At 39.6% G+C, this 115,343-nt stretch carries 90 protein-coding genes, 8 tRNA genes and 1 other RNA gene (2 of these 99 cut by a window edge); 80 read left to right on the top strand and 19 right to left on the bottom strand.

All coding sequences use genetic code 11. The features are described from left to right. Both aspS and AC106S_RS18335 read right to left on the bottom strand, forming a co-directional pair. Positions 1–119, bottom strand: the start of a protein-coding gene (aspS, locus tag AC106S_RS18340; RefSeq protein ID WP_482441123.1) for an aspartate--tRNA ligase. It extends 1,636 nt beyond the left edge of the window; 119 of the gene's 1,755 nt are visible here — the first part of the coding sequence; it begins with the start codon at positions 117–119; its stop codon lies off the left edge, out of view. A gap of 200 nt (positions 120–319) precedes the next feature. After that, entirely contained in the window at positions 320–2,506 is a 2,187-nt protein-coding gene (locus AC106S_RS18335) for a S41 family peptidase (RefSeq protein ID WP_482441122.1), read from the bottom strand. A 185-nt stretch (positions 2,507–2,691) separates the two neighbouring features. On the opposite strand from AC106S_RS18335, the gene AC106S_RS18330 reads away from it, so the two are divergent. From AC106S_RS18330 to AC106S_RS18270, 13 genes are all read left to right on the top strand, one after another. Continuing rightward, positions 2,692–4,086, top strand: a complete 1,395-nt coding sequence (locus AC106S_RS18330; protein WP_482441121.1) for an MATE family efflux transporter — start codon at positions 2,692–2,694, stop codon at positions 4,084–4,086. A 222-nt stretch (positions 4,087–4,308) separates the two neighbouring features. Continuing rightward, positions 4,309–5,790, top strand: a complete 1,482-nt coding sequence (locus AC106S_RS18325) for a hypothetical protein (RefSeq protein ID WP_482441120.1) — start codon at positions 4,309–4,311, stop codon at positions 5,788–5,790. A 233-nt stretch (positions 5,791–6,023) separates the two neighbouring features. Further along, the gene (locus tag AC106S_RS18320) at positions 6,024–6,539 is read left to right on the top strand and encodes a hypothetical protein (RefSeq protein ID WP_482441252.1); all 516 of its coding nucleotides are present in this window, start codon (positions 6,024–6,026) and stop codon (positions 6,537–6,539) included. Positions 6,540–6,562: 23 nt separating this feature from the next. Then, on the top strand, positions 6,563–7,390 hold the full coding sequence (locus AC106S_RS18315) for a DKNYY domain-containing protein (protein ID WP_482441119.1): 828 nt from the start codon (positions 6,563–6,565) through the stop codon (positions 7,388–7,390). 257 nt (positions 7,391–7,647) lie between these two features. Next, positions 7,648–7,884: a hypothetical protein gene (locus tag AC106S_RS18310; protein WP_482441118.1), complete on the top strand. Its 237-nt coding sequence runs from the start codon at positions 7,648–7,650 to the stop codon at positions 7,882–7,884. A 364-nt stretch (positions 7,885–8,248) separates the two neighbouring features. Next, entirely contained in the window at positions 8,249–9,112 is an 864-nt protein-coding gene (locus tag AC106S_RS18305; protein WP_482441117.1) for a DUF4303 domain-containing protein, read from the top strand. A gap of 52 nt (positions 9,113–9,164) precedes the next feature. Continuing rightward, positions 9,165–9,722, top strand: coding sequence for a DUF4303 domain-containing protein (locus tag AC106S_RS18300; RefSeq protein WP_482441116.1), 558 nt, complete (start codon positions 9,165–9,167; stop codon positions 9,720–9,722). A gap of 62 nt (positions 9,723–9,784) precedes the next feature. Then, positions 9,785–10,525, top strand: coding sequence for a DUF4274 domain-containing protein (locus AC106S_RS18295; RefSeq protein ID WP_482441115.1), 741 nt, complete (start codon positions 9,785–9,787; stop codon positions 10,523–10,525). Between the two features lie 28 nt (positions 10,526–10,553). Continuing rightward, positions 10,554–11,021 (top strand): hypothetical protein, encoded by a 468-nt coding sequence (locus AC106S_RS18290; RefSeq protein ID WP_482441114.1) that lies wholly within the window; start codon positions 10,554–10,556, stop codon positions 11,019–11,021. Then, entirely contained in the window at positions 11,018–11,782 is a 765-nt protein-coding gene (locus AC106S_RS18285; protein ID WP_482441113.1) for a hypothetical protein, read from the top strand. Before AC106S_RS18290 ends, AC106S_RS18285 begins: the two co-directional genes overlap by 4 nt. Positions 11,783–11,825: 43 nt before the next feature. Further along, positions 11,826–12,674, top strand: a complete 849-nt coding sequence (locus tag AC106S_RS18280) for a hypothetical protein (RefSeq protein WP_482441112.1) — start codon at positions 11,826–11,828, stop codon at positions 12,672–12,674. Positions 12,675–12,767: 93 nt separating this feature from the next. Beyond that, a complete protein-coding gene (locus AC106S_RS18275; RefSeq protein ID WP_482441111.1) occupies positions 12,768–14,975 on the top strand; it encodes a tetratricopeptide repeat-containing sensor histidine kinase in 2,208 nt (735 codons plus the stop codon). 3 nt (positions 14,976–14,978) lie between these two features. Beyond that, positions 14,979–15,608 (top strand): response regulator, encoded by a 630-nt coding sequence (locus AC106S_RS18270; protein WP_482441110.1) that lies wholly within the window; start codon positions 14,979–14,981, stop codon positions 15,606–15,608. Positions 15,609–15,694: 86 nt separating this feature from the next. Here AC106S_RS18270 and AC106S_RS18265 read toward each other — a convergent pair whose 3' ends face one another. Both AC106S_RS18265 and AC106S_RS18260 read right to left on the bottom strand, forming a co-directional pair. After that, positions 15,695–16,261: a hypothetical protein gene (locus AC106S_RS18265; RefSeq protein WP_482441109.1), complete on the bottom strand. Its 567-nt coding sequence runs from the start codon at positions 16,259–16,261 to the stop codon at positions 15,695–15,697. 132 nt (positions 16,262–16,393) lie between these two features. Then, positions 16,394–17,476: a resolvase gene (locus AC106S_RS18260; protein ID WP_482441108.1), complete on the bottom strand. Its 1,083-nt coding sequence runs from the start codon at positions 17,474–17,476 to the stop codon at positions 16,394–16,396. A 156-nt stretch (positions 17,477–17,632) separates the two neighbouring features. On the opposite strand from AC106S_RS18260, the gene AC106S_RS18255 reads away from it, so the two are divergent. Together AC106S_RS18255 and AC106S_RS18250 are read left to right on the top strand one after the other, a co-directional pair. Next, positions 17,633–18,196, top strand: coding sequence for a hypothetical protein (locus AC106S_RS18255; protein ID WP_482441107.1), 564 nt, complete (start codon positions 17,633–17,635; stop codon positions 18,194–18,196). A gap of 98 nt (positions 18,197–18,294) precedes the next feature. Then, positions 18,295–18,408 carry a 30S ribosomal protein THX gene (locus tag AC106S_RS18250; RefSeq protein ID WP_082377253.1) on the top strand — a complete coding sequence of 38 codons (114 nt, stop codon included), beginning with the start codon at positions 18,295–18,297 and terminating at the stop codon, positions 18,406–18,408. A gap of 53 nt (positions 18,409–18,461) precedes the next feature. Here the strand turns inward: AC106S_RS18250 and AC106S_RS18245 are convergent, their stop codons facing one another. From AC106S_RS18245 to AC106S_RS18235, 3 genes are all read right to left on the bottom strand, one after another. After that, positions 18,462–19,115 (bottom strand): DUF937 domain-containing protein, encoded by a 654-nt coding sequence (locus AC106S_RS18245; RefSeq protein ID WP_482441106.1) that lies wholly within the window; start codon positions 19,113–19,115, stop codon positions 18,462–18,464. An 80-nt stretch (positions 19,116–19,195) separates the two neighbouring features. Continuing rightward, positions 19,196–20,455, bottom strand: coding sequence for a protein O-mannosyl-transferase family (locus AC106S_RS18240; protein WP_482441105.1), 1,260 nt, complete (start codon positions 20,453–20,455; stop codon positions 19,196–19,198). Positions 20,456–20,457: 2 nt separating this feature from the next. Beyond that, positions 20,458–20,967 (bottom strand): DUF2480 family protein, encoded by a 510-nt coding sequence (locus tag AC106S_RS18235; protein WP_482441104.1) that lies wholly within the window; start codon positions 20,965–20,967, stop codon positions 20,458–20,460. 131 nt (positions 20,968–21,098) lie between these two features. Here AC106S_RS18235 and lpxB point away from each other — a divergent pair, with 131 nt between their 5' ends. The 12 genes from lpxB to AC106S_RS18175 all read left to right on the top strand — a co-directional run bounded on the left by lpxB (position 21,099) and on the right by AC106S_RS18175 (position 45,411). Beyond that, entirely contained in the window at positions 21,099–22,205 is a 1,107-nt protein-coding gene (gene lpxB, locus AC106S_RS18230; RefSeq protein ID WP_482441103.1) for a lipid-A-disaccharide synthase, read from the top strand. Between the two features lie 259 nt (positions 22,206–22,464). Next, entirely contained in the window at positions 22,465–24,234 is a 1,770-nt protein-coding gene (locus tag AC106S_RS18225; RefSeq protein ID WP_482441102.1) for a ComEC/Rec2 family competence protein, read from the top strand. Between the two features lie 143 nt (positions 24,235–24,377). Further along, positions 24,378–25,040 carry a succinate dehydrogenase cytochrome b subunit gene (locus AC106S_RS18220; protein ID WP_482441101.1) on the top strand — a complete coding sequence of 221 codons (663 nt, stop codon included), beginning with the start codon at positions 24,378–24,380 and terminating at the stop codon, positions 25,038–25,040. Between the two features lie 15 nt (positions 25,041–25,055). Then, positions 25,056–27,068, top strand: coding sequence for a fumarate reductase/succinate dehydrogenase flavoprotein subunit (locus AC106S_RS18215; RefSeq protein WP_482441100.1), 2,013 nt, complete (start codon positions 25,056–25,058; stop codon positions 27,066–27,068). Positions 27,069–27,092: 24 nt separating this feature from the next. Continuing rightward, positions 27,093–27,860: a succinate dehydrogenase/fumarate reductase iron-sulfur subunit gene (locus tag AC106S_RS18210; RefSeq protein WP_047096265.1), complete on the top strand. Its 768-nt coding sequence runs from the start codon at positions 27,093–27,095 to the stop codon at positions 27,858–27,860. Between the two features lie 308 nt (positions 27,861–28,168). Beyond that, entirely contained in the window at positions 28,169–29,701 is a 1,533-nt protein-coding gene (locus tag AC106S_RS18205; RefSeq protein WP_482441099.1) for a TlpA family protein disulfide reductase, read from the top strand. 159 nt (positions 29,702–29,860) lie between these two features. After that, complete coding sequence (gene rlmD / locus AC106S_RS18200) at positions 29,861–31,267, top strand: 23S rRNA (uracil(1939)-C(5))-methyltransferase RlmD (RefSeq protein WP_482441098.1); 1,407 nt, start codon at positions 29,861–29,863, stop codon at positions 31,265–31,267. 36 nt (positions 31,268–31,303) lie between these two features. Further along, on the top strand, positions 31,304–33,781 hold the full coding sequence (locus tag AC106S_RS18195; RefSeq protein ID WP_482441097.1) for a zinc-dependent metalloprotease: 2,478 nt from the start codon (positions 31,304–31,306) through the stop codon (positions 33,779–33,781). Positions 33,782–33,785: 4 nt separating this feature from the next. Beyond that, a complete protein-coding gene (locus tag AC106S_RS18190) occupies positions 33,786–34,259 on the top strand; it encodes a DUF6452 family protein (RefSeq protein ID WP_482441096.1) in 474 nt (157 codons plus the stop codon). After that, positions 34,225–34,884, top strand: coding sequence for a DUF6048 family protein (locus AC106S_RS18185; RefSeq protein ID WP_482441095.1), 660 nt, complete (start codon positions 34,225–34,227; stop codon positions 34,882–34,884). Before AC106S_RS18190 ends, AC106S_RS18185 begins: the two co-directional genes overlap by 35 nt. A gap of 912 nt (positions 34,885–35,796) precedes the next feature. Further along, the gene (locus AC106S_RS18180; protein ID WP_482441094.1) at positions 35,797–40,182 is read left to right on the top strand and encodes a GEVED domain-containing protein; all 4,386 of its coding nucleotides are present in this window, start codon (positions 35,797–35,799) and stop codon (positions 40,180–40,182) included. Positions 40,183–40,431: 249 nt separating this feature from the next. Continuing rightward, positions 40,432–45,411, top strand: a complete 4,980-nt coding sequence (locus AC106S_RS18175; protein ID WP_482441093.1) for a GEVED domain-containing protein — start codon at positions 40,432–40,434, stop codon at positions 45,409–45,411. Between the two features lie 86 nt (positions 45,412–45,497). On the opposite strand, the gene coaE is transcribed toward AC106S_RS18175, so the two are convergent. From coaE to ruvB, 4 genes are read right to left on the bottom strand one after another with little or no spacing between them, the layout of a single operon-like run. Next, positions 45,498–46,127 (bottom strand): dephospho-CoA kinase, encoded by a 630-nt coding sequence (coaE, locus tag AC106S_RS18170; RefSeq protein ID WP_482441092.1) that lies wholly within the window; start codon positions 46,125–46,127, stop codon positions 45,498–45,500. 9 nt (positions 46,128–46,136) lie between these two features. Next, positions 46,137–47,003, bottom strand: a complete 867-nt coding sequence (locus tag AC106S_RS18165) for an MBL fold metallo-hydrolase (RefSeq protein WP_482441091.1) — start codon at positions 47,001–47,003, stop codon at positions 46,137–46,139. A 14-nt stretch (positions 47,004–47,017) separates the two neighbouring features. Continuing rightward, positions 47,018–47,632 carry an FMN-binding negative transcriptional regulator gene (locus tag AC106S_RS18160; RefSeq protein WP_482441090.1) on the bottom strand — a complete coding sequence of 205 codons (615 nt, stop codon included), beginning with the start codon at positions 47,630–47,632 and terminating at the stop codon, positions 47,018–47,020. 42 nt (positions 47,633–47,674) lie between these two features. Beyond that, the gene (ruvB, locus tag AC106S_RS18155) at positions 47,675–48,697 is read right to left on the bottom strand and encodes a Holliday junction branch migration DNA helicase RuvB (protein ID WP_482441089.1); all 1,023 of its coding nucleotides are present in this window, start codon (positions 48,695–48,697) and stop codon (positions 47,675–47,677) included. A 245-nt stretch (positions 48,698–48,942) separates the two neighbouring features. Between ruvB and hutI the strand changes: the two genes are divergently transcribed. From hutI to AC106S_RS18125, 6 genes are all read left to right on the top strand, one after another. Then, the gene (gene hutI, locus AC106S_RS18150; protein ID WP_482441088.1) at positions 48,943–50,169 is read left to right on the top strand and encodes an imidazolonepropionase; all 1,227 of its coding nucleotides are present in this window, start codon (positions 48,943–48,945) and stop codon (positions 50,167–50,169) included. 8 nt (positions 50,170–50,177) lie between these two features. Further along, positions 50,178–51,281, top strand: a complete 1,104-nt coding sequence (locus AC106S_RS18145) for a DUF695 domain-containing protein (protein WP_482441087.1) — start codon at positions 50,178–50,180, stop codon at positions 51,279–51,281. Positions 51,282–51,766: 485 nt separating this feature from the next. Then, positions 51,767–53,779: a BCCT family transporter gene (locus AC106S_RS18140; protein ID WP_482441086.1), complete on the top strand. Its 2,013-nt coding sequence runs from the start codon at positions 51,767–51,769 to the stop codon at positions 53,777–53,779. Positions 53,780–53,903: 124 nt separating this feature from the next. Continuing rightward, positions 53,904–54,827: a formimidoylglutamase gene (gene hutG / locus AC106S_RS18135; protein WP_482441085.1), complete on the top strand. Its 924-nt coding sequence runs from the start codon at positions 53,904–53,906 to the stop codon at positions 54,825–54,827. 134 nt (positions 54,828–54,961) lie between these two features. Further along, complete coding sequence (locus AC106S_RS18130) at positions 54,962–56,254, top strand: aldehyde dehydrogenase family protein (protein WP_482441084.1); 1,293 nt, start codon at positions 54,962–54,964, stop codon at positions 56,252–56,254. Position 56,255: 1 nt separating this feature from the next. Next, on the top strand, positions 56,256–58,157 hold the full coding sequence (locus AC106S_RS18125; protein WP_482441083.1) for a WG repeat-containing protein: 1,902 nt from the start codon (positions 56,256–56,258) through the stop codon (positions 58,155–58,157). A gap of 135 nt (positions 58,158–58,292) precedes the next feature. Here AC106S_RS18125 and pyk read toward each other — a convergent pair whose 3' ends face one another. Genes pyk through AC106S_RS18100 form a run of 5 tightly spaced genes read right to left on the bottom strand, consistent with a single transcriptional unit; the run spans position 58,293 to position 62,471 of the window. Continuing rightward, positions 58,293–59,738, bottom strand: a complete 1,446-nt coding sequence (gene pyk / locus AC106S_RS18120; RefSeq protein WP_482441082.1) for a pyruvate kinase — start codon at positions 59,736–59,738, stop codon at positions 58,293–58,295. Continuing rightward, positions 59,731–60,204 carry an IPExxxVDY family protein gene (locus AC106S_RS18115; protein ID WP_482441081.1) on the bottom strand — a complete coding sequence of 158 codons (474 nt, stop codon included), beginning with the start codon at positions 60,202–60,204 and terminating at the stop codon, positions 59,731–59,733. Before AC106S_RS18115 ends, pyk begins: the two co-directional genes overlap by 8 nt. After that, on the bottom strand, positions 60,182–60,943 hold the full coding sequence (gene rnc, locus AC106S_RS18110) for a ribonuclease III (RefSeq protein ID WP_482441080.1): 762 nt from the start codon (positions 60,941–60,943) through the stop codon (positions 60,182–60,184). Before rnc ends, AC106S_RS18115 begins: the two co-directional genes overlap by 23 nt. A gap of 9 nt (positions 60,944–60,952) precedes the next feature. After that, positions 60,953–62,197: a beta-ketoacyl-ACP synthase II gene (gene fabF / locus AC106S_RS18105; protein ID WP_482441079.1), complete on the bottom strand. Its 1,245-nt coding sequence runs from the start codon at positions 62,195–62,197 to the stop codon at positions 60,953–60,955. Positions 62,198–62,231: 34 nt separating this feature from the next. Further along, positions 62,232–62,471, bottom strand: coding sequence for an acyl carrier protein (locus AC106S_RS18100; protein ID WP_002976354.1), 240 nt, complete (start codon positions 62,469–62,471; stop codon positions 62,232–62,234). A gap of 369 nt (positions 62,472–62,840) precedes the next feature. Between AC106S_RS18100 and AC106S_RS18095 the strand changes: the two genes are divergently transcribed. Both AC106S_RS18095 and AC106S_RS18090 read left to right on the top strand, forming a co-directional pair. Beyond that, complete coding sequence (locus AC106S_RS18095; RefSeq protein ID WP_482441078.1) at positions 62,841–64,256, top strand: aldehyde dehydrogenase family protein; 1,416 nt, start codon at positions 62,841–62,843, stop codon at positions 64,254–64,256. An 83-nt stretch (positions 64,257–64,339) separates the two neighbouring features. After that, positions 64,340–65,134: a helix-turn-helix domain-containing protein gene (locus AC106S_RS18090; protein ID WP_482441077.1), complete on the top strand. Its 795-nt coding sequence runs from the start codon at positions 64,340–64,342 to the stop codon at positions 65,132–65,134. A gap of 517 nt (positions 65,135–65,651) precedes the next feature. Here AC106S_RS18090 and ssrA read toward each other — a convergent pair. Both ssrA and AC106S_RS18080 read right to left on the bottom strand, forming a co-directional pair. After that, positions 65,652–66,053: a transfer-messenger RNA gene (gene ssrA / locus AC106S_RS18085) on the bottom strand. 145 nt (positions 66,054–66,198) lie between these two features. Beyond that, positions 66,199–69,345, bottom strand: coding sequence for a T9SS type B sorting domain-containing protein (locus AC106S_RS18080; protein ID WP_482441076.1), 3,147 nt, complete (start codon positions 69,343–69,345; stop codon positions 66,199–66,201). A gap of 384 nt (positions 69,346–69,729) precedes the next feature. On the opposite strand from AC106S_RS18080, the gene rpsU reads away from it, so the two are divergent. From rpsU to AC106S_RS17855, 45 genes are all read left to right on the top strand, one after another. Then, a complete protein-coding gene (gene rpsU / locus AC106S_RS18075; RefSeq protein WP_062697349.1) occupies positions 69,730–69,927 on the top strand; it encodes a 30S ribosomal protein S21 in 198 nt (65 codons plus the stop codon). 83 nt (positions 69,928–70,010) lie between these two features. Beyond that, a complete protein-coding gene (locus AC106S_RS18070; RefSeq protein ID WP_482441075.1) occupies positions 70,011–70,898 on the top strand; it encodes a tyrosine-type recombinase/integrase in 888 nt (295 codons plus the stop codon). Next, positions 70,895–71,185: an HPF/RaiA family ribosome-associated protein gene (locus AC106S_RS18065; protein ID WP_062697352.1), complete on the top strand. Its 291-nt coding sequence runs from the start codon at positions 70,895–70,897 to the stop codon at positions 71,183–71,185. The genes AC106S_RS18070 and AC106S_RS18065 overlap by 4 nt, the downstream gene beginning before the upstream one ends. A 109-nt stretch (positions 71,186–71,294) precedes the next feature. Further along, positions 71,295–71,371, top strand: a tRNA-Thr gene (locus AC106S_RS18060). Between the two features lie 17 nt (positions 71,372–71,388). After that, positions 71,389–71,469: transfer RNA gene (locus tag AC106S_RS18055), tRNA-Tyr, on the top strand. Between the two features lie 87 nt (positions 71,470–71,556). Then, positions 71,557–71,629: transfer RNA gene (locus AC106S_RS18050), tRNA-Gly, on the top strand. Between the two features lie 94 nt (positions 71,630–71,723). After that, positions 71,724–71,800, top strand: a tRNA-Thr gene (locus AC106S_RS18045). A 17-nt stretch (positions 71,801–71,817) separates the two neighbouring features. Beyond that, positions 71,818–71,898, top strand: a tRNA-Tyr gene (locus AC106S_RS18040). 87 nt (positions 71,899–71,985) lie between these two features. Beyond that, positions 71,986–72,058, top strand: a tRNA-Gly gene (locus AC106S_RS18035). A 42-nt stretch (positions 72,059–72,100) separates the two neighbouring features. Then, positions 72,101–72,172, top strand: a tRNA-Thr gene (locus tag AC106S_RS18030). Between the two features lie 519 nt (positions 72,173–72,691). Continuing rightward, positions 72,692–73,372, top strand: a complete 681-nt coding sequence (locus AC106S_RS18025; protein WP_482441074.1) for a response regulator transcription factor — start codon at positions 72,692–72,694, stop codon at positions 73,370–73,372. A gap of 7 nt (positions 73,373–73,379) precedes the next feature. Continuing rightward, positions 73,380–74,744: an ATP-binding protein gene (locus AC106S_RS18020; RefSeq protein WP_482441073.1), complete on the top strand. Its 1,365-nt coding sequence runs from the start codon at positions 73,380–73,382 to the stop codon at positions 74,742–74,744. A 249-nt stretch (positions 74,745–74,993) separates the two neighbouring features. Then, complete coding sequence (locus AC106S_RS18015; protein WP_482441072.1) at positions 74,994–76,238, top strand: TolC family protein; 1,245 nt, start codon at positions 74,994–74,996, stop codon at positions 76,236–76,238. A 2-nt stretch (positions 76,239–76,240) separates the two neighbouring features. Further along, complete coding sequence (locus AC106S_RS18010; RefSeq protein ID WP_482441071.1) at positions 76,241–77,323, top strand: efflux RND transporter periplasmic adaptor subunit; 1,083 nt, start codon at positions 76,241–76,243, stop codon at positions 77,321–77,323. A 62-nt stretch (positions 77,324–77,385) separates the two neighbouring features. Then, complete coding sequence (locus tag AC106S_RS18005; protein ID WP_482441070.1) at positions 77,386–80,484, top strand: efflux RND transporter permease subunit; 3,099 nt, start codon at positions 77,386–77,388, stop codon at positions 80,482–80,484. A 257-nt stretch (positions 80,485–80,741) separates the two neighbouring features. Beyond that, entirely contained in the window at positions 80,742–81,929 is a 1,188-nt protein-coding gene (tuf, locus tag AC106S_RS18000) for an elongation factor Tu (RefSeq protein ID WP_309429637.1), read from the top strand. Between the two features lie 58 nt (positions 81,930–81,987). After that, a tRNA-Trp gene (locus AC106S_RS17995) sits at positions 81,988–82,058 on the top strand. A gap of 12 nt (positions 82,059–82,070) precedes the next feature. Next, a complete protein-coding gene (secE, locus tag AC106S_RS17990; RefSeq protein WP_034702507.1) occupies positions 82,071–82,277 on the top strand; it encodes a preprotein translocase subunit SecE in 207 nt (68 codons plus the stop codon). A 20-nt stretch (positions 82,278–82,297) separates the two neighbouring features. Further along, positions 82,298–82,840, top strand: a complete 543-nt coding sequence (gene nusG, locus AC106S_RS17985; protein ID WP_002976412.1) for a transcription termination/antitermination protein NusG — start codon at positions 82,298–82,300, stop codon at positions 82,838–82,840. A gap of 518 nt (positions 82,841–83,358) precedes the next feature. Next, entirely contained in the window at positions 83,359–83,973 is a 615-nt protein-coding gene (locus tag AC106S_RS17980) for a hypothetical protein (protein ID WP_482441069.1), read from the top strand. Positions 83,974–83,983: 10 nt separating this feature from the next. After that, on the top strand, positions 83,984–84,631 hold the full coding sequence (locus tag AC106S_RS17975) for a hypothetical protein (RefSeq protein ID WP_482441068.1): 648 nt from the start codon (positions 83,984–83,986) through the stop codon (positions 84,629–84,631). Positions 84,632–84,637: 6 nt separating this feature from the next. Then, a complete protein-coding gene (locus AC106S_RS17970; RefSeq protein ID WP_482441067.1) occupies positions 84,638–85,306 on the top strand; it encodes a hypothetical protein in 669 nt (222 codons plus the stop codon). A 269-nt stretch (positions 85,307–85,575) separates the two neighbouring features. Beyond that, positions 85,576–86,328: a hypothetical protein gene (locus tag AC106S_RS17965; RefSeq protein ID WP_482441066.1), complete on the top strand. Its 753-nt coding sequence runs from the start codon at positions 85,576–85,578 to the stop codon at positions 86,326–86,328. Further along, positions 86,325–87,932: a zinc-dependent metalloprotease gene (locus AC106S_RS17960; RefSeq protein WP_482441065.1), complete on the top strand. Its 1,608-nt coding sequence runs from the start codon at positions 86,325–86,327 to the stop codon at positions 87,930–87,932. The genes AC106S_RS17965 and AC106S_RS17960 overlap by 4 nt, the downstream gene beginning before the upstream one ends. A 232-nt stretch (positions 87,933–88,164) precedes the next feature. Beyond that, positions 88,165–88,608, top strand: coding sequence for a 50S ribosomal protein L11 (gene rplK / locus AC106S_RS17955; protein WP_048511988.1), 444 nt, complete (start codon positions 88,165–88,167; stop codon positions 88,606–88,608). Positions 88,609–88,619: 11 nt separating this feature from the next. Next, complete coding sequence (gene rplA / locus AC106S_RS17950) at positions 88,620–89,312, top strand: 50S ribosomal protein L1 (protein ID WP_062697382.1); 693 nt, start codon at positions 88,620–88,622, stop codon at positions 89,310–89,312. Positions 89,313–89,329: 17 nt separating this feature from the next. Then, the gene (gene rplJ, locus AC106S_RS17945) at positions 89,330–89,923 is read left to right on the top strand and encodes a 50S ribosomal protein L10 (RefSeq protein ID WP_062697384.1); all 594 of its coding nucleotides are present in this window, start codon (positions 89,330–89,332) and stop codon (positions 89,921–89,923) included. A gap of 46 nt (positions 89,924–89,969) precedes the next feature. Continuing rightward, positions 89,970–90,338 carry a 50S ribosomal protein L7/L12 gene (gene rplL / locus AC106S_RS17940; protein ID WP_062697387.1) on the top strand — a complete coding sequence of 123 codons (369 nt, stop codon included), beginning with the start codon at positions 89,970–89,972 and terminating at the stop codon, positions 90,336–90,338. Positions 90,339–91,217: 879 nt separating this feature from the next. Beyond that, positions 91,218–92,345, top strand: a complete 1,128-nt coding sequence (locus tag AC106S_RS17935; protein WP_482441064.1) for a hypothetical protein — start codon at positions 91,218–91,220, stop codon at positions 92,343–92,345. Between the two features lie 274 nt (positions 92,346–92,619). Then, positions 92,620–93,126, top strand: a complete 507-nt coding sequence (locus AC106S_RS17930; RefSeq protein WP_482441063.1) for a hypothetical protein — start codon at positions 92,620–92,622, stop codon at positions 93,124–93,126. Between the two features lie 140 nt (positions 93,127–93,266). Continuing rightward, the gene (locus tag AC106S_RS17925) at positions 93,267–94,433 is read left to right on the top strand and encodes a hypothetical protein (protein ID WP_482441062.1); all 1,167 of its coding nucleotides are present in this window, start codon (positions 93,267–93,269) and stop codon (positions 94,431–94,433) included. 38 nt (positions 94,434–94,471) lie between these two features. Next, positions 94,472–97,066, top strand: coding sequence for a T9SS type A sorting domain-containing protein (locus AC106S_RS17920; protein WP_482441061.1), 2,595 nt, complete (start codon positions 94,472–94,474; stop codon positions 97,064–97,066). A 239-nt stretch (positions 97,067–97,305) separates the two neighbouring features. Next, entirely contained in the window at positions 97,306–98,538 is a 1,233-nt protein-coding gene (locus AC106S_RS17915) for a hypothetical protein (RefSeq protein WP_482441060.1), read from the top strand. 16 nt (positions 98,539–98,554) lie between these two features. After that, positions 98,555–99,088, top strand: a complete 534-nt coding sequence (locus tag AC106S_RS17910) for a hypothetical protein (protein WP_482441059.1) — start codon at positions 98,555–98,557, stop codon at positions 99,086–99,088. A 396-nt stretch (positions 99,089–99,484) separates the two neighbouring features. Continuing rightward, a complete protein-coding gene (rpoB, locus tag AC106S_RS17905; RefSeq protein WP_482441058.1) occupies positions 99,485–103,306 on the top strand; it encodes a DNA-directed RNA polymerase subunit beta in 3,822 nt (1,273 codons plus the stop codon). Positions 103,307–103,435: 129 nt separating this feature from the next. Further along, positions 103,436–107,701, top strand: coding sequence for a DNA-directed RNA polymerase subunit beta' (gene rpoC, locus AC106S_RS17900; protein ID WP_482441057.1), 4,266 nt, complete (start codon positions 103,436–103,438; stop codon positions 107,699–107,701). Positions 107,702–107,788: 87 nt separating this feature from the next. After that, positions 107,789–108,094 carry a DUF3467 domain-containing protein gene (locus AC106S_RS17895; protein ID WP_002976436.1) on the top strand — a complete coding sequence of 102 codons (306 nt, stop codon included), beginning with the start codon at positions 107,789–107,791 and terminating at the stop codon, positions 108,092–108,094. A gap of 168 nt (positions 108,095–108,262) precedes the next feature. After that, complete coding sequence (locus tag AC106S_RS17890; RefSeq protein WP_482441056.1) at positions 108,263–108,913, top strand: Crp/Fnr family transcriptional regulator; 651 nt, start codon at positions 108,263–108,265, stop codon at positions 108,911–108,913. Between the two features lie 127 nt (positions 108,914–109,040). Further along, positions 109,041–109,883 carry a DUF5777 family beta-barrel protein gene (locus tag AC106S_RS17885; RefSeq protein ID WP_482441055.1) on the top strand — a complete coding sequence of 281 codons (843 nt, stop codon included), beginning with the start codon at positions 109,041–109,043 and terminating at the stop codon, positions 109,881–109,883. Position 109,884: 1 nt separating this feature from the next. Continuing rightward, entirely contained in the window at positions 109,885–110,226 is a 342-nt protein-coding gene (locus tag AC106S_RS17880) for a c-type cytochrome (protein ID WP_482441054.1), read from the top strand. A gap of 12 nt (positions 110,227–110,238) precedes the next feature. Then, the gene (locus tag AC106S_RS17875; protein WP_482441053.1) at positions 110,239–110,784 is read left to right on the top strand and encodes a YceI family protein; all 546 of its coding nucleotides are present in this window, start codon (positions 110,239–110,241) and stop codon (positions 110,782–110,784) included. Continuing rightward, the gene (locus AC106S_RS17870) at positions 110,781–111,305 is read left to right on the top strand and encodes an ankyrin repeat domain-containing protein (RefSeq protein ID WP_482441052.1); all 525 of its coding nucleotides are present in this window, start codon (positions 110,781–110,783) and stop codon (positions 111,303–111,305) included. The genes AC106S_RS17875 and AC106S_RS17870 overlap by 4 nt, the downstream gene beginning before the upstream one ends. 2 nt (positions 111,306–111,307) lie before the next feature. Further along, positions 111,308–112,084, top strand: coding sequence for a T9SS type A sorting domain-containing protein (locus AC106S_RS17865; RefSeq protein WP_482441051.1), 777 nt, complete (start codon positions 111,308–111,310; stop codon positions 112,082–112,084). A 262-nt stretch (positions 112,085–112,346) separates the two neighbouring features. After that, complete coding sequence (locus AC106S_RS17860) at positions 112,347–113,183, top strand: GNAT family N-acetyltransferase (protein WP_482441050.1); 837 nt, start codon at positions 112,347–112,349, stop codon at positions 113,181–113,183. A gap of 113 nt (positions 113,184–113,296) precedes the next feature. After that, positions 113,297–114,580, top strand: a complete 1,284-nt coding sequence (locus AC106S_RS17855; RefSeq protein ID WP_482441049.1) for an alkaline phosphatase family protein — start codon at positions 113,297–113,299, stop codon at positions 114,578–114,580. 89 nt (positions 114,581–114,669) lie between these two features. Here the strand turns inward: AC106S_RS17855 and AC106S_RS17850 are convergent, their stop codons facing one another. Then, a protein-coding gene (locus AC106S_RS17850; RefSeq protein ID WP_482441048.1) for an NAD(P)H-binding protein crosses the window boundary here: on the bottom strand, positions 114,670–115,343 show its 3' portion. 205 nt of this gene lie beyond the right edge of the window; 674 of the gene's 879 nt are visible here — the last part of the coding sequence; its start codon lies off the right edge, out of view; it ends in the stop codon at positions 114,670–114,672.

The following is a 115,343-nucleotide window of genomic DNA, read 5'->3' as shown; positions in this document are numbered from 1 at the left end:
CGGAGATCTATCCAAATCATAAATCCTTTATCACGGATAGTCTGTACCCATCCAGAAAGTGTAACTTCTTCATTTAGATTTTTCAGAGATAATTCTCCGTTGGTGTGTGATCGAAACATAATTATTTGTTTAAAGTTCAATGATTAAGATTCAAAGTCCGGTTTTTTTCAGAGTTCTGTAATCGGACTTGAATTCAGGGTGCAAAGATAGGATTTTTGAAAGTTTTATAAACAAAAAAACTCCCTTTCGGAAGTTTTTTGAATTTGTTTGTGGTAAAAGGATGCATGCCGCCTCAAAACCGGTCCCGGGAATTTCAAGATCAGCTTTTGATCCATTCAAGGGCTTTGTCCAGTACCTCATCTTTATTGTTTTTGATTCCTTCGACGGTGGGTTTTACTTCTACGTCAGGAACAATTCCTATTCTCTGGGTTTCTCTGCCGTCCGGATAATAGATTCCGATACCGCTGATCATGGTACTGATATTTCCCGGAAGGAGAATTCTAGACACATTTCCGTCTGCACCGGCAGTGGTAGATCCAAATACCTTAGCGGAAGGAGCCGTTCTGAAAGCCATCGTGTGATATTCGGCGCTGCTCTGGGTGGTTTCATTGATCAGAATGGCAATTTTCCCTTTATAATAGTCAGCTCCGTTCCCGTCCACTGCAAGATTGGGAGTAAAGGTGAAAAGGCCGGGCATCTGATTATCCGTTTGGGTGAACTTTACAAAATCCGTAGAATTCTGTTTAAGAAGTTTTCCCATAGAGAAGACAACGAAATCAGGCGGATAGCTTCTGAAATCAATGACAATCCCTTTCGTACCTTTCATCTGCTCATAAATTTCCGGAAGTTTCTTCCCATCTGAGCTTCCCATATAAAAATAACCGGTCTTGTCATCCAGCATTTTAAAGAATTCTCTTGTTTCTTTTTTAGGATTCAGATCCTTGAAGTCATATGTTTTTATTGTTTTGTTTTCTGTCTTTCCGTTTCTTGAGATTTTAACCGTAACTGTTTCCGCATTGCTTTTCAGAAGCTTTTTGGCAATATCCCTTAGCTGGGTAGGATAATTGGATGCCGGAGTAATTTTCAGCATTTCTTTTACGATTTGAGCAACAGGTTTTCCATTCACTTCGGTGATGATATCTCCAATCTGTAATCCTGATTCAGCTCCCAGCTGGTCATTATAATAACCGTTTACCACTGCTTTATTTTCAGCAAATACAAGTTTTACAGGAGAGTACCTTGCGCCAAAGTATTTTTCCAGGGCCTTGTTACTTCCCCATACATTGGCATGGGTATCATGAATTCGGGCAATGATTTCCAGAGCAGAAAGTGTATACTCTGTTTCATTTCTGGCCTCTGTGAATTTCGGGATAAATTCAGTCAGGACTCCTTTCCAGTCTTCCTGGATGAGGTTTTTATACGGGAAACAATACTGAATGATATTCCAGTATCTGTAAAGGGAAAGAAGGCGGAAACCGGCATCGGGATACGCATTATTCTCATAAGGTTTTTCACGCTCAAAATCAGGATTTCCTATTCCTTCATAGAATTCCAGATAATAATTGACTTCAGGTCTTTTAGCATCTTTTAGCTGAAGAAGGAGATCCGAAAGTTCTCCGGAGAATCCTGAGCCGGTAATCCAGTTCAGATCCGGGCTGATCTTTACGTTTTTAGAATCAACAGCTATTTTTTCAGTCTGAAAAGTTCCGAGACCTTTAATCCAGTCGGTAAGAACTTTATCTCTCTGCTGTGCTGAGGCTCCGTTGATTTTAGGCAGGATTCTGAAGAGTTCGTAATCCCAGTTATATTTTCCTTCGGCTACATTAGGGTGATAGTATTTTAAATAGCCCCAGATCAGTCCGAGATTCTTTAAATTGTCCAGGTTCTTTTTGCTTACATCAATGCTTGTGATTTTGGAGCCGTTGTCAAATTCCTTATCAAGATCAGCATTGAACTGCTTCTTCTGAAAAACGGCCGCTTCCTGGATATCTTTGCCATCTATGGTTATTTTAATATCATCAAACCATGCTTTTCCTTTCCCTGTTAAAAGGGTGCCGATGAAGATTTTCTTGGTATTTTCAGGAGACAGATCAAGGGTGGTTTCATATTTCGTCCAGGGTGTCGTGCCTTTGATGCCCTTATCCTGCATATTGTTGAATCCTATTTTCGGATCGATACGCATCCAGAATCCGGCAAAACCGTCGGTTACATTTTCTGTTTTGATATAACCGGAAATCGTAATTTTCTTTCCGGCATAATTTTCAGGAAGGATACGCATCATGCCTACCATCCCCGGTTTTTCTGAAGCCTGAGCTAAAACAGAGTATTTTCCTTCGTATTTTTCCTTGTCGTCTATGGAGACAGATGATTTGGGTGCATCAATAAGAGTCCATGATTTAGGAAGATTATTCTCATTATTTTCAAAATTCAGATTGTCAATTTTCGTTTGACCCTGATAGCTGGTGAAAAACAGAAGTGCCAGAAAAGCTGTAATGTTTTTTTTCATGGTTTTAATTTTTCCCAAATCTAGGGAGTTAAACACGTTATATGCCATATAAAACGCTCTTTTTATGGAAATATTATAAGTACGGGATTTTATTTTAAGAAAACTTTAACAAATGAAAAACTTTCCATATGCAAAGTACCATTCAGTTTTGAATCGATATTTTTGCTTAAAATAATTACGGAGGTATGTCGAAATATATCAGTTTTATAAAAAAAGCACTGAGCGGTGAGGAAGCAGATTACACGAAAGCGGATATAAGAAGTGCCGTACTTCTTTTAGCTATTCCGATGATGCTGGAAATGGCGATGGAGTCTGTTTTTGCACTGGTTGACCTGTATTTCGTAGGCCATTTAAAAGAAAGCGGTTATGCAATACAGACGGTCGGGCTTACCGAATCTGTTCTTTCTGTAATGTACTCCATTGCGATAGGGATGAGTATGGCGGCAACTGCTCTGGTAGCCAGGAGAATCGGTGAAAAAAATCAGGATCAGGCTTCCAGAAGTGCGGCACAGGTTCTGCTGGTGTCATTTGCTGTTACTTTGATTCTAAGTGTGCTGGGCGTGGTATTTGCTGAAGAAATTCTGGTGCTGATGGGTTCAAAACCGGAAGCCGCAGCCTATGGAAAGAACTTTACCCGGATCATGATGGGAAGCAGCGTGATTATTATGCTTCTGTTCCTGATCAACGGGATTTTCAGAGGAGCCGGAAATGCAGCCATTGCCATGAAATCGCTATGGATTGCCAATATTGCCAATATTATCCTGTGTCCTGTGCTGATCAAAGGTTTTGGGCCGATTCCTGCTATGGGACTTACGGGAGCTGCCCTGGCTACAAGTATCGGAAGAAGTATAGGGGTTATTTATCAGTTATATCATCTTTTAGTGGCAGATACCCAGATCAGGATCAGGCTGTCTTATTTTAAGCCTCAGTTTGAGCTGATAAAATCTATTGTGAAAATTGCCACTCCCGGGATTTTTCAGTTTGTGATTGCGTCATGCAGCTGGATTTTTCTTGCCCAGCTGGTGGCTACTACCGGCGGAGAAGATGCTTCGGCGGGTTATCAGACGGCTTTGAGGCTGATGATGTTCTTTATGCTTCCGGCCTGGGGACTGAGCAATGCTGCGTCTACACTGGTAGGTCAGAATATGGGAGCCGGAGAAATGCTGAGAGCAGAACAGTCTGTGATGAAAACCGTAAAGTACAACGTCATCTTTATGCTGGCCGTAAGTCTTATTTTTTTTCTGCTGGGAGATTTTCTGGTAGGATTTTTTACCCAGGAAACTGAAATCAAGGCTTTTGCCAAAAATGCACTGCACATTATGAGTACCGGTTTTATTTTCTATGGAATAGGAATGGTGATGATCAATGCATTTAACGGAGCCGGAGATACCTGGACACCAACCTGGGTAAATTTTTTCGGATTCTGGCTGTTTCAGATCCCATTGGCCTATTTTCTTTCAAAACATCTGGGAATGGGACCGAAAGGCGTCTTTATATCTATTCCGGCCGCCGAAACTTTAATTACGATTGTCGCTTTTATTCTGTTTAAAAAAGGAAAGTGGAAAACGGTGAAAGTCTGATAAGAAAGGGTTAAGGAAGCTGGAAGAAGGGAGTTTTTAAGATCAGGATGATAACATAAACTCAATATATTTTTTAAAATTAAAACAGGTAAAAACGGGTGTAAATAGTTTGCAGCCGTTTTTTTTGTTTCCGCATCATCTGAAATATGGCTGATAATCGGGATTGTTTTATGCTTCAATTCTTTCTAATATTGATTGCTGAGATGAACAGAATTTTGAAGTATGAAAATAATAGTATTGAGTATCCTTTTTATGCTGACTTCAGCCACAGCCTGCACACAGGAAAAGAAAGATAAGGCTGCTTTAATTCCTTCAAAAGCCAAGACTATAAACAGTGTTCCGTTTTTAACGAAACAGAATGATTTCATTTACGTAGATAAGAGAAGCCTTAAACTTGTTACCGGCCGGAAATTCCGGAGTGCATCCGTATTTACACCCACCGGTTTTGCCGTTGTTGAAAATGAAAAGAACGAATATGCTGTCATCGATGAAAACGGTAAAACAGTTCTGGATTTTTCAGCCAGCCCAATCGGTTTGAATGTAGTAAACGGATTTACACTGTACAAAAAAGATATTGAATACGAGAAGAAAATGCCTGTCTGGAAATGGGACTGGAATATCATGGGGAGCGGCATCAAAAAAGAACAGACGTATCATAAAATAGAGATCGGAGTTGTAGAAACCCGGCAGGTCTTACTCCAAAAAGACATTCCGTATCTGGAAGATAGCTATTACCTGAATTTCGTTTCCGTAGATGAAAACCATGTGTTCTGGAACGGAACCCTTTACGAAATCAGAAAAGGACACTTCAGTAAAACGGAAAAGGATATTGCTGTTCTACTGAAAAATAAACGGTTTATCAAATCTTCCGGTACCACTTTCTCAATGTACGGACCGGATCAGAAAAAAGCAATTCACAGCGGGCTGCAGGGAACTGAAACGCTTTCAATCCGGTTTGGAAAGGAAGTTATCCTCCTGAATGATGTGAATAAAGAACGGTATGATCCGGAAGTTCCCAAACTTTTAACAGATATTGGAAGCGGTGAGGTTTATCCTTTTCCACAGTATGAAAAAGCATTTCCGAAAGAAATTACAAAGGCCACAGCTTCACAGATCGATTTCATAAAGAAAACATCTTTAGTGTATTCTATAACCGATTCGCCTTATTTTTTGCTGGGTGTTTTTAATTACGACCATGAGATCTGGGCCTACGACTGGCTTTATATTGATACCAAAGGGAATGTCACAGATTCTATTGATACCTATGATTTTAAAGTCCTGGATCAGGTGGGATATCTGGTCTGGCCTGACAGAAAAATGATTTTACCTGACCCATACGTTGACAAAAACTGGAAATTCGGTAAAATAAACTCTTACACCGGGATGAATGATCAGTACCTTATCAGGATTGAAGACGGAAAACAGGTAAGAACGATGGGCCTGTGGAACAGTCGTGAAAAAATATGGGTGATAAAACCTGAATATTATACGATCTCCGTTTTGGATGCAGAAAAACAGATCTATGCACTGCAAAAAGAGCAAGACGGCCTGTATATACTCTATGATCATAAGAATAAGAAAAATCCAGGTTCAAAGGCATATCAGTCTATTAATTCAGATGGCCTGGTGAATGTGAAACTAAGTTCCGGACAAACAGGTTATTACTATATTGATCTTGATACCGGAAAAGAATATAAAGAATGAGGTAGTGTTTTGTTACCCTGAGTGTAAATGGCTGGAAGAAAAAGGCTGAGAGCTGCTTTTCCTGATTTCCGGAATCACTGTTCCGGGCCTTGCTGTATTTTATTTTTGTCCGTTACTTTAAATCCAAACAGGGCAGAGATTAAAAAACCACTATTATCAGGGATATTTTGAGCAAACCCCTTTGATTATCTTTAACTCAAAAATTGATTAAAGATAAGAGGGTGAAACATTTCGTGATTTTGACTTCACTTTTTGCAGTATTGGGCTGCAAAGGCAATGCCCGGAAATTACAGGTTACTGCTATTTATACCGAGCCTAAACGGGTTATCAAAGAGATTCCGGGGGCTGGGGTAGCGCATGCGTATACAACTCATAAAGAAGTTACCGAACGTCTTGATCCTAAGATTTTCATGCTTTCCAAAAATGCCGAAACACTAAAGTTTCGTATACAGGGAAACATCAGTTCCGTTGGGCATACCATTAATCAGGTGAGAAAAATCCGTTTTGAAAAAGGAGAACACAATGGGAATACCATTATCCTGAGATATTATAATGAGGTCAAAAGAATTCCCGGTAAAGAAAGTGCAAGCGTACGAGGGTATAATTATACAAAGGATGAAGTCTACACAATACCAGTGGATGTTAAAATCATAAAAATCGAATTGTACGAAGAGCATATTAATGGTTCACCAGATACAAAACCAAAGCTTATTGCTCAACATACCTTTAATTTCTTTGCCAAAATATAATCACCTGAAAATGAATTCTAGCAATGCATGCACCTAGATTAATAAATATAGACCGGAATACTATTGCTGATTTTGATAAGGAAGCGGTATTTTTTGATCCGGCCACAAAATCCAGAATTTCCTATTGGACAGACGGAACGGATGTATATTGGCGTACAACAAAATTAAAAGTTAATCCGGAATGTTTTGGTGTATTTAATAAACTCTTTGCTAAGGACAACAAGCATTGTTTTATGCAGGATAAAAGACTGAAAAATGCGGATGTAAACAGTTTTGATGCATTAAATTATTGCTTTGCAAAAGACCGTCATTTTGTATGGTGTCTGGGCGGAAAATTTGAACCTTATGATATTGAGACTTTTGAAGTTTGTGATGATGGTTTAAATAAAAACCTGATGCATCAGACCTTTTATTTTTCAGACGGAAATTCAATTGATGGTATACTACAAATTTCCTCAGGGTATGCGAAGGATAAACATCAGGTCTATTGTTATGACCATACAGGTAAAGTGAAAATACTGAAAGACGCTGACCCTGAAACCTTTGTTTCCTTTAATGATGGTAAGTTTGCCAAAGATAGCCTGCATGTTTACTATTATTTTAATCAGATTAAAAAAGCAGATCCTGAAACATGGAAATTACTGGATCTGAAAGAAGGCTATTCCTGCGATGCAAAGCATGCGTTCAGATTTAAAACCTGTTTTGAAAATACTGATATAGCGACATTATCTATTTATGAATTCATCGATAAAGAAGGTAATACAACAAAATTTTTAAAAGATAAAAACGGATTGTTTGATTTGGACGGAACAAGGATTACAGAAGACAAACTGAAAAAAGATTATTCCTGAACAATAAGGATTTAAATGCTTCAACAGACTCAGCATGACATTACTTTGTATGAAGCAAAATATTTAAGAAGAAAATTTTGAAATACCGGTCGCTGAAAACAACATTACCTTACATTAGAATGATATGAAAAAAGAACTTGCAAACCCACCATCAGATAAACGTGATCGGGAACTTTGAGCAAAATCCCCCCGAAAGCCCAAAGGATTTACACGCGGGCATTTTTCTGGATCCTGATCTTAATATAATATAATTTATCATGCTTTCATCTGTAGATTTAAACCTGGAAAGATTGTTGTTTCTTACTGCTTTGATGCTGTTTTTAGGAGCAGGATTTTCATGTACGCTTATTATTTTTATCATTAATTCCATACGGAAGAAACATAAAAATGGCTGGTATTATATCCTTTTATTTCTGGTTTCAGGAAGTATTGCGGTGGTTTTGGGCGCATTTTATTTTTATACTTTAATTGAACAGGCTGCATCAGGTGTATAAAAAACCACTATTATCAGGGATATTTTCATTCGCTCTCTTTTAATACCTTTAATTCAAATTTTTATTACAAAATAGAGCAGTAAAACTCCTCATGATTTATCGGAACAATGATGCCTGAATTCATTGAAAAAAATGATTAACAAAGCCGGAAATTCAACGGTTTTGAGTATTGTCTTCCGACAGGATGGAACGCTTTTATTGAATAATATTAAAAGGAAACCGGCTGGAAGGTGCTTTATTATAACTGCTGACAGCCATTCGCCTTAGATAAACATTAATTTTTATAACTTTTATAGCTTTCTTTTTCACCCCAGATTAAAAATGAAAAATTCTTATTTCGAAAAAACACACACAATAAAAAAGAATGGGTAAAAACAGTAACAAAATAAAGCTGAGTGAAGAAGAAGCTGTAAAAGTAATAGTTGATCTCGACCGTATTGTTGTTTCACTTGATAAAATAAAAAACCATTTTGCGGAAGAGTCTGATTTTCAGAAACATGACAAAATGCTTAGTGATTATATCATCAATGAACAGGTAAATCAGACACTGGCACAAATAAGAGGTCTGTTATCCTCTAAATTTTCACTGAGTGTTGGTAAGGATGACATGGATGATCTGGAAAGAGCTTGCAGCACTAATAGATATTGGTCTCCGGAAAGTAAAGAAACTGCTGTTTCCGCAAACCTTGAGAACTGGCATGAAAGAAATCTTCCGGTTTTATCCGGTTCACTTGTGAATGAATTTGATGTTTACCATAAACTTTTCACGAAGAAAGAACAAAGCATGTATGCTTTTGCCCTGATACTGGATGATGATTGCCTTACCGCTTATTCAGCCGTTTCTACAACCGAAAGCTTAAAGAAAATCCATAAAAATAAAGAATGGGATGCTCCTGAATGGTGTCTGTGCGTTAATCAGGGCTCTGTAAAAGAAGGGGTAGACACTTTTACCGGACAGCTTTTGGATCGATATAGAAAGGATATTGTTCCATTATTTCAGCAAGGCTTTGACTATGCACCCGAACGGCAGAAAAATATGCAGTTATTTACAGATGCTATGCGCATTGCCAAACAGGAACTGGTGAAAAAATATGGAAATGAAATAGAAGAAATGGCTTTTTACCTTAGCATACCGGGAGAGCCAATTGTAGAAAAGAACAGTGTATTAGCCATCAATAATGAAGACAACACGAAAGTAAAAGAACTATTGGATAGTTTATATATTTAGAACGGAGTAGGAGGCAATAATGTTAATGATAGCCTGTTAAACAGAGATTATAATGAATTTAGATTTTGAGAAATTAGCCATACAGATTGAGGCTGCAACCCGAAAAACATTTCAGGAAATGGTCGCTAGTCATGCCGGTGAGAATATTTATGCTTTTGCATTATACAGTGACGAGGGTGCTATGACAGTATGTCCGTCAATCAATACAATGGATTTTTTATCCACCAGACCTCAGGACGACTTGACCTATTATACATTTGAGCCAGCAGAATGGTGCTATGAAGGTAGCAGACCTGGCGATGGATTCTCTGCAATATCCCATCAACTGTATGAAGCAATTGAAGAGGATCAGGAAGAGGTAGATGATGACGATAATGACGAGGAATTCGAAGAGTTTCAGCAAACTTTGTATCAAACATGTTTTGACGTTTTATTCAAATTAAAACAGGAAAATTTCTTTAAAAACCTTGTGGGGAAAGACATTTTCTTAATGTTTTCCGTAACTGATTATGAGTTTGACCGTAATAAGCTGAAAGAGATGATTATTTTACTGAATGATAATCCGTACCAACAGGAATATCTGGACTGGATGAAGACATGGCGCAAATAAAAGAAAAAACGCTATATGAATATTGTACAAAATGGAAAACCTTCATATAGATAATACAATTTATGGATCAATTAGGAGAGTTGATTAATGATAAGACTTCGGAAGAATTACATTACCTCGCCACCCATCATAATTGGGACAATGGTGTGGAAGTTTTACAACGGATTACAGAAAGTTCTGCTTGCAGTGAAGCGACCGCTCTGGAGTTATTCTGGCTGGCACAGCCACAGGATTTTCAGCAATATAAATTGGATATAACGCTAAAGGACGAATACCAGAACGAGGTGTTTGTGTTGCTGAAAACAATTTTAAGGAACTATCCTGATAGCTTTTATCAAAAAACAGCTATTCAGTTTGATCCGGCACCATTTTATGAAAATGAACTCATTATTCCCGACTGGATTTATCAGAAAACCAATGGCGAAGACAGCTATGTATACTACGAAGAGGATGGCATAGAAGGCTGGTTTGGTGCGGATTGGAAAAATAATATCCATCGTGCAGCATCTGCGATTGAATTATTCAACATAGCTTATTTTATGGAGGAACCAGAACAGGCAGCGTTGATTTTAGAGCATCCGTTATGTGATAAAGGAATTGCAGTTCTGGTATTTTGGCGACTGTACAACGAATGTGCTGTATATACCGAAACAAACGGGAAGCTAAAAGAGATAATTCACGATATTCTGTACAATGTTTATCCTGAGGTGTTGAGCTATGATCCTAAAACAGATGAAAAAGTAGATTACAAGAAGAAAAAGATAGTCTGGGAAATACCGGAAATATTTAGGAAATCGGTTTGAAACATACATATAATGATAAAAAAACACCATGATAAAAAAGAATACTGCTTTCCCGTTTTTGATTGTCCTGTTGATTATAATCTTCAGTTGCAAAGAACCTGAAAAGAAAAGAGTTAACTTTCCGAATGAGCTGAAAAATACCCATTGGATTGTTAATTACGGAGGGCTTATCAGCCCGGAGGGAGGGAATACCTATGATCTGTCAAAGAGAATAGATACCGCATTCATTTTAAATTTCCATGCCATAGATTTCCTGGATGAAGAAAAGTTCAGCAGTTATGATAATTGGGAATGTGGAAATGATTGCTTCACGAAAGTATACGGGAAGTATTATTTTACGGAAGTTCGCCAAATAAAGATGGAAGTTGACAGTATCAGCAAGTCCGTATTCTGTGACGTTCCGACCCGGGTTTTCAAGCCGTCAAAAGAAATGGTTTTCGACCTTGTTAAAAAAGGAACTCAATTAACACTCATAAGAAATAAGAACGTAAAATGACCGATTTAATAAAAATTTTCCCGGAGTACGAAGACGTTTTTTATGATGATATTGAGAATCATAAGAAATATTTTCTTCCGATTTGCTCAGTTAATTTAAAGATCATTGATCCGGCAGAAGATCAATGGCTGCATATTGTTTCTGTAAAGGAAATTTATGATGGCTGTGTTGGAGAAGATACACCGGAATACCATACAGAATATACCAAAGCGGATATGTTTGGTTTTGATGTGATTGACGGCAAATACAAATTTGATGCAGACTGGAACTATTTTTCAGCACATACCGAAATCTCTCCGGAAGATTACGGAAACAGTTATTCAGATCTAGAGATTGAATACAATATGAACGGAGCAATGTATCAACTGAAAAAAGAATATTACCAAAAACACAATAAGCTTTATGATAAAGATTTCAATCGGCCGGGTTTGGAGGTTTACGACATTCGCCGCTTAGAACGTTTACGTAAGCTTACGGTTGAAGATCTGGAGAAAGATAATGAGTCAGAATATGCAGAGGAACGTTTACAAAATAAGATTTTCGGTATTTTTGAAGAACTTAATACCAATGCGCTCCCCTTGGAAGAATGCAATTTCGGAGGTGAAAACCTCATTGAAAAACCCTTTAAACCTGACGGAACCCTGATGGATTATATTGCATGTTTGGAAGGCTATGATTTTCAGCAAAATTCTGCAGACCAAGTATTTTTATTTTATGACAAAGGACTTAAAAAAGCAGTCATTTGTTTAGAATACACTTAATCTGAAACTTAAAATACACGATAAAAGAGAAAAAACATTGTAGATGTACATAGGAAGCACAGCGAAAGAAAGACCGGACCGTTTTGTGGTGATAGAAAATGAAGATTCTGCCACGGATATTTTGGAATTAATGCAGGAAAAAAAGATTTTCAATCTGATTCTGGATGGGAAAACCTGTGATAGAGCTATTTTTGAACTTCCCGAATTCAAAGAAATCTTCGGAAATATCAATATCATTTACCTTTCTAATTTTGATATTGATCAAAGCGAGATTTTGTATGCCCTGAAAAATGCCGTTCGTCTTGAAATCAGAAAATGTACCTACAAAGGCAAAGAACCGATTGACTGGACTGTTTTTACACGGTTGGAAGAAGTTTTTACTCCTTATTCAAAGCGGTTTGTCAATCTGTTTACACATCCGGCACTGAGAACTATTTTCATTGAAAAATTTACGGAAGAAAACTACCGGTTTCCCCAAAATGAAATCCTGGAAACCCTGTCCATTGAAGGCAGTATTTCCTGTGATTGGTCCACGCTTACTCATTTTAGTAAATTAAAAGCACTGTACCTGTCAGAGATTAAGTCTTTAACATCAATCTCGTGGCTTGCCAATTTGAAAACATTAAAAGAGCTGGATCTAAGCCTTTGCAAAAATGTTGAGGACATTATAGAATCCGTTTCAGAGGTTAAAACCCTTACATCCCTTCATCTTTTTCAGAGCGGAGTTATAGAATCTCTGCAAAGCTTAACCAGTCTTACGAACCTGGAAGAATTGATTATTGAAAATAAAGGAAAATTAACGGACAAAAACATTTCTTTTCTAGATAAAATCCCTAACCTGGAATACAGCATTGAGATTGGAAGTTTTGGTGCAGGAAAGTCCCGGCCTTAATCTTTAATAAGAATGCTTCCGGAATTCATCATAGGTATTTTGTCTATATTTACATGCTCTAAGATAATACAGTTTGAAAAATATAAGAGTTTGATGTACAGGTTATTATTGATATTCACTTTGCTTGTTTTTCCGTTTTTTGTTCACGCACAGGATGCTTTAAGCAAATTGGAGAAGGAATATAACAATACCTCAAACCAAACAGCAGAAAGGCTAAACCTGGCTCCCAAATATGCCAAAGCATTATTTCTGCATAATAACAAAGATCAGTCGTATCAGATTCTAAATGCCAATATTCCCATTGCCGTCAGACAGAAGGATGGAAAATATGCCACCATTTTATATGCAGTTCAGGCAATGAATTACCGGCTTGACAATAAAGAAAGCGAATCTTCAAAAAGTCTGGACCTGGCTAAAATATATAGCTTAAAAACAGATAATAACGAAGCGAAAGGGTATTTTGAATATGCAAAGGGATGGATTTTAATCCGTAACAATAGAACAACAGAGGCCGTTGCCGCATACCTGAAAGCGATTGACTATTACGAGAGCTCACCAACCACTTCTACCCTGTACGGAAGATTTGCTACGACAGTTAAAGAACTGTCCGCAATCTATTCTAACCTGAATGAATACCAGCTGGAAGAAAAATACAGCAAGCAGTTTCTGGTGCTGGCATCCAGGCAGAATGATCCCAACCTGATCTTTGATGCGTACATGCGAATGGGGTATGTATACGAACAGAAATACATTCAGAATCCGTCTGATGTGGATTCGAGAAATAAAGCAGAGCAGTATTATCTTCAGGCAATTACGACTTTCAACAAAAACAGGGATGCGATGCTCAACAAAAGTAATCTCTCCTATGCAGCTATCAATCTGGCCAACCTGTACACCGGTTTTGAAAGAGATAAAGCAATGAAATATGCCCGGCTGGCTAATCAGGTGAGCCTTGAAACCGGCGATGCCATTCATATCGCTTCTTCATTTGGAATTCTGGCAGAGCTGGCCATACAGGATAAAAACTATGATTTAGCCAAGTCTTATTTCCTGAAAGCTTCAATGGAAATCGGGAAAAGCCCGGTGAGAGATCACAACATAGAACTCTCGATTCTTGAATCTCTGTCCCGGATCAGCGAAGAGCAGGGCAATTACAAAGAAGCACTGGCTTATTATAAAAGTTATGTAGATAAGTATAAAAGCGTTTATGACCAGGAAAAACTGGATATTACAAAAAGACTGGAATCACAGTTTGAGAAAGAACGGCAGGAACAGAAATATATAAAACTACAACTGGAAAGCGATAAAAAAGCACAGCAGATTAAACTGATCAATATTCTTCGGGCACAGCGCGAACAGGTTTATAACAACTTAAAACTGGTGGAGGAAAATCAGCGGGAACGGCTGAAATTTTCAGAGCTTGAGTCCGAAAAAAGAGCACAGCAGCTTCGCCTGGCAAAATTAGAAACCAGGCAGAAGAACAATGATATCAACAACTACAAAAAACTGCTGGCCTTCAAAGAAAAGATCAGTACTTATTATATCATTTTTATTGTGATCTCCGTGGTGCTGATCATCCTGTTGCTCTATGCCTATAAACAGCGGGCCAATTCGATGAAGCAGAGAGACGAACTGTTTGCTCTGGCCCTGGAAAAAGAGAAACAGAATTCAAAAATATCCACGCTTACGGCATTGCTGGAAGGGCAGGAACAGGAGCGTGGCCGCCTGGCCCGTGATCTTCATGACGGATTGGGCGGCTTGCTTTCAGGAACCAAACTTCAGTTGTCTTCTTTAGATTCCCACCAGTCAGGAAACATAAAAGAAGGAATTTCAAAATCGATCATCCAGATCGATGGTGCTGTGGAAGAACTGAGACGTGTAGCACACAATTTAATGCCCGATTTACTTATAAAATACGGTTTGGAAGCAGCCATTAAGGAATTTGCCTCCCGGATGTCCAGTAATGCACTGGAGATTCATACCGAATTTATCGGTTACACAGATTCCCTGTCGGAAGAAAGACAGCTGATCATATACAGGATCATTCAGGAACTGGTAAACAACGCGATCAAACATGCCGATGCTTCCGAAATTATTATCCAGATCAGTGAAGAAGATGATGTTTTAAATCTTACGGTAGAGGATAATGGCAAAGGTTTCGACCCGACAGTTTCAGAAGTAAGAAAAACGGCAGGTTTCCATAATATAGAATCAAGAGTCCGGTTTTTAAAAGGAACGATGAATATCACCTCCGAACTGAATATCGGGACCAGTATAGAACTTCAAATTCCTATTCATTAAACCATGATAAAAGTAGCTATAACAGACGATCATCCGCTTCTATTGGAAGGGCTGAAGAATATTTTAGAAAACAGCGATACCATAGATGTGGTCAACTGTTTCAGAAACGTTTCCGAAATGAATGAGGGCCTGGCAAAGCAGTCCGTTGATATTTTGCTTTTGGACATTAATCTGGCAGATACCAACAGCATCGAACTCATCAGACCTCTGAAGAAAAAATATGTAAACCTTCAGATTATTATGCTTAGCGTTCACAATGAGCTGCCTGTGATCAACAGTACTCTGGCAGAAGGCGCTTTGGGATACATTCAGAAAAATGCTTCAGTTTCCGAAATCCTGGAAGGGATTGCTGACGTATATACCGGCCGGCGGTTTTTATGTTCACAGACCAGATCTGTTCTGGAGAAAAAATCATCCAGCGGATTAAATCAGGTTCCGAAACTTACCCGGAGAGAAAAAGAGATTTTAGGCGAAGCAGCAAAAGGTCTTACGACGAATCAAATGGCAGAAAAACTTTTTATCAGTCCGCATACCGTAGAAAGCCACCGGAAAAATCTTATTGAAAAATTTCAGACAGCCAATCTGAGTTCAGCCATTAAACTGGCCATAGAATACGGTTTGATTATTGAATAACCGGTTTCTCTATTCAACAAAAAGGTCCGCTTACATCGTAAAAGCAGACCTTTTTTATATAAAATCAAATAATTAGGTGTCTCTCATTAATCTTTGAACCTCAGCGCAGCCTGGAACAGATTTTTCTTTCCTGTTAAATCATATTCCTCGTTATATACAGGCTCGTACATCAGCAGGTAAACTCTCCCGTCAAAATCTTTCAGGCTGACAGGCTGATCCGTCATAATGTCATAAAATCTTGTAACCGTGCGGGTGCCCGTCCACTGTTTTAAATTACCCTTAGGATTTTTATCGAATCTGTGATCTTTAGCATCGGTATAATACCAGTACGACGGTGCCTGATCCATCAGGAACAGCTCCTGGTTCTTATTATAAAGTTCCTCTGCCATACCTGTATTCTGAAACCATGGAACCTCAGCACTGTAAACACCTAAAGCAGCCGCGTAAATATCCTTATCCGTGGTAGCTCCCACTAAAAAGCCCTCGAGATTTGTAGAGGTAATTTCGAACTGGAAAGGAGTTTTTTTCAGATCATAGACATCATTGACCGGCTTGATTACTTTTCCGTCCTGTTTGATAACTACTTTCAGCGACTGTGCAAAAGTCATTAAACTTAATAAAGAAAAAAGGAGGGTTAAACTTATTCTTTTCATTGGATATCTTTAAACTGCTGCAAAGATATCGGACTTTGGTTCTGTAAACACTGGCTGGTTTCAGGGGTTTTTCAGCTTAATTGGCATCTTCAGTACCTATATTCCGGTCTCCATTTCCCATTCTTCCATCAACTAAAACAGCCCGGCCTTCAGCTGAATTCTGATGAAAGCCGTTTTCTGCTTTTTCCCCTTTGATGAAGCTGAATTAGCAGGATAAACCTCGGCATAAAAGGTCCTGTCATCCAGCCAGAAAGCTTTTGTTTCGTCAGCTATTTTGAAGGTGGTAAAATTCACGTACAGAAGGGTTTCCTGAACATGACTTTCCCCCGGATATTCCCCGATTTCAAAATTACTTCCCGTATCATCATTGACAGAGACGGAAGAAACTCTGTTTTTACCTGGAAGAATCTGGGGATAACCTGCGGTAAACAGCCGGAATTTATCCATAGGATCCGTAGATGTTGCATCATAAAAAGAATAATAGGTACCAGGAACATCTATGGAATGTTCTCTGAAAACCTCTAACCCCAGATAAGGCGACCGCCCTATATATTCATTCAATAAAGGACCGTCTTCCGTAGAAACATTTTCATGCTGTATAATCACAGGTTCTTTAGCGTTTTCTGTGAATACCCAGTTGTCGCCTTTCAGCTTTATATAAGGGTTCTTTACCAAAACTTCATTGATACGCTTTTTATAAGCTGCATCAAATTCCTGCCCGGAAACTTCTGTTATCATACCGTATTTGCTGAACGATTTATTTTTTAGATCCTGGGTCCCTTTAAACATACTGCTTCTGATCTCATCAAGATTCACTCCCTGCAAAGTCAGTTCGGATGCTGCCGTAAATTCGGATTTCAGCACAAAAGCTTCAATGCTGTTTGAAATGTTATTGTTAATACTGTAATGAATGGAGTAGAAGTCATCAAATTCCTCAAATCCATAGTAATTATCCAGTTTATTGTAAGCAATCTTCAGATGGGCAGCATCTTTATTCGGGGCTGTGAAAAACTGTACGGAGTCCAGCCTGGTAAATAGCTGAAAAGGGACCTCCTGCACATTATCTACTCCTTTTATCTTTTTAAAATCGGCAAATGTAATCGCTTTCTGTGCCATTTCAGTCTTTAGCTGATTCGTCTCTGACGTTTTATTTTTTGGGTTGCATCCTGCCAAAACCGCCATAGAGAATATAAAGGATGGATATAAGATTTTCATTTATTTTTTTTAGCAAAAGTATCGGTAATGAGGGGATTTATCAACAAAACTGCTTAATATAGGGTATAAATAGCTGAAAACAGGGATATATTGAGCAATCTGATTTAGGCAATTTTACAAACGTTAAATTTAAATAGTGTAAATTATTTTATAGCAATGAAAAATATAATAACCAGCTTTTCAGTAGCGGTCATTTTCCTGACCTCCTGTTCACCTTCTGCCGAAAAAAAAGTACATAAGGACGATTCCGTGGGGATAAAAAAAGCAGATACGGCTGCTGTACTTCCTCCTGCAAAGAATGTAACATTAAAAGCAGAAATACCGGCTGACTTCTCAACATTAGTTCCTGTTGATGTGCTGAACGGTAAAAGCACCAGTGTATATGAAAAATATGGTATTGAGTTTTCCGGCAACTGCTATTCATGCGATTTGGCCAGGCTATCCGTTACAAATAACAAAATAGTATGGACCAACGTCTGTGATGAAAAAGATACTTTTGAAATCAACGGTTTTACATTCTCTGATGAAGGAAACAAAACGATTCTGAAAACACAGGAAAGGACTTATATTTTGACCAAAATAGATCAGGCACCGGTTTACGAACTGGTTATAGAAGGACAGAAGCTGGAATTGAATAACAAAAGAGTATCCCGCTATTTTACTACCCAAAAGGCCTTGTCTCTTTTCAAAGAGCATGACTGTGGCGACTTTGAAGGATAGCAGAATACTTAACTCTTTTATAAAAATTTTAACAGCTTTATTCCCTGGGTTTTAAGCGGTATTTTGTAAATTCGTTGTTATCAACAAAATACTTTACTATGGGAAAAGGAGACAAAAAATCGAGAAGAGGTAAGATCAATTCGGGAAGCTATGGAAAAAGAAGACCGAGGAAATCCTCAAAAAGAGCTGCCGAAAACAAAGCAAAGTCTTAAAAGTAAAAAGGCCGGAGAAATTTCTCCGGCCTTTTTCAGGTATACAAATTAAATTATTTTCCTCCTAAAATATTTCCCAGGATACTGCCTAAGCCGCCTCCCTGCTGCTGGCTGTTTCCTCCTCCAAGAACACTTCCAAGAATGTCATTCAGCGGGCTTCCTGAAGATTGGGACTGTCCGCCTCCTAAAACACTGCCCAGAATGTCATTCAGAGGATTAGACTGCTGAGCCTGTGCCTGGTTGGATGCATTTCCCAGGATTCCTCCCAAAAGATCTCCCAAACCTCCTGCACCTACATTGCTCTGCTGTTTTTCTTTTCCGATATATCCCATCACCACAGGAGCCAGCATCGCAAGGATAGGTCCTATTTTATCAATGGAGATCCCGGTATTCTGAGAAAGCTGGTTTTCTACGTTGCTTTTCTGTCCTCCGAAGATATGGTCAAGGATAGATCCGCCTTCAGCCTGTCTGGATTCGATCTGTGAAGCATCGTTAAGGATACTTCCGTCGTGGTCCTTGTCCAGGGCATTGTTCAGGGCTTCTGCTTCTTTGGAGTCCTGTGATTTATTTCTTAGGTAAGAAATAATCAGAGGGGCAGCGACAGCCAGTAAAGCGATAATCTGGTTTCTGCTGATTCCAAATTTGTTTTCAGCCTGTTCAGCAACCTGATTGCTGGTATTCCCTGTAAGTAGGTCAATTAAACTCATGTTTGTGTTTATTTAAAATTAAGTGAACCAAAGTTATCAAAAAATATGCCTCATAAAATTTCCGTGGTTCATAATTATTGTTAAAGTTTTCGGATTTCTTCTTCGGTATATCCTTTGCTTTTCAGGAGTTTGATGTATTCTTTGGCACTGGCAGTCATCCAGCCCATACGGTCCGGAGCCTTTTTTCCATCGATAATGAATGCCAGGATTCCTTCATTGTCATTCATCCAGGGAACCAGATAATAATTGAGTCCTCCTTTGTATTTTTTATATTCATGAAAACTTCGCCCCTTTTCAGTTAAAAAGGCAGCGTGGTATGTTGCATAATATCCTAACGGAATAAAAAGACATACCCATGAGAATTTCTTTAACGGGGCATATTGTGCCGAAGCAAGACCGTATCCGATAGACAGGGCAAAAATAATATTAAAAGGAAGGAAGAAGACATAATTATCGGAAACTGCATAAAAAGTAGAAAATCCGTATACACATACCGCCGCGGTAAAAAACACAAAAAACATTTTTTTATCGTTTTTGTATAAGCGGATCATTCCCATAATGCCGAAAAAGACAAAAATGTTGAAATTATAGATCAGATAGCCCACAGACTGCAGGAAATCCATAATATACTGTACAAAGCTTTTTTTGAATGTATTCTGTATCCACACCGATCCTTCAGCAGTGTAAGGAGAATTCAGAGGAAGCCCCTGAGAAAGATTCATTACGGAAAGCAAACAGAAAAACAGAAGGAACAGCAGGAAAGAAGAAATCACATACCTCTTTTCAGCCCTGAAATAAAACAAAAAGACAAGAAGGGCAGGAATGAGCAGGATATTCTGGATATGCAGCCAAAGACTTATTCCCAGAAACAAACCGCTCAGGACGATATAATTTTTTTTGTTTTCTGTAATAGCCTTGATCATAGAGAAAAAGAAAAGGCTTATCCAGAGACAGTTATAAGTATATACTTCCACGATTTCCGCATTTCTCCAGAAGGAAAAACTGAAGCCGAAAACAAAAGCTGCGGTAATGGAAACCCACTGTATTTTTGTGATATTGTTTACCATCAGGTAAATAAGGGACACGGTTGCAGCCCCGGAAGTAATGACCAGCAGCCTGCTTGTCGCAATGGCATCCAGTCCGGTAATATCTTTAAGCAGAATTGCCGTATTTACATACAGAAAATGGGTAATGGCCGTTGCAATAGTGGCGTATTGGCCTATTTCCACGGTATGAACAAAACCTACACAGTCTGCGAAAGGGATTCTGCTGAAACTGCCTGCATAATAAATTACTGAAAAAATAAAAAATAAAAGCAGGGCCGGTAAATATTTAGACATAATTAATTCTTTACAATCGGCACATTGGAGCATGCCTCACCAAACATTAGAGATTTTACAATCGGTTTCAACTGTTCAACCAGTTCAATATAGGCATTTTCCGGAATTTCTTTATCCGAGCATCCTTTTACCAGTACTCTTTTTCCCCTCATTTCATCAAAATCATGGCGCTGGATGGCGTTATGCATTAAAATTACTTCAAGATCTTCGCGGTTGCCGAACACAATTTTTCGGGTAACATCTGTCAGTTTGGCTGTCAGTAAAAAATAGGCCCAAAGCGGAACAATGGCTTCTGCCGAATTATAGATATACACATAAGTATCACGATATTCTTCAATATCTATGGCAGCTACTTTTTCACGGAAATCCTTTTCTTTAAGGATCATTTCCATGAACAGGAAATCTTTAAGGTCGATTCCCTTCCTTACCCCTTTCGGAACGAGGTCTGTAAGATCAAAATTGATCAGTCCGCTTTCCGCAACTTTATTCCGGATTTCAAATTCTTCTGACATTTTTATCATTATCTTTGAGCAAATTTACAAATTAGATCGATACCAGACTTAATTTGTTCTCTATCCTTATCATAGAAGCCTCCCATGATGAAAACCAGGTGAGGCAATAAAATAAAAAGATTTCGAAAGAAATGAAATATTACATTATTGCAGGTGAAGCTTCCGGAGATCTGCACGGAAGCAATTTAATGAAAGCCCTTAAACAGAAGGATGCCCATGCCGAATTCAGGTTCTGGGGCGGGGATCTTATGCAGAAGCAGGGCGGAACAATCGTAAAACATTACCGCGATCTGGCATTTATGGGATTTCTGGAAGTTGCCATGAACCTGAGAACGATTCTGAACAACATCAAATTCTGCAAGGAAGATATAAAAAACAATAAACCTGACGTACTGATCCTGATCGATTATCCGGGCTTCAATTTAAGAATTGCCAAATTTGCGAAAGAGCTCGGGATCAAAGTCGTGTACTATATCTCTCCGCAGCTTTGGGCCTGGAAAGAAGGAAGGGTAGAGATCATCAGAAAATATGTGGATGAAATGATGGTGATTCTTCCTTTTGAAGAGGATTTTTATAAAAAACACGGCGTGCATTCCCATTTTGTAGGACATCCGCTGCTCGATGCAATTTCTACACTCCGGGAGATCCGTACTGAAGACTTTAAGAAAGAAAACGGACTGAATGAAAAAGAGATCATCGCACTGCTTCCCGGCTCCAGAAAACAGGAGGTGGAAAAGATGCTTGAAATTATGCTTTCCGTAAGACCGCATTTTAAAGATTACCAGTTTGTAATAGCAGGTGCCCCAAGCCTGCCGAAGGAATTTTACCAGAAATATGTAGATGATAATGTACATTTCGTTTCCAACAGAACCTATGACCTGCTGAGATGCTCCAAAGCCGCGTTGGTTACTTCAGGAACCGCTACTCTGGAAACCGCACTGCTGAATATTCCCGAAGTGGTATGCTACCGGGGAAGCCGGATCTCTTATGCCATCGCCAAAAGACTGGTAAAGAATATCAGTTATATTTCCCTGGTCAACCTGATTATGGACAGGGAAGTCGTAAAGGAGCTTATCCAGAATGATCTTACGACCCCCAACCTGGTGAATGAACTGAATAAAATGCTGAATGGGGAAACAAGAAACAAAGTGTTGAAAGAATACAGCCTTTTAAGAGAAAAACTGGGCGGAAAAGGAGCCAGCGATAATGCTGCCGATGTTATTTTAAAGATGATTTAAATTTTCTTACTTTTAAAAAAAAGGACTGAAAAAATCAGAACGGATCTCCATGTATTGATGATTTTATCAGATATCCGGGCAGGCGGACATTCTGTTTCCGGAGAATAAACATGAATTTCTTTCTTATTTTATTGATTTCTATAATAAAAATTCAGGCGCTATGTTGTTTTCTTCACTGATGTTTACCCGAAGTATTCAGTAATTACAGAGCTTATAACGGATTGGTTAATTTCCTATATTGGTGAGATAATTAATTCAGTTGAACAGGCAGCCTCATTTTATTTTAGCTTTATGTTTCATTCTGGGAATTTTCTTTCAGGATCGTTTTTTGTTGGATAAAGAATCTGTTTATCTTGTTATAGCAGGCTGTATTCTGATTTTCATTCTGACTTTTTTTCATTCCTACCGGCTGTGTAAATCAAAAGGAATACTCCTAATGCTGATGTTTTTCGGAACGGCTGTTACGCTTCATTCCTTTAATACTTTTCAGCCTCGGAACCTATCCGTTCCTTCCGGCGGAGCGATTGTTTTTAAGATTTCAAAGAAGCTGAACTCAACAGATAAGAATAAGAAATATGAAGCTGATGTTCAGTCGGGGAAAGAAAGATTTGCTGCCGTAGTCTATATCCCTTCAAAAAATAAGGAACTGGATTTTAAACACTATTACCGGTCGGAAGCTTACATTTCAAAACCTGAACCTCCACGGTATGATTTTCAGTTTAATTATTCCGGCTACCTGAACAGGAACGGCATTGAATACCAGTGTTATATTCAGAAAGATATCAGTTCTGTCGTAAGAAATGACTTAACGCTTATTGAAAAAGTCAGGCAGCAGCGGCTTGAAATACTGCAGAAGATCGATCGGTCGGCAATGTCCGGTAAAACAAGGGAGTTTTTAAAAGGAATGATTCTGGCTGACAGAACAGAGATTGGTTCTGAGACCGTACAGGATTTCAGCAGGTCCGGCCTGGTTCATTTCCTTGCCATATCCGGAACCCACATTGTTATTATTTTCGGGATTTTTTACTTCCTGCTTACCCGTTTCAGCCCACTGCGATTCAGGAAATATGCAGTAGTAATGAGTCTTGTTTTTATCTGGCTGTTTGCAGGATTTATAGGATTCGGAAACTCGGTGGTGCGTTCCTGTATCATGCTGAGCGTGTATTTTGTATATGTGCTGCTTCAGCGAAAACCGGATCTGCTTCATTCCCTTTCCTTATCAGCACTGATCATCCTGTGTCTGGATACCCGCCAGATTTTTGATGTGGGATTTCAGCTCAGTTTTCTTGCTGTTCTGGGAATCTTTTGGCTGAATCAGCCTTTGCTGAGATATTTCCCCAGACAGGACCATTATCTGAAAAAACTGCTGTTTAGTACAGTTTCCATATCGCTGTCTGCCCAATTGGGCACACTTCCTCTGGTTTTATATTATTTTCATCAGTTTTCACTGATCTCTTTTCCTGCCAATATTCTGATTGTTCCCTTTTCTGAACTCGTTATCGTATTTTCATTCCTGATGACCTTTCTTATTGCGTTTCAGCTTGATTTTATGCTGATAAACATGGTTTATGATTTCTCTGTTCATATTCTGCTGAAAATAATTCACTGGCTGGCAAAAGCTGATGCAGTCTACTATTCAGATATTCCGATGAATGCTGCAGAAGTATTCCTTTTATCCGGAATAGTATACATGCTGGGTGTGATGCTCAGGAAGTATAGCCTTAGAAACGGAGTCCGGCTGATGGTTGTCGTGGTTCTGTTTTTTGTTTTCCGTACAGGATTTAATGTTTATGAAGGCCGGAAGAATGAAATTCTATTTCATGAAATGAATAAAAGTAAATTTTTTTCAATAAAAAAAGGAAATAAAGTAGGCTTTTGGGTGCCTGAAAATTCAGATGAGAAGAAAATCCGGAAATTTATTATCAGCCCTTACTGCTCTTCCAGAAGGGTTCACTACTTTTACTTAAAGACATTCCCATCAACAGTACAGCGCGTGGAATATCAAGGCGAAATTTATGATTTAAAATAGACTTTGCGAAATTCATTTTTCCTGTATTTACAACGTATTAAGCTCTTATTTAGAAAGATTACAAACTGGCTAATTGTGAGATTTCTCACTTTTCGATATTGTTAACATTTCTTAATTTTGTGGAAATTCAAATTTAAACTTATATGGCAGGTTTAACGAGTTCTACGATAGGTAGAAAATATGCTATGGCATTATCAGCTATGTTTTTGCTGATTTTTCTTATACTGCATTTGACAACCAACTTATTATCAGTTCTTAACCGTGATGCTTTCAATACCGCATCTGACTTTATGGGCTATAATCCGTTTGTGCAGTTCTTAATGCAGCCTATTCTTGGTTTTGCAGTTATTTTCCATTTTGTAATGGGGTTTGTTCTGGAAATCAAGAATAATAAAGCACGTCCGGTAAAGTACGAATCAAACAACCCTTCTGTGAACTCTTCATGGATGTCCAGAAATATGATTATTTCCGGTGCTGTTGTTCTGGCTTTCCTTGCGCTTCACTTATATGATTTCTGGTTTCATGAAATTACCTACAAATATGTAGACGGAACAGCTCCTGATGCTGAGCGTTTCTGGCCGGAACTTCACGCGAAATTTGCAGACCTCTGGAGAGTTGCTTTATATGTGATCTCTTTTGTTCTGTTGGGATTACACTTAGCTCACGGATTTCAGTCTTCGTTCCAGTCTGTCGGGGCAAGACACCCAAAATATACTCCGGTAATCAAAGCCTTCGGAAAATGGTATTCTATCCTTATTCCAGCAGGTTTTATTTTTATCGCAATTTATCACTTTGTAACTCAATAATATCAATATACTAATATGAGTAAATTAGATTCAAAAATTCCGGCAGGTCCTTTAAAGGATAAGTGGAAAAATCATAAAGACCATATGAACCTTGTTGCCCCAAACAACAGAGATAAGATTGATATTATTGTTGTAGGAACAGGTTTGGCAGGTGGTTCTGCGGCAGCTACTCTGGCGGAGCAGGGATATAACGTAAAAGCATTCTGCTACCAGGATTCACCGAGAAGAGCACACTCTATTGCTGCTCAGGGGGGAATCAATGCTGCTAAAAACTACCAGGGTGACGGTGATTCAACCTACCGGTTATTCTACGATACCATCAAAGGTGGTGATTATAGGGCTAGAGAAGCTAACGTATACAGACTGGCGGAAGTTTCTGCCAATATTATTGACCAGTGCGTTTCCCAGGGGGTTCCTTTCGGTAGAGATTACGGAGGCCAGCTGGATAACCGTTCATTTGGTGGGGTTCAGGTAAAAAGAACCTTCTATGCCAAAGGACAGACCGGACAACAGTTATTGTTAGGTGCCTATTCTGCAATGAGCCGCCAGATCGGTAAAGGAAGAATCAAAATGTACAACCGTCACGAAATGTTAGACCTTGTTATTGTTGACGGAAAGGCAAGAGGAATTATCGCAAGAAACCTGGTAACAGGTGAAATCGAAAGACATTCTGCTCACGCAGTTGTTATCGCTTCGGGAGGATACGGAAACGTATATTTCCTTTCTACCAACGCAATGGGATCAAACGTTTCTGCAGCATGGAAAATCCACAAAAAGGGAGCTTACTTTGCAAACCCTTGCTACGTGCAGATTCACCCTACATGTATTCCGGTTCACGGAACTCAGCAGTCCAAACTGACTCTGATGTCTGAATCACTAAGAAACTCCGGAAGAATCTGGGTTCCTAAAAAAATTGAAGATTCAGTAGCCATCAGAGAAGGTAAATTGAGGCCTGAAAATATCAAAGAAGAAGACAGAGACTACTACCTGGAGAGAAGATATCCTGCATTCGGTAACCTTGTACCGAGAGACGTTGCTTCAAGAGCAGCTAAAGAAAGATGTGATGCCGGATACGGAATCGAAAATAATGATACTCAGGAAGGAGTTTACCTTGATTTCTCCACAGAGATCATGAAAAAAGGTAAAGAAGCCGCTATCGAAAAACATATCCATAATCCTACCGATCAGCAGATCTATGATCTTGGTAAGAAGTGGGTTGAGGAGAAATACGGTAACCTTTTCGTTATGTACGAAAAAATTACAGCCGATGATCCATACAAAACCCCAATGAAGATCTATCCTGCGGTTCACTACACCATGGGTGGTGTATGGGTGGATTATAACCTTCAGTCTACCATTCCGGGATGTTTCGTAATTGGTGAAGCCAACTTCTCCGATCACGGGGCGAACAGACTGGGAGCATCTGCACTGATGCAGGGGCTTGCAGACGGATACTTCGTACTTCCTTACACCATTGCAGATTACCTTTCTGCAGATATCAGAACCGGAACGATTCCTGTTGATTCAGATGCGTTTAACGAAGCTGAAAAAGGAATTAAAGATAAAATAGATTTCTTCCTGAACAACAAAGGAACCCATTCAGTAGACTACTTCCACAAGAAACTGGGACACATTATGTGGAACAAAGTGGGAATGGGAAGAACTCCTGAAGGATTGAAAGAAGCAATCAAAGAAATTGAAGAAGTAAGAAACGACTTCTGGAAAAATGTAAAAGTTCCTGGTGAAGCAGATGGTATGAACACTGAGCTTGAAAAAGCATTCAGAGTAGCAGACTTCCTGGAACTAGGACAACTAATGGCTATCGATGCTCTAAACAGAGAAGAATCTTGTGGCGGTCACTTCCGTTGGGATCACGCAACTCCTGATGGAGAAGCGGAAAGAGACGACGTCAACTTCAAATACGTTGGAGCCTGGGAATATCAGGGGAATGATATCAACGCGGAAGTGTTGCATAAAGAAGAACTGATCTACGACAACATCGAGGTTAAAACTAGAAGTTACAAATAATCTCCAACCTATAAATATAACATTATGAGTGCAAAAAAAGGCCTACATCTTACGCTGAAAATTTGGAGACAGAAAAATAATAAATCTAAAGGTCAGTTTGAGACCTACAAAATATCAGATGTATCTACGGATTCTTCATTTTTGGAGATGCTGGATATCCTGAACGAAAACTTAATTAACGAAGGAAAAGAACCTATCGCTTTTGATCACGACTGTCGTGAAGGGATCTGCGGTATGTGTTCGCTTTACATCAATGGTAGAGCTCACGGTCCTGATACAGGTATTACAACCTGTCAGCTTCACATGAGAATGTTCAAAGATGGAGAAACTATCGTTATTGAACCATGGAGAAGTGCTGCTTTCCCTGTTATTAAAGACTTAATGGTAGACAGAAGCGCATTCGACAGAGTAATGGCTGCAGGTGGTTTCATCTCTGTAAATACCTCCGGTAATACATTGGATGCCAATGCAATTCCGGTTCCTAAAGAAGACGCGGACAGAGCGATGGATGCTGCTGCCTGTATCGGATGTGGAGCCTGTGTGGCAACCTGTAAAAACGGATCAGCAATGCTGTTTGTGGGAGCCAAAGTTTCCCAGTATGCATTACTTCCACAAGGTAGAGTAGAAGCTAAGAGAAGAGTCCTGAATATGGTGAAAGCTATGGATGAAGAAGGATTCGGAAACTGTTCAAATACAGGAGCATGTGAAGTAGAATGCCCTAAAGGTATTTCTCTTGAGAATATCGCAAGAATGAACAGAGAATATATGGCAGCTCTTGTAGATCAGGGATAGAACCGGTTCAGATAGAATAAAAAAAATCGTCTCTGCTAAAGAGACGATTTTTTTATGCTGTTAAAGTTTGTTAAGTTCCTTAAAGTGCTTGGTGCTCTTTATATAATAAGTCTATATTTGGTGACCGTATAATATTGTACAGCTAAAGATTGTCTTTTATGGGATTCCGACAGAAAAGGGAAAATCAATAAAGATTAATTACTGTATAATACCTTATAGCAGGGTTGTTATAAAATTTTCAAAAAAAATAATCGGGGTGAATTAGCAAACCCTAAAAAACGTATTTTTGTGTAATATTAAAAATTGAAATGAAAAAATATCTTTTATTGTTTATCATCGCGGTCTTTGCGGTGTCTTGTTCAAAAAAAGTTGAAGTAAAAGGAAAGATTACAGGAGGCTCACCATTGGAAAGAATTGAGCTTATTGAGGCTTCCGGTGTGGCTACACTGCCGCTGGTAAATCTGGGATTAGATAAAAACGGTAATTTCTCCGGTTCCTTCGACGCTCCGAAAGACGGGATGTATGAGATATCTTACGGAGAAAAAAGAAATCTTATCTATCTAAAAGCGGGACAGACTTTAAATATTTCCGGTAATGGAGCAACTTTCCCTATGGAATATGTAATTACCGGTGATGCTAAAAAGAATAACGATTTCTTTATAGCTACCCAAAAATATCTGGGAACGTATGCACAGAAGGCAAATGTTCTTGAACTGGTGGAAAAAGATGAAAAGACATTTCTTCAGGGAGTTCAGAAAATAGATAGCGATATCACAAAAAATATGGATGAGAACGTTAAAAAGTTCAATCCGGACAATGATGTTGTAGAATGGAAGAAAATGGATGTTGCCAGTACTATTCTTACCATTATGTCACAATATGAAATGAGGAAGAAAATATCAGAAGGCCCGGCTTTCAAATTCTCTAAAGCTTATACAGATTATGAAGAAAAGTTACAGGAGAATAAAGATAAAATGCTGAAGACAAGTCCTGTTTACAGAAGCTATTTGCTGAACAAATATAATATTGATTTCCAGAAGTTTGCTGAACCTAAAGTAGCTAAGAATCCTACCGTTACCCTTTCTGAACTGTTTGCAGAGTTCCTGAAAAATCAGAAAGATACTCCGCAGCTGAAAAAAGATTATCTGCTTTCATTTATTCTTGCTCAGGATATCCGTCCGGGAGCAGATCCTAAAGCACTGGACAGAATTTCTAAGATTGTAGACGAAGATATCAAAGATACAGATGTAAAGAAGAGCCTGAAAGAGCTTCACCTGGCAGTAACCGGAGTGAAAGTTGGAGAAGTTGCTCCTGAAGCTTCCCTGATCAAACAGGATGGGAAATCATATAAAATTTCAGAAGGAAAAGGAAAACCGAATATGCTTGTATTCTATACATCATGGAATCCTTACATCGCAGAAGCTACCGTTCCGATCCTTAAAGAAGTGGTGAACTTCTATAAATCTAAAATGAACTTCACATTTATCAACCTTGATGATACAAAAGATCAGTTTATCAAAACCAGCAATGCTCTTCTGAAAGGTATTCCGGGAGTAAGTGTATACGGAGAAGGAGGCCTGAATTCAGACGTTGCCAAAAAATACGGAGTTTATGGATTTAAACTGCCATGTTTCGTAGTGGTGGATAAAGACGGTAAAATTGCCAGCAGATCTTTTGTGAATATCGGAGAACAGGATCTGGTAAATATCCTCGATAAGCAGACCGGTCTTACAGCACCTAAAGTAAATCCTAATATCCAGCTTCAGCCTGGAGGAGAAATGATGGTGGACCCTTCACAGCCTGCACAACCTGCAAATCCACAGCCTGCACCTGTAAAATAGTAAACTTTAACATACATGAAAACCTTATCCTCGGATAAGGTTTTTTTTTATTGTATTTTTGCCGGATAAAGCCGGAAGGTTTTATGGTTTAGAAAAATAGAAATTGAGGGATGAGAAGTAAGATTCCCGTCCGGACTTAGAAAAAATTGAATTTTACGGATGAAAAAGAAAAAGAATATAATTCTTGAAAATATCAGGCTTCTGGCTGCAGGAGCTAAAGGGGTAGCCATAGGAAAAACAGAGGATGGGAAAACGGTATTGGTTTCAGGAGCAGTACCGGGAGACCTCGTCAATGCCAGGGTAAAGAAAGCCAAATCCAAATATTTTGAAGCCGAGGCAATAGAAATCGTGGAGAAATCTCCTTTCAGAACAGAACCTAAATGTATTCATTTCGGAGCCTGCGGAGGTTGCAAATGGCAGAATATGGCTTACGAAAAACAGCTCGATTTTAAACAGGAAGAAGTCTATAACAATATCAAAAGAATTGGCGGAATTGATGATTTTGTAACCGTTCCGATTCTGGGTTCCGAAGAACAGTATTTTTACAGAAACAAAATGGAATTCTCTTTTTCCAATGCACGCTGGTTAACGTTGGATGAAGTCAGTTCGCAGGAAGATATCAATGATAAAAATGCCCTCGGGTTCCATATTCCGGGAATGTGGAGCAAAATTCTCGACCTTAAAGAATGTTTTCTTCAGGAAGATCCCTCCAACGCAATCAGACTGGCCGTAAAAGAATACAGCGACAAAAACGGACTTGAGTTTTTCGATGTAAGAAACCATGCCGGATTCCTGAGAACACTGATGATGAGACAGAACTCAAAAGGAGAATGGATGGTGCTGTTCCAGCTTTATCAGGAAGAAAAAGAAAACAGAGAAAAACTTTTTGAGTTTTTACTGGAAAAATTTCCTCAGATCAAAACACTGGTTTACGCCATCAATCCGAAACCGAACGATTCTATCTATGATCTGGATATCAACGTTTACTTCGGTGAAGGCTATCTGATGGAAGAAATGGATGGGCTTCAGTTTAAAATAGGTCCCAAATCCTTTTTTCAGACCAATTATAAACAGGCTCTTGAATTATACAGAAAAACCCTGGAATTTGCAGACCTGAAGGGGACTGAAGTCGTTTATGACCTGTACACAGGAACAGGAACTATTGCCCAGTACGTCGCAAGAAATGCAAAACAGGTAATCGGAATAGAATCTGTGCAGGAAGCCATTGATGCAGCCAGAGAACATGCCGAATTGAACGGCCTTGATAACTGTACTTTCTACTGCGGGGATATGAAAGACATCTTCAATGATGAGTTTCTTGAAAATCACCCTAAAGCAGACGTACTGATCACTGATCCGCCAAGAGACGGAATGCACCAGAAAGTAGTGGAGCAGATCCTGAAACTTTCACCGGAAAAAGTAGTTTACGTAAGTTGTAACTCTGCAACACAGGCCAGGGATCTTGCCCTGATGAAAGACCACTATACCTTAGTGAAAATATTGCCTGTGGATATGTTCCCACAAACACACCATGTTGAAAATATTGCCCTGCTGATCAAAAAATAAATATTTAAATTTGAAAATATAACCTGAAAATTTTAAATGAAAGAAGTGAAAAACCTTAGGAATACAGCATTAGTCTTATTGGCACTGTCACTGGGACAGAATGAACTGAAAGCACAGGAAAAAGACTCTGCGGCAGTAAAAACAGATACCGCAAAAGTAAAAAAAGATGATCTGAAGAAGAAACCCGCTATGAAATCCTATAAGGAAATCATTACCGATAAGGCTGTTTCAGACCAGGGTGTTTTCACCGTTCACAAAATTGAAGATAAATATTATTTTGAAATTCCCGATAAAATGCTGAAAAAGGAATTTCTTTTGGTAACGAGACTTACAAAAGCGGCAGCGGGAATGCGTTCGGGAACTACCGGTTATGCCGGAGATCAGATAGGCCAGCAGGTCGTTGCTTTTGAAAAAGGCCCGAAAGATAAAATCCTTCTGAGATCTATTTCATATGTAGACTATGCAAAAGATTCCACATCAGATATGTATAACTCCGTAATCCGGAATAACGTACAGTCTATCATCAAATCTTTTGACGTAAAAACATATGGAAATGATAAAAAATCTTCAGTAATTGAGGTCACAGATCTTCTGAATTCTGATAATGAAATGGTGTCTTTCTCGGTAAGAAACAAAGATGCCTTCAAGGTAGGGGCTTTTCAGAAAGATATGTCATTCGTGAACTTTGTAAAGTCTTTCCCGGGGAACATAGAAATCAATACCACCAAAACCTTTGCACGCACCTTAGGGAAACCCGCACCGGGAACTCCTCCTGCTGATCTTCCGAAGGTAAGCGGAAACTATACGGTAGAGATCAACTCATCCTTCGTTCTCCTTCCGGAAAACAAGATGCAGGCCCGTTATTTTGACCCTAGAGTAGGCTATTTTGCCGTAGGATATACCGATTTTGACCTGGATCCTCAGGGTGTAAAAAGAATTTCACTGGTAAAAAGATGGAGACTGGAGCCCAAGCCTCAGGATCTTGAAAAATATAAAAGAGGAGAACTGGTAGAACCTGCCAAACCCATCGTATTCTATATCGATCCCGCAACTCCCAAGAAATGGGTTCCTTACCTGATCCAGGGAGTGAACGACTGGCAGAAAGCTTTTGAAAAAGCAGGATTCAAAAATGCAGTTTATGCAAAAGTTCCTGATCCTAAAACAGATTCGGAATGGAGCCTTGAAGATGCAAGATATTCTGCTATTGTTTACAAACCTTCAGACGTTCCCAACGCTTCCGGACCCTCTATTTCAGATCCGAGAACAGGGGAAATTCTGGAAAGCCATATCAACTGGTATCATAATGTAATGCTGCTGTTAAGAAACTGGTATTTTGTACAGGCAGCACCCAATGATGAAAGAGCCAGAAAAGTAAAATTCGATGATAAGCTGATGGGAGAACTCATCCGTTTTGTTTCTTCCCATGAAGTAGGACATACCTTAGGACTAAGGCATAATTTTGGCTCAAGTTCTACGGTGCCCGTTGAAAAGCTGAGAGATAAAAAATGGCTTGAAAAGAATGGCCATACTCCTTCCATTATGGATTATGCAAGATTTAATTATGTTGCACAGCCGGAAGATAAAATCGGGGATTCCGGAATTATGCCGAGAATCGGAGATTATGACGATTGGGCTATTGAATGGGGATACAGAAGATTCTATCAGTACAGTACACCGGATGCAGAAAAAGAACATCTGAATAAATGGATCATCAGGAATCTTAAAAATGAAAGACTTTGGTTTGGTACAGAATCCAACCCTCTGGATCCGAGGTCACAGAGTGAGCAGGTAGGAGACAATGCCATGATAGCAAGTACATACGGAATCAAAAATCTTAAAAGAATTATAGATAACCTGGACCAGTGGACGGCAACCCCGAATGAAGATTACGAAAATCTCGGAATGATGTATGATCAGGTAGTATCACAATTCAGAAGATATACAGGACATGTTTCAAAATATATTGGCGGGCAGATGGAAACGCCCAAAACGGCGGAACAGTCAGGAGTAGTATATGAAGCCGTAGCCAAAAAAGATCAGGAGGAAGCCATGAGATTTTTAGAAGAGAATGTGTTTACCACACCACAATGGCTGCTTAAAAAAGATATTTTTGAGAAAACGGGTAAAACCCCTGTAAATACTGTTGAAGAGATCCAGAACGGTGTTCTTTCAAGAATTTTAAGTTCTTTTGTATTACAGAATATGTATCAGATGGAAGCAATAGATCCGAATACCTATACCGTGATGAATTTATTGTCAGACCTTAATCATTCGGTTATTAAAAAACAGAACCCGGATGTATACGGAAGAAATCTTCAGAGAAACTATGTGAGCAGTCTCATTAAGCTTGTGGATACCAAAGTTTCGGACAAATCCGATGTTGCTGCCATTGTCAGAGGAAATTTAAATACAATAAAGAAAGAGCTTGCAGTAAAGGCAGATTCAAATACAGTGAATAAATACCATTACGAAGACCTTGTTTTCAGAATTGAAAAAGCTTTAGACCCAAAATAGAAATATGAAATACCTTAGATACCTTATAGTATTATGCGGCCTTTGTATGATCTGGTCATGCGGAGGGGATGATGATATCTGTGAAAGCGGAGAAGGAACTCCACGGATGAGAATAGGCTTCAAGTCCCAGGACGGTAAAATTACGATGCTGGAAAACGTGTATGTTGCCGTAAATTACGGTTCCGGAAAAGTGGAACTGGGGAGACAGCAGAAAGTGGAATCAATACTTGTTCCTCTAAGAGTGGATGATAATGCCTATACGGATATTTATGTGAGGGAAGAAGAAAAAGGGAAAGAATCTCAGGTAAGAATAAGCTATACTACCAAAGCAACGTATGTATCTCCGGGATGCGGCGTTAAAAAATCCTATGAAAATCTGAATGCAGAATTAGTAACAACTGATCCTGTAAAAGGAACGGAAGTAGCACAAAATCAAATAGAGAATGAAGACAAGACAAGTATTTATCTTATTTTTTAGCCTGATCGGAATACTGACGCTGGCTCAGGAACAAAAAGAAGCAAAGAAATCCGGCTGGAAATACGAACCCAATTTCATGGTAGGGCTTGATGCCCTTAATACAGGAGTTTCTTTTTTCTCAGATCGTATGCTGTATCAGGGGTTTATCTCTTCCAGAATAAAAGAAAACGTTCATGCCATTGCAGAAGCGGGATTTGAAAAAAACGTATATCAGAAAAACGGCTACGATGCAAAGGCCAGCGGACCTTTTGTGAAACTGGGGGCTTTTTATATGCTGGCAAAAGATGTTGAAAATCCGTTCAACGGATTTTATGCCGGGGGAAAAGTGGGGGGAGCCTTTTATAACCAGGAATATATGGCCATCCCTGTCCGGGGGTTTGGTGGAAGCGCTTCCTCGGTGGCATTTCCGTCTTCTTCACAGTCTTCTTTCTGGCTGGAAGGAACAGTTGGAGGACGGGTTCAGCTGTTTGATTCTAACTTTTATATAGACGTTAATCTTCAGCCAAGATACCTTGTATATACTTCCAAGCAGGATAATATATCACCAATGATTGTTCCGGGATTCGGAAGAAGTTCTTCCAAATTCAATATGGGTTTTGCATGGAATATAGCCTATAAATTTTAAATATAAAAACTAAAAAAAACAAGGCTTCGGTATTTCCGGAGCCTTGCTTTTTTATACACTGGGATGAAAAATATATGTGGCGGGATTCCCGAACCCCTTTAGTTAAACTTTATCCTATTTAATATCAGTTCGGATAAGAAAATCAGACTTATTTTACATGCTATACTTATAAATTTTCCGCAAAAAAATATGATGTTATTTGAGCTTTTTAAGTGTTCCGTAGGAGTACTCTGTTCATAGAATTGATATAGATGATCTGAGGAGAGCTCCGTAGGAGCGACCTGATAATGATATTCATTAATATGTTGGTCTCGCAGAGCTTTAATACAGGCAAAATTTGAGAACAATTTTAGAGAACCTTAAATAAGCTCAGTTCGGGACAAAAATATCTGATTCAGACTGGTTGGAAGCTGGGAGAAGAAAACTATGAAGGTCACTGGAAATAAGTGTTGATTTCCATCTCACTTCCCTCCTTTAATACCTAAAACCTTTACCCCGAACTCTCACGGTATTTAAGGTGATAAAAATTTCTATGGTTACAACACTGTGGCCGGTTGCCGGAAGCCGGAAATACCAGCCATGAAAATATGCGTGTTGGAGACGGATCATATGAAAAACAAAAGACCGGCTCATATCCCGGATTCATAAGGAAATGGCTCAGCATATTAAAATAGTACTGATCCCGGGGGGAATCCCGGTATTTTTTATTTCATGGAGTAAAAACAGATATTATGAAAATTTTACAAAAAAAATGCGATTTATTATAAAATTAGTAATGAAAAATGATTAGATTTGTATGATTAATATAATAATGAGAACATTATGAAGAAACTCTTTACTTCTTTAATACTTCTTCTGTGTTTGATAAACATCGGCTTTGTATCAGAGCTCTATGGTCAAACACCTGCGACATTGCCCTACAGCCAAGACTTTACGGCGGGTAATGATTTCACATTTTTGAACGGTAGTCAGCCCAATAAATGGGTGCATGGCAACGTGGTCGGAAATCCCGGAAATTCCCTTTTCATTTCAAATGATAGTGGAGCGTCCAATACTTACGACAATGGTAATACAAGTGTTACCTTTGCTTACAGGGATATTACGATTCCGGCAGGATCCGTTATTGCCAACTTCTCGTTCGACTGGAAGGCCAACGGTGAATCTACCTATGATTTTTTAAGGGTATGGCTGGTTCCTACCACCTATACACTTAACCCGGGAACGAGAATCACTACGGGAACAGGAAGAACCCTGGTAAGCGGTAATCCGTTTAACTTACAGACTACCTGGCAGACGTACTCTACCAGCAATTTAAGTATCAATACTTTTGCCGGAGGTACCATGCGTCTTGTATTCGAATGGGTTAATGACGGTTCGCAGGGATCAAACCCTCCTGCATCTGTTGATAACATCTCATTCTCTGTGCCTTCATGTCTTTTCCCTATATCATTGGCAGTTCCTACTGTAGGAGCCAATTCTGCAGGACTTTCATGGGCACCTCAGGGAACAGCTCCGGCTAATGGCTATGAATATTATTATTCTACTACCAATACACCTCCGGGAACAGGTACACCTGGTACTCCGGTTCCAGGGACTACGGCCAACCTTCCGGGACTGGCTAACGGTACCACCTATTACTGGTGGGTAAGAGCTGTTTGTTCCGGTACAGATAAAAGTGCCTGGGCAGCAGGTCCTTCATTCATGACCGGACAGATCGGACAGGGAAATCTTACAGGGGTATTGCCGGACTATTCATATTACGGATATAACTACTCCCAGCAGATTTACACCGCAGCGGAAGTAACTGCAGCGGGTACAAACAGCTATATTACAGCAATTAAATTCTATGTAGCTACAACTTCATCTCCTCAGACCAACTACAACAACTGGGTAGTTTATATGGGGAATACTACACAAAATAACTTTGCAACTACCACAAGCTGGGTCCCTTTGGCAAACCTTAAACAGGTTTATACAGGAACTTTACCTACCATGACGGATGGAACCTGGGTTACCATACCTCTTACCAGCCCGTTTATTTGGGACGGAACCAGTAATATTGTAATTGCAGTGGATGAAAACTCTCCAGGCTATACCGGATCTCCGGGAGCTACATGGGGAAATTATAATGCCGGAACCAACAGAGGTATTCTCTTCTATGAAGACGATACCAACCCGGATCCAGCTTCTCCGCCAACGGCAACCAGCAGATATTCCAATATCCCGAAACTGGTATTGGTAAGTGAGGCCCTTCAGACCTGTTCTGCTGCGCCACCTGCAAATATCGCCGTTACGGGTATTACACCTACTTCAGCTAACGTATCCTGGACACCTACGCTCGGAGCAACATACGTTTTACAATACAGAGTGGCACCTAGCGGCGCATGGAATACAGTTCAGATCACTACACCTCTTACATCGAGCTGGCCTCTTACCGGACTGAACGAACAGACCCAGTACGAAGTGCAGATCGCTACAAAATGTAACGGAAACCAGGGAGCATTCTCAGCAGGAGTATTCTTCACAACACCTCCTATTACCTATTGTAGTGCAGCCTCTACAAGTAGTACCATTGATGGCTATATCAGTAAGGTTGTGGTAACTCCAACAGGAGGTATACCGGTAACAAGTAATTCAGAGTTCAGTAACTATACAGATTATACTACTGATCCTACAAGATTGATTACCTTATCAAGAGGATTGAACAATAATACTATTTCCATTACCAAAACATGGCCGGGTACCCAATATTCTTTTGGAACCGGAGTATGGATTGACTTTAACAGAAATGGTATATTTGAGCCTTCAGAAAAGATTCTGACTTCCGGAAGTAATACTACATCTCCGGTTACAGCTACCTTCTACGTGCCTACCGTAGCTCAGGGTGCTTACGGAGGTGCGCTTACTACCCGTATGCGTGTAGCATTAAGAGAAAGTGGTGCACCTGATGCGTGCGGTACATTCACATGGGGAGAAGTTGAAGATTATGCTGTAAAACTTGTTGATCAGCCGGCGTGTACCAATACACCGCCTAACGATATTACAATAATGAATATTACGGCAAATACTGCTACCGTATATTGGACTGCCGCAGCTAATGCCACTTATTCGCTTAGATACAGATTAGCAGGAACAACAGCATGGATTACGACGGTAAACCCTGTACCTGCTCCGGGAAATACGTATACAATTACCGGTTTATTGGAACAGACCAAATATGAAGTTCAGGTAGCTACAAAATGTGGTACTGCAGCTCTTGGAGCATATTCTGCTTCAGTACAGTTTACAACAACACCGCTATCATACTGTGAAATGACAGGTACAGGAACTAACGACCACATTTCTAATGTAACCGTTACCCCTGCTAACCCAGGTGCCCCGGTAATGAGTAATACATCGGTACAGACCAATTATATCAGCTATACAACACCGGAAACTCTCATCACTCTTGATGCAGGTTCCATTGGTAATAAAATTTCTGTAGCTAAAGGATGGACGGCTGCAACCAACAGTGATGCGGTGACAGCCTGGATCGACTTCAACAGAAACGGACAGTTTGAAACCGGAGAACGTATCCTTATTTCACCGTCCAATACCAATACGCCTGTTACAGCAAACTTTGATGTTCCGGCTACTGCCTATACAGGACAGTACACTACAACAATGAGAGTAGTATTGAAGCGTGGAAGTGCACCTACTATCTGCCAGAATGCAGCTAACGGTGAAGTGGAAGATTATGCGGTACGAATCAGATCGTGTACAACGACCACTCCAAGCCAGCCTAATATTACCCCTACACACAACTCTGCAACAGTTAACTTTACAGGAGGGACAGTTACCTATCTTGTAAGATACAGAACTCAGGGACCACCTCCGGGACTGTGGACAGAAGTATATGCTTCAGCAGTTCTGAATAACATACCTCTTGTAATTACAGGATTGGCAAACGCTACAACTTATGAAATTCAGGTTGCTGCAGTTTGTGGTGGTGTTACCGGAAGCTTTACACCAATCAAGACATTTACCACAAGATGTGATCCTACTCCTCCGAATGTTATTGTAAGTAGTATTACCACTAATTCTGCACTTATTACATGGGCACCGGTAGTGGCAAGTTCAACTTACGTTTTCGAATGGAGAAAAGTTGGAGATCCAACATGGAACCAGATTACAGGTATTGTACCTCCTACCAATACTTACCAGTTGAATGGTCTGGATCCTTATACTACTTATGAAGTAAGAGTGGCCAACAAATGTAACGGAGAAACAGGAATCAATCCATACTCTAATCCGAAAGTATTTACAACGGAAAGAATCTGTGAACTGCCTCCTCCGGGCTTAACGATCACGCAGCTTACGCCTACAACTGCTGAAGTAGTATGGGAAGGATTCCCTGGAGCAACCTATATGCTGAGATACAGAAAAGTGGGAATTCCGAGCTGGACAACAGTTTCTACAATAGATCCTACTTATACCATTACAGGATTAACTGAACTTACAAGATATGAAATGCAGGTAGTGAATATTTGCAGCGGTACCCCTGGAACCTATACCCCTCCATATTATTTCACAACACCAACAGTGATCTACTGCCAGATGGGAGCAGAAAACTTCGGAGGAGAGCATATTTCTAAAGTGACGGTAAAACCTAACGGAAGACCTGAAATGAAAAACGAATCCGGAGCGTCAAGCTACACAGACTATACCGGAGTTCCGGGAGCATTCATTGAACTTGTTCAGGGATCCACAGGAAATGAGATCAGCATCGAGAAAAAATGGACAGGTACCAACCATGATGAAGGAATCGCCGTATGGATCGATTTCAACAGAAACGGATACTTTGATATCAATGAAAGAGTATTTACTTCACCACCGAATACAGACAGCCCTGTATCAGGAACATTCAGTGTTCCTGCCGATGCATTCGTAAGTACATCTGCTCATAAATACGTAGTGATGAGAGTGGCCATGTCGAGAGACGGTATTCCTGTAAACTGCGTGAACATGAAGAACGGGGAAGTGGAAGATTATTCGGTAAGAATTGCCAAGCAGGGTGTTCCGAATTCACTGAACCAGGATGATATCATGATCTATCCGAACCCTGTAAGCTCAGTATTGTATGTGAAAAATATCAGCAAAAAAGCAAAATATAAGATCTACAATGCAGCAGGTCAGGTGATCGTTGAAGGTATTCTGCTGAACAACCAGATCAATGTAAGCAGACTGATCAACGGAGTGTATGTAATAGATATCGATGATAACGGTAAAACCGTACAAAAGAAATTTATCAAAGAATAATCAATGAATTTCAAATAAAATGAGCCCTCAGCAATGAGGGCTTTTTTTATTGTTCTGAGGGGAGCTGAATGCTTTTATCTTATGTCTTTTTTATGTTTAAAATATTTATGAAAAACAGATGTGTAAGTTTATTTTATTAATGAATAGTCATTTTTATTATGATTTTATCATTAATTTGATTGTTTTGTTGATTTTGTGTAAAAAAAATAATTAGATTTGTGTGATTAATACAAAATAATTAGAAAAATTATGAAGAAAATTTTTATTTCTTTCTTTTTTCTTTGTTTGTTTGCAGTAATCAAGGCACAATGGAGCCCTGCATCATCCAGTGGAGAAAGAGTTAAAGACGGTTCTGGTCTCCGGGACTATTATTCTTTGGATATTTCATTGCTGAAATCACAGCTTTCAAAAGCTCAGGAGACTGGGAAAAATGCGAAACCTGTTGAAGTTTCTCTGCCGGTCCTCGGAGGGAAAATTGAAAAATTTGCGGTTTACAGTTTTCCGGTCGTGGTGAAAGAGCTTGCCGACCAGTATCAGCTGGGCTCATATGTCGGAATAGGAATAGATGACCCTTCAAAGCATCTGAGATTCAGTTTGTCTCCCAATGATTTTCAGGCAATGATCATCAAAAACGGAGACTATCAGTTTATAGATCCGGCCAATCCGGCAAAAACACTGTATAGTGTTCATTCCAAAACGAATAAAAGTAAAGACGGATTTCTATGTTCGGCAGAAGAAAGCGAAAGTGCCAGACAGGACATGCAGAAACTTTATCAGCTGGGTAAATCTTTTACCAACCAGTCTGGGGATTTTTCGAAAAATTCTGATAAAAAGTACAGAACTTTGAGAATTGTGGTTTCCACATGCGGAGAATATACTCAATATCATGGTGGTACTGTTGCAGGAGCTTTATCAGCAATTAATGCTACACTGACAAGGATTAACGGAGTGTACGAAAAAGATTTTGCGCTTCATTTAAATCTTCAGAACTATCCTTCTATTATTTATACCAATGCGGCTTCAGATCCTTACTCTCCTTTAACGGCTCCGGGAAACACCAATGGAGATTTGTGGAATAATGAGGTTCAGAATGTATTAACAGCCAATGTGGGCAACAGCAATTATGATATAGGACATCTTTTTGCTCCGCCGGGAGCCGGAGGTAATGCCGGATGTCTCGGATGTATCTGCCGGGATAATGTTCAGCCGGCTGCCAATGATAAAGGTTCGGGCTGGACCTCACCGGGAAGCGGTAATCCGGTTGGAGATAATTTTGATATCGATTATGTGGCTCACGAAATTGGACACCAGTTAGGGGGAGTTCACAGTTTCTCTTATAGTGCGCCCCAGCTTGGTTCCTCAACAAGTGTTGAACCCGGATCTGGTTCGAGTATCATGGGATATGCAGGTATTACAGGGCCTACAACAGATGTGCAGGCTCACTCGGATCCCTATTTTAATGTGACCAATATTACCCAGATTCAGGCCAACCTGATCAGTAAAACATGTGATGTGGAAACACCAATTACCAATAATCCACCTGTAATAGCGGCACTCCCTACATACAATATCCCTAAAGGAACAGCATTTGTTCTTACAGCTTCAGCAACAGACGCTGAAAATGATCCCATGACTTTTAATTGGGAAGAAGTTGATATTGCCACTGAAGTCATTAATAATGCAAATTTAGGAAACACAGCATCAGGTCCGTCTTTCAGATCTGTTGCTCCGTCTGCAAGTCCGGTCCGGTATTTTCCAAGACTCTCTTCGGTACTGAGCGGTGTTCTGAATAACTCCAATAATCTTTGGGAAGCTGTATCCACAGTAGCCAGAACCACTAAATTTACTGTTACAGCAAGGGATAACCACCCGAATCCACAGCAACAGCAGACCCAATCGGCTACCCAGACCATTATTGTAGGAAATAACGGGCCATTCAAAGTAAATCCTGCAACAATTTACAACAACGGTCCCACAAATGTTAGCTGGGATGTTGTGGGAACCAATGCTGCACCTTATAATGCTCCGAATGTAAAAATTGACTTTACAACAGATAATGGAACGACCTGGCATTTAGTAACAGCCTCAACTCCTAATGACGGAACTGAAGCGCTCGATTTTACTCCATTTCCGCTCACGATAGGTGGTACAGCAAAAATAAGGGTAAGTGCAGTGAATAATGTATTCTACGCCATCGGTAATGCTCCCATAAGTACCCTGCCGATATGTACGCCAACTGCTCCGGGAGGAATTCAGGTAACCGCCGTTACCCAGGCACAGGCTACCATTACGTGGAACGCATCATTCGGGGCTACTTATATTTTTCAGTACCGCGTTGCAGGAACCACAGCATGGACCAATGCCAATCCTCAGCCTACCACCAATACCATTATTCTGAACGGTCTCACCGCCGGAACACACTATGAGTTCCAGATTGCCAATGTCTGCTCAGGAGTAACAGGAAACTTTTCACCGGTCAATGTCTTTATGACCCCGTATTGTGCCGGAACATCAACCAATACAGATAACGGATATATTTCAAACGTTACAGTTGAGGCTGCCAGTTCTTATACGATGAGTAATAACTCAGGAGCAGCCAATTATACCGATTATTCATCTGATGCCACAAAACTTATTACATTGGTACGGGGATCGGCCAATAACACTGTTTCAATCTCTAAATTCTGGACAGGTGCCACATCAAGCAAAGCTGTAAGTGTGTGGATTGATTTTAATAAAAACGGAATTTTTGATACCACCGAAAGAATCCTGAACGGAGCTAATAACACCACTACCCCGGTTACGGCAACATTCCCTGTACCGGCAACGGCTTATAACGGCCCTTATCCTACACGTATGCGTGTTGTACTGAGAAACACGGCAAATCCGGCAGCATGTGCCAGCTTCAGTGACGGAGAAGTAGAGGACTATGCGGTGAAATTAATTGATCAGCCGGCATGTACGAATGCTCCGCCGGCCAATATAACGGTAACCAACATGACGCCTACTACTGCCAATGTTTCCTGGACAGCAGCAGTGGGTGCCAACTATGTATTGAGATACAGAAAAACAGGACCCACAGCCTGGATTACAATAGATCCTGTTCCTGCGCCGGTAAATAACTATACAATCACCGGTTTAACCGAACAAACCCAATATGAAGTACAGGTAGCTACCAAATGTGGAACCACTCAAAGCGGATTCTCTCCATCTACCCAGTTTACAACACCTGCATTGACGTACTGCCCGATGACTGGCACCGGAACAAATGATCATATCTCCAATGTGACCGTTACCTCCATAAATCCGGCTATCCCGGTAATGAATAATACCTCAGTGCAGACCAATTATATCAGCTATACATCACCTGCTACTCTTATTACCCTGGAAATAGGTTCCGTAGGTAATAGAATCTCTGTGGCGAAAGGGTGGACAGGAGCCACCAATAGCGATGCAGTATCTGCATGGATAGACTTTAACAGAAACGGAATATTTGAAACATCAGAGCAGATTCTGAACTCTGCTTCAAGTACTACTACTCCTGTAAACGCCACTTTTAATGTTCCGGCAGGAGCGTATTCAGGAACACTGAATACCACCATGAGGGTTGTTTTACAACGCTCATCTGCCCCAACACTCTGCCAGAATGCAATAAACGGAGAAGTGGAAGACTATGTCGTAAAACTAAAGCCTTGCAGTACAGCGGTACCGGGAAATCCTGCCTTTACCACTGTCACTCATAATTCAGTGGAGATTAACTGGACAGCAGCGACCAATAATTTTACTTATGTACTGCAATACAGGGTACAGGGTACCACTGCTTGGACGAGTGTATATGTTACCGCATTACCTTATACCTTAAACGGTCTGATTCCTTTCACCACTTATGAAGTACAGGTTGCGGCCAATTGTGGAACATCTACGGGAACGTTTACTCCAATAGCTACTTTTACCACAACATGTGATCCCACTCCTCCTACTGTGACTGTTACCAATATTACTTCCAGCTCCGCACTGATTACCTGGGCACCCCTTGCAATAGGATCTACCTATACTTTGGAATGGAGAAAAGTAGGTACGGCAACATGGACACCAGTCGCCAATATTGCACCTCCTGTGAATTCTTATGCATTAAATGGTCTGGATCCTTACACCAGGTATGAAGTAAGAGTCGCCAATAAATGCAGTGGATCAACTACTCTTAACCCTTACTCTAATCCAGCTGTATTTATAACAGAAAGAATCTGTGAACTACCTCCTCCGGGCCTGACGATCACGCAGCTTACGCCTACAACTGCTGAAGTAGTATGGGAAGGTTTCCCTGGGGCAACCTATATGCTGAGATACAGAAAAGTGGGAATTCCGAGCTGGACAACAGTTTCTACGGTAAATCCTACTTACACAATTACAGGATTAACTGAACTTACAAGATATGAAATGCAGGTAGTGAATATATGCAGCGGTACCCCTGGAACCTATACCCCTCCATATTATTTCACAACACCAACAGTGATCTACTGCCAGATGGGAGCCGAAAACTTCTCAGGAGAACATATTTCTAAAGTGACGGTAAAGCCTAACGGAAGACCTGAAATGAAAAACGAATCCGGAGCGTCAAGCTACACAGACTATACCGGAGTTCCGGGAGCATTTATTGAACTTGTTCAGGGATCCACAGGAAATGAGATCAGCATCGAGAAAAAATGGACAGGTACCAATCACGATGAAGGGATCGCCGTATGGATCGATTTCAACAGAAACGGATACTTCGATCCGAATGAAAGAGTGTTCACTTCACCACCGAATACAGACAGTCCTGTATCAGGAACATTCAGTGTTCCGGCCGATGCATTCGTAAGTACATCTGTTCATAAATACGTAGTGATGAGAGTGGCCATGTCAAGAGACGGAATTCCTGTGAACTGCTTGAACATGAAGAACGGGGAAGTGGAAGATTATTCGGTAAGAATTGCCAAGCAGGGTGTTCCGAATTCACTGAACCAGGATGATATCATGATCTATCCGAACCCTGTAAGCTCGGTATTGTATGTGAAAAATATCAGCAAAAAAGCAAAATATAAGATCTACAATGCTGCCGGGCAGCTTATCGTTGAAGGTATTCTGCTGAACAACCAGGTCAATGTAAGCAGGTTGATCAGCGGGGCTTATGTAATCGCTATTGAGGACGGAGATAAATCTGTTCAGAAGAAATTTATTAAAGAACAATAACAGAATGTTTAAATAAAATAAGCTCTCAGAAATGAGAGCTTATTTTTTTATATTCCAGTCCTGTGAAAAAATTAACAGGATCTTGTTTATTCAATCGTAAAAATGATCCGTTCGGTCTGTTCTCTTAAATCTTCCAGGTTGGTATTGTTGTAAATAATACAGTCTGCAAGCCTTATTTTATCTTTTTCGGGCATCTGTTTCTCCATAACAGTCTCTACTTCACGGTAGGTTTTGCCATCACGGTCCATCACTCTTTTGATTCTGATGTTATCTTCCGCGGTTACCAGAAGAGATTTATAGCACTGTCTGTTGAGTTTTAATTCAAACAATAAAGCAGTTTCCTTAAAAACCAGATATTTCGTCTGCTTTTTTACCCAGTCTTCAAAATCAATCCTTACAGCAGGATGAATAATCTCATTCAGCTGGTGGAGGAGATCTTTATTATTAAAAACCTTTCCGGCTACAAATTTCCTGTCATAAAGACCATCCTCATCATAAGCATCTGTTCCCAGCAGTTCTTTGATCTTTACTTTTAAGTTTTCATCATCATTGACGATGCTTTTGGCTCTGTCATCTGAATAATAGACGGGAAATCCCAACTCTTCGATAAAACGGGCAACCGTCGTTTTTCCCGATCCTATTCCTCCGGTCAGCCCGATGATCTTGGGTGATGGTTCCGGTTCCGTTTTCTGCGTTTCTGAACGTAATTCTTCCATGATTAAAAATTAATATCCAAAAACATCATTAAAAGTATAGGTTTCATCAAGTCTTACTCCTTTTTCTGTCATTTTAAGACTGGCCAGTTCATGATGAGCATCGTGTTCAAAGAACAGCAGGTATTCATTATCAATACACTGCTTCAGAAATTTGCCTTTTTCTTCCAGGGTCAGAAGAGGTCTGGTATCATAGCCCATTACATACACCTGATTGATGTGTCCTGCGGTAGGAATAAGATCAGCTGCAAAAACTACGGTCTTTTCCTGATACTGAATCACCGGAAGCATCTGTTTCTCCGTATGTCCGTCTACAAAAATCACATCCATTTTCAGGTCCGGAGCAAACCCGTAATTTCCTGTTGTAGGGAGGGGTAAAAAGTTCAGCTGCCCGCTTTCCTGCATCGGAAGAATATTTTCTTTCAGAAAGCTGGCCTTTTCTCGTGCATTAGGTTCGGTAGCCCATTTCCAGTGATTTTCATTGGTCCAGAACTGAGCGTTTTTAAATGCGGGTCTGTATCCTGTTCTGTCGTCGTTCCATTCAATAGCCCCACCGCAGTGGTCAAAATGAAGATGAGTAAGGAAAACATCCGTAATGTCTTCTTTTACAAAACCGAATTTTTTTAGATTCTTATCAAGGTTATCATCACCCCAAAGCGAGTAGTGCCCAAAGAATTTATCATCCTGTTTATTGCCCAGACCGCAGTCTACAAGGATCAGTTTCTTTCCGTCTTCAATAAGCAGTGAGCGGGTTCCCAGCTCAATCAGGTTTCTTTCGTCTGCAGGATTGGTTTTTTCCCACAGACTCTTTGGGACGACGCCGAACATGGCACCGCCATCCAGTTTAAATTTTCCACATTGTATCGGATATAGCTTCATATATATTTTGATTATTATTTCTTTATTAATTTCATTTTTTCAGCAATCTTGGCTGCATAAATATCAGAAGAATTTTCAAGATGTGAAATGATACTTTGAAAATCATCTTCTTTTCTGTTCTGAGAAAGCTTTTGTTTAATAAATATTTCCGTTGGAATGATCTTGAGGCCAAAAGCACCCTTCATTTCTTTTTCCACAAACGCTTGATCCATATCTTTAACCATCACAGGACACTTTTGCAACGTTTCATATTGGGAAGTCAGCTTTTCAAGATGCAGATAAAGTTCTTCAGGATCCATTAATTTCACCTTTCCGTAAACCTGTACTGCCTCATAATTCCATGTTGAAACATTGATATGATCATACCAGCTGCTTGAAATATAGGTATGGGCTCCCAGGAAATCACACAGCACCTCATCACCATCCTTTAATATTTTCGCCTGTGGATTGGCTCTGGAAATATGGGTTTCAATATAAACATTTTCCGGATCATTTTCATTAAGCATCATCATAGAATGGGTGGCCCTGATTTTATCCACAGAAGAAATCAATAAGGCAAAAGCATTTTCCCGGATAATTTCCCTCATCAGATCAGAGTCCTCACTTCTGTATAATTTAGGTATAAACATAAACTAATAAACTCTTATTAATCTTAAACCTTAAACCCTTGATCAGAAAAGCTCTCCGGGATTCTTCGGTCTTGTAATATTTAAATGCCGGTAAGCTTTTTCGGTAACTTCTCTTCCTCTCGGTGTCCGGATAATAAAGCCCTCCTGGATCAGGAACGGTTCATACACTTCTTCCACCGTTTCCGGATTTTCACCGATTGAAGTTGCCAGAGCAGAAATTCCCACGGGTTTTCCTTTGAAATTTTCAATCATCACACGCATGATCTTATTATCCATTTCATCCAGGCCGAATTCATCCACATTCAGGGAATCCAGGGCATATTTTGTAATTTTGATCTCTATTTCTCCGTTTCCTTTTATTTCTGCAAAATCACGAACCCTTCTCAGCAGGGCATTGGCTATTCTGGGGGTTCCACGGCTTCTTCTGGCAATTTCTATCGCAGCATCTTCATAAATGGTACTGCCTAAAACCCCCGCACTTCTCTGAATAATCATCGATAAAAGCTCTACGGAATAATATTCCAGCCTGCTTTGAATTCCGAATCTTGCCAGCATTGGCTTAGTAAGCATTCCGCTTCGGGTGGTTGCGCCCACCAGGGTGAAAGGATTAAGGCCGATCTGTACGCTGCGTGCGTTAGGACCGGTTTCCAGCATAATATCTATTTTGTAGTCCTCCATGGCAGAATAAAGGTATTCTTCCACAACCGGAGAAAGACGGTGAATCTCATCAATAAAAAGGACATCATTTTCCTCCAGATTGGTCAGCAGTCCGGCCAGGCTTCCCGGTTTATCCAATACAGGACCAGAAGTAATCTTGCAGTTTACTCCAAGTTCATTCGCAATAATATTGGCTAAAGTGGTTTTACCCAAACCCGGAGGACCGTGAAGAAGAACATGGTCAAGAGCACCCCCGCGTCTTTTCGCCGCAGATACAAAAACCTCAAGATTTTCCAATGTTTTTCTCTGCCCGGCAAAGTCTTTAAAACTCTGGGGGCGGATCTGCTGCTCCTGCATAAGCTCTTCATGCGAGTAGTTTTCCTTATCTGGATGTAAAAAATCTGGCATTAATTCATTTCATTTACCTCAAAGATAGGAAATTTAGATAAAGGTTGAAAGACAGATCCGGAAAAGGGCAGGAACTAAAGCCGGGGTAAAACCGGATAAAGCAATGAAGCCCTGAAGATTTAATCAATTGAGATATTTTAAGTATTTTTGAGAGGAAATATTAAAGCTGAATTGTGAGATTAAAATTCCGGTGGAGTTGAAATCCTTAAACAAACAATTCATCTTCTAACCCATAGTCTAAATAAATGAAATTAATAGGACCATTCAGGCAGGTTGTAACACTTGCCGGGCTACCGTTAAGAGGTAAACTTTCCGATGAACAGCTGGAAATTACTGTTGATGGAGGAATTGTAATCAATAACGGGATCATTCATAAAACCGGAAATTTTGATGTATTAAAATCAGAATTTCCGGATATAGAAACTGAACAGATTGAAGGAGAGCAGATTGTTCTTCCCGCTTTCACAGACTCACATACCCACATCTGTTTCGGAGGAAACCGGGCCAATGATTTTGCTATGCGTAATGCCGGCAAAACTTATCTGGAAATAGCCGAAAGCGGAGGAGGGATCTGGAGTTCCGTACAGCATACAAGAAATGCTTCAGAAGAAGAATTACTGAAAACACTATTGGAAAGGATCAGTTTCCTGGTTGATCTTGGTATCACAACCATTGAAGTAAAAAGCGGTTATGGCCTGGACGTGGAGAACGAGCTTAAAATGCTCCGGATGATCAGAAAAGCTCAGGAATTTACTGAAGCAACTTTGGTTCCTACCTGTCTTTCCGCCCATTTAAAACCAAGAGATTTTGAAGGAAGCAACCCTGAATATCTGAAATATATCCTTACCGAAATTTTACCGAAAGTAAAAGAAGAGAATCTGGCGCAGCGTGTTGATATATTTATTGAAAAATCAGCGTTTCAGCCTGAAGAAAGTAAAGATTTCCTACTTAAAACTAAAGATTTAGGTTTTGAAATCACCGTTCATGCCGACCAGTTTACCCCGGGAAGTTCTCGAATAGCTGTGGAGGTAGGAGCAAAGTCCGCAGATCACCTGGAAGCAACGGTTGATGAAGATATTCAGTTTTTAGCAGAATCAGATACAGTGGCAACAGCACTTCCGGGAGCAAGCTTAGGATTGGGGGAAAAATTTACGCCGGCAAGAAAATTACTGGATGCAGGAGCTATCGTAGCGATTGCCAGTGACTGGAACCCGGGATCGGCCCCTATGGGAAATTTAATTACCCAGGCTTCTATTCTGGCTGCTTTCCAGAAACTGACGACAGCCGAGGTATTGGCAGGAATGACCTACCGTGCTGCCTATGCCCTTAATCTGGAAGACAGAGGAAAGCTGGAACCTGGTAAAAAAGCAGATTTTGTGACTTTTAAAACCGATAATTTTCAGAATGTTCTTTACAATCAGGGAAGTCTTGGGGCAGAACATGTTTATATTGACGGAAACCTTATAAAATAAACGCACTTATGGGTATCTTTGATAAAATCTTCAGTAAAAAAGATCCGGAACAGGAAATCCGTACCTATAAAGATTTCTGGAACTGGTTTCATACCAGGGAAAAAGACTTTTACGAAATTGTAAAAAACAGGGAAACGGCATCCATTGAAAAGGATTTTTTTGATGTACTTTCTCCCAAGCTCCGCCAGATCAATGAACATTTTTATTTTCTTACCGGAATGTTTGATGATACTACCGCAGAGCTCATCATTACCGTAGACGGAGAAATAAAAAATATGGTTTTTGCTGAAGAACTTATCAGCGCGGCCCCTGAGTCGGAATACTGGCTGTTTACCGCATTAAAGCCTGCTAAAAATATAGATCACGTAGCTCTTCAGATGAACGGCTATGAATTTACAAAAGATAATGTATTCTTTTATTCCAACGAATCGGAGGAGTATCCTGACGAAATCGATCTTGCTTTTGTTTATGAAGGGCTAAATGAAGAAAACAAAGGACAGATTACCACCGGGATATGTGTGTTTTTAGACCATTTTTTAGGCGAGCTGAATTTTGCGACGCAGATTGACGTATTCAGTATCATTGGAAAAGATCAGGCAGAAAAAGAGCTGGTTCCGATAGGAAAACTCAAAGATTTTCTGGAATGGAGAGAAAGGGAATTCACCGAAAAGTATGAAAAGGTAAAAAGAACTGATACAGAAGATGAGTTTTCTGTTATCAGAGCTGCTTTAGGTAATGAAAGACCGCTTATTGCCTGCATGAATCTGCCCTTATTACAATATGATGCAAAAGCTTCCTATCCGTGGATTTCTGTTCTTAAATTTCACTATAACGGAGATAACAATGACGGCCTTCCCGAAAAAGAAGATTTTGAAAAATTAAGCGATATTGAAGATAAAGCCATTGAAGATCTGCAAGAGAAGGGATACCTGTACATAGGCAGGGAAACTGCGGATAACGTTAAAGAATGTTATTTTGCAGGAAAAGATTTCAGGGAAATTTCTAAAGTTTTTAAGACAATAGAGGATAACAACCCGGAATATAAAATCTCATTCAGAATCTTTAAAGATAAATACTGGCAGTATTTTAAATATTACAATAATGCTGTTTAACAAAAATGCGGAAGAAAAATTCTTCTGCATTTTTTTATTTCCGGTGTACAGATAACCAAAGTAATTAATTTCATCCTTACTTTTTAATTGTAAAATCATACTAAAAAATCTGCGTCATCTGCTTAATCAGCGAGAGAAAAAAAACATAAAAATCAGGCAATATGAAGGAAGCTTTACAACTTTTGATATACTATACAGCTCTTACAAATCTTTTATTTACAGGTTAAAATTTACTAGATAAATGACCTTAAAAGTCAGCATCAAGAAATCATAAAGTCCTCCATATTTTTCATATTTCCTATAAGTTTTCTTATCTTGCGCCGCGATTAACGTTGATTTTTAGATAAATAACGTATTTTTCAATAGTTCTTAAGTGCGCCGGAGATCCCGGAAAACCTGGATATTTTCTTATTTCTCAGTACTTTTTTACAGCTATATTCCATACCAGGAAGACTTGTCGATACGATAAAACGAAAATAAAAAAAATGAATTTTCAAAATGTTAGATCTACTTTTAACAAAGGGGTCACTATTCCGAGTTTAATATTTATCATAGGTACCTGTTTTCTGTCCGCAGTTTATCCCAAACCAACAGAAAACATACTGAATGAGATTAAGCAGTTCATATTTGTCAATTTAAATTGGGTATATGTATGGTCTGTGACGCTTTTTGTAATTTTCCTGGTGTATCTGCTGTTCAGCAAATATGCCGACATTAAGCTGGGAGCGAATGACAGTAAGCCGGAATATTCCTTCTTTTCCTGGATTTCCATGCTTTTCGCAGCAGGAATGGGAATCGGACTGATTTATTTCAGTGTAGCTGAACCTATGCAGCATTATTCTTCAGATGTTTTTGCCGATAATCATTATGTAAGCCGGGCCAAGCAGGCACAGCTCTATACTTTTTTCCATTGGGGAATCCATGCATGGGCTATTTACGGAGTGGTGGGGCTCTCTTTATCTTATTTTGCCTACCGTTACAGACTTCCGCTTTCATTACGGAGCTGCTTTTATCCCTTGCTAAAAAATAAGATCAATGGAAAATGGGGTAATGCCATTGACGTTTTTGCACTATGCTGTACCTTCTTTGGAATTACTACCACACTTGGATTTGGAGTGGTGCAGATCAGTTCCGGACTGAATATCCTTCATATTACACCAGAGAACAGTTTTATGTATCAGATCATCATTGTGGTTACCCTTGTTGCCCTTTCTGTGATGTCTGCCATCTCAGGAGTGGGAAAAGGAGTAAAAATTTTAAGTAATATCAATGTTATCAGTGTAATCGGGCTTCTGCTTTTTGTATTGATACTGGGACCCACGGTATACCTCATCGGAAGCTTTACAGATGGTCTGGGAAATTATATCAATAACTTTTTCAATCTTACCTTCAATACCCATGTTTATGAGAAAAATGCCCTGCCGTGGTTTTATGACTGGACCATTCTTTACTGGGCATGGTGGATTTCCTGGTCGCCATATGTAGGTTTGTTTATTGCAAGGATCTCCAAAGGAAGAACGATCAGGGAGTTTATCCTGGCGGTTTTAATCCTTCCTACACTGTTCAATTTTATCTGGATGTCCGTATTTGGAAACAGTGCTATTTGGTTTGATTTAAATATGGCCAACGGACAACTAAGTCAGTTTGCCACAGATCCGGACGCGTTAATGTTCAGGTTCTTAGAATATCTGCCTTTATCGGAGTTTACAGGGTTATTTGTGATTCTTATCATCCTTATCTTTTTTGTGACATCGGCCGATTCAGGTATATTTGTAATGAACAGTATTGCAACTAAAAATGCCGGTAAATCTCCAAAATGGCAGATTGTATTCTGGGGTGTGCTATTGGCTGTGCTTTCTCTTTTACTGCTGAATGTAGGAGGTCTTAAAGCATTACAGAGTATGACCTTAATTACTGCATTACCGTTTTCCATTGTAGTTATTCTATTCATTGTAAGTCTGATGAAAGGACTGTCGATTGACCGGAAATACTATGAAAGAAACTTTTCAGCGTCTACTGTTCCGTGGTCCGGCGAATTCTGGAAAGAACGTTTAAAGAATATTGTTTCCTTTAAAGATAAGGCTTCCGTAGATCATTTCATACAGGTAAAAGCCCGGGAAGCCTTTACGGATCTCCGGCAGGAATTTGCTGCCAACGGAATTACAGCACAGATAAATCAGGGTGAAAATCCTGTCAGAATAGAAATAGAAATCCATCAGGGGGTAGTAAACAACTTTGTTTATGGTATCGAAAATCAGATAAAAACAGTGTCTGAACATATCATGAATGAAGAAAACCTGCCGGAGCTGGATGATAATAAAACCCATTATCCACGATCCTATTTTGGAGACAGACGGGAAGGGTATGACGTGCAGTATTTCACCAAAAATGAGCTGATTTCCGATGTACTGAAACATTATGAACGGTTTTTGGAAATTATTTCAGAAGAGCGGAATGAAATGTTTATCAGCAGCAATGCCAATGAGAATAAACATTGAAATACAGACTATTTGTCTCACAATGAATACTTTGTTTAATGTACGAAAGAAGTTTTTTATTTAAACAATATTAATTAGCTTTACTGAATAGAATGATGCGACTTAAATTGAATTTTAAATAATTATGTTTCAGAATATTTGGCAGGGTAGGCTGGATGGAGAAGAGCTCCTTTTCCACAGGCTGTTTCAGAGAGTAAAAGAAGAACAGAATTACGATACTATCTCAACGAATGATTTCGTTATACACGGTTTTGCCGTGGATGAAGGAGTACGAAGGAATAAAGGACGTCTCGGAGCAAAAGATGCACCTGATGTGATCCGGAAGAATATGTCTAATTTCCCGGTTATTTTCCCTGATTTTTCTCTGCTTGACTTCGGAAACATTACCTGCGAAAACGGAGATCTGGAAACAGCCCAGAACAGCCTTGCCAAAAATGTATCAAAAGTACTTTTAAAAGGAGGAAAGTCATTGGTGCTGGGTGGAGGTCATGAAGTAACCTATGCCCATTATTTAGGCGTAAAAACAGCCTTTCCGGAACAGAAAATAGGGATCATTAATATTGATGCCCATTTTGATAACAGGCAGCCGGAAAAAGGTGCAGGTCCAAGCTCGGGAACAGGATTCTGGCAGATTGCACAGGAAGGACCGATCAATTCCCTGCACATCGGGATTCAGAGAAATTCAAATACTTTAAAACTCTTTGATACGGCTCATCAGTATGGAATGAAATATATTCTTGCAGACGAAATCTTTTTTGAAAATCTTCCGTCCATTTATCAGAGAATCAATGATTTGCTGGACAGTGTAGATTATGCATACCTCACCATTTGCATGGATGTATTCAATGCCTCCATTGCGCCGGGGGTTTCCGCTTCAGCATACAACGGGATTTTTGCAGATACAGCTTTTATGCATTTTTACAGGCATATTTTAAAAAATAAAAAAATAGTGGCTCTGGATGCAGCAGAAGTAAATCCTTCCTTTGACATTCAGGACAGAACGGCAAGGCTGGCAGCATGCCTTTTGAATGAATGGTTTATGGTATAAAACAGTATATCATCAATAGAGAAAATCATTATTTTATATAACTTTAAGGAACAAAATTTGTTGCTTTCATGATGCTTTTAAAGAAGAAGCATTAAATAAATTCATTGATTTGAATTTAAAACAGAAATTAAATTATGGAACAGTTAATTGAAAATAAACTTATTAAAGCAGATAAGACATTTTCATCATGGAGAAAAGTGCCGTTTGAAGAAAGACAGAAGCTGATTGCAACAGCGGCGGAAATTTTAAAAAACAATTCGGAGAAGTTTGGAAGGATCATCACGACAGAAATGAATAAACCCATTTCCGAGTCGGTTGCTGAGGTAGAAAAATGTGCTTTAATGATGAATTATTATGCAGAGGCCGAAAATATTTTAAAACCTGAAAAAGTGGAGTCTGAGTTTGCTTATTCTGAAGTTCATTACGCTCCGAAAGGGGTGATTTTAGGTGTAATGCCCTGGAATTTTCCTTTCTGGCAGGTGCTGAGGTTTGCTGTTCCCGCTATTTTAGCCGGAAATACAGTCGTTCTGAAGCATGCTTCCATTTGTTTCGGAAGCGGAAATGCAATCGAAGAAGTTCTTCTGGAAGCAGGTTTCCCGGAAGGTGTCTTCCAGAATCTTGAAGTAGGACATAAAATGGTAAAAGAAATCCTGGAACATGATACTGTAAAAGGAGTGAGCTTAACAGGCAGCGGAAAGGCCGGGGGAGAAGTGGCTTCTATCGCGGGTCTAAATATCAAAAAATCTTTACTTGAACTGGGCGGAAGTGATGCCTTCATTATTTTTGAAGATGCTGATCTGGATGAAGCGGCAAAATCCGGAGTGAAATCCAGACTTCAGAACTGCGGGCAGACCTGCACAGCGGCAAAAAGATTTATCATCGATGAGAAAATAGAAGATGAGTTTTTACCGAAATTCATTGAAGAATATAAAAAATATGAAATTGGAGATCCCCTAAATAAGGAAACCAAATTAGCCGGAATGGCAAGACCTGATCTTGCTGATGAATTGGAAGCCCAGTTCAACAGGGCATTGGAAAGTGGAGCGGAAATCATCATTCCTCTGGAAAGAGTCTCAGAGAACGAGTTTAAACCCGGTTTAATCAGAGTTAAGGAAGGAAATCCAATTTTAAAAGAAGAACTTTTCGGCCCTCTTGGAATGATTATGACGGCTAAAAATGATGATGAAGCCTTACAGATGGCCAATGATATTCCTTTTGGTCTTTCCAACTCGGTATGGACGAAGAATAAAGAACGTCAGTTATATTTTATTGAAAATCTTGAATCCGGAACCGTAAATATCAACAGAATGACCAGCTCTGATCCGCGTTTCCCGTTCGGTGGGAGCAAGGCTTCAGGATATGGGACAGAACTTTCTTTACTGGCTTTAAAAGAATTTGTGACCGCGAAAACCATCGTGGGAAACTAGAATGAGAAAGGCACTTTATCCTTTTTTTCTCTGCTTTGGCTTTGGGCTGCTTTCATCACAAAAACTCATTCCAATAGACCGTTATGGGGTGATGACAGATTCTGCGGATATTAAAAATCTTCAGGAAAAATATAAGCTTATAGGTCTATTTCAGGAGGTTTCGGGAAAATCTGATGAACGGAGAGCAAGAGTTTTAAAGGAGGGAGATTACAGCTGGAAATGGGGGTTTATAGATCAAAGCGGGAAAGAAATCATTCCGGCGGAATATACTTCTGCTTCTGTTTTTGATCAGTACGGTTATGCGAAAGTAAAAGTAAATGTTGCCATAGACCGTAATTGCAGTGCGGACCATCTATGTACAGAAGAAGATACCACACCTGTGTATTATTTTATTGATAAAGAAGGAATACGGGTGAGTGACTATTTCAGAGACGTAGAAAGCATTTCTGATGAGTACTGGATTGGTAAAGATTATAAAGCTGATCAGCTGATCCGGAAAAAGGATATGAAAGTTTTATACGAATCGGGAACTGATTCTTATCTTTCCATAGATTCCGATACCTATAAATTATCTGAATACTTCATAAAAGAAAGAAGAAAAGACGGGAAAAGCGACCTGGTGAATCTGAAGGGAGAACATCTCACAAATTTCAGGTATCAGGATATAATTGCATTTAACAGATTTTATTTCGGACTGGTACAGAAAGACAAAAAATATACATGGTATCTGTTAAACAAAGATTTCCAGCCTTACGGACAAGATTTTTACACGGAAACAAGTTTGTTAAGCTATGGTTTTAATGGAAATACAATTGCTTTAGAACAAAAGAACGGTTCTTTTCTGGTCAATGAAAAAGGAAAAATTATCTCTGAAAAATACAAAAGAATTTTGAAAGCAGGTAATTTCTACGAAGCATTAAAAGCAGATTCTATTGGTTTAATCAATACAAAAGGTCAGGCCGTAACTCCTTTTAAATACCATCGGGCAGATCTGTATCAAAACCGGTTTATTCTTTTATCCACTTATAAAGATAATAAAACCATTGTGAATATTTATGATCCGGAGACCAATAAGGTATATGATGAGTCATTCTGGATGCCCGGTAAGAAATACATAGTTGCCGGACAAAATGAAAATTATGGCATAAGAAACTCCAATCTGAAACTTATCATCCCCCAGGTATACAAAAGACTTTCTCCGTTGGGAGATACAGGATATTTCCTGGCTATTGATAAAAGGGATAAAAAAGGACTGATCAATCATAAAAATAAGGTGATTATCCCTTTTATATATGATAAAGGTTTTTTCGATATTGCTTTTGACTTCCTCATCCCAGAGAAGGAAAAAGATAAAAAAGATATTGGGAAATATGGGATTCTTTTTGAGAAAAACGGACATTTTGGAATCCTTAATTATAAGGGTGAAGTCATAATACCATTTGGAAACCATAATATCAGTTTTTTTTCTAATCCATCTTTAGCCATGATCTGGAAAGATAAAAAAGTGGGTGTTATGACAAGAAATAAAAAAGTGATCCCTTCGGAATATGACTTCTATAAAAGGGGGAATAATGACAGCGGATATTACTTTTTTATTAAAGATGAAAAATTAGGGGCAGTAGATGAAAATAATAATGTGCTTATCCCCTTTGAAACAAAAGATGTTCAGGAGGTAGAAGAAGGTTTTTATGCGGAAAGATATTTTGTCCTCAGGAAAAGATACGGTTATTCCCTGATAGATAAAGAAGGTAAAGAGTTTTATCCAGGCGGTTTTGATTATGCTCCCCCTATAATGAAAGAAGGTATTGGTCTTTTTGACAGAAGAATTCTACTGGATATCTATAAGAATTCAATAAAAGAATCCGAGTTGAATTATAATATTGATGAGGATGATTTTAAATAAAAAACTCCCGGCAGAATAGAAAATATCCCGGGAGTTTTTTGTATGCTTTGACAAAAGTAACTTTGCTTATTGCTTATTGCTTATTGCTTATTGCTTATTGCTTATTGCTTATTGCTTATTGCTTATTGCTTATTGCTAGACAGTCGTCAATCGTAGTGTATTGGTTTTACCGCCTTCGTAAGATGGAGTAGCGTTGATGTTGATGACAAAATCTCCGCTTTCAATATACCCGTAATTGTGTGTTAGCATATTCACCTGGATAATGGTTTCATCCGTAGATTTTTTCATGTCGTAATAATAGGCATGAACTCCCCAGAGAAGGTTCAGCATCGTGATGACCCTTTTATTCCCGCTGTAAACAATGATATGGGAATTCGGTCTGTGAGCGGCAAGCTGGAATGCTGTATATCCTGAATGCGTAAGCGTAACGATTGCAGAAACGTTGGTTGTTTTGGCAATTCTTACCGCGGCAAGACATACCCTGTTGGTGATGAATCTCTCATCGATGCAGTTGTAATCTTTTTCGATCGGCTCATTTTTATGCTGGTAAAAATGGGTCATTTCGATGTTTTTTACAATTTTTGCCATGTTTTCCACTACCTGTACCGGGTATCTTCCCACAGAAGTTTCTCCGGAAAGCATTACCGCATCAGCACCATCCAGTACGGAGTTGGCTACGTCGTTTACTTCCGCTCTTGTCGGGGTAAGGCTGTTGATCATGGTTTCCATCATCTGGGTAGCGATAATTACCGGCTTTGAATAGAATCTTGCCTTTTCTACCAGGTTTTTCTGGATAGCAGGAACTTCTTCCATCGGGACTTCCACACCCAGGTCACCACGGGCAACCATCAGTCCGTCACATTCCAATAAGATTTCATCGATATTTTTAACCCCTTCAGGCTTTTCAATTTTCGCGATGATCGGTGTTTTGAATTTACCGTTCGGGTGAGCATCAATCAGTTTTTTCAGGTCAATGATGTCCTGTGCATGGCGTACAAATGAAAGCGCGATCCAGTCAACCTCCATATCAAGCATGAAATTGGCATCCTGGATGTCCTTTTCCGTAAGCGCAGGAAGCGATACATTGGTATTAGGAAGGTTTACTCCTTTTTTAGAGCTCAGAGGTCCCCCCTGGATTGTTTTGGCCTTTACAGTATCCTTTTCATTGGTTTCTGTTACTTCCAGTACCAGTTTACCATCATCAATAAGGATTCTTTCTCCCACTTTTACGTCCTGAGGAAACTGCTGGTAGGTCATATACACTTTGGTAGAATCTCCTTCCATCTTTTCATTGGTGAAAGTAAGAATATCTCCCGGGTTAAGGTAAGAGCCTTCCTTTACTACACCCACTCTCAGTTTAGGTCCCTGAAGATCTCCCAGGATTCCTACGGAGTAGCCGTATTCCTTATTTAGCTCTCTGATGATTTCAATATTGTTTCGAACCAGGTCGTAATCTGCATGTGAGAAATTTATTCTGAAAATATCAACACCTGCTTTCATGAGTCCTAACATCACCTCCTTCGAAGACGAAGCCGGTCCTAGTGTTGCGATAATTTTTGTCTTCTTTAAATACTTATTCATAATACTGGATAATTTGATAAAGTTCCTCATCAGAACTTAGTGTATAATCTTGTATCGGAAACACAAGATTTTCAGGGAGCAAAATTACGGAAAAATCAGGGAATTGTTCCGAACTATGCAGAATATATTCTACATCTGCCTGATTATTTAATAAAAATTTAATGTTTTCTTCTCCTGAGAAGAGTTCGGTCTGTAGTTTTTTTTGCTTACTTTCCGAACACCGGTTGGAAATAAAGGTAAAACAGGTTCTGGTAGACTTGTGGTAGGCTTCGAATCTCGGAAAAAAATAATCGTAATAATCCCCGTGAAAGACAAGGTCCTTCTTTCTGGAAAAATTGAGGCCGTTATTCTGATTTATTTTGTAGAAAAACTCATGAGCGGGTATATCTTTTGCTAATCTTACCAATCCTATGGCAATATCTTCAAATTCTATATCATCCAGATCATAAAGTTTTTGAATTTCCAAGTATGTTTTCTTTTTTGTTTAAAATATAAAATGCCCTCTGTGCTGCCTTTTCCTCTGCCTTTTTCTTGGAAGTTTCCGCTGCGTTAGCTATTTTTTCGTTTCCCAGCCATACATGGCACCTGAAGACGACCGCTTTATTGGCCTGGATTTCTTCGCAGGTTTCATACTTTATATTTACTTTTTTCTTCTGGCTCCATTCAAGCAGAAGACCTTTGTAGCTTACAATTTTATTTTCAAGCTTGTTGATTTCGGTAGGCGTCAGAAGTTTTTCAAGAATGATCCTTTTGCAGGTATCATACTGAAAATCCAGATAAACGGCACCGATAAGCGCCTCAAATAAATTTCCGGAAATATTTTCACCCAAAGCCGCGGAACCCTGCTTCTGCAGAAGGTCGGTAAGCTTCAGATCTTCTCCCAGTTTATTAAGGTTTTTCCTGTTCACAATTTTAGATTTCATCTGCGTCAGATATCCCTCATTGGCCTGAGGATAGGTCTGGAACAGATGGCAGGAAATAATGGTACCCAAAACAGAATCTCCCAAAAATTCAAGCCTTTCGTAATTGCTGTCTTGATTTTTAGAAGAACTTTTCAAAGAAAAAGCTTCACGGTAGAGGGCGACATTCTGAACCTCGGTACCCAACATTCTGTTCAGTTCGGTGCTGAGGAAATAATCTCTCTCCGTTAATTTTCTTTTTCTTTTTTTGAGAAGGAATTTAGAAAAGTATTTCTGTAACTCCATTCAGTAAATTTAGATTTTCTTAAATAGAACGCAAGCGTTATGCCCGCCAAATCCAAAAGTATTGCTCATGGCTACTTTTACATCTTTTTTCACAGCTTCGTTGAACGTAAAGTTTAGTCTGCTGTCAATATTTTCATCATCAGTAAAATGGTTGATGGTAGGGGGAACAATACCATGAATAATAGTTCCCAGTGCAGCGATAGCTTCAATTACTCCGGCGGCACCCAGAAGGTGACCGGTCATTGATTTTGTAGAATTGATCTGAATGTCGTAAGCGTGTTCACCCAATAGTCTTGAAATCGCGTTGGATTCTGCAATATCTCCTAATGGAGTAGAGGTACCATGCATATTGATATGGTCTACTTCATCAGCAGTTAAGCCTGCATCTTCCAGACAGTTTTTCATAACCAGGTAAGCACCCAGACCTTCAGGATGCGGAGCCGTCATGTGATGTGCATCTGCACTCATACCGCCTCCCTGTAATTCTGCATAAATTGTGGCACCACGTTTTACCGCGTGCTCATATTCTTCAAGGATGATACATCCCGCACCTTCACCCAGTACAAATCCGTCTCTGTCTTTGTCAAAAGGTCTTGAAGCTGTTTTAGGATCATCATTTCTTGTAGAAAGTGCCATCATTGCATTGAATCCACCGACACCACTTGCTGTAACGGCTGCTTCAGAGCCTCCGCACACAATTACATCTGCTTTTCCAAGCTGGATAAGCATTTTGGAATCAATTAAAGCGTTTGCTGAAGAGGCACATGCAGATACCGTTGTATAATTCGGCCCGTGAAATCCGTATTCAATAGAGATATGACCCGGCGTAATATCCGCGATCATCTTAGGAATAAAGAACGGGTTGAATCTCGGAATTTCAGTGTTGGCCCAACCTAAAACTTCAGTCTCAAAGGTTTCTAAACCTCCGATTCCTGAACCCCAGATTACACCGACTCTGTTTTTATCCACATTGTCTTCAATAATTCGGGAATGTGCCACTGCTTCTTTGGCAGCTACCATACCCAGTTGGGTATTACGGTCCATTTTTTTAGCTTCTTTCTTATCGAAATGCTGTAACGGATCGAACCCTTTTACTTCGCAGGCGAATTTGGTCTTAAAGTTTGTGGCATCAAAAAGAGTAATCGGAGCGGCACCGCTCTCACCTTTCACAAGATTTTCCCAGTATTCTTTTGCATTATTTCCAATCGGTGTTATTGCGCCAAAACCGGTTACAACTACTCTTTTTAATTCCATAAACTTTTTAAATTTTCTTTTTTGTTGAAGAATATTATTTATTTACTACTTCCTCGATATAAGCGATAGCGTGTCCTACAGTAGTAATTTTTTCAGCCTGATCATCAGGGATTTGAATGTTGAATTCTTTTTCAAACTCCATGATAAGTTCAACTGTATCTAATGAATCAGCCCCTAAATCGTTAGTGAAGCTAGCTTCAGGAGTTACTTCTGTTTCTTCAACGTCAAGCTTATCAGCGATGATAGCTTTTACTCTTGATGCAATGTCTGACATAGTAAATTATTTTTTTAATTGTTAGATGGTGCAAATATATAAAATTCTTTACGATAAAACATTTTTTTAGTCTTTTTTGTGGACAACGATTCCTGATTTTGGATAATAAAAGTTTAGTCTTTTCGTTTTCAGGAGTTTATATTTTATATATAGTATATGGTATGTGAATTTGATTTTTTCTGAATCTGATCTGTTTTTCCTGATCAGTATCTGCTGAAAATAACCGTTTTTTCTTCTTACTTCACTGTTCCGAAACAGACATGAATGATAAAACTGAGCTTTTTAACAAAGCTGAATTGAGCTGTGGAACAAAATGACAGCCTCATAATTATCAGAACTTTGTCCTGTACAATGAAAATAAATAAAAATATGAAACGTATAGACAAAGCCTACATTAACGGCGAATTTACCGGACTGAACGGTACGGAAATCTTTGATCTTGTGAATCCTTCAGATCATCAGAAAATTGGAGAAGTGGTACTGGGAGATGAAAAGGATACTCAAAAAGCGATCGCCGCTGCAAAAGAAGCTTTTAAAACATTTTCAGGCACAACTGTGCAAGAACGTGTTCTTATTCTGGAAAGTTTAAAGAAATCTGTGGAAAGCCGGGAAGAAGATCTTATTGAAACCATGATCCTGGAATATGGAGGAACAAGACAGTTCTGCACCATGAGTTTTCAGAATATGGCGGGGTCCTTCGATCACATGATAGAGACATTGCGTCATTTTGAATTTACCAGAAAAGCAGGGAATACGCAGGTACTGATGACTCCGGTTGGAGTTGTCGGGATCATTACTCCCTGGAACTCAAGCAACAGCTTTATCTGTAATAAGTTTGCGACTGCCGTTGCAGCAGGCTGTACAGTTGTGGTCAAGCCCAGTGAGATGAGTGCATTGCAGACGCAGATTATTATGGAATGTTTTCACAGTGCAGGCCTGCCAAAAGGGATTTTCAATGTGGTGAACGGATTGGGCAGCGTGGTAGGGAGTGAGATCGTTAACAGTCATGATGTGGCAAAAATATCCTTTACAGGCTCTACCCGGACAGGAAAGATGATTGTAAAAGGAGCGGCAGACACGATGAAGAGAGTTACCCTTGAGCTTGGAGGAAAGTCACCCAATATTATTCTGGATGATTCGGATCTGGAGAAGGTTATTCCCGAGGCTGTTTTTGGAGCTTATATGAACAGTGGTCAGGCCTGTATTGCCCCTACCCGTTTACTCGTTCCCCGTTCAAAAATTGAACAGGTAAATACAATTGCAAAACAAGCCGCGATGCAGGTTGTTGTAGGAGATCCTGCCAATGAGAATACCAATGTAGGACCTATGGTTTCTGAAAAGCAATACGAACGGGTACAGTCTTATATTAAACTTGGAATAGAAGAAGGGGCAGAGATATTAGCGGGAGGAATGGGAAAACCTGACGGTCTTGAAAACGGAAATTTTGTAAAGGCAACCATTTTCACGAATGTCCGTAATGATATGAGCATTGCCAGGGAGGAGATCTTTGGTCCTGTACTGTCGATTATTCCGTATGAGAATGAAGCGGAAGCTATTAGTATTGCCAATGATACAGCTTACGGACTGGCTGCTTATATTTCTTCCGCAGATGAAGGGCGCGCATTGAATATCGCGTCACAAATTGAAGCCGGAAGGGTTTGTATCAATGGTTTTAAACATGATCCTCTGGCTCCTTTCGGCGGATTTAAACAGTCGGGAATCGGAAGAGAATTCGGAGCTTACGGTTTGGAAGAATATCTGGAGCCGAAATCAATTCTAGTATAAAAAAAATAATTAAAAGCACTATATTTAACAGTTCAGGTCTGGAAGCTTTTGGGCTTGATTATTAAATATGAACAGTATAAAAAATGTCTGAAGATTTAAATTACATTAATTATTCCTGTTATTTTACCGTTTTCCGCGAAGGAGAGCAGTTTGTTTCCTACAATGCTTTATCTATGGTGATTTCAGGAGAGATGGAGCTTAATGACGGAGAGCAGAGGAGAATATTCAGGAGCGGAGATGTGTATCTTGTCAGGAAAAATCAGCTGTTAAAGTTTTTAAAAAAACCGGGTGAGGTAGCAGAATTTAAATCCCTGTCCATCAGGTTTGATGACGGAATGCTGAAGCAGATGAGCGCAGAGGAACGTTTTGTGGTTCCTGAAAAAGTTAAAACTCCGGTTTTTATGGATCTGTCACAGGTTACACACCTGAAATATTTTATGGAATCCCTGTTGAAGTATCAGGATCTTTTGGAAAATAAATCTCCGGAACTGGCTTTGTTAAAACAGAAAGAAGCTTTGCTGCTGTTATTTGGATATGATCAGTCATTAAAGAATATTCTCTATGATATTTCGGAACCCTATAAAATCAATCTTGAAGAGTTTATGCTGAAGAATTACCATTTTAATGTAAAACTCGACCGTTTTGCCTATCTTACGGGAAGAAGCCTGGCGGCCTTTAAAAGGGATTTTGAAAAGATTTTCGGAACGGCCCCTGGAAAATGGCTTCTTCAGAGAAGGCTTCAGGAGGCACATTACCTTCTGGAGAAAGGGAAAAAGGTTTCAGATATTTACCTTGATCTCGGATTTGAAGACCTCTCTCACTTTTCATTTGCATTTAAAAAGCAGTTTGGGTTGCCACCAAGCAAATTGTTGTTGTGATATCCATTCCAATCTTATGAAATAATGAACAGGGGCGGTTCATTATTTGAGCCGACCCCGTTTTATTGCGCCGGTCTTTTATTACTGCCTGGTGCAGCCTCTTTCATATACAGAGATATTTTTCCTGTAATTTCCGGTTAGTATTAGTAAGCACCTTATTTCTTTCCGTATTTGTTCAGGAGAATGGCTGCTGATGATCCTGTATTCCGTGGTTTATAGTTTTTAGTAAGGACCGGATATGTAAATTAAAACCCATCGGAATTTTGAAAATCTGCAATTTACAGACTCATTATTCGTTGTTATTCATTATTTATGAGTACCTTTGCAGTGATTCTCATTTATTTGAGTTTTCATGGTTATTAGTTTTTATCCTCGAAGCAATTCGGGGATTTTTTTGTATAGCCTATGTATATTGACTTTTCTGTGAGGAAGAATGGGAGAATTGTTATGGAAATGGTTTATATGAAAAACAAAAAAAGAGAAAATGTAGTTTTTACAAATTCTCTTTTAGTTTAAAAAGTGGAGTTGGAGGGATTCGAACCCTCGTCCAAACAAGCAATACATAAGCTTTCTACATGCTTATTCTACTATTGGTTTTCGACTGAATGCAGAGAGCAGACACCCAACATTCAGCTTATCTTCTGAGATTTTCGAGCTTTAGCCAAAGCATCTAAAGCCTTATTTCCGCATTCCTATATCCCAGGATCAAACGCCGCAGAACAGAGCATTTGTGGAATATCTTGCTTCCCTACTGAAATCTTCGGGAAAACGCCTGATCTACTATACTTCGATATTAAGCTGCAAGAGCGAACTCTTCGTTGCCAGTTAAAATTTTGTAGCAAGGGATTATAGAGATCGCGCTACGGTTCTCTGCATGCTTACTTACCCATTGGTCTTGCTGTCGAAACCAGTCAACCCCATGAATAAAGTGAATGCAAATATAGAATATTTTGTTCAAATACCGTTAATATCAGCCATTGCTTTTTTTTATAAGTGTAATCTGTTGAGCAGGCTTCAGAATAAAACTGCCGGCAAAAATGGGTTGCCGGAGGTTTTTATAAATGTTAATCTCTGTTTTTTAATAATATCCATCCTGACGTTTCGACAGGCTTTTTATTGATTTTGTCTTCCCAGAACAGCCGGTACCAGTAACTTCCCGTAGGAAGTGGAGCATTAAGGTATTTAGCGTCCCATATCGGATTTTTAGGCGTGATCTTGAAGATGGTCTTTCCGTATCGGTCAAATATACCTCCCTCAAAATTTCCAAACCTGCTGATAATGCTGAAATCAATAACATCATTGATCCCGTCATAATTGGGAGTGATAACATTAGACATGAAAAACGTATAATAGGTGGTATTCGTCTCACATAGAGCCCCTCTGTTTCTTACTTTAATAGGATATTGGGTGTTTTTGAGTACGTTGGTAAATATATTGGACGACTGCCATGCTACTCCGCCGTCTATGGAGTATTCTGCCGGAAGATTTCCGCTGTTTTTTATATTGATTGTTAATGTGTTGTCCTTATAGATGATCTCAAGGATTTCAGGGGTGACAATGTATTTTACTGTGGCGGTAAACACTTTTGAGCAGGCTCCGTTGCTTATGGTAACCGAATAAGTTCCTTCAAGTTCAGCGTTAACCGTCTGAGTCGTTGCTCCCGTATTCCATAAATAAGTGTAGTTAGGCCCTGCCCCGGCATCCAGAATAGCTTTGTCTCCTTTGCATATTTCAATATCCCGTAAGGCAGAAACAATTTCAGGAACCACTTTAATGGTTATAGTAGCCGGTGTCTGGGCAGCGCATCCGTTAGCTCCGGTTCCGGTTACAGTATAAGTTGTCGTTGTGGTGGGGGCAACTACCTGAGTGTTTCCATTACCTGTAAGGCTGGTCCATGAATAGGTGGTGGCTCCTGTTGCAGTAAGAGTTACAGATTCTCCGATGCAGATGCTAAGTTTAGGTGCTGAAACAGCTACTGTTGGAGGAGTGGTGTTTTTGATGACGGTTACCGAGGCCTGGCCGGTGCATCCGGAAGGGGTTGCGCTGGTAATGGTAAGAGTGTAAGTTCCTCCGTTATTAACGGTTGGTGTTAAAGTATTCGCTCCTGAAACAATAGACCCTCCATTGGTTGCTGTCCAGAGGAAAGTTGCTCCGGGCTGATACACGGAAGCTGTTGCGTTAAGGGTAATCTGTGAAGTAATACAGGTGATCTGTGCGGGAGGAGTAATATTTACAGTGATGGCATTATCCATTGTGACAGACACCGATTTTTGATATTGGCAACCGGAAGGTGTTGTGACTGTAACAGTGTAAGTTCCGGGAGTGGTGATCGTATTGGTAGCCCCGCTTACACCATTTGACCATGCATAAGTATTTCCTGTCCCCTGAGAAGAGGCAGTCAGTATAGTTGATGATCCCTGGCAGAAAGTAAGATTTCCTGCAACCTGTACATTGGGATTGTTGTCTGCTGAAATGGTAACAGAGGCCGGTGTACTTGAGCATAGTCCGTTTGAACCTGTTAAAGTATAGGTTCCGGGAGTGGTAATGGTGATGGATTGGCTGGTCTCTCCTGTGGACCACATGTTTCCTGTTGCATTGCTTGACGTTAAAATAACACTTCCTCCATAACAGATTGCGGTGGAAGATGCGCTGATCGTTGGTGAAGGAAACTGTGTAACGGAAAGCTGAAGTTCAGCTATTTTAAAACAGCTTGATGACTTTACACGGATATAAATCGTAGCATTTCCCGAATTATAAGCTGTGGGATCCGCGATCGTATTTGCGTTTCCTGCAATGGCATCTGCCTGGCTGATATAATAATCATAGCTTACATTGGCAGTCGGGCTGATGTTAGGTTGTGATGAGGTAAGATTAAAAACAGCCGTCGCCGTATTTGAACACGCACTTAAACTTGAATTCTGAACAACAGGAACAACACCCTGGGTTACCGTTACAGATTTTGTATACTGGCAGTTGGCGGGAGTCTTCACTGTAACGGTATAAGTTCCCGGTGCCGAAACCGAAATCGTATTTCCCGTTGCTCCCGTAGACCATGTATAAGTGTTTCCTGTTCCCGTGGAAGAAGCTGTAAGCTGGGTACTGGTTGATTCGCAGAGGACAGTATTTCCTGTGATATTTACCGCAGGATCGGTATCCTGAGTAATGGTGGCAGACACCGGAGCACTTGTGCAGCTTCCGTTCGTGGTTGTTAAAGTATAAGTTCCCGGAGTGGTTACAGTAATAGATGGAGTAGTGGCTCCTGTGGACCATGTATTTCCCGTAGGGTAGTTTGACGTTAAAGTGATGTTTCCTCCCGGACATAAAATAGAGGCAGAAGACGTTATTGCAGCAGTAATACTCCTGTTTTTAAAAACAATGGCATTGGTTTGCTTACACGCGTTGATTGTTCCGCCCGTACTGTTCGGGTCCTGATAATTAATATTATAATAATAAGTATTTGTAGTATTTACGGTAACTGGAGCCGTAATAGGATTTGTTCCGGTTGCGGCGTTATTGGCATTGTTAAAATAGGTAACGGTGAAATTGGGATTTCCGTTCAGTATTCCAGGGGATAAAGAATTGAAATTAAAGAGAGCCGTAGCACTGCAGATGGGGATTTCCCGTGGAGAATTGGCGTTTGGACCCGGTGTTCCCGGTGGTATAAACGGATTGGGAGCTAAGGAAGAATTATTAAAAGGTGAAACAAATGTAGCTGTTCCTCCCCAGGTTAAATTAAATGTATAAACAGTGGTCGACCAATTATCTATATATAAATAATAGGTCTGCCCGGCGAGTACATCCATATATTTGCAATACCTTGGCTGGCCGAAGCCTCCGGGTACGGAAGTCTGTGTGCTGCTCATATTCAGTCCTGTGGCTCCGTTTTCCCCGGAGGCATTACAGCGGATAGGGGTTCCTCTGTTGGAGCAGGTTACATTCGGACCATAAACTGCCCAGTCGTAATCGACAGGTCCTGTTGGCGTAATGTCAAAGGTAAGGGTGCCGCTGGTTGCAATGGTAAATTTATACCAGACTGAATGATTTTCATATGAAAGACATCCTCCTAAATTTTCATTAATGTTTCCTATTCCTGAAGGGGTATAGTTGATATTTGAATTTCCACATACTGTAACAGCAGAAATGCAGTCTTCCTGTGCAGTAAGAGACAGGTAAAAGAATGCTGACAGAATAAAAAGTAATTTTTTTAACATATCTGGAAATGTTTTTATTTAAATGTTTTTACTGATACGGAATTACTGCTGGTTATAAATTAACAGGAGATTTTAAACTGGAGGAGCGAAAACAGCACGGGCTTTGAACAGGTGTAATTATTTTTCATGGCGTATTTGTTTTTAAAATTTTAATGGTTTCAAATTTAGTTAAAATATGATTATCTTAACATTTTGTTGATTTGTTTTAATTAATTTTTTTTATTTCGCATAAATATTGATTGTTTTTCATTTATTTTTATTTTAGGTTATTATTTTTATAATGTCTTTTATTGAGATTAAAAAGGCATGCCTTTTTTTAATGAATATAATTTTGTTATTAAATGAAAATGTGTTACTTTTGCAATCCAAAATGAGATGTAAAATATGTTAATAATTCCAGTAAAAGATGGTGAATCCATCGACAGAGCTTTAAAAAAATATAAAAGAAAATTTGATAAAACAGGTACAGTTCGTCAATTAAGAGCTAGACAACAGTTTATTAAGCCTTCTGTAACTTTAAGACAAGCTAGACTTAAAGCTGCTCACAAGCAGAGAAATCTTAGCAAAGAAGAGCAGGCTTAAGAATTTTCTTAACTCGCATACAGAATTCACTTCTTAAATACGTATATTTGAGAGGTGAATTTTTGTTTTTATACCCACAGTAAATGTTAAATAAATTTTTAGAATATTTACAGTTCGAAAAGAGGTACTCTCCTCATACCATTACAAGCTACCGGAAAGACCTTGAAGATTTTTCCCGTTTCTTTCTCAGAACAGAATCTTCCGAAGATATTTGCCGGGCAGATAAAAAAGTGATCCGGAATTTTATTGTAGAACTGAGCGAAAATAATATTTCAAAAAGAAGTATCAACAGGAAATTATCCTCTCTGAGAAGTTTTTATCTTTTTCTTTTAAAAATAGGAGAGATTAAAATTTCTCCCGTTGAAGGCATCTCTTCCCTGAAGTTTTATGCTGAAAAACAGATCCCTGTGTCGCAGGACGAAATGAAGGATCTCAAAGAACGGGTGTTTACAGAAGTGCACGATATTCTCGAAAGATGTATTATGGAAGTATTATATCAGACCGGAATCAGAAAAGCAGAACTTTGTGGCCTGATGTTTGAGGATGTTAATATAAGCGGAAACGAACTGAAGGTAATAGGAAAAGGAAATAAAGAAAGATTTATCCCTGTTTCTGAAGACCTTTCGGATCTGCTTAAAAGTTATCTGGAAATAAGGAAACCTGCGGACGAACATCAATCCTGTTTTTTTGTCAACAAAAAGGGCAAAAAACTCAATGAAAAATTTGTTTATGTGGTAGTTAATAAGTACCTTAGTCTTGTAACAACAAAAGAAAAAAGAAGTCCTCATATCCTTCGTCACAGCTTTGCTACACACGTTCTGGATAATGGGGCGGAGATCTCCAAAGTAAAAAAGATATTAGGGCATTCAAGTCTTGCCAGTACTCAAGTCTATACGAATGCTAATATTGAACAATTGAAAAAAGTGTTTAATCAGGCTCATCCTCGAGCGTCTAAAAAAGAAGAATTATGAAGATCACAGTACAATCAATTGGTTTAACTCCACACGAACCACTGGAATCACACATTGACAAAAAAGTAAGTAAATTAGATACCTTCTATGATAAAATTCATGAGTGTAAGGTTTTTTTGAAAGTCGAAAATAACTCAGATAAAGCCAATAAAACAGCAGAGATTATTTTGGCGGTTCCCGGAGACGATATTGTAGTAAAAAAGACATCTGCCAGTTTTGAAGAAAGTCTGGACCTTTGCGTTGATACTGCTAAAAAGCTACTAATCAAGAAAAAAGAAATGGCGTAGTAAAAAAGTTTAAAAAAAGTTATAGAAAAATTTGAGAATTCAAAAAATCCGTTCTATATTTGCACTCGCAAAAAGGGAACAGCGATCTTTTGAATTCTTTTTTATATTTGCCTCCATAGCTCAGTTGGCCAGAGCACGTGATTTGTAATCTCGGGGTCGTGGGTTCGAATCCCTCTGGAGGCTCCATTTTAATATAAACATGAGGGGAGATTCCAGAGTGGCTAAATGGGACTGACTGTAACTCAGTTGCTTCGGCTTCGTAGGTTCGAATCCTGCTCTCCCCACATTTTATATTAGAAAAAAAACTTGCAGAATTAAATAAAATTACTTAGTTTTGCACAGCGTTTACCAATAATTTTGGAAACAAAATTGCGGAAGTAGCTCAGTTGGTAGAGCGTCAGCCTTCCAAGCTGAATGTCGCGGGTTCGACCCCCGTCTTCCGCTCAGAAAATATCACTCAAAAAGGGTGATTTTTTTTTCACTACTGAAATGCGTAGAGTAGAGTTTCTCCACAGCGTTCAGACCTGAATATTAAAATGCCTCCATAGCTCAGTTGGCCAGAGCACGTGATTTGTAATCTCGGGGTCGTGGGTTCGAATCCCTCTGGAGGCTCCATTTTAATATAAACATGAGGGGAGATTCCAGAGTGGCTAAATGGGACTGACTGTAACTCAGTTGCTTCGGCTTCGTAGGTTCGAATCCTGCTCTCCCCACATTTTATATTAGAAAAAAAACTTGCAGAATTAATTAAAATTACTTAGTTTTGCACAGCGTTTACCAATAATTTTGGAAACAAAATTGCGGAAGTAGCTCAGTTGGTAGAGCGTCAGCCTTCCAAGCTGAATGTCGCGGGTTCGACCCCCGTCTTCCGCTCAAAGAAAATCATGCTGCTCAGTATGATTTTTTTAGTTCAGTGCCGACTTAGCTCAGCGGTAGAGTGCTTCCTTGGTAAGGAAGAGGTCACGGGTTCAAGTCCCGTAGTTGGCTCACCATCATCCCGGATACTTCCGGGATTTTTTTTGCCCAAAAACCAGATATGAAGTATCAGGGATCAGGCGCAAAAGTTGTGGGATTAGTCTCAAAAGTTGTGGACTAAGCAAAAAGTTTGGTTAATCTGAAGAGGAAAACTGTGGACCAGATTCAAAAGTTTTATACTTTTCCCGGATATTGTAAAAACCTTATAGGTTTAATAATGCGAATGTTGATAAACCTATAAGGTTTAGGGGCAAAGGATAGAATCAGCTTCGCGTTTATCTTTTTAATTACAAAATAATTTCAAACATGATTCATTGAGTTTTATCAACAGAAAATATAATAATCAAGCATATAAGAAATTCCTGAATAAAATTTAAACAGACTCTAAACTTGGCAAAGTAATACAATAGACCTTTGTATTTCAAAAATAAGCGAAGCTGCTTTGTTGAACTTAAAAACGGTTTACTTTTCATCTTTGTTTAGCTTAACGGTTAATAAAAAAATAGTTAAATTCGTGTAAAATAAATATTGATGAATATCCTTTTACTGGAAGACGATCTTATCCTTTCCGCAGAGCTCTGCAGATTTTTGGAATCCAATCATTTTACCTGTGATAAAATATACGACGGTGAAACTTTTCTCCGCCAGATCAAGAACAATACCTACGATCTGTATCTGCTCGATATCAATGTCCCTAAAATAAACGGACTTGATGTCTGTCAGACAATCCGTTCCTTTGATAAGAATACCCCCATCATCATTATTTCGGCTTACGGAGATATTTCCGATAAAAAAGACGCCTTTACCCGTCTGGCGGATGATTATCTCGTAAAGCCCTTCCAGTTTGAAGAACTTTTGCTGAGAATGAACTCGTTATTGAGAAGAAAAGCACCGTCAGACAGCACGGATCAGGATATTATCAGGGTGGACGATCTGATCATTAATAAAACCGAACAGAAGGTCTACCGTGCAGGAAACGAGATTGCCCTTACCCTGAAAGAATTTCAGCTGCTCGTTTATCTGGCCGAAGCACAGGGAAGAACCGTTTCCAAACAGCAGATCACGGAACACGTATGGGAGCATAACTTCAATACCAATACCAATACCGTGGAAGTGTATATCAATTTTTTAAGAAAAAAGATAGATAAGGATTTTAAAATTAAACTTATTCATACCCGGTCAGGATTCGGATATTATTTAAGCCCGTTATAATAAGGAAATGTCTTTAAAAAGAAGGATAGCATTAACACTCAGCATCGCTTTTTCCCTGCTTTTTGCAATGGTAATGGCGGTAATTTACCTGTCCTTTAATGATTTCAGAAGAGACGAATTCAAAGAAAGATTCCGGCAGCGTCTGGAATTTACCACGCATTTTATTTCAAAGTCTAAAGATTTTGAAGAAGAAGCACCCGTTTTTTTTAACGAAAATTCAGATAATATTCTTCTGAACGAAACCATTTTAATTTTCAACAGCCAGAAAGAACTTATTTACAGTACCATCAAAGACAGGAATGTCACCTGGGACAATGCCCTGCTTAAAGAACTGGATGAAAAGAAAATCATCTATACCGAGAAAACAGTTCCCGAAGTGTATGCAGCCCTGAGAAATATCAATGGTGAAAATTATTATATACTTACCAGTGCCTTTGATACCAACGGAAAATCGAAGCTCGCATTCCTGAAATATCTTTTGATTGCAGCTTATGTCATGAGCACGCTTCTGATCGGTTTTCTGAGTTATTACTTTATGGGGAAATTTTTGAGGCCTCTGGAGGATCTCAACCAGGAAATATCGGAAGTAACGGCCCATAAGCTGACTACGAAGATCCCTGTTAGGCAGTCTGATGATGAGATCAACGTACTGGCAAAATCATTCAATACCATGATCGGAAGACTGGACGATGTATTTCAGTCCCAGAAAGACTTTACAGCCAGTGCATCACACGAGATCCGTACTCCCATCACAAGAATGGCTTTCCAGCTGGAAAATCTGATCAAGTTTGAAGAGCATTCCCCGGAGACTTTATCCGCACTGAAACAGATCCAACGCGATATTTATCAGCTGTCCGACCTCACCAACTCTTTACTGCTGCTGACTAAATTTGATAAAGAGAATATCCAGAGCATCTATGAAGAGGTAAGAATCGATGAAGTCATCTTTGAAGCCTTTGAGGCCGTGGAGAAAAGCTATCCAACTCTGAAAATGGACTTTCTGATCTCTGAAGATACTTCGGAAAACGGCCTTCTTACCATCAATGGAATCCAGTCATTACTCGTTATTGTCTTTATCAATCTGTTTAAAAATGCCGCGGTATATTCCGATGATGCAGAAATGGATGTCCTGATCACAGAAACCAATGAACAGCTTGCAGTAGATGTTATTTCTCACGGAAATACCATTCCGGAAGAGGAGCAGTTCAGACTTTTCGAAGCCTTTATGAGAGGGAACAATTCACAGAATATTTCAGGCTCAGGCCTGGGACTCCGTATTGTTAAAAGAATTCTCGAATACCACGGAGCACAAATCCTATACTCTTCTCCTGCCCAAAACCTCAATAAGTTCAGTGTGATTTTCAGGAAATAAGCCGAACCTGAATGATATACCTTTATTTTATCCGTTTTCCTGTCTGATATATGCCGCAAAAATCATATGGACAAAGATTTTTGTTAAACCGGCGATTGATTTTATACAAATTCAATGACCCGGGATAAAAAATAATACGATGTGACGGGCTGAAACAGCAGTATTCAACGGAAATTTAATTTTTTTTTAAGGCATCTTTAAGTTCGTTTTAATCGTATAGAAGCAATTTTGTTACCTAAAAGAAAAAGAATGAACAAGATTGCCGGACTGCTCATTGCCATTTCCTCATTCATGGCAGGGCAGCAACGGGAGCTGTCACTTCTGGAATGTGAAGAGGCATTTCAGAAGAACAACCTTCAGCTTCTCGCAGAACAGTACAACATCAACATGGCTGATGCAGATATTCTGCAGGCAAAGATCTGGGAACTTCCCCAGCTCAGCGGCCAGATCAACGCATATAATCCTGAAGGGAAAAAGGCATTCGACTTAGGTCATGCAAAAGGAGCCCAGGTTACCCAGCTCATCTATATGGGTGGGAAAAAGAAAAATGAAATAGCTTTTGCAAAATCAAATAAAGAACTGGCCCGGCTCCAGTTTTCCCAATTGCTTGTAGATTTAAGGGCTCAGTTGCGTACCGCTTATTTCAATCTCTACTACGAAAAACTTAAACTGGACAATACCAATAAGCAATTAGGATATATGAATGACCTTTTGAGCGCCTACCGCGTACAGTCTGCAAAAGGTAATGTTTCCCTTAAAGACGAAGTAAGATTACAGAGCCTTGTGATTCAGCTGAACAACGATAAGCTGGGAATCAATAAAAACATCCTTGAATTTGAACAGAATCTGAAAGTACTGACAGGTATTACCGACGATATTGAACCTCAGATTTCCGATGCGGAAGCAAAAGATATTCTGGCCGCCCAGCCTTTTGGAGATGATGAAGAACTTAAAAAAAAGGCCCTGGAGAATAATGCAGACTATCAGTATTATTTAAAATTAATAGAAAACAGTAAACTGTACGCCCAATGGCAGAAATCGATGAATGTTCCGGATCTGAATGTGGGAGCCGGATGGGATCAGAATGGAGGAACATTTAAAAATGAAGTGAATCTGATGGTGGCTATTCCGCTGCCTTTATGGAAATCCAATCAGGGAAATGTTGAAAAAGCGAATTATGCTATTCAGCAGAATCAGAAAAATGCAGATTATCAGAAACTGAACCTCGAAACAAAAGTCCGGGCAGCCTATAAAACCTGGAAAACCCAATACGATCAGCTGGCAGAGATCAAAACAACGGATCTTAATAATATGGACCTGGTGTATGACGGGATGATGAAAAATTTCAGAAAAGGAAATGTGAACCTTATTGAATTTACAGATTTTATGGACAGCTACCGGGAGGCGGCACTTCAGATCTACGATATGAAAAATGAGATCATCCAGTCGGCGGAGCAGCTCAATCAATTAATACAAACGAAAATCTTCTATTAATCATGAAAAAATATATTATCCCTGTACTGATCACTTCAGCCTTATTATCCTGCGGGAAAAAAGAAGAAGCGAAGCCACAGGCCAAAAAAGGTTTTGAACTGAGCAATACCATGCTGAGTTCCATCTCTCTCGCAAAAGTGGAAAAGAGAAATATAGAAGATCAGTATAATTTCTATGGAAAGATCTCTGCTGACAAAAACAGTTATATTGATGTTTATCCCCTGGTAGGAGGAAATGTCTTAAGTGTGAATGCGGAATTGGGCGATTACGTAAAAAAAGGACAGGTCCTGGCTACGATCAGAAGTACGGAACTGGCAGAAGTACAGAAAGATGTAAGCGATGCAAAGACAGACCTGGTCGTTGCACAGAATAATCTCCGGGTGGCTAAGGAAATGTTTGAAGGAAAACTCACCACAGAAAGAGAGGTGCTCGAAGCCAGAAGTGTTCTGCAGAAAGCACAGGATCAACTGCAGAGAGCTACTGCGGTAAGTACGGTATACAACGTGAAAAAAGGAAATATTTACAGTGTAGTAGCCCCGATCAGCGGATATATTGTACAGAAAAATATCAATAAAGATATGCAGCTGAGAAGCGACAGGAGTGAGAATATCTTTGACGTTGCCAATACCACTAATGTATGGGCCATCATGAATGTAAATGAATCCGATATAGACAAGATCAGTCTCGGAATGAAGGCCCAGGTGTCCACCCTGTCTTACCCGGATAAAGTTTTTGACGGAAAAATTGATAAAATATTTAAGATCATTGATCCCGAAACCAATGCCATGCAGGCAAGAGTGGTTCTGGATAACGCCGGCGGATTACTGATCCCGGAAAGCAAGGCAACCATAAAAGTTTCGAGTTCTGAAGACGTTACAGCACTCACCGTTCCTTCAAAAGCCGTGATCTTTGATGACAACAGAAGCTTTGTAGTAGTTTTTAAATCCAGAACGGATATTAAGGTGAAGGAAATAAAAATACTGAAGCAGGTAGGGGAGGTTACCTACGTGGGAGGAGGGCTTTCCGAAGGAGAAGAAGTGATCACCAATAACCAGCTGCTGATTTACCGTTCCCTGAACAGCTGATTTTTTAAACACTGTTTTAAAATTCTTTCAACGGCTTTTTTAGGTCATCAATGTAATCCATCATGAATAAATTTATTAAAAATATAATTGCTTTCTCCTTAAAGAACAAAGCATTTACCTTTATCTGGGTGGCTATTTTGGCTATATCAGGATTTATCAGTTTCAAAAATATGCCCATTGAAGCTTTTCCTGATGTTACCAATACCCAGATTGTCATCATAACCCAATGGAATGGGCGGAGTGCCGAAGAAGTCGAACGTTTCGTCACCACTCCCATCGAATTGGCCATGAGCCCGGTTCAGAAGAAAACAAGCGTAAGAAGTACCACCATGTTTGGGCTTTCCATCGTTAAAATTCTGTTTGACGACGGGGTGGATGATACTTTTGCCAGAAATCAGGTCAACAACCAGTTAAGAACCATTAGCCTTCCTGATGAGGTAGATCCTGAAGTTCAGCCACCCTACGGGCCAACCGGTGAAATTTTCAGATATACCCTGGAAAGTAAAACCAAAGATTCCAGAGAGCTGCTTACCCTTCAGAACTGGGTCATCGACCGTGCGTTAAGAGGAGTTCCCGGAGTGGCAGACATCAACGTTTTCGGAGGACAGGATAAAGTTTTTGAATTAAGCATAGACCCGCGGGCACTCGATAAATACAACCTCACCCCTCTCCAGGTATATGATGCCGTTACCAAAAGCAACCTGAATGTGGGGGGAGATGTTATAGAAAAGAACGGGCAGGCTTATGTGGTAAGAGGAATCGGTCTGGTAAAATCCATATCCGATATCGGAAATATCACCATACACAACGACAGCGGTAACCCGGTTCTGGTAAAGAACGTAGCGGATGTTCATGAAAGCTCTATGCCGAGAGTAGGACAGGCAGCTCTGAACAATCATGACGATACCGTGGAAGGAATCGTGGTGATGAGAAAAGGGGAAAACCCGAGAGAAGTTCTGGTAGGCGTAAAAGCGAAAATTAAAGAACTCAACGAAAAGATCCTTCCGAAAGACGTAAAAATGGTTACCTTCTACGACAGGGATAACCTGATGGATTTTACCACCCATACCGTAATGCACAACCTGATCGAAGGGATTGTGCTGGTAACGGTAATCGTTCTGATCTTTATGGCCGACTGGAGAACAACCCTGATCGTTTCCATTATCATTCCCCTGTCCCTGTTGTTTGCCTTTTTATGCTTAAAACTGGCAGGAATGAGTGCCAACCTTCTTTCCCTGGGAGCCGTGGATTTCGGGATCATTATAGACGGTGCCGTCGTCATGGTAGAAGGACTCTTTGTAATGCTCGACCATAAAGCACATAAATACGGAACCGAAAAATTCAACAAACTCGCAAAAGGAGGCTGGATCAAACAGACGGGAACCGGTCTTGGAAAGGCCATTTTCTTCTCAAAGCTGATCATCATTACCTCTCTGATTCCTATTTTCTCATTCCAGAAAGTAGAAGGGAAGATGTTTTCACCTTTAGCCTTTACTTTAGGTTTTGCCCTGATGGGAGCATTAATATTCACCCTGACCCTGGTTCCGGTTCTTTCCCATATTTTATTGAATAAAAATGTAAAAGAAAAGAATAACCCGTTTGTGAATTTCTGGGACCGGATTGTTTTAAAAGGTTTCAACTATACTTTTAAACATAAAAAGATGAGCCTTATCGTGGCCATTGCATTTCTTGGAGTCACATTATTCTCCGGAAAATTTTTAGGAACAGAATTCCTGCCGCAGCTGAATGAAGGTTCGCTATGGATCACTGCGGAAATGCCCATGAGCTCATCATTGAAGGAATCACTGAAAACAGCAGACCTTCTCAAAAAAGACATTATGAGTGTACCGGAAGTTACAGATGTTCTGGCACAGACTGGGCGAAGCAACGACGGAACAGATCCTAATGGATTCGGATTTGTACAGTTTGCCGTCAACCTCAAACCTAAAGAAGAATGGAAACGCAACATCAGCTATGAAGAACTGATCGATGAGATCGATAAAAAACTCAGAAATTACCAGGGAATTACCTTCAATTATTCACAGCCGATCTCCGATAACGTAGCGGAAGCCGTAGCCGGATTCAAAGCGGAAAACGGAATCAAGATATACGGAGATAATCTGGAAACCCTGGATAAGCTGGCAGAAGAAGTGCTGGCACAGATCAAAAATGTAGAAGGGGTAAAAGATCCCGGGATTATTAAAAATATCGGACAGCCGGAAGTGAGCGTTGTTCTGGACAGAGATAAAATGGCAGCTTACGGAGTGATGCCCGCAGATGCACAGGCAGTGCTGGAAATGGCCTTCGGAGGAAAAACCGCTTCGGAAATGTTCGACGGCGAAAGAAAATTTCCGATCCGTCTCCGTTATTCCCAGGAATACAGAAAAGATGAAAATGATATTGCTTCCCTGATGGTGCCTACGCAGGACGGAGCGAAGATTCCGTTAAAAGAGATCAGCAATATTGTGAAAGATAACGGGGCCGCCTTTATTTACAGGGATGATATCAAAAGATATATTGGGGTGAAATTCTCGATCCGCGACCGCGATTTGGGAAGTACCATTGCCGATGCCCAGAAAAAAGTAGCGAATATTGAACTTCCGGACGGGTATTCCATCGGATGGACAGGGCAGTTTGAAAACCAGCAGAGAGCCTCTCACAGGCTTGCCCAGGTAGTACCCGTAAGCATTCTGATGATCTTCTTTTTACTGTTTATCCTGTTTGGAAACATGAAAGATTCTCTTCTGGTGCTGGCGAATGTGCCTTTTGCCCTGATCGGTGGGATTATTGCCCTCCATGTTACAGGAATGAATTTTGGAATTTCTGCGGGAGTCGGGATGATTGCGCTTTTGGGAATCTGTATCCAGAACGGGGTAATCCTGATCACAGAATTCCATCAGAATGTGAAAAACGGTCTCACCATAGATGATGCTATTCTAAGTGGTGTAAAATCCAGAACCAGACCTGTGATTATGACAGCGCTTATGGCATCTATCGGCCTGATGCCGGCTGCCTTGTCTACCGGTATCGGGTCAGAATCCCAGAAACCTCTGGCTATTGTCATTATCGGAGGACTTATTACGGCAACGGTTCTTACCTTACTCATCTTCCCGATCATTTTCTGGATCTTCAACAGGACGAAAAAGTCCCAGCAGATCTAGTTTCTTTCATTTATATTATATTTAATTGGGCCTGAAATATTCTGTATTTCAGGCTTTTTCATAAAAGGTTTCACAAAGTTTTTCTCAATCCGGAAATTTATGTAAATTTGCAGTCTCAATACATTGAAATATAAGGTTTGTACTTCATTGGATTTGAATATTGAAACTTTTTTTTATTAAAAAGGTTTTGGTATTTAAAAATTCATTATATTTGCACACCGAAAATTTGAAAAACAATAAATAAATAATTTTAAATCATGGCAAAGGAAACGTTTAATCGTAACAAACCACACTTGAACATTGGTACTATTGGTCACGTTGACCATGGTAAAACTACACTTACTGCTGCTATCAGTAGTGTATTAGCTAACAAAGGTCTTGCTGAGAAAAAAGACTTCTCTGCAATTGACTCTGCTCCAGAAGAAAAAGAAAGAGGTATCACTATTAATACAGCTCACATCGAGTACGAAACTGAAAACAGACACTACGCTCACGTTGACTGTCCAGGTCACGCCGACTATGTGAAGAACATGGTAACTGGTGCTGCTCAGATGGATGGAGCAATCTTAGTATGTGCTGCAACTGATGGACCAATGCCTCAAACTAGAGAGCACATCCTTCTTTGCCGTCAGGTAAACGTACCAAGAATCGTTGTTTTCATGAACAAGGTTGATATGGTGGATGATGCTGAGCTTTTAGAGCTTGTTGAACTAGAACTTAGAGATTTATTATCTACTTACGAATATGACGGAGATAACTCTCCAGTAATCCAGGGATCTGCTCTTGGTGCTCTTAACGGAGACGAGAAGTGGGTGAAAACTGTTGAAGAATTAATGGAAGCAGTTGATACTTGGATCGAGCAGCCTGTAAGAGATCAGGATAAGCCATTCTTGATGCCAATCGAAGACGTATTCTCTATTACAGGTAGAGGTACTGTTGCAACTGGTAGAATCGAGGCTGGTGTTATCAACACTGGTGATCCGGTTGATATCGTTGGTATGGGTGATGAAAAATTAACTTCTACAATTACAGGGGTTGAGATGTTCAGAAAAATCCTAGACAGAGGTGAAGCTGGTGATAACGTAGGTCTATTGTTGAGAGGTATTGAAAAAACTGACATCAAGAGAGGTATGGTTATCGCTAAGAAAGATTCTGTTAAACCACACAAAAAATTCAAAGCTGAGGTTTATATCCTTTCTAAAGAAGAAGGTGGACGTCACACTCCATTCCACAACAAATACCGTCCTCAGTTCTACGTAAGAACTACTGACGTTACAGGTGAGATCTTCTTACCAGAAGGTGTAGAAATGGTAATGCCTGGTGATAACTTAACAATCACTGTAGAATTGCTTCAGCCAATCGCTCTTAACGAGGGTCTTAGATTCGCGATCAGAGAAGGAGGTAGAACAGTTGGTGCAGGTCAGGTTACTGAAATCATCGAGTAATTATCTTAAAAATATAAAAAGCTTCCGTAAGGAACTTCTTTACGGAGCTTTTTAATCTACGGGCATCGTCCAATGGTAGGATACCGGTCTCCAAAACCGTTGATCTGGGTTCGAATCCTAGTGCCCGTGCAAATATAAATTATGAGTTCATTTGTCGATTTTTTAAAAGGTTCTTATAACGAATTCAGACATAAAGTTGAATGGCCAAAGTGGGCTGACCTTCAGTCTTCTACAATCGTAGTGACTATTGCGACTGTAATCCTGGCATTATTTACCTTTGGAGTTGATGAATTGTTTTCTAAAGCAATCAGCAACATAATTGGAATGCTAATTAACGTGTTCAACTAAAACAAAAGTATTTTCCCATAATGAGCGAATTGAAATGGTATGTGCTGAAAGCAATCAGCGGACAGGAAAATAAAGTGAAAAACTATATTGAGACGGAAATCAAACGTTTAGGGTTTGAACAGTACGTTACTCAGGTGGTTATTCCTATGGAAAAGGTTATTCAGATCAGGAACGGTAAAAAGGTTCCTAAAGAAAGACCTTACTATCCTGGTTACCTGATGATCGAAGCTGATCTGATGGGAGAAATTCCTCACGTTATCAAAAATATTCCCGGTGTAATTTCTTTCTTAAGCTTAACAAAAGGAGGAGATCCTGTTCCGATGAGAAAATCTGAAGTGAACAGAATGCTTGGAAGAATGGATGAACTTTCAGAATTTGCAAGCGACGTTGAGATTCCATATGTAGTAGGAGAGAACGTTAAAGTAATTGACGGGCCTTTCAACGGATTCAACGGTACAGTTGAAAAAATCCTTGAAGATAAAAAGAAAATTGAAGTTTCTGTATTGATCTTCGGTAGAAAGACTCCAATGGAACTGAGCTATATGCAAGTTGAAAAAGTATAATACAACTTACAATAAAATATAAAAGACTGCTGAACAAGCGGTCTTTTTTTATACCTTTTTCTTCGCTTTTTAATATTACCCTTCATTACATTTTTATTTTCATAATATATCAAAAAAGACAGTCTTTCTGCCTGGTACGGTCTCTCTGATTTCAATTTCCTTAATATCTGCTTCATTTGAATTGAGCGCTTTCCAATATTAATCCTGATTCATTATCAATCTGCACGAATACTCTTTCTGTTATTGATGATTTTTTTATTTATTTGTCTTATTTTTGGTTTTAATTTAATGTTTTTGAATTAAGTTAATTATTTTATTCATAATAAATAATTATTTTTTGATTATTATTCATGTGGCATGCTTCTTGTAAGTTATTGCCCAACTAATCCATACAATTTTACATGTCCACAATTGAATACTATGCTTTGCAGGAGTAGGGTCTTTCCTATATCTGTAAATCAATTGGGAATACTGAATACAGAACTTAAGATTAGGTAACCTATAAACACACATTTCCAATGACGAAAATTATTTCGATGGCGCTTGTCGTAAGTGCTGTGCTTATGAACGCTCAGGTTGGCATAAATACGGCAAAACCTGAAAAAGAACTTACTGTAAACGGAACAATGAAAACTTCAGGAATGGTTTTCAAAAAACCTATGGAAAAGCTCGGAGCAGATGAAAACTATACCTTCATTATTAAATCTCCGGCACCTGAAAATAAAATTACTGCCTATAACGATAGCTTTGTTCCGAACTCCCCGGCTCCCATCAATCTTATCCAGTTTAAGATTGCCTGCGACCCGTCAGATAAAGACTGGGTAAACCAGTTTGATACCAGAATAAACGCTCAGAAATTTTTTGTAGTGATTTCCTCATTTGGCTTTACCCAGCCTGTGAGATCTTCTACCGACTGGGTAACACCTGTCCCGCAGATCTATGCTTATCCCACAGCAGGAACATGGAAGCTTAAGGCAGATTATCAGGGATTTTCCCCGGCTTCTACATTGCCTACGGGGGAATGGACGCTTAACCTGCTGGTTTTCGACCGGTCTTATGCAAAAGATGTAAACTCTACTCAGGATCTTAAGGCTTCATCTACGGGAGCTGCCGTTGCTCCCTTAATTCAATAAAAATAAACACATGAAAAAAATTACCCTGCTATTAGGTATGGCTTTGATTTCATCAGCAATAAAAGCCCAGATAGGAATCAATACAGCCAATCCTAAAGGAACACTGGAAGTAGAAGGAGAAACTCTGGTGGAATCTTACCTGGTAGATACGGAAAATGCTCCGGCCAGAGGAAATTACCTGCTTCTTACCCGTTCCAAGGACAGTTCGCCGGTCGGAAAAGTAAAGATGCTCGACATTTCTCTCCGTAATGTGGCACCCGTGAATATGTACACGGTCGTTCTGAAGAATGTAAAACAGGATGAAGTAGTAAGCCTCAATACAGGCCTGGATGCAGATAAATATGTTCTTGCCATTACAGGAGCTGTTTTTACCGATGCGGTATCTGCTGCCAATACCGGTACCAGTCCGAAATCTTATGGTGCCTATTCTACCGAAGTAACCAAACTCTCAAAAGACGGTAAAAATTACCATGCCGTGAATTTAAGTTTTAAAGGAGCAGGAACTGTCTCTTCTCAAAACGGAACATGGACATTCACGCTGAATGTTTTCGAAAAATCACTGGTTAAAGACTGGGGAACCTTCAATGGTTCAGTTTCCGCATCTGCCTCGCCGGCATACTCAGGAGTTTCTGCTAATACCCCGCTGGGGCTTCAATAAAAAAATATGAGAAAAAAAATTTATATCACCATAATAATGACTCTGGGATTATTGCTGAATGCCCAGACAGGTAAAGTAGGAATCAAGACGGATCAGCCTGCGGAGACCCTTGATGTGAACGGTAAAACATATACCAATTCTTTATATCTAAGAAATCCCGGAGAGCCTACCATGACAGGAGGAAGCTTTTTGGCAACTTCCGAAAACGGGCTCCAGTTATACGATCCCACATTGGAAAGCAGCGGATTATTCAATTATATTAAACTAACGCTTACAGGAGTTTCCGGGAACGGGATTACGGATTATGATACTAAAATAGATGCCAATAACTTTCTGGTTGTACTTCACAACTATTCTTTCAAACTGAATGACAATTCTACCAATGTGATGCTGGATTATGGAAATAACGGTATTAACGATAATATGCAGGGGTCTCCGGATGTTGGAGCTTTCAAAAAAAACGGGACATGGCATATCAAAGCGAGATTTACAGACAGCAGGATTATAGCCACCAATACCAATCCACCTTCCAGAACATATGATAATTTTACGGTAGATCTTTATCTGATGGCCTATAAAAGATTAATTACAAAGCAAAATATCAGTGATGTAAATGCTGATCTGAGAGGAACTGACGGTTCTGCCCAGACGCTTGATAAGCCTTCAGGATTTTAAAAAAGAAATATATTTTGAAAATTATACGAAAACAGGAGCCTGAACTTCATTAAAAAGTGAATACAGAAACAAAATAAAAAAGAAAAAGAGTACTGAAAAGTGCTCTTTTTTTGTTTGTGAGAAAATAAGCACAATCAACAGAATAGCTGAAGTTCCGTGAATTTGAAAGCAGATTAAATTTTCTTAAAATATGTCTTTAATTAGAGAAATATTATTTACATTTATATAGGGAAACCAAAAACTAAACCTAAAAACAAAAAATTAATAACATGAAGAAAATTTTTCTTTTGACATTCTTGTCATGCATGGCTTTTAATAAAGCCCAGAATTGGTCACTAACAGGTAATTCAGGTACAGACCCTGCAACCAACTTTATCGGAACAACAGACAATAAAGATCTGGTCTTTAAAACCAATAATGCCGAACGGTTTAAAATTGCCGACGGGCGGATGTTTTTCAATATCAATACAGTAGATGGAGACGGAATTGATATTATTGACAACACTCCAAACAAAAATAGCGGAACAGATGTGGTGTGGATTAAAAGTGTCCACAGCCAGCCTAATGATGTAGGACTGTTAACCATATCTACGGCCAACTGGCAGTATCCTATATTTTCAGCAAGAGAAAACGGAAAGATCCTGATGGGACTTAACGCGTACAATTCTTCCCTGGCTTCCTGTTCCGACTGTAATAATTACAGACTGTTTGTAAAAGACGGAATCAAAACAGAAAAAGTTAAAGTTGAAATTGCCAGTGCCAATGGCTGGGCAGATTATGTATTCAGTGACAGTTATAAACTGCTGCCTTTACATGAAGTGAAGAAATTTATCACTTTGAATAAACACCTTCCCGAGGTTCCTTCTGCCGATGAAGTGGTAAAAAACGGAGTTGAATTAAAGGAAATGAATGTTCTTTTACTGAAAAAAATAGAAGAACTTACATTGCATCTGATTGATTTGAATGAAAAGCTTGAAAAGCAGGACAAAAAAATAGAGGAATTAGAAAAACATAAATTATGAAAAAATTTCTCTTTTTCTTAATTCTGTGCAATGTATTCGCTACCTTCAGATCACAGCAGACCGAGGCACAGGCAAGAGCCTGTATCATAGATGTAAGCGGGAAAAAACTTCCCGCTGAATTGCAGAAAAACAGCACAAATTGTGGTAATACCTCACCCTACGCCTATCATTATCATGATAATCCAAAGTATATTCCACAGGTAACCGATGATGTGATCTATGTGAAACTGAATTTTATCTTTCCTACCAAACCGGACGGAACAGGTAACTTTGAACAGAATAACCCGGAACATACTGCATTTCTTAACAGCTTTGTTGATATGATCAATTACCGGCTTGCCAATCTGGGAAGCCCGGACAACACCTGTGAAAATTCTTCCCAGCAGATCTCTGATACGAAAATAAGAGTAATTGTGAACAAAATCTGGAAGGTAGATCCTGCATGGGATTTTCTTGTAACAGGTTTTAATCCGGCCAATAATAACCCTTACGACAATAATAGTATTTTAATACCCGGAAGTACCTATTACTATTCTTATTATGATAATGATCCAGCTATTCCTCCGGGAATTAATATTACATTTCCCAATAACGGACAGATCTATACTGAATATCAGAATGGAAATTTCAGCCAGACACCTCTAGGCTGGGCTGCTTCTGAGTTCCCGTTTACCTATCAGTTTGATGCCAAATCCAGACAGCTGTGGCCGGATATTTATAACGGGTTTCTTCACAGGAAACAGTTTGCCGTAGGTAACCCGGCTTTGGGCAGCCCTACCTGGGAAACTGTAAAGCAGTGGTACTATTCTGATATGGGAGCCAGAGCAATGGTTCATGAATTGGGACATAACCTGGGACTGTATCACCACGACTGCGGGGCAAACCTGATGAGTTATTCGGCAGGAAATCATAATTATCTGAGTATTGAAGATGTTTCAATGATGTTTCAGACAGCTTCGGTAACCAGTGTGAGACAGTATTTTACAGAGAACTCATTTAAAAATACCTATTTAAATGTAAATTCTGATGAGCTGTGGGACATCAATTTCAGGAATTATTCAAACGTGAAAATTGACAATAATTCAAGGTTAAAGCTAACCTGCAAGCTGATCATGGCTCCTCAGAGCAGAGTAGTTGTTAAAAGCGGCAGCAACCTGGTCATTGAAGGTGCTGATGTAAGGTCGGCCAACGATTCTTCCTGGAATGGAATAAAAGTAGAAGGAACCGGCTACTGTTTAATTTTGCCGGATACAAAAATAGACAACGGATATTTTTACGTTTATGCCGATGATACCCCTTTGCCGGTGACTAAAAATGTGGCGGATACACAGGTTATCAAACCGGAAGCCAAACTGAAAGGAGAAGTAAAACCGGCTGCTTCGGATTTATTTAAAATTTATCCTAATCCTACGGGGGATTTTATTAATATCCGCACCAACGAAGAAATAATTTCTGTTTCAGTCTATAATGCTTCCGGAAACAGGATCATAAATCATGCAGGCTCAACGAACAGGATAGATGTACAGGCTGTTCCGTCCGGAATGTACCTGTTGGAGATCAGAACAAAAAATAAAGTGATCACCGAAAAATTCATTAAAAAATAATTATCAGACAAAATCGACGGTTAAAAATTACCGCCCAGAAATGGGGGGTAATTTTTTTTTGAATACATATTAGACTTTTATTCATGTATTTAGCAAATTAATATTTGCTATTTCAAAAATATTTTATAATTTTGCAGTCCGAAAAGTAGGATTATCTAATGTGAGAATGGATAACCTGCTGAATAATAAATGCTTCCAAACTCATTAATTATTCAAACTAAAAAAAATTAAAATGGCTAAGAAAGTCTTTAAAATGGTAAAGCTTCAGGTGAAAGGTGGCGCAGCTAACCCTTCTCCACCAGTAGGTCCGGCTTTGGGTTCTGCAGGTGTGAACATCATGGAGTTTTGTAAGCAATTTAACGGAAGAACCCAAGACAAGCCAGGGCAAGTTTTACCTGTAGTAATTACAGTATACGAAGACAAATCTTTTGAATTCGTTATCAAAACTCCACCTGCAGCAATTCAGTTGATGGATGCGGCTAAGATCAAAGGAGGTTCCGGTGAACCAAACAGAAACAAAGTAGGTTCTGTATCTTGGGATCAGGTTAAGAAAATCGCTGAAGATAAAATGGCAGACCTTAACTGCTTTACACTGGATTCAGCTCTTTCTATGGTTGCAGGTACTGCTAGATCTATGGGATTGAGAGTAACAGGAACTAAACCAACTAACGCTTAAAACTTAAAGAAATGGCAAAATTAACTAAAAAGCAAAAGGAAGCTTTAAGCAAAGTAGAAAAAGGAAGAATCTATAACCTTGAAGAAGGTTCAGCTCTTGTAAAAGAAGTGAACACTGCAAAGTTTGATGCTTCAGTAGATATCGCTGTAAGATTAGGGGTAGATCCAAGAAAAGCAAACCAAATGGTAAGAGGTGTTGTATCTCTTCCTCACGGAACCGGTAAAGATGTTAAAGTGTTAGCTTTAGTAACTCCGGATAAAGAAGCAGAAGCTAAAGAAGCTGGTGCTGACTATGTGGGTCTTGATGAATACCTTCAGAAAATCAAAGACGGTTGGACAGATGTTGATGTTATCGTTACAATGCCTGCTGTTATGGGTAAATTAGGACCATTAGGTAGAGTATTAGGACCAAGAGGTTTAATGCCAAACCCTAAATCAGGAACTGTAACGATGGAAATCGGTAAAGCAGTAACTGAGGTAAAAGCGGGTAAAATCGATTTCAAAGTAGACAAGTATGGAATCATCCATGCCGGTATCGGAAAAGTATCTTTCGATGCTGCTAAGATCAAAGAAAATGCTCAGGAACTTATCCAGACATTGATCAAAATGAAGCCGACTGCTGCTAAAGGAACTTATGTGAAAAGTATCTACCTGTCTTCTACAATGAGCCCGGGTATTGCAATCGATACTAAATCTGTTAACTAATATTTAATCCTAAGACAATGACAAAAGACCAAAAAGTTGTAGCAATACAAGAGATCAAAGATTTGCTTCAGGATGCAAAAGTAGTATACGTAGCAGATTTAGAAGGTTTGAACGCTGCTAAATCTTCTGACTTCAGAAGACAGGCTTTCAAGCAGAATATCAAAGTAAAAGTAGTTAAAAATACACTTTTACAAAAAGCAATGGAGCAAATTGAAGGAGTAGATTACTCTGAAATGTTCCAGTCTTTCAAAGGAAACTCAGCATTGATGATTTCCGAGACTGCAAACGCTCCTGCAAAATTAATCCAGGGATTCAGAAAGAAAGAAGAGAAGCCGGCTCTTAAGTCTGCTTTTGTTCAGGAAACTTTCTATGTTGGTGACAATAACCTTGACATGTTGGCTAACATCAAGTCCAGAGAAGAAATGATCGGTGAAATCATCGGATTACTTCAGTCTCCAATCCAGAGAGTTGTTTCTGCTCTTCAGAACAAACCTGAAACAGTAGAAGCTAAAGCTGAAGAAGCTGCTCCTGCGGTAGAAGAAACTCCTGCTGCTGAAGCTCCTGAAGCTCCTGCTGCAGAAAGCACTGACGAAACGCCGGCTGCTGAATAATTACACTCAAAAAATTAAATAAATAATCAACAAAAACATTACAACAATGTCAGATTTAAAAAATTTAGCTGAAACGCTAGTAAACCTAACTGTAAAAGACGTAAACGAATTAGCTGCTATCCTTAAGGATGAGTACGGAATTGAGCCAGCTGCTGCTGCTGTAGTTGTTGCTGCAGGTGGTGCAGGTGATGCTGCTGAAGAAAAGACTGAATTCGATGTAATTCTTAAGTCTGCTGGTGCTTCTAAATTAGCAATCGTTAAATTGGTAAAAGATTTAACTGGTGCTGGTCTTAAAGAAGCTAAAGATATCGTAGACGGTGCTCCTGCTCCAATCAAAACTGGTATCTCTAAAGATGAGGCAGAAGCTCTTAAGAAGCAACTTGAAGAAGCTGGTGCTGAAGTAGAATTGAAATAATTCATTTTACATAAAATAATAAGCCTGAGTATTCGTACTCAGGCTTTTTTGTTGGCGGGCTGCTCAATTGGATGATTACATGATACATGCTTTTAAATTACTTATATTTCTGCCAATTCTTGAAACCCCTTTATATAATTTCTTATCATCATTTATCCGTAATGCAGAACAGATTAAAACAGGATTTATAGAACTTTATCGAAAATGCATTGCTTTCATTAAAAATTGGTATTTTTGTTTCGAAAAACACAATTAGATGAAACGGAACTATTTTCCTTCCTGCCGTATTCCCGGGGCAGGCCTTAAAATTTTTATAAAAAAAATAAAGGATAAATTTACCATTTTAGACCGTGTTCTCTCCGGTCTGTCTTTGTCGTCAGGGAAATCGTTCAAATCGACAACTCTTTGCTGAAGTAAGATCTTCATTCTATTTTAATAAATCATAAGGGACAGGGTATTTCTTTTAATGATTATGACATAATCAGGAAGTAATCTTGTAGTGAAAAGTTTTACTTAAAGACATTATTTGTAAATAGCAATTAGTGTTGAATTCTTATATAACATTATCTGAATTATTAATTATTTAAATTTTCTTACTCACTCAGCCGGAAAGATTGATAGTCTATTTAAAGTTGATCATTATACTGGAAAATAGAAAGCGTACAGTCTCCGCAAATCTTTGATTTTTACCCTTTTGAATGCTTTTATAATCTCATACATCTTTTTCTGCCCCTTATATTTAAATTTTGGTTAAAACAGACTCATTGTACAGGTTGTTATTAATAAATAGGATTGTTCCGTCATACTCACATCCATGATCACTCTGTTGATCTGTTCATTCTTAAAAAACTGAAAACATTTTTAAAACTATAAAGACAAATGAAAAAAAATTATTTTATTACGGTTTTGGCCTTATCATTAAGTACGCCTTATTTCGCTCAGGTTGGCATAGGAACTCCGGATCCGGATCAGTCAGCTATACTGCATTTACAGTCTGGGAATAAAGGATTTTTACCGCCGAGGATTAACCTTACGTCTTCAACTCTTCAGTTGGGAGCCACACCTAATGCAGAAGCTTTGGTTATTTATAACAACGGGACAACTTTTCCCAGAGGTTTGTATTATTGGGATGGAGCAAAATGGCTGAATATGGAAGGTTATGAACCTGTAATTCCTAAGATGAACCAGTTGCTCTGTAATGATGCAAGGCTGAGCCCGCCAACATTTATAGCAGGAAGTAATTATCAGGGTGTACTTACTATACCTTATACCGGCGGTAATGGGGGCAATTATTCTTCCGGTACAGCCATTAACTCTACCGGTGTTACAGGATTAAAAGCTGCTTTAAATCCCGGAAAACTGCAGATCGGTAACGGTGAGCTTGTATATAGTGTATCGGGAATCCCCAGTGCCTCTTCTCCCAATAAGGCTGTTTTTGCCATTCCGGATGTTTTTGAAGCAACGGGATGCAGTGCTATGGTAGGTGAAGGGAATAAGTTTGCCGTTGGAGAAACCAAATCATTCAGTTATTCAGCTCCGATGAATGTATTTAGTGCTAATGGACCTGGTTTGCGTAGAATGAATGGTAAGGCTGTTAATAATGTTACTACAACCAATAGACGTTTGTTAACTAATGCAGCCGGCTTAAATTCAAATTCTCCTGGTGTATTATTTATTAATGGTTTGATGATGGATTTTATGTATGACAGCAATGGTTTAATAAATCCGGTCATGCTGAATACAACCGCTAATCCTATTAATTACTCCATTACCTCATTAACGACATACGGAAGTTATTCTACCGGAATCAAAACGACAATTGCAGGGAATGCAGTCTCATTTCACGTTGATAATAATGATCAGCTGCTTTTTAATGATGACGATCAGTCAGAGTTCTGCGTATCTCAGATCATGTTTGAAAATGGAGAATGGTATCAGGTAACATGGACGGCCAACCAGATTAACAATATAGCTTATGGATATTTAACTGCACAAAGACTTAGATAATCTTTTTATACATACACAAAAAAGACTGTCTCACTTTTCAGACAGCTTTTTTGTACCTATAAAATCTCAATTTGATACTTTATAGATAATGGTATTTGAATATTATTGATGTATGTTTTATTGTATTTGTTTATTTTTATTAATTTGTTAACATTTAACATAATTAATTGTTTATTTGTTTTTAAATTAACTCATTAGCTTAAAATAGTTGTATTAAAACATTGTTTTTATTGAAAATTTATTATATTTGTATTGAAAAAAAACACACACTGATTTGAAAAGAAATTATCTTCTTTTCTGTAATCATATTGCTTTCTGTTCAATAGGAATATTGGCAGTATTGATTATAGGAACCCAAAATGCAGACCCCGGGCTATCTTCAGAATGGCCGGATTCTTCGGATGTGTCCTGTATGGTTTCAAATAAAAGCAACCATAGAGAAATTTCGGAAGATATTTCATTAAATCAATGGAAAACAAAAGATGATCCTGGAAACAGGATGAATCCTGATCAGAATCTGGAGCAATCCTTCTTTCCACAGCTCATTACTGATTTTTTACCTTTATCAGACAATAATATATCTGTAAAAACTCAATATTTCCGTCTTTCTGACTGTTCAAAATACTTTCTTGCTATTGCTTCATTATTGGACATGAAACCGGAAATAAATAGTATATCCTTTCTGCAGCTAAAATCAGATCTGCTACGTTCTGAAAAAGCCCATAAACAATTGAAAGGTTTTGTAATAGTCGTCAAGATCCCGGATAAAATAATTTCTTGATTTTCAGGAGGTTTATATTCATTTTTCATACCCTGAAATTCATATTTTCTGTATTGCCTTATTTCTTTCGCAAGTTGGGAAAGGTTTTGCATACAGGATTCAAAATAAAACACACAAAAACAACAAATATCACTAAAAAAATGAAAAGTAAATTATTTACGGTCGCAGCATTGTCCTTAAGTTTCTGGACATTCGCACAAGTAGGAATAAATACGGGTGATCCGAAGGCAAGTCTTGATGTTACAGGTTTTCCGGCAGTGGGAAGTAAGCTGGATGGTATTATTGCCCCCAGGCTTACCGGACTTCAATTGAGAAACAAGACCTATACAGCAGCACAGACAGGGGCAATAGTTTATGTTACGGTTGCAGATACTGCACCGGCCGGACAGACAATAAATGTTAATACACCAGGATATTATTATTTTGATGGCGCAGAATGGTCAGGTTTAGGAACGAACTGGCATACGGAAGGTAATCATGATACAGTGACACCTGTGGCAACTTTGGGAAGTGATATTGCCAAAGGAAATTATTTAGGAACATCAGATAATCGGAACCTTGTTATTGCAACAAAGAAAAATGTGAAAGCTATTCTTGATATTGATGGTAATCTCACAGGTGGAAATGCTAATTCTGCTTCAGGTCCGTACGCTTCTTTTAGCTGGGGATCCAACAATGTTTTTGGAAATACAACTTCTTCAAACATTGCTTTAGGAAGAGATAATAATGTTTCTGCACAGGCTGCAAACTTTCCGGGATTAGCCATTGGTGCAAAAAATACGGTGGCCAGCGGTGCTAAAGTTATAGGAAACAGCAATACCGCTACGGGAGCTGCTACTTTGATATTGGGTAATGGAAACGATCTCATGAATACATCAGGAATAACCATTGGAAACCAAAACAGAAATGATGGGGGAGTAATTGTCGGTACCGGAAATACTGCCAGTTATAGTAGTATGGCTGTCGGAGCCAATTCTACGGCTACCGGAAGCGGCTATGCTTTGGCAGTTGGGTTTTCTGCACAGGCTACCGGTAATCAGTCCGTGTACGGAAATATTTCACATATTTTTTCCGGTCAGGGTGCGGTAGGAACGGCTGCTACCAATGTAGGGATCAATATGGTTCCTAGCACAAGTAATTTTGCTGACCTTGAAGTGAGTAAAGCTATTCTGATCAAAGCAAATACAAGGCCTGCATGTGATGCTTCTAATGCCGGAACTATTATATATGAAGTATCATCATCTGTCGGAAACTTCGTGGGGTGCAGGCAAACTGGGGCCACTACTTACGCGTGGCAGAATCTTTAATAAAAAACACACAATTTTTTAAATAAAAAACAAACAAAATGACAAGAAAATTATTTGGAAAACTTGCTGCAGTGTTGATGACATTGGTGATGTCATCACTGATTTTTGCACAGCAGGGGTATGAACCTATCCGAGGGATGGGAGTAGAAGCAAAACCTGTTAATAATTCAGGAATTTGCCTTGCATGTTATAACGGGAGCATGAATCCTGTAATAGACGCAGATCTGAACAATAAAGTGAGTATGGGAAATTTTGCTTCCCTGATCAGTGGAAACGGAATCTCCGTGAAAAACACGAATACTACTTATCCAGCCGGATATATTACAGGTTTTAATGTAGACCTGGGAACCAGCATTATCACAATAGACCTCTTAAGCTCGCTGAGAATCAGCACGTACAAAAACGGAGTACTTCAGGAAAGTACAACCAGCAGTACCTTGCTTTCAGTTCCTGCGTTTGGGGGAAATAAAAACAGGATTTTCCTGCATTTTAAGACAACGAAAGAATTTAATGAAGTAAGGTTGTATCAAACCAATGTGCTTTCTATATTCAGTGCAATGAATGTATACTATGCATTTGCATTTGACCCTACAAAAGTACCAACAGATAATAATGGTATTTGTGATGATATTATTGCAGGAAGTGGTGTAGACGGTAATATTTCAGGAAGCAGCAGCTTCCTTGCCCCGCTTTCCTTTGTTCTGAATAAAGAAAATATTGGAGACGGAAATAAAAATTCCTTTGGTCAGATTGTTCTTCCGGTAGGGTTGTTAGGGTCTTATTCAGTAGGGGTTTTAGATAAAAACCAGGTATATCCTGCGGGAAATAGAGCTGGATTTGTGATAGAACCTGATGATCAGGGTAAACTTATCAGTGCTGAATTCTTGAAAAATATTACCATAGAAACGTATTTATTCGGACAACTGCAGGATTCAAGACAGCTTTCCGATGGGGGCGGTTTGATTAATATTAAGCTTTTGAGTTACGGTTCGGGAAAACAAAAGGTTTCTCTAACAACAACTAAGCCTTTTAATGAAATCAGATTGAAGGTGACTCAAACGGTAGGAGTTAATTTAGGTGCACTTAAAGTATATTACGCTTTTGAAGAGCCGGTATCCTGCGACTGTGATGATAAGATCCAGACAAGCGGATCCTCAACTAAAGGAAATATTGTCAACGGATTTGGATGGACACAGTCAGGATGGGGGCTTCTTGCTCCAAGCTTAAATAATCCTGGAGCAGTAGTGGATACTGATCCTTCCAATTATGCAAGACTTACTTTTCCTTTACTAGGAACTTTCCTTTTTTCAGCAAGTTTAACAGTAGGAGCTGATAATATGCTGCCTGCCAATACAATTGCAGGATATACGGTAGAAAAAACAGGCGGGCTTATAGGAGTTAGTATTTTAGATGCTGTTACTGTTCAGTTTTATAATGGAACTACTTTAACAGATACCTTTACCTCAGGAAGCCTTGTCACAGGAAACCTCTTTACAAGCGGGTCAAATAGATTTTATATAGGAGGTAAAGCAACTAAACCTTTTAACCGTATAAAAGTTACTTTCAGTTCATTACTGTCTGTGAATCTGGCTCAGGGGTATAATATTTATAATGCTTTTGCCAGTAAAGATGATGACGGAGATGGAGTGCCAAACTGCTTTGACCGTTGCTCCGGAGGAGATGATAGTATTGATGAGAACGGTAATGGTATTCCGGATTGTGCGGAAACTAGTGGTGGAAATTGTACTGCGGTAAACGATAAGTCTCCGGTACTGGATACAGATGGGGACGGTATTATAGATGCTTGTGATCTTGATTCTGACAACGACGGTATCCCGGATTCAATAGAAGATGCTGATCATGACGGAAAATTTGAAAATGATGATACAGAAGGAGATTTACTGTTTATTCCTGTTCTTGGTGATTCGGTTCCTAACTACCGTGATCTGGATTCAGATAATGACGGTATCCTGGATCTGTTTGAATCTGGTATTCCAGCCTCTGTAATTAACCAGATCGATAAAGATCATAACGGTATTATTGATAGTGACGTACCGGTAGGTAAGAACGGTCTTGCAGATATTCTTGAAACTTATCCTGACTCAGGAATTATGAAATATCCGATTAAAAATACTGATGGTGATGATAGACCTGACTTCCTTGATCTTACTTCCAACGGCTCGGTTTATGACCTGTATGCAATCGGAAAAGATAATTTAGATGATCTGGGTGGCGGATTTATTTCAAGAATTAACGATCAGGATAAAGACGGTATCCAGGCTGTGGTAGATACGGATCTTGTAAGAAGAGGTTCTCCGAATTCCCCGCTTTCTCCTTATGCTAAGTTCCTGAAAAACGGATCAGCTGAAGCCAGAATGATAGCTTCAGAGGTTACTGATGCAGCTAATGATATTAAAATATATCCAAACCCTGTAAAATCCGGAGAAAATCTTATGATTACATCTGCTGAAGAGGGAGTTTATACTCTGTTCTCTACAGAAGGAAAAGTTGTGAAGTCTGATAAATTCTCTGCACGTACAGGTATTGATACTTCTTCATTGCCAACAGGAATCTATATCATTAAGATTGAAACCAAATCAACTGTAAAATCTTATAAGGTAATTGTGAAATAACAGAAAAAAATATTTTCACTTATAATGATTTATATATGAAACAAAACCGCTCTTTTGAGCGGTTTTGTTGTTTTATTAATTGTCTGCTGGTCAATATATTGAACATTCTCTTTTGTTGTGTTTTTTAGCGCAAGTAGACATAGGAATAATTTAACAGTGCCCTGTAAAATATTTGCTTTTTTTTTGTTTTTCTTTGCACGGATTTTATGAATAGCCGACAATTTTGAAAAACATATTATATGAAGAGTAGTTATTTGTTAATTTTTTTTATTCTGTCACTTGTGGTCTGGAAAAACGGGCTGAAGGCACAGGTTAATCCGAATCAGGATTTTGATGGAGACGGAATTATCAATTCTCTGGATCTGGATGATGATAATGACGGTATTCCCGATCTTTTGGAAAGCCCGCCGTCAAACACGGTGGTGAATGGTTCTTTTACCTCTGTCTCTACTCCGTGGTCTCTGGCAGCAGGCTGGGTGTATAGCAGTGCATCGGGTAATGTAAGCATTACAGATAACAATGTTTCCAATGTAGATCTGAAGCAGAGTGTGAATAATCTTAACAGAACGGATGGTGTACTGGCTTTAACTATGACTCTTGGGGCTCAGGATGGGAGCCATGCCAGCGGGTCTACCGCATCGCTGCAGATCCTGGTGAATAATGTTGTGTATGCAACTATATCAAATAGTACCGTTAGAAATACAGCGACAAATAATGTCACGATCAGTCTGGCAACGGGAGTAACTTCCAGTTTTACCCCTTTTTCTACGGCCAGTATTACAGGATATACATTCCGTACCTTTGCCATTAATATTCCTTACAATTCGCCGGGTACTGCCGAGGTTATATTCCGTGCCACTACCGGATTGGATGACTGGACTATTGATGACATCTCTATTCCTGCATATATTTTAGATACGGATAATGACGGAATTCCTAATTATCAGGATCTGGACTCTGATGCAGACGGCTGCTTTGATGCCATTGAGGGAGATGAAAATGTAAAGCTTACCAATATCAGTGCTTCAGGAGTAATATTGGGTGCTGTTGACAGCCAGGGGATACCGGTTTTGGTAAATTCTGGAGGTGCGGCCGATATCGGTAGTGACCAGGGGCAGGGAGTAGGGAGTTCTCAAAGTGCTGCGGTAAACAGCTGCCTGTGTTATAAACCTGCGGTTACAGCCGGAACAGTGCTGAATGCGAATCAGGGAATTACAGCGCTCAACAGAGCTGGAGGAACAGAAAACTGGCCTTCCGTTAGAAAAGGAGCCTGGACAGTGCTGGAAGCTAAAACGAAAGGTTTTGTTCCTAACAGGCTTACTTCGGTGCAGATTGCCGGATTGCCCGCATCCGGGCTGGTGGAAGGAATGATGGTGTATAATACTACATTAGACTGTCTGCAGATTAATACGGATGGTACTGCGTCAGGCTGGAAATGCTTTAATACCCAAACCTGTTCAGATGTTAACTAATCAATTATTGAACCCTATGAGAAATAGCATATCAATCCTGTTCTTTTTATTTTCTTTTTGTGTTTACGCGCAAGTTGCGATAGGGAAAACTTCAGTTTCCTCAACATCGGTATCTCTTGAATTTGGTCCGGCCAACAGAGGGATGGTTTTGCCGTGGGTAACTTCTTCAGCCACAGTTTCAGGAGTGGTGAACGGAACAATGATCTATGATCTTACAGATAAAAAAATTAAAGTAAAATATGCTTCAGGCTGGAAAGATCTTTCCGTGAATGCCACAGGAACTACCGTTGATCCTGTTACCGGCATTGACGGTGCTTTGATTCAAAATTCAGCCACTGAAACATCGTCTGCTAAAGTTGCGGTCGGAACCCTTACGTCAACCCCGGGAATTTTAGTGCTTGAAGATACCAATAAGGCAATGGTTCTCCCTAAAGTAGCAAGCCCGCATCTTAATATCATTAATCCTTCACCCGGTATGATGGTTTATGATACCGCTACAAAATTACTGGCTGTTTTTAACGGGTCGGTTTGGACCTTCTGGAAACAGTAAAATAAAAGCTTTAAAATATTAACCACTTCAAAATGAAGTGGTTTTATTTGTCCGGGTAAAAAATATTTTGTACCTTTGTCCCTCTTTTGGCGCGAATAATTGTTTGTACATCTATAAAATATTGAAAATCACCTCTTTCATAAAAATGAAAGGGCTTTCGTGTATATGGATATTGCGGCGATCTCTGCCTCAAAAGTAATAAAAATATTTTGCATTACGCTGTGAAAAGATATACCAGCGTTGCAGTTAGAAAGAGCCAGGTACAAAGTTAAAAGAGCTAAGGTCTTTCGTGAGCGCCAAAACACTTTTACCTTTTTACTTTTATCTTGTTTCTTGTTCTTCTCTGATATTTTTGTAGTTAATCAAAATATTTTTTAACCCTTTCTTAAAAGTTTTATGAGTAAAACAACAGCAACAACTAGGGGGAATCAGAGAATTAATTTCTCTTCAGCAAAAGGAAAAATCATCACTCCTGACTTCCTGGACATCCAGATCGAGTCCTTCAGAGAGTTTTTCCAGCTTGATACCCTTCCGGAAGACAGAACAGACGAAGGTTTGTACAAGACTTTCCAGGAAAATTTCCCGATCACCGATTCCAGAAACCAGTTCGTATTGGAATTTTTGGATTACCTGGTAGATTCTCCACGTTATTCAATTGATGAGTGTGTGGAAAGAGGATTAACGTATTCCGTACCTCTTAAAGCAAGACTTAAATTGTATTGTACAGACCCTGAACATGAGGATTTCCAGACTGTGGTTCAGGATGTATATTTAGGCCCGGTTCCGTACATGACGCCTAGTGGATCTTTCATCATCAATGGTGCAGAGAGAGTTATCGTTACGCAGTTACACCGTTCACCCGGCGTATTCTTCGGACAGACTTATCACGCTAACGGAACCAAACTTTACTATTCAAGAATTATCCCTTTCAAAGGATCTTGGATGGAATTTACAACCGATATCAACAGCGTAATGTACGCGTATATCGACCGTAAGAAAAAATTACCATTAACAACTTTATTAAGAGCGATCGGTTACGAATCTGATAAGGATATCCTTCAGATCTTCGACCTTGCTGAAGAAGTGAAAGTTTCTAAAGCTGCCCTTAAAAAAGTAGAAGGAAGAACATTGGCTGCGAGAGTACTGAACACTTGGTTCGAAGATTTCGTAGACGAAGATACAGGAGAAGTAGTTTCTATTGAAAGAAACGAAATCATCCTGGATAGAGAAACTATTCTTGAAAAAGAACATTTGGATCTTATTCTTGATGCAGGGGTGAAATCAATCCTGATTCACAAAGAAAACAGCAATGAGTTCTCTATCATCCAGAATACATTACAGAAAGACCCTACCAACTCCGAAAAAGAAGCGGTAGAGTACATCTACCGTCAGTTAAGAAACGCAGATCCGCCAGATGAGGAAACTGCAAGAGGAATCATTGAAAAATTATTCTTCTCCGAGCAGAGATACTCTTTAGGGGAAGTAGGACGTTACAGACTGAACAAAAAATTAGGTCTGAACATCCCAACAACAACTGAAGTTCTTACAAAAGAAGATATCATTGCGATCGTAAGACACTTGATCGAGCTTGTAAACTCTAAAGCTGAGGTTGATGATATCGACCACTTATCAAACAGAAGAATCAAGACTGTTGGTGAGCAATTGGCAGGACAGTTCGGTGTAGGTCTTTCAAGAATTGCAAGAACAATCAAGGAAAGAATGAACGTTAGAGATAACGAAATCTTTACTCCACTTGACCTTGTAAATGCTAAGACATTAACGTCTGTAATCAACTCATTCTTTGGTACCAACCAGCTTTCTCAGTTCATGGACCAAACCAACCCGCTATCAGAAATCACGCACAAGCGTAGACTTTCTGCCCTGGGACCTGGTGGTTTATCAAGAGAAAGAGCAGGTTTCGAGGTTCGTGACGTTCACCATACCCACTACGGAAGAATCTGTCCGATTGAAACTCCGGAAGGACCAAACATCGGTTTGATTTCATCTTTAGGAATCTATGCTAAAATCAACAGACTAGGTTTCATCGAAACTCCGTACAGAAAAGTAGAAGATGGTAAAATTGAACTTAACGCTGATCCTATCTACTTAAATGCTGAAGACGAAGAAGATAAGGTAATTGCTCAGGCCAACGTTGAATTGAGCGATAACGGAGACTTCTTAACAGACAGAATTATCGCAAGACTGGACGGTGACTACCCGGTAGTAGAGCCTCAGCAGGTTGACCTTATCGACGTTGCACCAAACCAGATCTCCGGTATTTCAGCTTCATTGATTCCGTTCCTTGAACATGATGATGCGAACCGTGCCCTGATGGGATCCAACATGATGCGTCAGGCCGTTCCGTTGTTGAAGCCACAGGCTCCAATTGTAGGTACAGGTCTGGAACAGCAGGTTGCGAAAGATTCAAGAATCCTGATCAATGCGGAAGGTACAGGTACGGTAGAATATGTAGATGCTGATAAGATCACTATTAAATATGAAAGAAGCGATGACGAAGATTTAGTACAATTCGAGTCTGCTACTAAAACATATAACCTGACTAAGTTCAGAAAAACCAACCAGAGTACAACCATTACCCTGAGACCAAACGTAAGAGTAGGTGATGTAGTGGAAAAAGGACAGGTTCTTTGTGACGGTTACGCCACTGAAAACGGAGAATTGGCTCTTGGTAGAAACCTGGTGGTTGCCTTCATGCCTTGGAAAGGATACAACTTTGAGGATGCAATCGTAATCAACGAAAAAGTAGTTCGTGAAGACTGGTTTACTTCCATCCACGTAGATGAATACTCTCTTGAAGTTCGTGATACCAAATTAGGTATGGAAGAACTTACAGCAGATATTCCGAACGTTTCTGAAGAAGCTACCAAAGATCTTGACGAGAACGGTATGATCAGAATCGGTGCAGAAGTGAAGCCTGGAGACATTATGATTGGTAAAATCACTCCAAAAGGTGAATCTGACCCGACTCCTGAAGAAAAACTTCTTAGAGCAATCTTCGGTGATAAAGCAGGTGATGTAAAAGACGCATCATTAAAAGCAGACTCTTCATTAAGAGGGGTAGTTATCAACAAGAAACTGTTCTCAAGAAACATTAAAGACAAAAAGAAAAGAACTGAAGAAAAACTTAAACTTGAAGAAATTGAAAACACTTACAAGGCTAAGTTTGACGAGTTGAGAAACACTTTAATTGAAAAATTAAATACGCTGGTAAGCGGTAAAACTTCTCAGGGAGTGAAAAACGACCTTGATGAGGAAATTATCGGTAAAGGAGTGAAGTTTACTCACAAGCTGTTAACTTCAGTGGAAGACTATGTAAACGTTAGCGGTTCAGACTGGACAGTTGATGCTGATAAAAATGAACTGATCAAGCAGTTGATTCACAACTACAAAATCAAATATAACGACATCCAGGGAGTTAAAAACCGTGAGAAATTCGCTATTTCAATCGGGGACGAACTACCGGCAGGTATCATGAAGCTGGCTAAAGTTTACATCGCTAAGAAACGTAAACTGAATGTAGGGGATAAAATGGCAGGACGTCACGGTAACAAAGGTATCGTTTCAAGAATCGTTCGTGAAGAAGATATGCCGTTCCTTGAAGACGGAACACCGGTAGATATCGTATTGAATCCACTTGGGGTACCTTCACGTATGAACATCGGTCAGATCTATGAAACAGTTCTTGGATGGGCTGGTCAGAAATTAGGACTGAAATTCGCTACACCAATCTTTGACGGAGCGAGCCTTGATCAGATTACTGAATACACAGATAAGGCAGGTCTTCCTAAATTCGGTCACACTCACCTTTACGATGGAGGTACCGGAGAAAGATTTACTCAGGCAGCTACCGTAGGTATCATCTACATGCTGAAACTGGGGCACATGGTTGACGATAAGATGCACGCACGTTCTATTGGACCTTACTCATTAATCACTCAGCAGCCGTTAGGAGGTAAAGCCCAGTTCGGTGGACAGAGATTCGGAGAGATGGAGGTTTGGGCTCTTGAAGCATTCGGAGCATCCAACATCCTTAGAGAGATCCTTACCGTGAAATCGGATGACGTGATTGGTAGAGCGAAAACTTACGAAGCGATTGCAAAAGGTGAATCTATGCCTGAACCAGGTATTCCGGAATCATTCAACGTATTGCTTCACGAGTTACAGGGTCTTGGATTAGACGTAAGACTTGAGGAATAAATTCCATTTGAAATTAATTTATTTGAAATTTGAAATTCTGTACGCAGATTTCAAACAAAAATTCAGAATAAAATTTTTAGAGATTCATCAATCTCAAATTTCAAATGTCAAATCTCAAATTTAAAAAAGATGTCAAATAAAAATAAATCAAGTAGATTTAATAAAATAACCATCGGTTTAGCTTCACCGGAATCCATTCTTCAGGAATCCAGAGGAGAAGTTCTGAAACCGGAAACTATTAACTACAGAACGCACAAACCTGAAAGAGACGGGTTATTCTGTGAAAAGATCTTCGGTCCTGTAAAGGATTACGAATGTGCCTGTGGTAAATACAAAAGAATCCGTTACAAAGGGATCGTTTGTGACCGTTGTGGAGTAGAAGTTACAGAGAAAAAAGTACGAAGAGAGAGAATCGGGCACATCAACCTTGTAGTTCCAATCGCTCACATCTGGTATTTCCGTTCATTACCGAACAAAATCGGTTACCTTTTGGGAATCCCTTCCAAGAAACTGGATATGATCATTTACTACGAAAGATACGTAGTAATTCAGCAGGGTATTGCTAAAAAATTAGACGGTTCAGACTTCGAAAGCATGGAGTTCCTGACAGAAGAAGAGTACCTGGATATCATGGAAACCCTTCCTGTGGAAAACCAGTATCTTGACGATTCCGATCCAAACAAATTCATCGCCAGAATGGGTGCTGAAGCTGTGGAAGATCTGTTAAAGAGAATCGATCTTGATGCATTGTCTTTCGATTTAAGACACAAAGCACACAACGAAGGTTCCAAGCAGAGAAGAACTGAGGCTTTAAAAAGACTGAACGTTGTAGAAGCATTGAGAGGTGCCAATACAAGAATGATCAACAAGCCTGAGTGGATGATCATGCGTGTACTTCCTGTGATCCCGCCGGAACTGAGACCATTGGTTCCATTGGATGGAGGACGTTTCGCAACTTCTGACTTAAATGACCTTTACAGAAGAGTTATTATCAGAAACAACCGTCTGAAAAGACTGTTGGAGATCAAAGCTCCTGAAGTGATCTTGAGAAACGAGAAGCGTATGCTTCAGGAATCGGTAGATTCATTATTCGATAACACAAGAAAATCATCAGCTGTAAAATCTGAATCCAACAGACCGCTGAAATCACTTTCAGATTCATTGAAAGGTAAGCAGGGGCGTTTCCGTCAGAACTTATTAGGAAAAAGGGTTGACTACTCTGCACGTTCGGTAATTGTTGTAGGTCCGAACTTACAGCTTCACGAGTGTGGGATCCCTAAAGATATGGCAGCTGAACTTTACAAACCGTTCATCATCAGAAAACTGATTGAAAGAGGAATTGTAAAAACGGTAAAATCTGCAAAGAGAATTATCGACAGAAAAGAGCCCGTAGTATATGATATCCTTGAAAACGTGATGAAAGGTCACCCGGTACTATTGAACAGGGCACCTACGCTTCACAGACTGGGTATTCAGGCTTTCCAGCCTAAAATGATCGAAGGTAAGGCAATCCAGCTGCACCCATTGGTAACAACGGCATTCAACGCCGACTTCGATGGTGACCAGATGGCGGTACACTTACCGTTAGGACCGGAAGCGATCCTTGAAGCTCAGCTATTGATGCTGGGATCTCAGAACATCCTGAACCCTGCCAACGGTTCCCCGATTACCGTACCTTCTCAGGACATGGTTCTTGGTCTTTATTTCATGACCAAAGAACTGAGCTCTACGGAAGATATGAAAGTAAAAGGTGAAGGTCTTGCATTCTACTCTCCGGAAGAAGCGGAAATCGCTTATGCTGAAGGAAGAGTATCACTGAATGCTAAGGTAAGATGCAGACTTCCTGTGAAAGAAGACGGACAGCTGGTAACAAGACTGATCGAAACTTCAGTAGGTAGAATCTTATTCAACCAGATCGTACCTAAGCAGGTAGGATATATCAATGAACTTCTTACCAAGAAATCATTGAGAAATGTTATCGGTAAGATCCTTGCTGATACAGACTTCCCTACAACAGTGAAGTTCCTGGATGCTATGAAAGACTTAGGGTATTCAAACGCATTCAAAGGAGGTCTTTCTTTCTCATTAGGAGACATCGTGGTTCCTGTTGAGAAAAAGCAGATGATTGCTGACTCTATCGGAACAGTAGATGAGATTAGAGCTAACTATAACATGGGTCTGATTACAGATACAGAACGTTATAACCAGGTAATTGATGTTTGGACTACAACAAACGCAAACCTTACTGAAATGATCATGGGCAGAATGAAAACTGACCAGGGTGGTTTCAACTCTGTATACATGATGCTTGACTCCGGAGCGAGGGGTTCCAAGGAGCAGATCCGTCAGTTATCAGGGATGAGAGGTTTGATGGCGAAACCGCAAAAAGCTGGTTCTACCGGCGCGGAGATCATCGAAAACCCGATCCTTGCCAACTTTAAAGAAGGTCTTTCCATCCTTGAGTACTTTATCTCTACCCACGGTGCCCGTAAAGGTCTTGCGGATACTGCTCTTAAAACGGCCGATGCCGGTTACTTAACGAGAAGACTGGTAGACGTTGCACAGGACGTTATCGTTACAGAAGACGACTGTGGAACTTTAAGAGGTACAGAAGTTACTGCACTTAAGAAAAATGACGAGATCGTTGAAAGAATCTCCGAAAGAATCTTAGGTAGAGTTTCTCTACATAATATCTACGATCCTGAAAGTGATGAATTAATCGCTGAAGCTGATCAGGTAATCACTGAACAATTGGCGAAGAGAATTGAAGAAGCAGGATTGGAAGCCGTTGAAGTTCGTTCACCATTAACCTGTGAAGCCAAGAAAGGGATCTGTGCTAAGTGTTACGGTAGAAACCTTGCAACAGGTAAAATGATCCATATGGGTGAAGCGGTAGGTGTAATTGCAGCACAGTCCATTGGAGAGCCGGGAACTCAGCTTACGTTGAGAACCTTCCACCAGGGGGGTACTGCATCAAACGTATCAGAAAACCCATCTATCGTTGCAAGAAGAGACGGTATCGTTGAAATGGACGAAGTAAGAACAATTACTACGGAAGATGAAAACGGTAATACATCTGAAGTAGTAGTTTCCCGTTCAACGGAATTCAGATTAGTTGCTGATAACGAGTCCAGAACTCCGTTAATGGTCGCTAACGTACCTTACGGTTCAGTATTGGCTGTGAAACCGGGCGATAAAGTAACAAAAGGTACCGTAATCTGTACATGGGATGCTTATAACGCGGTAATCATCGCTGAAACTGCCGGTAAAGTAGAATACGAAGATATTATCCAGGGGGTTTCATTCCAGCTGGAAATTGACGAAGCAACAGGTTTCGAAGAAAAAGTAATCTCCGAATCCAGAAACAAGAAAGCCGTACCTACATTAAAAGTAGTAGATTCCAAAGGAGTTGAGCAGAAAGGGTATAACTTACCGGTAGGAGCCCACTTAATGGTTAACGACGGTGAAAAGATCAAGGCTGGTAAAGTCTTAATCAAGATCCCGAGAAAATCTGCGAAAGCAGGGGATATTACCGGAGGTCTTCCGAGAGTTACCGAATTATTCGAAGCGAGAAACCCTTCAAACCCGGCGGTGGTTACTGAAATCGACGGGGTAGTTTCTTACGGAAAAATCAAGAGAGGTAACCGTGAACTTATTGTAGAGGCTAAAACAGGAGAAAGAAAGATTTACCTGGTAAAACTTTCCAACCAGATCCTTGTTCAGGAGAATGACTTCGTAAGAGCTGGTTCGCCACTTTCTGACGGTTCTATCACTCCGGATGATATCCTGAGAATCAAAGGCCCAACAGCGGTTCAGGAATATCTGGTAAATGAAATTCAGGAAGTTTACCGTCTTCAGGGGGTAAAAATCGACGATAAGCACTTCGAAATCATCGTAAGACAGATGATGACAAAAGTATCTATCGTAGACGGAGGTGATACTCAGTTCCTTGAAGGTGCTCTTGAGCATAAATACGACTTCCTTGAGGAAAACAACAGAGTATTCGGTCTTAAAGTAGTAGTAGATGCCGGTGATTCTAAAGAATTCAGACCAGGTCAGATGATTACTGCAAGAGAATTAAGAGACGAAAACTCTAAGCTGAGACGTGAAGACCAGGCATTGGTAGAAGTAAGAGAAGCACTTCCTGCCACAGCAACACCTGTACTTCAGGGTATTACAAGAGCAGCTCTTCAGACCAAGTCATTCATGTCTGCGGCATCGTTCCAGGAAACCACTAAAGTACTTAACGAAGCTGCAGTAGCCGGTAAAGTAGACGCTCTTGGTGGTCTTAAAGAAAATGTAATTGTAGGACACAGAATTCCTGCAGGTACAGGTCTTAAAGAATACCAGAATGTAATCGTAGGTTCTAAGAAAGAATTCGAAGACCTTAACTAAAATTAATGATTTGAAATTTGGGATTTGAAATTATTTTTATATTTTCACAATCTCAAATTTCGAATTTTAAAAACATAATTTATAACAATGGACAACAATCAAAATCCACAAGACGGAAACATCAACATCGAATTAAACGAAATGGTAGCTGCTGGTATCTATGCTAACTTAGCATTGGTAAACCACTCTCCATCTGAGTTCGTAGTAGATTTCATCCAATTAATGCCGGGGGTACAGCAGGCGAAAGTAAGATCAAGAGTTATTCTTGCTCCACTTCACGCTAAAAGAGTTTTAAACGCTCTTCAACAGAACATCGCTAACTATGAGCAGCAGTTCGGAGAAATCAAAGAAGTTGAGCCTTTCGTATTAGGAGGAAACAACGTACAAGCTTAAGATTTTTCTTACAATACATAAGAATGCCCCGATGCTCATCGGGGCATTTTTTATGATGGTATTTGAACCTGAAGCCTCCCGCCGGATTAAATAAGTGTAAAGAATTCAGAAAAATATCCAACTGATTATTCAATTTTATATATTTGTTTCATGAAATGATTAGAATATATGGTAAATAATCAACTTATTATTGATAAATTCGGATTTTTGGGGGCGGATTTTTTAAAAGAAATGCACACCAATGTCGTAATAGCCGATATAAAAGCAAAAACAGAAATTGTAAGAGAAGGGCAGAAGAATAAATACGTTCCTTTCCTTATAAAAGGTTCTATAAGAGTTTTTACTTTAAATGACGGAAGAGAACTCATCTATTATTACATCAGACCCAATGACAGCTGTCTGATGACTTTTTCCTCTATTTTTACCGATTATGTAAGCCGGGTTTATGCAGTAGCAGAAGAAGATTCCGAGGTTCTGCTGATTCCTGTTTCCGTAATCCATGAATGGCTGATCAGATTTCCGGAGATCAACAGGGTATTTTATCACGAATATGATAAACGGTTCTCAGAAATTATGAATATGGTAAATGACGCTGTATTTCACAGGCTGGACAAGAGAATTCTCAATTATATCAAACAGCAGATTGCCATAACAGGCAATAATCCTATTAAAATTACCCATCGCGAAATTGCCAGCAGCTTAGGGACTTCCAGGGAAGTAGTGAGCCGTGTTTTGAAAAAAATTGAAAATGAAGGCGAAATTATGCAGACCAAAGAAGGAATAAAAATCCCTGTTAATGAAAATGTTAGACAATTCTAATTTATAATGTTTTATTGATTTTAATTTTATGATTGATAAAAACAATTCATTCGGTGACTTTTATCACCTGATTTTGAATTGATAACTCAATAAGTTTGTTATATGATAATTTAATTCAAAATTGCATATGACAAAAACTCTCTTATTTTTGTCGGTATTGTCATCTGGTTTTCTCTTTGCACAGGAAGATCTGCTGAAAGATATTGACACCCTTAAGGCCGATACAGAAATTTCTCAGCCTGCTTTCAAAGCCCTTCAGATTGTAACGGGACAATCTACAAAACTCTCTGCCAAAAATGAGTGGTACATTGTTGTAGCCCACCGTTTCGGAGATCTGAGTACCGGATTTAAAAACTTTTTCGGTCTTGATGATGCTTCAACGAAGCTGGGAGTAATCTATGGAATTACCGATGCGGTTTCGGTAAGCCTTTCCCGGGAAACGAATATGAAAACCTTTGAAGGTGCTGTGAAGTACAGACTGTTGAAACAGAATGAAGATATTCCTGTGGATATTGCAGGCTACAATGTAATGGCTTTAAATACAGATCTGGATAAAGATAATTATCCCCATCTGAGATTCAGCGACAGGCTTTCTTACCTTACCCAGGCTCTCATATCAAGGAGATTCAGTGATAAATTCTCGTTACAGCTCACTCCGTCCTATGTTCATAAAAACCTCTATGAACCTTCTGCCGAAGATAAGAACCAATTTCTGGCAGGTTTGGGAGGACGTTATAAAATTTCCGGAAGAGTTTCTCTGAATGCTGAGTATTTTGTGAATTTCGACAGCCATAGCTTCTATAAAAATCCGCTTTCCTTAGGAGTGGATATAGAAACCGGAGGACATGTCTTCCAGCTTTTGTTCACCAATTCCCAGATCAATTCAGATATAGGCTATCTCACCAATGCGGCGGGAAAGTGGGAGAAAGGTCAGATTTTCTTTGGGTTTAATCTTTACAGGGTATTTTAATATGAAAAAGATCTTATACATTTTGTCCGCTGCAGCCTTAGCAGCAGCCTGTGACAGCAGAACTTATGAAGAGATTTCCGATAATACACCCATTGCTGAACTGGTAACGTACAGCCAGGACGTAAAACCAATTGTGGATAATAACTGCATAAGCTGTCATTCAGCGGGAAGTTTTAAGCCTTTTGTGACCTACAACGATGTAAAGAGCAATATAGAAGGTATCCTCAACAGGATACAGAGACCCGGCGGCGACCCCGGAAAAATGCCGCAGGGAGGATCTTTGTCTCAGACTCAGATCAATGTTTTTATCCAATGGAAAGCCAGCGGGCTTATTGAAAATTAAAAAAGATCTACAATGAAAAAATCAATATTGATCAGTACTCTGCTGTTTTTCGCGGGTTGGGCTACGGCTCAGAAATACAGTTCCAAGACAGGAAAAGTAACATTTGAAGCATCAGTACCTCTTTTTGAAGATGTTTATGCACAGGACAACAACAATGTTTTTGTTCTGAATGCGGACAATGGTGAAATAGCTTCCGTTTCTGCGGTAAAAAACTTTCATTTTAAAACCAAATTAATGGAAGAGCATTTTAATGAAAGCTATGCCGAAACAGCAAAATATCCGAAGACCACCTTCAAAGGAAAAATTTTAAACTTTGATAAAACCAGGCTTACCTCATCTCCGCAGAAATTTACCGTGCAGGGAACTCTCAACTTCCACGGTGTAGACAGGTCGGTTACTTCTACCGCTTCCATATATGCTAAAGACGGTAATATTTATATGCAGGGAAGCTTTGTGGCCAGGCCCGCCGATCATAAAGTCACCATTCCGAAGATGGTAACCAAAAAGATCGCCGAAAATGTAAATGTTGAGTATAATTATATACTGCTTAAACAATGAAAAACCTGATTCTGATACTCAGTATATTTCTGGGAGCTTGGGTGGCTGCTCAGGAAAAAGCAAAATCAATATTTGATGTTGCCAGGGCCGGCACCGTTAATGAAGTAAAAGAACTGATGAAGCAAAATCCGGATATCATCAACCAAACCAATGAAAACGGATTTTCACCTCTTATTCTGGCCTGTTACAGAGGAAATACAGAGGTTGCCAAATTCCTGATCGACCATGTAAAAGATGTTAATTACAAAAGCGGGGAAGGAACAGCATTGGCCGGATTGGCTGTAAAATATAACAGAGATCTGGTAGAGAGTTTATTAAAGAAAAAAGCAGACCCTAATATCGCCGATACTACCGGTTATACTCCTCTATTCTGGGCCGTAAAATTCGGAAATAAAGAACTGATCGAAATACTGCTCAGGTATAAAGCAGATAAATCGAAAAAAGATTCAATGGGAATGACCCCTTTTGAATATGCTATGCAAACCAATAACCCGGAAATTATCAACCTCTTAAAAAATTAATTATGAAAAAAGTTTTACTTACACTTAGTTTAGCCCTTGCCGGTTTAGCCGGGGCTCAGTTTACGACCGGAACCGTCAGTTTATCTACCGGTATGACGGTAAGGCTTGATACGTCGCCCACACAGGTTACATTAAAGCTTACAGGACCTGATACTGCTTATCTGGGAGTAGGATTCGGTGGGACCGGATCCAGCGGAGGAATGGGAACCGGCGTAGATGGTTTTATTTATAATTCCAACTCTACGGCCAATACCAATCTGGATTATACCTTTGCCGGCATAGGAAATACGCCCAATGCAGACACAGCACAGGACTGGACGATGACTTCCAACACGGTTTCAGGCGGAACGCGAACCATCGTGGCTACCCGGTCACTGGCCGGTGGAGCAGGAGACACTGCGTTTGCCAATAATACCAGTTCAATCAATATCTTCTTTGCAAAAGGCCCCGGCACAACACTGGAATCAAATTATCATGGTTTTGGTACGGCTAACAGAGGATATGCGGTTCTGACAAGAGCTGTACTGGGAACAGATGAGGTTGTGGCGGAAAGCAAAAAAATAATGCTTTATCCAAATCCGGCCAAAGAGACGGTCAGCTTTAAAAATGCTGATAAAATACAGTCTGTGAACATCTATGAATCAACAGGAAGAAAAATAAGATCGGTGAAAATAGAAGGTAAAAACATAAATATCAATGATTTAAAATCAGGAACCTATTATTTTGAAATTACTTTAAAAGATGGAAGCCTGTCATATGAAAAACTTATCAGGGAATAACTGAAAGTTACAGATGGAAAATCCCTTTACAGTGTACTGTGAAGGGATTTTTATTAGTGCCGGGATATTAAATTATTCGTTTCAATGTAGGTCGGACGCTTCAGAGAACTGATGTACCCGTTGTCAAAAAGAAAATCCGGAAGCAAGGGGAAGTTAAAAACGGAATATTTGTAACTTTGAAAGGGCCGGTTCCTTAGTAGTGTAAGGAAGATCCTGACCGAGAGTGGTCGTCGGGAAATGATAATTAAAAAAAATAAGATCTATGGAGTTTAAAACTTTAATCCATGTTGAATTAGATGAGCTTTTAGCAGTATTTAATCTTTCTTTTTCAGACTATATTGTTCCTTTTCATCTGACGAAGGAAGTGCTTGCATCTAAAATTGCTGCTGAAAAATTAGATTTAAGTATTTCAGTGGGAGCTTTTGAAGAGGGAAAACTGGTTGGTTTTATTCTTCAGTCCGAAAAGTTGGAGAATGGGCGGAAAATTATTTATAACGGCGGGACAGGTGTAGTCCCGGAAAGCAGAGGGAAAGGATTGGTAAGAAAAATGTATGATTTTATTATTCCTGCTCTGAAAGAAAGGAAAGCCAATGTTTTATTGCTGGAAGTAATCGAAGGAAATACTGCTGCGATCAGGGCTTATGAAAGATTAGGCTTTACAGTTGTCCGAAAATTGAACTGTTTTAAAGGAAATATCAGTTCAGGAGTAGAGAATCCTGATATTACAATAAAGAAGATGAAGGATTTTGAATGGAAAAGTCTCCGTTCTTTCTGGGATATTGAACCTTCATGGCAGGGATCTGTTTTTGTACTGGATCCTATGCCGGATACCTATCAGGCTTTGGGAGCATATTGTAATGAAAATCTGGCCGGTTATATCATTTACAATCCCGGTGCAGGAAGGGTACTTCAGGCGGCAGTGCGCAAAGAATATAGAAAACAGGGAGTAGGGGTGACGCTTTTTAGAGCCATTGCCGACGGGCAGCCCATCGCAGTCAATAATGTGGATGATGTTTCTGAAGAGATATATACATTCCTTGATAAAAAAATAGGACTTAACAACTGGTTATCACAGTTTGAAATGATACGCAGTATTTGATCTGTTTTCATTTTAAATTTAAATTAATTCCGGAAGCGTTTTAATATACTTTTAATCTCTTAAACTTTTCAGGAAGCAGCAGAGAATGTAACTTTGCCGGAAATTCTAAAATAATGAAGCGAGGAATCCAGATTGTATTGCTGTTTTTTTCTTTGACAGTTTTTTCACAACAAGCGAGTACAGATACAGCACAGGTTGTTATTCCTGGCCGTTCCAACAGTATGGAAACCCAGGGGAAACCTTATGTAATTATGATTTCAACAGATGGGTTCCGTTACGATTATGCTAAAAAATATAATGCGGAAAATCTTTTGAAACTTTCTTCAGACGGAGTACAGGCTAAAGCGATGATTCCCGCTTATCCCAGTATTACTTTTCCCAATCACTGGAGTCTGATCACCGGATTATATCCCTCTCATCATGGGCTGATCGATAATTTTTTCTACGACTATAAAAGAAAAGAAGCCTACGCGATGAGCAATAAAAAGAATGCGGAAGACGGAAGCTGGTATGGAGGAACTCCGCTATGGGCACTGGCTGAAAAGCAGGGAATGGTTTCCGCCTCGCTGATGTGGGTAGGCTCTGCCAGTGATGCCGGAGGAATGAGACCCTCTTATTATTACCCTTATCATGAAAAATTTACTCCCTCTGAAAAAGTGAGTAAAGTGGTCAACTGGCTGAAGCTGCCGGAAGAAAAAAGACCTCACTTTATCTCATTATACTTCCCGGAGGTGGACGGAAGCGGCCATCATTACGGGCCGGATTCTCCGGAAACGGAAAATGCAGTTCATTTAATTGATCAGGCAATAGGAGAGCTGGTTCAGAAAATAAATGAATTGGGTTTGAAAAATGTGAATTTTATTTTTGTTTCAGATCATGGAATGATCAAAGTAGACGGAGGAACTCCATTGGAAATTCCGGCTCTGCTTTTTGATAAAAACAGATTCGATTTTTATAACTCACAGACTCTGCTAAGAGTTTATGTGAAGAATCCTTCTGAGGTAAAAACAGTTTATAAAGAGTTAAAATCCCATAAAACAGATGACTATGAGGTGTATCTGGATAAAAAGCTACCCCGGTATCTGCACTTTGCCACCAGAGACGACAGGTATAGCAGAATCGGGCAGATTCTTCTCATTCCGAAAGCTCCGAAAATATTTCTGGAAAAAGGAAAGAAAACCTCAGTCGGAAAACATGGTTATAACCCGGGAATAACGCCGGAGATGAAGGCCACATTTTATGCCTGGGGACCTGAATTTAAAAGTAATAAGATGATCGGTGAATTTGAAAATGTGAATGTTTATCCTTTAGTTGCTGAGGTTTTAGGATTAAAAACCGATCAGCCTGTTGATGGAAAATTAAAAGTTTTAAAAGAGATACTGATTAATAAGAAGTAGAGACAAGGCTGGTAAAAAACTGTCCTGGTTCCGGCGCACCTTTGGTGCGCCGGAACCGGGACAAACTCTTACCGTTAATTGAAATTAATTTAAAATTTACCGGCAAATTCCCTGGCAAAATCTTCCAGTTTAATACTTCCTGTAACCGGTGAGCCATGATCAATAAAATCTTTCTGAACGGCCCCTGTTCTCATTCCTCTTCCCATTTCCGTATACAGTTCTGCCATATCCTGTGGTAGACCCGCCTGCTGCATTCCGCTGAAAGCGTCTTCATCAGAAAATTCCACCCACGGCAGTTCCGGTTTTTCTACCGATGCTCCTAAAACTTTGGCAAAATCAGAAGCTTTGCGGCTGTCTCCTACAATATACCTGATATTTTTTCCAGTCTCATTTTTTACAAGCTCTTCAGCCGCAGCTTTGGCGATGTCTTCGGGATGAACCAAAGGAATATTTACCCCTGCCGGATAATTTCCGCCAATGATGCCTGCATTTTTAATTAAAGGGATATCATTGAAAAAATTGGTGTAAAAATATCCTGCTCTTAAAAAGGTGAAAGAGGTGTTTTCTATGTCGCTGTACAGTTTTTCAATATGATGAAGCCCTTTGATCGGGCCGTTTTCTACGGGAGACTCTGCTCCCACGCTGCTGAGCATAACGGCTCTTTTTACTCCGGCTTTTTTCAGAGCTTCGGCATAATTTTTTCCGGCATTAATGGTGTTTTCAACAATGTTTACGGCACTTATGGCAGGCGGAGTCATTAAAA

The sequence above is a fragment of the Chryseobacterium sp. FR054 genome (assembly GCF_056844565.1).
Note: the sequence above shows the minus strand (reverse complement) of the source record. Positions and strands in the feature narration are given on the sequence as shown.

Bases quoted from the DNA above. Each gene is read 5' to 3' on its own strand.
- AC106S_RS17880 (WP_482441054.1), top strand. From the start codon at position 109,885: ATGAAAAAGATCTTATACATTTTGTCCGCTGCAGCCTTAGCAGCAGCC.
- AC106S_RS18125 (WP_482441083.1), top strand. From the start codon at position 56,256: ATGAGAAAGGCACTTTATCCTTTTTTTCTCTGCTTTGGCTTTGGGCTG.
- rplL (WP_062697387.1), top strand. From the start codon at position 89,970: ATGTCAGATTTAAAAAATTTAGCTGAAACGCTAGTAAACCTAACTGTA.
- pyk (WP_482441082.1), bottom strand. From the start codon at position 59,738: ATGAATAAGTATTTAAAGAAGACAAAAATTATCGCAACACTAGGACCG.
- AC106S_RS17895 (WP_002976436.1), top strand. From the start codon at position 107,789: ATGGACAACAATCAAAATCCACAAGACGGAAACATCAACATCGAATTA.
- AC106S_RS18255 (WP_482441107.1), top strand. From the start codon at position 17,633: ATGAAAAATATAATAACCAGCTTTTCAGTAGCGGTCATTTTCCTGACC.
- AC106S_RS17915 (WP_482441060.1), top strand. From the start codon at position 97,306: ATGAAGAGTAGTTATTTGTTAATTTTTTTTATTCTGTCACTTGTGGTC.
- AC106S_RS18260 (WP_482441108.1), bottom strand. From the start codon at position 17,476: ATGAAAATCTTATATCCATCCTTTATATTCTCTATGGCGGTTTTGGCA.
- AC106S_RS18100 (WP_002976354.1), bottom strand. From the start codon at position 62,471: ATGTCAGACATTGCATCAAGAGTAAAAGCTATCATCGCTGATAAGCTT.
- fabF (WP_482441079.1), bottom strand. From the start codon at position 62,197: ATGGAATTAAAAAGAGTAGTTGTAACCGGTTTTGGCGCAATAACACCG.
- AC106S_RS18290 (WP_482441114.1), top strand. From the start codon at position 10,554: ATGATAAAAAAGAATACTGCTTTCCCGTTTTTGATTGTCCTGTTGATT.
- AC106S_RS17920 (WP_482441061.1), top strand. From the start codon at position 94,472: ATGACAAGAAAATTATTTGGAAAACTTGCTGCAGTGTTGATGACATTG.
- tuf (WP_309429637.1), top strand. From the start codon at position 80,742: ATGGCAAAGGAAACGTTTAATCGTAACAAACCACACTTGAACATTGGT.
- rpoB (WP_482441058.1), top strand. From the start codon at position 99,485: ATGAGTAAAACAACAGCAACAACTAGGGGGAATCAGAGAATTAATTTC.
- AC106S_RS18250 (WP_082377253.1), top strand. From the start codon at position 18,295: ATGGGAAAAGGAGACAAAAAATCGAGAAGAGGTAAGATCAATTCGGGA.
- AC106S_RS17965 (WP_482441066.1), top strand. From the start codon at position 85,576: ATGAAGAAAATTTTTCTTTTGACATTCTTGTCATGCATGGCTTTTAAT.
- AC106S_RS17855 (WP_482441049.1), top strand. From the start codon at position 113,297: ATGAAGCGAGGAATCCAGATTGTATTGCTGTTTTTTTCTTTGACAGTT.
- AC106S_RS18335 (WP_482441122.1), bottom strand. From the start codon at position 2,506: ATGAAAAAAAACATTACAGCTTTTCTGGCACTTCTGTTTTTCACCAGC.
- AC106S_RS18240 (WP_482441105.1), bottom strand. From the start codon at position 20,455: ATGTCTAAATATTTACCGGCCCTGCTTTTATTTTTTATTTTTTCAGTA.
- AC106S_RS18270 (WP_482441110.1), top strand. From the start codon at position 14,979: ATGATAAAAGTAGCTATAACAGACGATCATCCGCTTCTATTGGAAGGG.
- rpoC (WP_482441057.1), top strand. From the start codon at position 103,436: ATGTCAAATAAAAATAAATCAAGTAGATTTAATAAAATAACCATCGGT.
- hutI (WP_482441088.1), top strand. From the start codon at position 48,943: ATGAAATTAATAGGACCATTCAGGCAGGTTGTAACACTTGCCGGGCTA.
- AC106S_RS17925 (WP_482441062.1), top strand. From the start codon at position 93,267: ATGAAAAGTAAATTATTTACGGTCGCAGCATTGTCCTTAAGTTTCTGG.
- AC106S_RS18095 (WP_482441078.1), top strand. From the start codon at position 62,841: ATGAAACGTATAGACAAAGCCTACATTAACGGCGAATTTACCGGACTG.
- AC106S_RS18145 (WP_482441087.1), top strand. From the start codon at position 50,178: ATGGGTATCTTTGATAAAATCTTCAGTAAAAAAGATCCGGAACAGGAA.
- AC106S_RS17860 (WP_482441050.1), top strand. From the start codon at position 112,347: ATGGAGTTTAAAACTTTAATCCATGTTGAATTAGATGAGCTTTTAGCA.
- AC106S_RS18065 (WP_062697352.1), top strand. From the start codon at position 70,895: ATGAAGATCACAGTACAATCAATTGGTTTAACTCCACACGAACCACTG.
- AC106S_RS18265 (WP_482441109.1), bottom strand. From the start codon at position 16,261: ATGAAAAGAATAAGTTTAACCCTCCTTTTTTCTTTATTAAGTTTAATG.
- AC106S_RS18295 (WP_482441115.1), top strand. From the start codon at position 9,785: ATGGATCAATTAGGAGAGTTGATTAATGATAAGACTTCGGAAGAATTA.
- AC106S_RS17890 (WP_482441056.1), top strand. From the start codon at position 108,263: ATGGTAAATAATCAACTTATTATTGATAAATTCGGATTTTTGGGGGCG.
- AC106S_RS18175 (WP_482441093.1), top strand. From the start codon at position 40,432: ATGAAGAAAATTTTTATTTCTTTCTTTTTTCTTTGTTTGTTTGCAGTA.
- secE (WP_034702507.1), top strand. From the start codon at position 82,071: ATGAGTTCATTTGTCGATTTTTTAAAAGGTTCTTATAACGAATTCAGA.
- AC106S_RS17970 (WP_482441067.1), top strand. From the start codon at position 84,638: ATGAGAAAAAAAATTTATATCACCATAATAATGACTCTGGGATTATTG.
- AC106S_RS17980 (WP_482441069.1), top strand. From the start codon at position 83,359: ATGACGAAAATTATTTCGATGGCGCTTGTCGTAAGTGCTGTGCTTATG.
- AC106S_RS18210 (WP_047096265.1), top strand. From the start codon at position 27,093: ATGAGTGCAAAAAAAGGCCTACATCTTACGCTGAAAATTTGGAGACAG.
- rpsU (WP_062697349.1), top strand. From the start codon at position 69,730: ATGTTAATAATTCCAGTAAAAGATGGTGAATCCATCGACAGAGCTTTA.
- lpxB (WP_482441103.1), top strand. From the start codon at position 21,099: ATGAAATATTACATTATTGCAGGTGAAGCTTCCGGAGATCTGCACGGA.
- AC106S_RS18310 (WP_482441118.1), top strand. From the start codon at position 7,648: ATGCTTTCATCTGTAGATTTAAACCTGGAAAGATTGTTGTTTCTTACT.
- AC106S_RS18215 (WP_482441100.1), top strand. From the start codon at position 25,056: ATGAGTAAATTAGATTCAAAAATTCCGGCAGGTCCTTTAAAGGATAAG.
- AC106S_RS18280 (WP_482441112.1), top strand. From the start codon at position 11,826: ATGTACATAGGAAGCACAGCGAAAGAAAGACCGGACCGTTTTGTGGTG.
- rplJ (WP_062697384.1), top strand. From the start codon at position 89,330: ATGACAAAAGACCAAAAAGTTGTAGCAATACAAGAGATCAAAGATTTG.
- hutG (WP_482441085.1), top strand. From the start codon at position 53,904: ATGTTTCAGAATATTTGGCAGGGTAGGCTGGATGGAGAAGAGCTCCTT.
- AC106S_RS18195 (WP_482441097.1), top strand. From the start codon at position 31,304: ATGAAAGAAGTGAAAAACCTTAGGAATACAGCATTAGTCTTATTGGCA.
- AC106S_RS18205 (WP_482441099.1), top strand. From the start codon at position 28,169: ATGAAAAAATATCTTTTATTGTTTATCATCGCGGTCTTTGCGGTGTCT.
- AC106S_RS17875 (WP_482441053.1), top strand. From the start codon at position 110,239: ATGAAAAAATCAATATTGATCAGTACTCTGCTGTTTTTCGCGGGTTGG.
- AC106S_RS18130 (WP_482441084.1), top strand. From the start codon at position 54,962: ATGGAACAGTTAATTGAAAATAAACTTATTAAAGCAGATAAGACATTT.
- nusG (WP_002976412.1), top strand. From the start codon at position 82,298: ATGAGCGAATTGAAATGGTATGTGCTGAAAGCAATCAGCGGACAGGAA.
- AC106S_RS18325 (WP_482441120.1), top strand. From the start codon at position 4,309: ATGAAAATAATAGTATTGAGTATCCTTTTTATGCTGACTTCAGCCACA.
- rnc (WP_482441080.1), bottom strand. From the start codon at position 60,943: ATGGAGTTACAGAAATACTTTTCTAAATTCCTTCTCAAAAAAAGAAAA.
- AC106S_RS18315 (WP_482441119.1), top strand. From the start codon at position 6,563: ATGCATGCACCTAGATTAATAAATATAGACCGGAATACTATTGCTGAT.
- rplA (WP_062697382.1), top strand. From the start codon at position 88,620: ATGGCAAAATTAACTAAAAAGCAAAAGGAAGCTTTAAGCAAAGTAGAA.
- AC106S_RS17935 (WP_482441064.1), top strand. From the start codon at position 91,218: ATGAAAAAAAATTATTTTATTACGGTTTTGGCCTTATCATTAAGTACG.
- AC106S_RS17975 (WP_482441068.1), top strand. From the start codon at position 83,984: ATGAAAAAAATTACCCTGCTATTAGGTATGGCTTTGATTTCATCAGCA.
- AC106S_RS18070 (WP_482441075.1), top strand. From the start codon at position 70,011: ATGTTAAATAAATTTTTAGAATATTTACAGTTCGAAAAGAGGTACTCT.
- AC106S_RS18300 (WP_482441116.1), top strand. From the start codon at position 9,165: ATGAATTTAGATTTTGAGAAATTAGCCATACAGATTGAGGCTGCAACC.
- AC106S_RS18190 (WP_482441096.1), top strand. From the start codon at position 33,786: ATGAAATACCTTAGATACCTTATAGTATTATGCGGCCTTTGTATGATC.
- AC106S_RS18185 (WP_482441095.1), top strand. From the start codon at position 34,225: ATGAAGACAAGACAAGTATTTATCTTATTTTTTAGCCTGATCGGAATA.
- AC106S_RS18305 (WP_482441117.1), top strand. From the start codon at position 8,249: ATGGGTAAAAACAGTAACAAAATAAAGCTGAGTGAAGAAGAAGCTGTA.
- AC106S_RS17960 (WP_482441065.1), top strand. From the start codon at position 86,325: ATGAAAAAATTTCTCTTTTTCTTAATTCTGTGCAATGTATTCGCTACC.
- AC106S_RS18090 (WP_482441077.1), top strand. From the start codon at position 64,340: ATGTCTGAAGATTTAAATTACATTAATTATTCCTGTTATTTTACCGTT.
- AC106S_RS18010 (WP_482441071.1), top strand. From the start codon at position 76,241: ATGAAAAAATATATTATCCCTGTACTGATCACTTCAGCCTTATTATCC.
- rlmD (WP_482441098.1), top strand. From the start codon at position 29,861: ATGAAAAAGAAAAAGAATATAATTCTTGAAAATATCAGGCTTCTGGCT.
- coaE (WP_482441092.1), bottom strand. From the start codon at position 46,127: ATGGAAGAATTACGTTCAGAAACGCAGAAAACGGAACCGGAACCATCA.
- AC106S_RS18025 (WP_482441074.1), top strand. From the start codon at position 72,692: ATGAATATCCTTTTACTGGAAGACGATCTTATCCTTTCCGCAGAGCTC.
- ruvB (WP_482441089.1), bottom strand. From the start codon at position 48,697: ATGCCAGATTTTTTACATCCAGATAAGGAAAACTACTCGCATGAAGAG.
- AC106S_RS17885 (WP_482441055.1), top strand. From the start codon at position 109,041: ATGACAAAAACTCTCTTATTTTTGTCGGTATTGTCATCTGGTTTTCTC.
- AC106S_RS18165 (WP_482441091.1), bottom strand. From the start codon at position 47,003: ATGAAGCTATATCCGATACAATGTGGAAAATTTAAACTGGATGGCGGT.
- AC106S_RS18235 (WP_482441104.1), bottom strand. From the start codon at position 20,967: ATGTCAGAAGAATTTGAAATCCGGAATAAAGTTGCGGAAAGCGGACTG.
- AC106S_RS18275 (WP_482441111.1), top strand. From the start codon at position 12,768: ATGTACAGGTTATTATTGATATTCACTTTGCTTGTTTTTCCGTTTTTT.
- AC106S_RS18020 (WP_482441073.1), top strand. From the start codon at position 73,380: ATGTCTTTAAAAAGAAGGATAGCATTAACACTCAGCATCGCTTTTTCC.
- AC106S_RS18015 (WP_482441072.1), top strand. From the start codon at position 74,994: ATGAACAAGATTGCCGGACTGCTCATTGCCATTTCCTCATTCATGGCA.
- AC106S_RS18160 (WP_482441090.1), bottom strand. From the start codon at position 47,632: ATGTTTATACCTAAATTATACAGAAGTGAGGACTCTGATCTGATGAGG.
- rplK (WP_048511988.1), top strand. From the start codon at position 88,165: ATGGCTAAGAAAGTCTTTAAAATGGTAAAGCTTCAGGTGAAAGGTGGC.
- AC106S_RS18285 (WP_482441113.1), top strand. From the start codon at position 11,018: ATGACCGATTTAATAAAAATTTTCCCGGAGTACGAAGACGTTTTTTAT.
- AC106S_RS18330 (WP_482441121.1), top strand. From the start codon at position 2,692: ATGTCGAAATATATCAGTTTTATAAAAAAAGCACTGAGCGGTGAGGAA.
- AC106S_RS17910 (WP_482441059.1), top strand. From the start codon at position 98,555: ATGAGAAATAGCATATCAATCCTGTTCTTTTTATTTTCTTTTTGTGTT.
- AC106S_RS18245 (WP_482441106.1), bottom strand. From the start codon at position 19,115: ATGAGTTTAATTGACCTACTTACAGGGAATACCAGCAATCAGGTTGCT.
- AC106S_RS18005 (WP_482441070.1), top strand. From the start codon at position 77,386: ATGAATAAATTTATTAAAAATATAATTGCTTTCTCCTTAAAGAACAAA.
- AC106S_RS17865 (WP_482441051.1), top strand. From the start codon at position 111,308: ATGAAAAAAGTTTTACTTACACTTAGTTTAGCCCTTGCCGGTTTAGCC.
- AC106S_RS17870 (WP_482441052.1), top strand. From the start codon at position 110,781: ATGAAAAACCTGATTCTGATACTCAGTATATTTCTGGGAGCTTGGGTG.
- AC106S_RS18140 (WP_482441086.1), top strand. From the start codon at position 51,767: ATGAATTTTCAAAATGTTAGATCTACTTTTAACAAAGGGGTCACTATT.
- AC106S_RS18220 (WP_482441101.1), top strand. From the start codon at position 24,378: ATGGCAGGTTTAACGAGTTCTACGATAGGTAGAAAATATGCTATGGCA.
- AC106S_RS18080 (WP_482441076.1), bottom strand. From the start codon at position 69,345: ATGTTAAAAAAATTACTTTTTATTCTGTCAGCATTCTTTTACCTGTCT.